Origin of the sequence: Aquimixticola soesokkakensis (genome assembly GCF_900172375.1) — a bacterium.
In the GTDB taxonomy this organism is placed as follows: Bacteria; Pseudomonadota; Alphaproteobacteria; order Rhodobacterales; family Rhodobacteraceae; genus Aquimixticola; species Aquimixticola soesokkakensis.
This window is the reverse complement of the sequence record NZ_FWFS01000012.1, coordinates 1-114,228: the sequence shown is the minus strand read 5'-3', so window position 1 is coordinate 114,228 and position 114,228 is coordinate 1. Positions and strand designations below refer to the sequence as shown.

Annotated in this window: 108 protein-coding genes and 2 tRNA genes (1 of these 110 only partly in view); 58 read left to right on the top strand and 52 right to left on the bottom strand. The window is 62.2% G+C overall.

All coding sequences use genetic code 11. The annotated features are described in order from the left end of the window. Both gap and AQS8620_RS15185 read left to right on the top strand, forming a co-directional pair. Positions 1-36, top strand: the 3' portion of a protein-coding gene (gene gap, locus AQS8620_RS15190; RefSeq protein ID WP_085837860.1) for a type I glyceraldehyde-3-phosphate dehydrogenase. 966 nt of this gene lie to the left of the window's left edge; the window shows 36 of its 1,002 coding nt (coding positions 967-1,002); its start codon lies beyond the left edge, outside the window; it ends in the stop codon at positions 34-36. Between the two features lie 186 nt (positions 37-222). Further along, complete coding sequence (locus AQS8620_RS15185) at positions 223-846, top strand: MarC family protein (RefSeq protein WP_085837859.1); 624 nt, start codon at positions 223-225, stop codon at positions 844-846. On the opposite strand, the gene coaD is transcribed toward AQS8620_RS15185, so the two are convergent. The 3 genes from coaD to AQS8620_RS15170 all read right to left on the bottom strand — a co-directional run bounded on the left by coaD (position 847) and on the right by AQS8620_RS15170 (position 2,907). Beyond that, positions 847-1,344: a pantetheine-phosphate adenylyltransferase gene (gene coaD, locus AQS8620_RS15180; protein WP_085837858.1), complete on the bottom strand. Its 498-nt coding sequence runs from the start codon at positions 1,342-1,344 to the stop codon at positions 847-849. Positions 1,345-1,490: 146 nt separating this feature from the next. Continuing rightward, positions 1,491-1,937, bottom strand: a complete 447-nt coding sequence (locus AQS8620_RS15175) for a CBS domain-containing protein (RefSeq protein WP_085837857.1) — start codon at positions 1,935-1,937, stop codon at positions 1,491-1,493. A 70-nt stretch (positions 1,938-2,007) separates the two neighbouring features. Then, positions 2,008-2,907, bottom strand: a complete 900-nt coding sequence (locus AQS8620_RS15170; RefSeq protein WP_085837899.1) for a LysR family transcriptional regulator — start codon at positions 2,905-2,907, stop codon at positions 2,008-2,010. Between the two features lie 133 nt (positions 2,908-3,040). On the opposite strand from AQS8620_RS15170, the gene AQS8620_RS15165 reads away from it, so the two are divergent. Further along, on the top strand, positions 3,041-4,540 hold the full coding sequence (locus AQS8620_RS15165; RefSeq protein WP_085837856.1) for a CoA-acylating methylmalonate-semialdehyde dehydrogenase: 1,500 nt from the start codon (positions 3,041-3,043) through the stop codon (positions 4,538-4,540). 256 nt (positions 4,541-4,796) lie between these two features. Here AQS8620_RS15165 and grxD read toward each other — a convergent pair whose 3' ends face one another. From grxD to AQS8620_RS15145, 4 genes are all read right to left on the bottom strand, one after another. Continuing rightward, positions 4,797-5,159, bottom strand: coding sequence for a Grx4 family monothiol glutaredoxin (grxD, locus tag AQS8620_RS15160; RefSeq protein ID WP_085837855.1), 363 nt, complete (start codon positions 5,157-5,159; stop codon positions 4,797-4,799). A gap of 55 nt (positions 5,160-5,214) precedes the next feature. Beyond that, on the bottom strand, positions 5,215-5,445 hold the full coding sequence (locus AQS8620_RS15155) for a BolA family protein (protein ID WP_085837854.1): 231 nt from the start codon (positions 5,443-5,445) through the stop codon (positions 5,215-5,217). Between the two features lie 131 nt (positions 5,446-5,576). After that, positions 5,577-7,739, bottom strand: a complete 2,163-nt coding sequence (purL, locus tag AQS8620_RS15150; RefSeq protein WP_085837853.1) for a phosphoribosylformylglycinamidine synthase subunit PurL — start codon at positions 7,737-7,739, stop codon at positions 5,577-5,579. A 370-nt stretch (positions 7,740-8,109) separates the two neighbouring features. Further along, positions 8,110-9,015 (bottom strand): LysR family transcriptional regulator, encoded by a 906-nt coding sequence (locus tag AQS8620_RS15145; protein WP_085837852.1) that lies wholly within the window; start codon positions 9,013-9,015, stop codon positions 8,110-8,112. A 509-nt stretch (positions 9,016-9,524) separates the two neighbouring features. Between AQS8620_RS15145 and AQS8620_RS15140 the strand changes: the two genes are divergently transcribed. The 12 genes from AQS8620_RS15140 to AQS8620_RS15090 all read left to right on the top strand — a co-directional run bounded on the left by AQS8620_RS15140 (position 9,525) and on the right by AQS8620_RS15090 (position 19,361). Continuing rightward, positions 9,525-10,337 carry a glutamate racemase gene (locus AQS8620_RS15140; RefSeq protein WP_085837851.1) on the top strand — a complete coding sequence of 271 codons (813 nt, stop codon included), beginning with the start codon at positions 9,525-9,527 and terminating at the stop codon, positions 10,335-10,337. A 121-nt stretch (positions 10,338-10,458) separates the two neighbouring features. Beyond that, positions 10,459-11,499: an N-acetyl-gamma-glutamyl-phosphate reductase gene (gene argC / locus AQS8620_RS15135; RefSeq protein WP_085837850.1), complete on the top strand. Its 1,041-nt coding sequence runs from the start codon at positions 10,459-10,461 to the stop codon at positions 11,497-11,499. Positions 11,500-11,563: 64 nt separating this feature from the next. Beyond that, positions 11,564-12,034 (top strand): cytochrome c maturation protein CcmE, encoded by a 471-nt coding sequence (gene ccmE / locus AQS8620_RS15130; RefSeq protein WP_085837898.1) that lies wholly within the window; start codon positions 11,564-11,566, stop codon positions 12,032-12,034. 118 nt (positions 12,035-12,152) lie between these two features. Beyond that, the gene (locus AQS8620_RS15125) at positions 12,153-12,764 is read left to right on the top strand and encodes a holin-associated N-acetylmuramidase (protein ID WP_085837849.1); all 612 of its coding nucleotides are present in this window, start codon (positions 12,153-12,155) and stop codon (positions 12,762-12,764) included. Continuing rightward, a complete protein-coding gene (locus AQS8620_RS15120) occupies positions 12,755-13,342 on the top strand; it encodes a holin family protein (RefSeq protein ID WP_085837848.1) in 588 nt (195 codons plus the stop codon). Before AQS8620_RS15125 ends, AQS8620_RS15120 begins: the two co-directional genes overlap by 10 nt. Further along, the gene (locus AQS8620_RS16930; RefSeq protein ID WP_143267551.1) at positions 13,332-13,514 is read left to right on the top strand and encodes a hypothetical protein; all 183 of its coding nucleotides are present in this window, start codon (positions 13,332-13,334) and stop codon (positions 13,512-13,514) included. Before AQS8620_RS15120 ends, AQS8620_RS16930 begins: the two co-directional genes overlap by 11 nt. A gap of 126 nt (positions 13,515-13,640) precedes the next feature. Next, positions 13,641-14,063 (top strand): hypothetical protein, encoded by a 423-nt coding sequence (locus AQS8620_RS15115; RefSeq protein WP_085837847.1) that lies wholly within the window; start codon positions 13,641-13,643, stop codon positions 14,061-14,063. A gap of 181 nt (positions 14,064-14,244) precedes the next feature. Continuing rightward, positions 14,245-16,218, top strand: coding sequence for a heme lyase CcmF/NrfE family subunit (locus tag AQS8620_RS15110; protein ID WP_085837846.1), 1,974 nt, complete (start codon positions 14,245-14,247; stop codon positions 16,216-16,218). Continuing rightward, a complete protein-coding gene (locus AQS8620_RS15105) occupies positions 16,215-16,679 on the top strand; it encodes a cytochrome c-type biogenesis protein (RefSeq protein WP_085837845.1) in 465 nt (154 codons plus the stop codon). Before AQS8620_RS15110 ends, AQS8620_RS15105 begins: the two co-directional genes overlap by 4 nt. 118 nt (positions 16,680-16,797) lie before the next feature. Continuing rightward, positions 16,798-17,574 carry an enoyl-CoA hydratase-related protein gene (locus AQS8620_RS15100; RefSeq protein WP_085837844.1) on the top strand — a complete coding sequence of 259 codons (777 nt, stop codon included), beginning with the start codon at positions 16,798-16,800 and terminating at the stop codon, positions 17,572-17,574. Positions 17,575-17,702: 128 nt separating this feature from the next. Continuing rightward, complete coding sequence (locus tag AQS8620_RS15095) at positions 17,703-18,467, top strand: hypothetical protein (protein WP_085837843.1); 765 nt, start codon at positions 17,703-17,705, stop codon at positions 18,465-18,467. Positions 18,468-18,716: 249 nt separating this feature from the next. After that, on the top strand, positions 18,717-19,361 hold the full coding sequence (locus AQS8620_RS15090; protein WP_143267550.1) for a hypothetical protein: 645 nt from the start codon (positions 18,717-18,719) through the stop codon (positions 19,359-19,361). Positions 19,362-19,499: 138 nt separating this feature from the next. On the opposite strand, the gene gltA is transcribed toward AQS8620_RS15090, so the two are convergent. Then, positions 19,500-20,795, bottom strand: a complete 1,296-nt coding sequence (gene gltA / locus AQS8620_RS15085) for a citrate synthase (protein WP_085837841.1) — start codon at positions 20,793-20,795, stop codon at positions 19,500-19,502. A gap of 438 nt (positions 20,796-21,233) precedes the next feature. Beyond that, positions 21,234-22,670 (bottom strand): glutamate--tRNA ligase, encoded by a 1,437-nt coding sequence (gene gltX / locus AQS8620_RS15080; protein WP_268805555.1) that lies wholly within the window; start codon positions 22,668-22,670, stop codon positions 21,234-21,236. Positions 22,671-22,890: 220 nt separating this feature from the next. Between gltX and AQS8620_RS15075 the strand changes: the two genes are divergently transcribed. After that, entirely contained in the window at positions 22,891-25,155 is a 2,265-nt protein-coding gene (locus AQS8620_RS15075) for a ComEC/Rec2 family competence protein (protein ID WP_234990512.1), read from the top strand. Positions 25,156-25,219: 64 nt separating this feature from the next. On the opposite strand, the gene lexA is transcribed toward AQS8620_RS15075, so the two are convergent. The 6 genes from lexA to AQS8620_RS15045 form a co-directional block, all read right to left on the bottom strand. Beyond that, a complete protein-coding gene (lexA, locus tag AQS8620_RS15070; RefSeq protein ID WP_085837840.1) occupies positions 25,220-25,930 on the bottom strand; it encodes a transcriptional repressor LexA in 711 nt (236 codons plus the stop codon). 350 nt (positions 25,931-26,280) lie between these two features. Then, on the bottom strand, positions 26,281-27,450 hold the full coding sequence (locus AQS8620_RS15065; RefSeq protein ID WP_085837839.1) for a molybdopterin molybdotransferase MoeA: 1,170 nt from the start codon (positions 27,448-27,450) through the stop codon (positions 26,281-26,283). Next, entirely contained in the window at positions 27,447-27,932 is a 486-nt protein-coding gene (moaC, locus tag AQS8620_RS15060; protein WP_085837838.1) for a cyclic pyranopterin monophosphate synthase MoaC, read from the bottom strand. Before moaC ends, AQS8620_RS15065 begins: the two co-directional genes overlap by 4 nt. Beyond that, positions 27,932-28,738: an indole-3-glycerol phosphate synthase TrpC gene (gene trpC, locus AQS8620_RS15055; RefSeq protein ID WP_085837895.1), complete on the bottom strand. Its 807-nt coding sequence runs from the start codon at positions 28,736-28,738 to the stop codon at positions 27,932-27,934. The genes moaC and trpC overlap by 1 nt, the downstream gene beginning before the upstream one ends. A 54-nt stretch (positions 28,739-28,792) precedes the next feature. Next, positions 28,793-29,809: an anthranilate phosphoribosyltransferase gene (gene trpD / locus AQS8620_RS15050; RefSeq protein ID WP_085837837.1), complete on the bottom strand. Its 1,017-nt coding sequence runs from the start codon at positions 29,807-29,809 to the stop codon at positions 28,793-28,795. Then, positions 29,806-30,390 (bottom strand): anthranilate synthase component II, encoded by a 585-nt coding sequence (locus tag AQS8620_RS15045; protein ID WP_085837894.1) that lies wholly within the window; start codon positions 30,388-30,390, stop codon positions 29,806-29,808. Before AQS8620_RS15045 ends, trpD begins: the two co-directional genes overlap by 4 nt. 280 nt (positions 30,391-30,670) lie before the next feature. Here AQS8620_RS15045 and AQS8620_RS15040 point away from each other — a divergent pair, with 280 nt between their 5' ends. Next, complete coding sequence (locus AQS8620_RS15040; protein ID WP_085837836.1) at positions 30,671-32,263, top strand: divergent polysaccharide deacetylase family protein; 1,593 nt, start codon at positions 30,671-30,673, stop codon at positions 32,261-32,263. A gap of 102 nt (positions 32,264-32,365) precedes the next feature. Here the strand turns inward: AQS8620_RS15040 and trpE are convergent, their stop codons facing one another. The 6 genes from trpE to fabI all read right to left on the bottom strand — a co-directional run bounded on the left by trpE (position 32,366) and on the right by fabI (position 39,222). Beyond that, positions 32,366-33,880 (bottom strand): anthranilate synthase component I, encoded by a 1,515-nt coding sequence (gene trpE, locus AQS8620_RS15035; protein WP_085837835.1) that lies wholly within the window; start codon positions 33,878-33,880, stop codon positions 32,366-32,368. 25 nt (positions 33,881-33,905) lie between these two features. Then, positions 33,906-35,759 carry a SurA N-terminal domain-containing protein gene (locus AQS8620_RS15030; RefSeq protein ID WP_159453262.1) on the bottom strand — a complete coding sequence of 618 codons (1,854 nt, stop codon included), beginning with the start codon at positions 35,757-35,759 and terminating at the stop codon, positions 33,906-33,908. An 89-nt stretch (positions 35,760-35,848) separates the two neighbouring features. Continuing rightward, positions 35,849-37,054: an aminotransferase gene (locus AQS8620_RS15025; RefSeq protein WP_370737896.1), complete on the bottom strand. Its 1,206-nt coding sequence runs from the start codon at positions 37,052-37,054 to the stop codon at positions 35,849-35,851. Between the two features lie 214 nt (positions 37,055-37,268). Then, positions 37,269-37,772, bottom strand: coding sequence for a xanthine phosphoribosyltransferase (gene gpt, locus AQS8620_RS15020; RefSeq protein WP_085837832.1), 504 nt, complete (start codon positions 37,770-37,772; stop codon positions 37,269-37,271). 25 nt (positions 37,773-37,797) lie between these two features. Continuing rightward, positions 37,798-38,412, bottom strand: a complete 615-nt coding sequence (locus tag AQS8620_RS15015) for a LysE family translocator (protein ID WP_085837831.1) — start codon at positions 38,410-38,412, stop codon at positions 37,798-37,800. Positions 38,413-38,418: 6 nt separating this feature from the next. Next, on the bottom strand, positions 38,419-39,222 hold the full coding sequence (fabI, locus tag AQS8620_RS15010; RefSeq protein WP_085837893.1) for an enoyl-ACP reductase FabI: 804 nt from the start codon (positions 39,220-39,222) through the stop codon (positions 38,419-38,421). A 300-nt stretch (positions 39,223-39,522) separates the two neighbouring features. On the opposite strand from fabI, the gene pdxH reads away from it, so the two are divergent. The 12 genes from pdxH (at position 39,523) to AQS8620_RS14950 (ending at position 49,743) form a co-directional block, all read left to right on the top strand. Beyond that, positions 39,523-40,128 (top strand): pyridoxamine 5'-phosphate oxidase, encoded by a 606-nt coding sequence (pdxH, locus tag AQS8620_RS15005; protein WP_085837830.1) that lies wholly within the window; start codon positions 39,523-39,525, stop codon positions 40,126-40,128. A 126-nt stretch (positions 40,129-40,254) separates the two neighbouring features. Further along, positions 40,255-40,785 carry a cold-shock protein gene (locus AQS8620_RS15000; protein ID WP_085837829.1) on the top strand — a complete coding sequence of 177 codons (531 nt, stop codon included), beginning with the start codon at positions 40,255-40,257 and terminating at the stop codon, positions 40,783-40,785. A 95-nt stretch (positions 40,786-40,880) separates the two neighbouring features. Next, entirely contained in the window at positions 40,881-41,327 is a 447-nt protein-coding gene (locus tag AQS8620_RS14995) for a DUF192 domain-containing protein (RefSeq protein ID WP_085837828.1), read from the top strand. A 117-nt stretch (positions 41,328-41,444) separates the two neighbouring features. Continuing rightward, positions 41,445-41,521: transfer RNA gene (locus tag AQS8620_RS14990), tRNA-Pro, on the top strand. A gap of 826 nt (positions 41,522-42,347) precedes the next feature. Continuing rightward, a complete protein-coding gene (locus tag AQS8620_RS14985; protein ID WP_085837827.1) occupies positions 42,348-46,016 on the top strand; it encodes a vitamin B12-dependent ribonucleotide reductase in 3,669 nt (1,222 codons plus the stop codon). Positions 46,017-46,030: 14 nt separating this feature from the next. After that, a complete protein-coding gene (locus AQS8620_RS14980; protein ID WP_085837826.1) occupies positions 46,031-46,285 on the top strand; it encodes a hypothetical protein in 255 nt (84 codons plus the stop codon). A 237-nt stretch (positions 46,286-46,522) separates the two neighbouring features. Further along, positions 46,523-46,876, top strand: coding sequence for an Mth938-like domain-containing protein (locus AQS8620_RS14975; protein ID WP_085837825.1), 354 nt, complete (start codon positions 46,523-46,525; stop codon positions 46,874-46,876). A gap of 39 nt (positions 46,877-46,915) precedes the next feature. Further along, positions 46,916-47,569: a heme ABC exporter ATP-binding protein CcmA gene (ccmA, locus tag AQS8620_RS14970; protein ID WP_085837892.1), complete on the top strand. Its 654-nt coding sequence runs from the start codon at positions 46,916-46,918 to the stop codon at positions 47,567-47,569. Continuing rightward, positions 47,566-48,222 carry a heme exporter protein CcmB gene (gene ccmB, locus AQS8620_RS14965; protein WP_085837824.1) on the top strand — a complete coding sequence of 219 codons (657 nt, stop codon included), beginning with the start codon at positions 47,566-47,568 and terminating at the stop codon, positions 48,220-48,222. The genes ccmA and ccmB overlap by 4 nt, the downstream gene beginning before the upstream one ends. An 81-nt stretch (positions 48,223-48,303) precedes the next feature. Beyond that, complete coding sequence (locus AQS8620_RS14960; RefSeq protein WP_085837891.1) at positions 48,304-49,035, top strand: heme ABC transporter permease; 732 nt, start codon at positions 48,304-48,306, stop codon at positions 49,033-49,035. Next, positions 49,035-49,217, top strand: coding sequence for a heme exporter protein CcmD (ccmD, locus tag AQS8620_RS14955; protein ID WP_370737895.1), 183 nt, complete (start codon positions 49,035-49,037; stop codon positions 49,215-49,217). The genes AQS8620_RS14960 and ccmD overlap by 1 nt, the downstream gene beginning before the upstream one ends. A 13-nt stretch (positions 49,218-49,230) precedes the next feature. Further along, entirely contained in the window at positions 49,231-49,743 is a 513-nt protein-coding gene (locus tag AQS8620_RS14950; RefSeq protein ID WP_085837823.1) for a DsbE family thiol:disulfide interchange protein, read from the top strand. A gap of 158 nt (positions 49,744-49,901) precedes the next feature. Here the strand turns inward: AQS8620_RS14950 and AQS8620_RS14945 are convergent, their stop codons facing one another. Continuing rightward, positions 49,902-50,615, bottom strand: coding sequence for a helix-turn-helix transcriptional regulator (locus AQS8620_RS14945; RefSeq protein WP_085837822.1), 714 nt, complete (start codon positions 50,613-50,615; stop codon positions 49,902-49,904). Positions 50,616-50,712: 97 nt separating this feature from the next. Between AQS8620_RS14945 and AQS8620_RS14940 the strand changes: the two genes are divergently transcribed. Continuing rightward, complete coding sequence (locus tag AQS8620_RS14940) at positions 50,713-51,339, top strand: glutathione S-transferase family protein (protein WP_200809641.1); 627 nt, start codon at positions 50,713-50,715, stop codon at positions 51,337-51,339. Between the two features lie 6 nt (positions 51,340-51,345). Here AQS8620_RS14940 and AQS8620_RS14935 read toward each other — a convergent pair whose 3' ends face one another. Continuing rightward, positions 51,346-52,014 (bottom strand): DUF4396 domain-containing protein, encoded by a 669-nt coding sequence (locus AQS8620_RS14935; RefSeq protein WP_085837821.1) that lies wholly within the window; start codon positions 52,012-52,014, stop codon positions 51,346-51,348. A 147-nt stretch (positions 52,015-52,161) separates the two neighbouring features. Continuing rightward, positions 52,162-54,942: an aconitate hydratase AcnA gene (gene acnA / locus AQS8620_RS14930; protein ID WP_085837820.1), complete on the bottom strand. Its 2,781-nt coding sequence runs from the start codon at positions 54,940-54,942 to the stop codon at positions 52,162-52,164. On the opposite strand from acnA, the gene AQS8620_RS14925 reads away from it, so the two are divergent. The 9 genes from AQS8620_RS14925 (at position 54,922) to AQS8620_RS14885 (ending at position 64,453) form a co-directional block, all read left to right on the top strand. Further along, on the top strand, positions 54,922-55,410 hold the full coding sequence (locus tag AQS8620_RS14925) for a hypothetical protein (RefSeq protein ID WP_143267547.1): 489 nt from the start codon (positions 54,922-54,924) through the stop codon (positions 55,408-55,410). The two genes, acnA and AQS8620_RS14925, sit on opposite strands and share 21 nt — an antisense overlap. 142 nt (positions 55,411-55,552) lie before the next feature. After that, positions 55,553-56,509, top strand: coding sequence for a DUF1223 domain-containing protein (locus tag AQS8620_RS14920; protein WP_143267546.1), 957 nt, complete (start codon positions 55,553-55,555; stop codon positions 56,507-56,509). A 114-nt stretch (positions 56,510-56,623) separates the two neighbouring features. After that, positions 56,624-58,342, top strand: a complete 1,719-nt coding sequence (argS, locus tag AQS8620_RS14915) for an arginine--tRNA ligase (protein ID WP_085837818.1) — start codon at positions 56,624-56,626, stop codon at positions 58,340-58,342. Between the two features lie 103 nt (positions 58,343-58,445). Beyond that, positions 58,446-59,801, top strand: coding sequence for an SPOR domain-containing protein (locus tag AQS8620_RS14910; RefSeq protein ID WP_143267545.1), 1,356 nt, complete (start codon positions 58,446-58,448; stop codon positions 59,799-59,801). Positions 59,802-59,804: 3 nt separating this feature from the next. Then, the gene (gene nagZ, locus AQS8620_RS14905) at positions 59,805-60,794 is read left to right on the top strand and encodes a beta-N-acetylhexosaminidase (RefSeq protein ID WP_085837816.1); all 990 of its coding nucleotides are present in this window, start codon (positions 59,805-59,807) and stop codon (positions 60,792-60,794) included. 45 nt (positions 60,795-60,839) lie between these two features. Next, positions 60,840-61,625 carry a segregation and condensation protein A gene (locus AQS8620_RS14900; protein WP_085837815.1) on the top strand — a complete coding sequence of 262 codons (786 nt, stop codon included), beginning with the start codon at positions 60,840-60,842 and terminating at the stop codon, positions 61,623-61,625. Then, complete coding sequence (gene scpB / locus AQS8620_RS14895) at positions 61,626-62,282, top strand: SMC-Scp complex subunit ScpB (protein WP_085837814.1); 657 nt, start codon at positions 61,626-61,628, stop codon at positions 62,280-62,282. A 62-nt stretch (positions 62,283-62,344) separates the two neighbouring features. Then, the gene (locus AQS8620_RS14890; protein ID WP_085837813.1) at positions 62,345-62,605 is read left to right on the top strand and encodes a hypothetical protein; all 261 of its coding nucleotides are present in this window, start codon (positions 62,345-62,347) and stop codon (positions 62,603-62,605) included. 471 nt (positions 62,606-63,076) lie between these two features. Next, positions 63,077-64,453 (top strand): GGDEF domain-containing protein, encoded by a 1,377-nt coding sequence (locus tag AQS8620_RS14885; RefSeq protein WP_159453261.1) that lies wholly within the window; start codon positions 63,077-63,079, stop codon positions 64,451-64,453. Positions 64,454-64,485: 32 nt separating this feature from the next. On the opposite strand, the gene AQS8620_RS14880 is transcribed toward AQS8620_RS14885, so the two are convergent. The 8 genes from AQS8620_RS14880 to AQS8620_RS14840 all read right to left on the bottom strand — a co-directional run bounded on the left by AQS8620_RS14880 (position 64,486) and on the right by AQS8620_RS14840 (position 71,510). Then, positions 64,486-65,595 (bottom strand): 2'-deoxycytidine 5'-triphosphate deaminase, encoded by a 1,110-nt coding sequence (locus tag AQS8620_RS14880; RefSeq protein ID WP_085837888.1) that lies wholly within the window; start codon positions 65,593-65,595, stop codon positions 64,486-64,488. A 118-nt stretch (positions 65,596-65,713) separates the two neighbouring features. Then, a tRNA-Pro gene (locus tag AQS8620_RS14875) sits at positions 65,714-65,790 on the bottom strand. An 80-nt stretch (positions 65,791-65,870) separates the two neighbouring features. Continuing rightward, on the bottom strand, positions 65,871-67,157 hold the full coding sequence (locus AQS8620_RS17245; RefSeq protein ID WP_234990511.1) for a MerR family transcriptional regulator: 1,287 nt from the start codon (positions 67,155-67,157) through the stop codon (positions 65,871-65,873). A 96-nt stretch (positions 67,158-67,253) separates the two neighbouring features. Then, the gene (gene ihfA, locus AQS8620_RS14860; RefSeq protein WP_085837887.1) at positions 67,254-67,556 is read right to left on the bottom strand and encodes an integration host factor subunit alpha; all 303 of its coding nucleotides are present in this window, start codon (positions 67,554-67,556) and stop codon (positions 67,254-67,256) included. Positions 67,557-67,737: 181 nt separating this feature from the next. After that, complete coding sequence (locus AQS8620_RS14855) at positions 67,738-68,712, bottom strand: beta-ketoacyl-ACP synthase III (RefSeq protein WP_085837810.1); 975 nt, start codon at positions 68,710-68,712, stop codon at positions 67,738-67,740. A 44-nt stretch (positions 68,713-68,756) separates the two neighbouring features. Further along, positions 68,757-69,827 (bottom strand): phosphate acyltransferase PlsX, encoded by a 1,071-nt coding sequence (gene plsX / locus AQS8620_RS14850; protein WP_143267544.1) that lies wholly within the window; start codon positions 69,825-69,827, stop codon positions 68,757-68,759. Positions 69,828-70,149: 322 nt separating this feature from the next. After that, positions 70,150-70,359, bottom strand: a complete 210-nt coding sequence (rpmF, locus tag AQS8620_RS14845; RefSeq protein ID WP_085837808.1) for a 50S ribosomal protein L32 — start codon at positions 70,357-70,359, stop codon at positions 70,150-70,152. Positions 70,360-70,856: 497 nt separating this feature from the next. Next, a complete protein-coding gene (locus AQS8620_RS14840) occupies positions 70,857-71,510 on the bottom strand; it encodes a YceD family protein (RefSeq protein ID WP_085837886.1) in 654 nt (217 codons plus the stop codon). Positions 71,511-71,707: 197 nt separating this feature from the next. Here AQS8620_RS14840 and AQS8620_RS14835 point away from each other — a divergent pair, with 197 nt between their 5' ends. Further along, positions 71,708-72,193, top strand: a complete 486-nt coding sequence (locus tag AQS8620_RS14835) for an outer membrane protein assembly factor BamE (RefSeq protein WP_085837807.1) — start codon at positions 71,708-71,710, stop codon at positions 72,191-72,193. 140 nt (positions 72,194-72,333) lie between these two features. Here AQS8620_RS14835 and msrB read toward each other — a convergent pair whose 3' ends face one another. Further along, a complete protein-coding gene (gene msrB, locus AQS8620_RS14830; protein ID WP_085837806.1) occupies positions 72,334-72,759 on the bottom strand; it encodes a peptide-methionine (R)-S-oxide reductase MsrB in 426 nt (141 codons plus the stop codon). Between the two features lie 250 nt (positions 72,760-73,009). On the opposite strand from msrB, the gene AQS8620_RS14825 reads away from it, so the two are divergent. From AQS8620_RS14825 to AQS8620_RS14795, 7 genes are all read left to right on the top strand, one after another. Then, positions 73,010-73,780, top strand: a complete 771-nt coding sequence (locus AQS8620_RS14825; RefSeq protein WP_085837805.1) for a GNAT family N-acetyltransferase — start codon at positions 73,010-73,012, stop codon at positions 73,778-73,780. A 146-nt stretch (positions 73,781-73,926) separates the two neighbouring features. After that, on the top strand, positions 73,927-75,786 hold the full coding sequence (locus tag AQS8620_RS14820) for an ABC-F family ATP-binding cassette domain-containing protein (protein WP_085837804.1): 1,860 nt from the start codon (positions 73,927-73,929) through the stop codon (positions 75,784-75,786). 480 nt (positions 75,787-76,266) lie between these two features. Continuing rightward, positions 76,267-76,875 (top strand): outer membrane protein, encoded by a 609-nt coding sequence (locus AQS8620_RS14815; protein ID WP_085837803.1) that lies wholly within the window; start codon positions 76,267-76,269, stop codon positions 76,873-76,875. 152 nt (positions 76,876-77,027) lie between these two features. Further along, entirely contained in the window at positions 77,028-78,005 is a 978-nt protein-coding gene (gene speB, locus AQS8620_RS14810) for an agmatinase (RefSeq protein WP_085837802.1), read from the top strand. A 32-nt stretch (positions 78,006-78,037) separates the two neighbouring features. Further along, positions 78,038-79,087, top strand: a complete 1,050-nt coding sequence (gene prfA, locus AQS8620_RS14805; protein ID WP_085837801.1) for a peptide chain release factor 1 — start codon at positions 78,038-78,040, stop codon at positions 79,085-79,087. Next, on the top strand, positions 79,087-79,950 hold the full coding sequence (prmC, locus tag AQS8620_RS14800) for a peptide chain release factor N(5)-glutamine methyltransferase (protein ID WP_085837800.1): 864 nt from the start codon (positions 79,087-79,089) through the stop codon (positions 79,948-79,950). The genes prfA and prmC overlap by 1 nt, the downstream gene beginning before the upstream one ends. A 317-nt stretch (positions 79,951-80,267) precedes the next feature. Beyond that, positions 80,268-81,053 (top strand): DUF4167 domain-containing protein, encoded by a 786-nt coding sequence (locus AQS8620_RS14795; protein WP_085837799.1) that lies wholly within the window; start codon positions 80,268-80,270, stop codon positions 81,051-81,053. Positions 81,054-81,145: 92 nt separating this feature from the next. Here the strand turns inward: AQS8620_RS14795 and rsmA are convergent, their stop codons facing one another. The 6 genes from rsmA to lptF all read right to left on the bottom strand — a co-directional run bounded on the left by rsmA (position 81,146) and on the right by lptF (position 88,882). Further along, positions 81,146-81,991 (bottom strand): 16S rRNA (adenine(1518)-N(6)/adenine(1519)-N(6))-dimethyltransferase RsmA, encoded by an 846-nt coding sequence (gene rsmA / locus AQS8620_RS14790; protein ID WP_085837798.1) that lies wholly within the window; start codon positions 81,989-81,991, stop codon positions 81,146-81,148. A gap of 82 nt (positions 81,992-82,073) precedes the next feature. Further along, positions 82,074-83,063, bottom strand: coding sequence for a 4-hydroxythreonine-4-phosphate dehydrogenase PdxA (gene pdxA / locus AQS8620_RS14785; protein ID WP_085837797.1), 990 nt, complete (start codon positions 83,061-83,063; stop codon positions 82,074-82,076). Next, on the bottom strand, positions 83,060-84,358 hold the full coding sequence (locus tag AQS8620_RS14780; RefSeq protein WP_085837796.1) for a peptidylprolyl isomerase: 1,299 nt from the start codon (positions 84,356-84,358) through the stop codon (positions 83,060-83,062). Before AQS8620_RS14780 ends, pdxA begins: the two co-directional genes overlap by 4 nt. 116 nt (positions 84,359-84,474) lie before the next feature. Then, complete coding sequence (locus tag AQS8620_RS14775) at positions 84,475-86,643, bottom strand: LPS-assembly protein LptD (protein ID WP_159453260.1); 2,169 nt, start codon at positions 86,641-86,643, stop codon at positions 84,475-84,477. Then, positions 86,643-87,740 carry an LPS export ABC transporter permease LptG gene (gene lptG / locus AQS8620_RS14770; protein ID WP_085837794.1) on the bottom strand — a complete coding sequence of 366 codons (1,098 nt, stop codon included), beginning with the start codon at positions 87,738-87,740 and terminating at the stop codon, positions 86,643-86,645. Before lptG ends, AQS8620_RS14775 begins: the two co-directional genes overlap by 1 nt. After that, positions 87,737-88,882: an LPS export ABC transporter permease LptF gene (gene lptF, locus AQS8620_RS14765; RefSeq protein ID WP_085837793.1), complete on the bottom strand. Its 1,146-nt coding sequence runs from the start codon at positions 88,880-88,882 to the stop codon at positions 87,737-87,739. The genes lptG and lptF overlap by 4 nt, the downstream gene beginning before the upstream one ends. Before the next feature lie 173 nt (positions 88,883-89,055). Between lptF and AQS8620_RS14760 the strand changes: the two genes are divergently transcribed. From AQS8620_RS14760 to AQS8620_RS14750, 3 genes are all read left to right on the top strand, one after another. Then, the gene (locus tag AQS8620_RS14760) at positions 89,056-90,537 is read left to right on the top strand and encodes a leucyl aminopeptidase (protein ID WP_085837792.1); all 1,482 of its coding nucleotides are present in this window, start codon (positions 89,056-89,058) and stop codon (positions 90,535-90,537) included. A gap of 4 nt (positions 90,538-90,541) precedes the next feature. Next, entirely contained in the window at positions 90,542-90,994 is a 453-nt protein-coding gene (locus AQS8620_RS14755; RefSeq protein ID WP_143267543.1) for a DNA polymerase III subunit chi, read from the top strand. A gap of 186 nt (positions 90,995-91,180) precedes the next feature. Beyond that, on the top strand, positions 91,181-91,768 hold the full coding sequence (locus AQS8620_RS14750; RefSeq protein ID WP_085837790.1) for a hypothetical protein: 588 nt from the start codon (positions 91,181-91,183) through the stop codon (positions 91,766-91,768). Between the two features lie 105 nt (positions 91,769-91,873). Here the strand turns inward: AQS8620_RS14750 and AQS8620_RS14745 are convergent, their stop codons facing one another. The 4 genes from AQS8620_RS14745 to AQS8620_RS14730 form a co-directional block, all read right to left on the bottom strand. Next, positions 91,874-92,362 (bottom strand): hypothetical protein, encoded by a 489-nt coding sequence (locus AQS8620_RS14745; protein WP_085837789.1) that lies wholly within the window; start codon positions 92,360-92,362, stop codon positions 91,874-91,876. A gap of 356 nt (positions 92,363-92,718) precedes the next feature. Further along, positions 92,719-93,294: a retropepsin-like aspartic protease family protein gene (locus AQS8620_RS14740; RefSeq protein ID WP_085837788.1), complete on the bottom strand. Its 576-nt coding sequence runs from the start codon at positions 93,292-93,294 to the stop codon at positions 92,719-92,721. 55 nt (positions 93,295-93,349) lie between these two features. Then, a complete protein-coding gene (locus AQS8620_RS14735) occupies positions 93,350-93,979 on the bottom strand; it encodes a MarC family protein (RefSeq protein WP_085837787.1) in 630 nt (209 codons plus the stop codon). A 1-nt stretch (position 93,980) separates the two neighbouring features. Further along, entirely contained in the window at positions 93,981-95,831 is a 1,851-nt protein-coding gene (locus AQS8620_RS14730) for an ABC-F family ATP-binding cassette domain-containing protein (protein ID WP_085837786.1), read from the bottom strand. A 132-nt stretch (positions 95,832-95,963) separates the two neighbouring features. Here AQS8620_RS14730 and ndk point away from each other — a divergent pair, with 132 nt between their 5' ends. Continuing rightward, positions 95,964-96,386, top strand: a complete 423-nt coding sequence (gene ndk / locus AQS8620_RS14725; RefSeq protein WP_085837885.1) for a nucleoside-diphosphate kinase — start codon at positions 95,964-95,966, stop codon at positions 96,384-96,386. A gap of 159 nt (positions 96,387-96,545) precedes the next feature. Here the strand turns inward: ndk and AQS8620_RS14720 are convergent, their stop codons facing one another. The 9 genes from AQS8620_RS14720 to AQS8620_RS14680 form a co-directional block, all read right to left on the bottom strand. Beyond that, positions 96,546-96,950 carry a DUF8776 family protein gene (locus AQS8620_RS14720; RefSeq protein ID WP_085837785.1) on the bottom strand — a complete coding sequence of 135 codons (405 nt, stop codon included), beginning with the start codon at positions 96,948-96,950 and terminating at the stop codon, positions 96,546-96,548. Then, positions 96,950-97,336 (bottom strand): response regulator, encoded by a 387-nt coding sequence (locus AQS8620_RS14715; RefSeq protein WP_085837784.1) that lies wholly within the window; start codon positions 97,334-97,336, stop codon positions 96,950-96,952. Before AQS8620_RS14715 ends, AQS8620_RS14720 begins: the two co-directional genes overlap by 1 nt. After that, a complete protein-coding gene (locus AQS8620_RS14710) occupies positions 97,326-98,258 on the bottom strand; it encodes a CheR family methyltransferase (RefSeq protein WP_234990510.1) in 933 nt (310 codons plus the stop codon). Before AQS8620_RS14710 ends, AQS8620_RS14715 begins: the two co-directional genes overlap by 11 nt. Next, positions 98,255-98,719, bottom strand: coding sequence for a chemotaxis protein CheW (locus tag AQS8620_RS14705; RefSeq protein WP_085837783.1), 465 nt, complete (start codon positions 98,717-98,719; stop codon positions 98,255-98,257). The genes AQS8620_RS14710 and AQS8620_RS14705 overlap by 4 nt, the downstream gene beginning before the upstream one ends. A 4-nt stretch (positions 98,720-98,723) precedes the next feature. Next, entirely contained in the window at positions 98,724-101,126 is a 2,403-nt protein-coding gene (locus AQS8620_RS14700; protein ID WP_085837782.1) for a chemotaxis protein CheA, read from the bottom strand. Positions 101,127-101,136: 10 nt separating this feature from the next. Beyond that, positions 101,137-101,502 carry a response regulator gene (locus AQS8620_RS14695; protein WP_085837883.1) on the bottom strand — a complete coding sequence of 122 codons (366 nt, stop codon included), beginning with the start codon at positions 101,500-101,502 and terminating at the stop codon, positions 101,137-101,139. After that, entirely contained in the window at positions 101,499-101,819 is a 321-nt protein-coding gene (locus AQS8620_RS14690; protein WP_503089902.1) for an STAS domain-containing protein, read from the bottom strand. Before AQS8620_RS14690 ends, AQS8620_RS14695 begins: the two co-directional genes overlap by 4 nt. A 149-nt stretch (positions 101,820-101,968) precedes the next feature. Then, entirely contained in the window at positions 101,969-102,943 is a 975-nt protein-coding gene (locus AQS8620_RS14685; RefSeq protein WP_085837780.1) for a glucokinase, read from the bottom strand. Positions 102,944-103,075: 132 nt separating this feature from the next. Then, a complete protein-coding gene (locus AQS8620_RS14680) occupies positions 103,076-104,110 on the bottom strand; it encodes a LacI family DNA-binding transcriptional regulator (RefSeq protein ID WP_085837779.1) in 1,035 nt (344 codons plus the stop codon). Between the two features lie 428 nt (positions 104,111-104,538). Here AQS8620_RS14680 and AQS8620_RS14675 point away from each other — a divergent pair, with 428 nt between their 5' ends. The 7 genes from AQS8620_RS14675 (at position 104,539) to AQS8620_RS14645 (ending at position 113,972) form a co-directional block, all read left to right on the top strand. Further along, positions 104,539-105,885: an ABC transporter substrate-binding protein gene (locus tag AQS8620_RS14675; protein WP_085837778.1), complete on the top strand. Its 1,347-nt coding sequence runs from the start codon at positions 104,539-104,541 to the stop codon at positions 105,883-105,885. Positions 105,886-106,136: 251 nt separating this feature from the next. Further along, complete coding sequence (locus tag AQS8620_RS14670; protein WP_085837777.1) at positions 106,137-107,132, top strand: carbohydrate ABC transporter permease; 996 nt, start codon at positions 106,137-106,139, stop codon at positions 107,130-107,132. 1 nt (position 107,133) lies between these two features. Beyond that, complete coding sequence (locus AQS8620_RS14665; RefSeq protein ID WP_085837776.1) at positions 107,134-108,273, top strand: carbohydrate ABC transporter permease; 1,140 nt, start codon at positions 107,134-107,136, stop codon at positions 108,271-108,273. 8 nt (positions 108,274-108,281) lie between these two features. Then, positions 108,282-109,928: an alpha-glucosidase gene (locus AQS8620_RS14660; protein WP_143267542.1), complete on the top strand. Its 1,647-nt coding sequence runs from the start codon at positions 108,282-108,284 to the stop codon at positions 109,926-109,928. Positions 109,929-109,954: 26 nt separating this feature from the next. Next, positions 109,955-111,046 (top strand): ABC transporter ATP-binding protein, encoded by a 1,092-nt coding sequence (locus tag AQS8620_RS14655; protein WP_085837775.1) that lies wholly within the window; start codon positions 109,955-109,957, stop codon positions 111,044-111,046. A 206-nt stretch (positions 111,047-111,252) separates the two neighbouring features. Continuing rightward, positions 111,253-112,626, top strand: coding sequence for an amidohydrolase family protein (locus AQS8620_RS14650; protein WP_085837774.1), 1,374 nt, complete (start codon positions 111,253-111,255; stop codon positions 112,624-112,626). Between the two features lie 56 nt (positions 112,627-112,682). Next, entirely contained in the window at positions 112,683-113,972 is a 1,290-nt protein-coding gene (locus tag AQS8620_RS14645) for a glycerate kinase type-2 family protein (protein WP_085837773.1), read from the top strand. Positions 113,973-114,228: the final 256 nt, after the last annotated feature.

Here is a 114,228-nt window from a genome sequence, read left to right as displayed (position 1 = left end):
GCCGACACGGCTGTTGCGATGGGCAAACTGCTCTAAGCGCCAGATATTTCTGACGATTGAAACACCCCGCTCCTGCGGGGTGTTTTTTTATGCCCGCCTTGTTCTGCTGCCAAAAGCGCTTATGTCGCAATCATCTGCGGTGCGCCGCTGAGTTCCCCGATAGCTCGTCGATTTGCGCCACTTTGGGGCGTTGAAAGACCCCAAACCCTAAACAGGTGCCGCGTGCCGACACTCTCTACGATTTTACAGGAATTCATCACGCTTTGGGTCGTCATCGACCCGATCGGAACGCTGCCCGTGTTTTTGGCGGTGACCGCAGGCATGGGGGGGCTGGCGCGAAAACGGGTCGCGGTGCGCGCAGTCCTGACCGCCTTTGTGGTGCTCATGTTTTTTCTGGTCGCAGGGCAGGTGGTGCTGGAAGCCCTGGGCCTTGGCTTGCCAAGCTTCCAGATCGCGGGGGGCATCGTGCTGTTCCTCTTCGCGCTGACGATGATCTTTGGCGATGGCAAACCAGCGCGCGAGATGGAGGAAGAGGGGGCCATTGGCGCGGCATCGGTCTATCCGCTGGCGATTCCCTCGATTGCCTCACCGGGGGCGATGTTGTCGGTGGTTCTGTTGACCGACAACGACCGCTTTTCAATGGCGCATCAGGCGATGACTTCGGCGGTGATGGCCGTGGTTTTGGGCATCACCTTGGTGATCCTGCTGCTCGCAGGGCCGATCCTGCGGTTGATCGGCGCCTCGGGCGCCGCGATTGTCAGCCGGATCATGGGCATCATCCTTGCGGCCGTGGCGGTGGATGCGGTGCTGCGCGGGCTTGTGGCGTTTTTCACCACGCTGGGATGATCAGCCCGCGGCAAGCTTGGCGTGCAGCCGGCTTTCGACCTCGGGGGTGACGAATTTCGACACATCCCCGTCGAGGCGTGCGATTTCCTTGACCAGTTTCGAGGCGATGGCCTGATGGCGGGCTTCTGCCATGAGGAAAACGGTCTCGACAGTGCTGTCTAGCGCACGGTTCATGCCAACCATTTGATATTCATACTCGAAATCCGCAACGGCGCGCAGCCCGCGAATGATGATCGACGCATTCACATCGCGTGCACAGTGGATCAGAAGATTGTCGAACGGGTGGACGAGGATGTCACAGCCCGTTGCGGCGGAAATATGTTTGGCTTCGGCTTCGAGCATCTGCACGCGCTCGTCGAGTGAAAACAGCGGACCTTTGCCACTGTTGACAGCAACGCCAATCACCAGACGATCCACCAGCGCACAGGCGCGCCGGATGATATCGAGGTGTCCCAAAGTGACGGGGTCGAAAGTCCCCGGATATAGTCCGATCCGCATGTCAGCCTCCCTGCTTGAGGCCACGCAACAATATTGCGCCCGAAGATGCAAGGCAGAACCGGCGTTCTGGGCTGTCATTTGGTCGAAGATCTCTCAGGTCGCTGTATCCTGCGTCCAGGCGCGCACCCGAGAGGTCCCCCGGGGCGTTAATGCCCCATGATCATGCCTTCGAGGGCATCTTTTTCCATCGAAAGCTGGCTCAGGCGCGCTTTGACCACATCGCCGATGGACACGAGGCCAACCATCTCTTCGCCGATCATCACGGGCATGTGGCGAAAGCGGCCTTCGGACATTTTTTCCAGCACATCGAGCGCGCTCATGTCGGGGGTGCAGGATTTGAGCTTGCTGGTCATGAGATCCTTGACCTGACGCGCAAGCACCGTGGCCCCTTCGCGGCCCAGTTCGCGCACGATATCGCGCTCGGACAGGATGCCCAGCGGATGGGTGCCGTCCTCGGAGACGATCACCGCCCCGATGCGGCGCGCCGACAACAGTTCGGCTGCATCTGCGATAGTCATGTCGGGGCGGACGGTAAAGACCGCTTCCGTTTCGGTGCCTTCGGACTTCGCACTCAGAATCTGGCTGACGATCATCGCTTTTCCTCCCGTTAATCGACGATTTACCGATCAAGCGTTGGTCAGAGCCCCCCCTGTTGTCAATAGTTCAATCGTCGGTTGTGGCCGATTCAAGCCGCTGCACTTCCTCGCGCGTATATTCTGTGAGCAACGCTGCAAACCTGTTCAATCGTTCGACTTTCCGGTCATCGGCGTAGCGGATCAGATAGAAGGCGCGCGTGAGGCTGAAGGCATTGGTGAGCACCCGGTTGAGGATCGGTGCCGAGGGCAGGGCAAAGTCATGCACGATCCCGACGCCAGCCCCCGCGCGCAGAAAGTTGAACTGCACCGCCACCGAGTTGGACGCCAGACCGGCGCGCTCGGTGCCGGTTTCAGCCAGATAATCGAGTTCCTTGTCGAAGATCATGTCGGGAATATAGCCCACAACGCGGTGGTTTTTCAGATCGTCTAGACTTTCGAGCGGTCCGGCGCGGCGCAGGTAGCGCCGCGAGGCGGCCAGCGAGAGTTTGTAGTCGGTGATCTTTTGCACCGTCAGGCGACCGGCCACCGGCGCGGAGACCGCAATGGCCAGATCCGCTTCGCGTTTGGACAGGTTGAACACGCGGGGGAGGGCGACGACCTGAATTTCCAGATCGGGATGCTCGAGCGAAATGCGATTGCACACGCCCGGCAAGAGGTAGTTCGCGCAGCCATCCGGCGCGCCAAGGCGGATCACGCCGGAAAGTTGGTCCGAGCGTCCCGCGACATCATCCGCCCCCGCGCGCACAGCGGTTTCAGCCGTTTCGGCATGGGCCAGAAGCCGTTCGCCTTCGGTGGTGAGCGCGTAGCCCTGCGGGGATTTGGTAAACAGCGTCGCGCCGAGGTCCTCTTCCAGTCGCGTGATGCGTCGTCCCACCGTGGCGGGGTCGTTTTTCAAAACCCGTCCCGCGCCAGACAGGCTTTCGGTACGCGCGACGGCCAGAAAGATGCGCAAATCATCCCATTGCATGGTGGGGGTGTTCTCCTGCTCGTGACTGAATTCTTGCAAAACCTTTTTGGAGATTTGATCCTTTTGGCCGCGTTTTTGCAAGGGTAGGATGCGGGCAATCAATTGGTCTTTTGGACAATCAGGGAGAATTTGCATGAAAACCATCGGTCATTACGTCAACGCGCAGAACATCGAGGGCACCTCGGGCAATTTCGCGGATATCTACAACCCCGCCACCGGCGAAGTGCAGGCGCAAGTCGCGCTGGCCAGCGTTGAAGAAGTCGAAGCCGCGATCGAAAAAGCTGCCGCGGCGCAGGTGGCATGGGCGGCGACCAACCCGCAGCGCCGTGCCCGCGTATTCATGAAATTCGGTGCGCTCATCAACGAACATATGGACGAGCTGGCGGAATTGATCAGCCGCGAGCACGGCAAAACCATTCCCGATGCCAAGGGCGACATCCAGCGTGGTCTGGAAGTGGTCGAAGTCTGCATGGGTCTGCCTGCGCAATTGAAAGGCGAGTTTACCGATAGCGCCGGCACCGGTATTGACCTGTATTCGATGCGCCAGCCGCTGGGTGTTGTGGCGGGTATCACGCCCTTCAACTTCCCCGCGATGATCCCGCTGTGGAAAATGGCCCCTGCGATTGCCTGTGGCAATGCGATGATCCTCAAGCCCTCCGAGCGCTGCCCCTCGACGGCCATGCGTCTGGCCGAGCTGTTCACGCAGGCGGGCCTGCCCGAAGGCGTCTTGCAGGTGATCAACGGTGACAAGCTGACGGTGGACACGCTTTTGGACAATGAGACCATCCAGGCGGTCGGTTTTGTCGGATCGACCCCGATTGCGCAATATATCTACGGCCGGGCGGCGACGAATGGCAAACGCGCGCAATGTTTTGGCGGCGCGAAGAACCACATGATCATCATGCCCGACGCCGACCTCGACAAGGCCGCCGATGCGCTGATCGGCGCGGGCTACGGCGCTGCGGGGGAACGCTGCATGGCGATTTCCGTGGCCGTTCCGGTTGGCAAGGACACGGCGGACAAGCTGGTCGAGAAGCTGGTCCCCAAGATCGAAAAGCTGAAAGTGGCCCCCTATACCGCGGGCGACGATGTGGACTACGGTCCGGTCATCACCAAAGCTGCCAAAGACCGGATTCTGGGTCTGATCGACAGTGGCGTGGCGCAGGGCGCGACGCTGGTGACCGATGGGCGCGCATTCAGCCTGCAGGGCTATGAGGACGGTTTCTTTGTCGGGCCGACGCTGTTTGATAACGTCACCCCCGACATGGACATCTACCAGCAGGAGGTCTTTGGCCCCGTGCTGTCGATGGTGCGCGCCCAAGAATACGAGGAAGCGCTGGATCTGGTGATGGACAACGAATACGGCAATGGCACCGCGATTTACACCGCCGACGGCGATGTGGCGCGCGATTTTGCCAGCCGTGTGAATGTGGGCATGGTGGGCATCAACTTCCCGATCCCCGTGCCGCTGTCCTACTATTCCTTTGGTGGTTGGAAAAAATCCGCCTTCGGGGATCTCAACCAATACGGGCCGGACGCGTTCAAGTTCTACACCAAGACCAAAACCGTCACCGCGCGCTGGTTCTCGGGGATCAAGGATGGCGCGGCGCTGAACTTCAAAGCCATCGACTAAGGGGTCTGGGGGCCACAACGGGGCGCCATAAAACCAGACCCAAAAGCGAGGCCCAAAAATGAGGCCCAAAAATGAGGGGCGTGTGGGAGAAACCTGCGCGCCCCTTTGTCGTGGGGTGCCGGTGGCGGCTGCGGGAGCCTCCGGCGGGGATATTTTGCGACAAAAAAGCCCCGATGCGCCGCGCGCAAGGGGGCAGAGTCAACAAAGGGCAGGCGGGATCACCGCGCTGCCCTTTGACGTTTGCGCTCTGTGGCGATCAGGCGTTTGCGGCGCGGATCTGGTCTGCGGCGTCTTTGTTGAAGGTCACGCCGTTTTCTTCGAAGAGCGTGTCGAGTTCGCCCGAGAGCATCATCTCGGTGATGATGTCGCAGCCGCCGACGAATTCGCCTTTGACGTAGAGTTGGGGGATGGTGGGCCAGTCGGAATATTCCTTGATGCCCTGACGGATCGCTTCGTCGGCGAGCACGTTCACATCGGTATACTCAAGGCCCATGAAATTCAGCACGCCGGCAACGCGCGAGGAAAACCCGCACTGCGGCATCATTTTCGTGCCTTTCATGAACAACACGACGTCATTTGTGGTGACGGTTTCTTTGATCTGGTTTTGTGCGTCTGACATGGGGATTAATCCTTTTTTGTCGAAAGCGCCGCACCGCTGATTGCGGGGCGCGGGGTTATTCGGGGGCTTTGGTGGTGAGCGCCAAGGCATGCAGCTTGCCGCTATCGAGTTCGGTTTTCAGTGCGGCGTTGACGGCGCGCTGTTGTTGGACGCGGTTCAGTCCCTTGAAGCTGGGGTCAATGACGCGGGCGGCAAAATGTTGGCCGTCGTCGCCTTGGACCACGATATCGGCGTCGGGGAAAGCGGTGCGGATCAGGGTTTCGATCTCTGCTGCGGTGATGGCCATGGGTGTGTCCGTCATTTGGGGCGTTGTCCCAGATGTAACCCCGCCTCCGGCGCGCTGCAAGGGGAGGGCGCGCGGGCAATGCAAAACGGCCCGCCTTGGGGGCGGGCCGTTGGAAGGGGGCTGGGCGGTGCTCAGGCGTCGAAGGCGGTTTTGAACGTGTTGCGAAACAGATCAGACAGCGCGTCGAGGGGCGCGGATTTGCCGCCGAAATCCACCAGGGTGCCGCCGAATTTTCCGGCGAGTTCTGCAGGAACGCCGGCTTCGTTTGCTGCTTTCAGCAAGCTTTGGGCGTTTTCGGGGGAGGTAGCGATCACGTAGCGCGCCTGATCTTCGCCAAAGAGGAAGGCGGTTTCGTCAGAGGCGATGGTCACGCCGACACCGGCGCTTTCGGCCATTTCGAAGGCGGCGAGTGCGAGGCCGCCATCGGAGAGGTCATTGGCGGCACGCACCAGTTTGCGGTTGGCAAGCAGGAAGTCCCCGTGTTTGCGTTCGGCCTCGAGGTCGACCTTGGGCGCATCGCCCTCGGCGCGACCTTCGAGTTCGGCAAGCAGGGCGGATTGGCCAAGGTGGCCGCGGGTTTCGCCAAGGATCACCAGATGGTCGCCGTCTTGCGCCACGCCCGCGATCAGGTCGTCGGCATGGGCGATGAGGCCGACAGCGCCGATCGTGGGGGTGGGCAGGATGCCTTGACCGTCGGTTTCGTTGTAAAGCGACACGTTGCCCGACACGATGGGCATGTCGAGGGCGATGACCGCCGCGCCGATGCCCTTGATGGCGCCGACGAATTGCCCCATGATTTCAGGCTTTTCGGGGTTGCCGAAGTTCATGTTGTCGGTGGTGGCAAGGCCGCGCGCGCCCACGGCGGTGAGGTTGCGATAGGCTTCGGCCACGGCCTGTTTGCCGCCCTCGACAGGGTTGGCTTTGACATAGCGCGGGGTCACATCCGAGGTAAAGGCGAGCAGTTTGTCGGTGCCATGCACCCGGATCACGCCTGCGCCAAGGCCCGGGGTGCGGACGGTGTCGGCCATCACCTGGGTGTCATATTGTTCATAGACCCAGGCCTTGGAGCAGTGGTTGACCGAGCCGATCAGCGCCTTGAGGCCGTCGATGGGATCGACTTCGGGTGCATTTTTCAGCGGGAAGGCGACAGGGGTTTCGATCCAGGGGCGATCGTATTCGGGAGCGGAAGACGCGAGGTCCGACAGCGGCAGGTCGGCTTTGACCTCCCCGTTGAGCACGATGAGGAAGCGGTCCTCGGCAATGGTTTCTCCGACGATGGCAAAGTCGAGGTCCCATTTGTCAAAGACGGCTTTGGCCACGGCTTCGAGTTCGGGGTTGAGCACCATCAACATGCGCTCCTGGGATTCCGAGAGCATCATTTCATAGGCGGTCATTGCCTGTTCGCGGCAGGGCACCTTTTCCAGATCAAGCCGGATGCCCAGCTTGCCCTTGTCGCCCATTTCCACCGCAGAGCAGGTCAGACCCGCAGCACCCATGTCCTGAATGGACACGACAGCACCGGTTTGCATCAGCTCCATGCAGGCTTCCATCAGGCGCTTTTCGGTGAAGGGGTCACCGACCTGCACCGTGGGGCGCTTTTCCTCGATCGTGTCATCGAATTCCGCCGAGGCCATGGTGGCACCGCCGACACCGTCGCGTCCGGTTTTCGCGCCAAGGTAGACGACGGGAAGGCCGACACCCGAGGCCGCGGAGTAGAAAATCTTATCGGCATCGGCCAGACCGGCGGCAAAGGCATTCACAAGGCAGTTGCCGTTGTAGGCTTTGTCAAAACGGACCTCGCCGCCCACGGTGGGCACGCCAAAACAGTTGCCGTAGCCGCCCACGCCCTCGACGACGCCATGGACAAGCTGGCGGGTCTTGCGGTGGGATTTTTCGCCAAACGACAGCGCGTTCATCGCCGCGATCGGACGGGCGCCCATGGTAAAGACATCGCGCAGGATGCCGCCCACGCCCGTCGCAGCGCCCTGATAGGGTTCGATGTAGGAGGGGTGGTTGTGGCTTTCCATTTTGAAGATCACGGCCTGATTGTCGCCGATATCGACAACACCTGCGTTCTCGCCGGGGCCGCAGATGACTTGCGGGCCCTCCGTGGGCAGGGTGCGCAGCCATTTTTTCGACGACTTATAGGAGCAATGTTCGTTCCACATCGCCGAGAAGATGCCCAGTTCGGTAAAGCTGGGGTCGCGTCCGATGATTTCGAGGATGCGCTGGTATTCATCGGGGCTTAGACCGTGTGCGGCAATCAGCTCGGGGGTGATCTTCGGATCTTCCATGGGGGTCCTCTCGGTCGACAGCAGGGCGCGCGGGAGCGGGCGCGGATAGGGTTGGGGTTCTCATAGTGGATCGGCGCGCGCGGGGGAAGGGGATAGCCTTGTCCGCCTGCGAAAACCGCTGGGGGCGCGGCGCGGCCTTTGGCCAAAAAAAAGGCCGAGCATCAGCTCGGCCAAGTCCAACAGGGAGGTGAAACCGCCAAGACTTGCATCCACATGCGGCTTCACTGCTGCATTTAGGGGCAGTTTATAAACGGATCAAGGGTAAACGGATGGTAAATGCGCAAGGCGGTTATGCGCCCTGCGCATGGCGCGGGTGATCGGGCAGGGTCTGGGGCAGGGGGCGCAGCGCTGGTCTGGGCGGCGGGCGCGTTCAGGTCGCGTCGTCCTCGCGCGCGCGCTTGCGGCTTTCGGCGATTTCGGAGATCACGAAATCGCGGAACACTTCGATGCGTTTGGAGTGGCGCAGTTCTTCGGGGTAGGCAAGAAACACCGGCACTTCGGAGCTGTCGACATCGGGAAGAACACGGGTCAGACGGCTGTCGGTTTCCGACAGGTAGTCGGGCAAAAGGCCGATCCCGAGGTGGTTGAGCACAGCCTGCTGGACGCCAAAGTAGTTGTTTACGAACAGCGTCGAGCGGATCTCGTGTTGCATCAGTTCCTGCACCAGACGCGCACCGGCGCTGACCTGATGCGACGTGGTGTTCTGGCAGATCAGGCGATGCTTGGCGAGGTCGTCCATCGATTGCGGCGTGCCGTGTTCTTCAAGATAGGGCTCGCTGGCGTAGAGGCGCATGCGCACGGTCATCAGGCGTTTGCGGATCAGATCGGCCTGCGACGGTTCTTTCATGCGGATCGCAACATCGGCCTCGCGCATGGGCAGGTCCAGGACGCGTTCCTCAAGCATGAGGTCGATTTTCAGCTCGGGGTATTTGTCGTAGAGTTTGGACAGGCGGGGGGCGAGCCACAGGGTGCCAAAACCGGTTGCCGTCGTGACGCGCAGTTCGCCGTAAACTTCTTCTTCGCTGTCGCGGATGCGCGCGGCCGCGGCGTCCAGCCGTTTGGCCATCGATCGGGTGGCATCGAACAGGAGTTCGCCCTGCTCGGTCAGGATCAGCCCGCGTGCGTGGCGGTGGAACAGGGTGGTGCCGAGGCTTTCCTCAAGGGCGCGGATCTGGCGCGACACGGCAGATTGACTCAGGTGAAGCGTGTCGCCCGCATGGGTCAGAGACCCTGCATCAGCAACAGCGTGGAAAATCCGGAGTTTGTCCCAATCCATGAGCCCAACCAATTCTATTCAAGTGACTTCACCTTAGCGGCGAAGCCGGAAATGTCGAAAGTTAATTCCAGAGCCATTCTTTGGCGTGCCTTTGGGGCATGGGCCAAGAGCATGGGGCGGTATTGCACCGAAAAGTAACTGTTTCATGTGGGAAACAGCCCAGTTGTAACAAATGTTCGGCGCGTACAGAAACCATCGACCTGTGACGTTTATGCCCTGCTTATCTGGCAGGGCGTGCGTCCACGCAAGGCCAAATCCAAGGATTTTGCGGATTTGCGAATCACCGCTCATTGCGTCCGATATGTGATTTTTGTGCATATCTGCCCCCACAGTCTTGCCGTAGCTCGCGCGATTGCGGCGGGGCAGGGCGCGCGCGGGGAGGCGGGTTGAGGGCGCCGCGGGCAGGCTTTGCGTGTCCGACCCTTGCCTTTGACGGGAAACGCGTGTGAATTAGCCCTCAAAGCGAAGGTGCCCCAAGAGGTGCGGGCGCATAAAAGGGCAGAGATCGCATGGCAGTAGGAATTTTTGATAGTGGACTTGGCGGGCTGACTGTTCTGGACGCCGTGACCAAAGCCATGCCCGATTTGCCGGTGGTGTACTTTGGCGACAATGCCCATGCGCCTTATGGGGTGCGCACGGCGGATGATATCTACGACCTCACCACGGCGGCGGTGTCGCGTCTGTGGGACGAGGGCTGCGATCTGGTGATTCTGGCCTGCAATACGGCCTCGGCGGCGGCGCTGCGCCGGATGCAGGAAAGCTGGATTCCGCGCGACAAGCGGGTTCTGGGGGTTTTTGTGCCTCTGATCGAGGCGCTGACCGAACGCGAGTGGGGCGATAATTCGCCGCCGCGTCAGGTTGCGGTCAATTCGGTCGCGCTTTTTGCGACCCCTGCCACGGTGGCCGCGCGCGCGTTCCAGCGTGAACTGGCCTTTCGCGCCATCGGGGTGGATGTCGAGGCACAGGCCTGCGGCGGCTTGGTCGATGCCATCGAGGATGGCGATATGATTCTGGCCGAAGCGCTGGTGCGCAGCCATGTGGATGCGCTCAAACGCAAAATGCCGCGCCCCGATGCGGCGATTCTGGGCTGTACCCATTATCCGATCATGGAAGAGGCCTTCGAGGCGGCTCTTGGGCCGCAGGTCAAAGTGTACAGCCAGGCCAATCTGGTGGCGGCGTCGCTGGAGGATTATCTTGCGCGCCATCCCGATATGATTGGCGCCGGGACGACGAGCAAATTCCTGACCACGGGCAATCCCGAAAAAGTGGCGCGCGGTGCGAGCCTGTTCCTCAAGCATCAGGTCACGTTCCAGTCTGCATAGGGTGCCACAGCTGCGAGCGCAGCCGCGCGCGGTTATGAGCGCAGTCTCGCGCGCGGGCGCAATTGCAGCGCGCGGGCGCATCGCGTATGACGGTCCCAAACAGAGAGCGGGAGCGCAGTCCATGACCCACACCCAGACCCATAAAATCGCCATTCTCGGGGCCTCCGGCTATACGGGCGCAGAGCTTGTGCGTCTGATCGCGACCCACCCCAACATGGAAATCGTCGCCCTGTCGGCGGACCGCAAAGCGGGCATGGCCATGGGCGATGTGTTCCCCCATCTGCGTCACCTCGACCTGCCCAAGCTGGTGACCATCGACGACATCGATTTCTCGCAGGTCGATCTGGCCTTCGCGGCGCTGCCCCACGGATTGTCGCAAGCACTGGTGCGCGATCTGCCCGAGAGCGTGAAGGTCGTGGATCTTGGCGCGGATTTCCGGCTGCGCGATCCGGCTGAATATACCAAATGGTATGGCAACGACCATGTCGCGACCGAGCTGCAAAAGACAGCCGTCTACGGGCTGACAGAGTTCTACCGCGAAGACATCAAGGGCGCGCGTCTGGTGGCGGGGACGGGCTGCAACGCGGCGACCGTGCAATTTGCCCTGCGCCCGTTGATTTCTGCGGGTCTGATTGATCTGGACAACATCATTTGCGACCTGAAAAACGGCGTCTCGGGGGCGGGGCGCTCGCTGAAGGAAAACATGCTCTTTGCCGAACGCTCCACCGATGTGACGGGCTATTCCCAAGGCGGAAAGCACCGCCATCTGGGGGAATTCGATCAGGAATTCAGCCTGCTTGCCGGGCGCAAAGTCGAAATCGTCTTTACGCCGCATCTGGTGCCTGTCAATCGCGGCATCCTTGCGACCTGCTACCTCAAGGGCGACGCACAAGCGGTCCATGCGGAACTGGCGCGCGTGTATGCGAGCGAGCCCTTCGTGGTGGTTCTGCCGTTTGGCCAGATGCCGGGGATGGGCAATGTGACGGGGTCGAATTTCTGCCACATCGGTGTCTGTGCAGATCGCGTGTCGGGGCGGTTGTTGGTTGTCTCGACGCTCGACAACCTGTGCAAAGGTTCCTCGGGACAGGCTTTGCAAAACGCCAACCTGATGCTGGGCGAGGATGAAACCACGGGCCTCATGCTGGCGCCGGTGTTCCCGTAAGCCCTGAGCAATATGTCGCATTGGGCCGTGCGGCGCGATGCGATAAGGATTCCCCATGGCTGGATTGAAGAACCTCAAAAAACAGCGCCGCATTCAAATCGTGGCGATTGCCGCCGTGGCGCTGGTGATTGCCACGGGGCTGATCGGCTATGCGATGCGCGACGGCATCAATTTTTTCCGCGCGCCCTCTCAGGTTGTCAGCGACCCGCCGCGCGCGGGCGAGGTATTTCGCCTTGGCGGGCTGGTCGAGGAGGGCACTCTGGTGCGCGGCGAGGGGACCCATGTGACCTTTGTGGTGACGGACGGGGCCAATACGGTGCCGGTGCGCTACGAGGGCATCCTGCCCGATCTGTTTGGCGAAAACCAAGGGATGATCGGCACGGGATCCTTGTCGGACGGGACGTTTGTGGCGACCGAAATCCTTGCCAAACATGACGAAAGCTACATGCCCAAAGAGCTTACGGATGCGCTGAAAGAGGCGGGTGTCTTTGAAGGCGAGATGCCCGCAGATGCGCCGCAGGGCGAGGGTCTTTAGCCCCGCAACCTCGGCGGCGTTAACCATTGCGCAAGGCGCGGCGCGCGCCCGACTTCGGTCAAATTAACCAATTCGCGTCAGCCTGATCCCCAATCACACACTTGGGGATTTCGGGTTGATGAAAACGGTTGAACAGCTTGCAGATGATATTGTGGCCCGCGAAGGCGGCTATGTGAACGACCCTGCCGATCCGGGCGGGCCGACCAACCACGGGGTGACGCTGGCGACGATGCGCCGCCTTTTGATGGATCTTGACGGCGATGGCGACATCGACGCGCAGGACGTCAAACAGGTGACGCGGCAGCAGGCCCGCGACGTGTTTCTCGAGCATTACTTTGTCCGCCCCCATATCGACCTTCTGCCGCAATCCGTGCAGGCTTCGGTGTTTGACATGTATGTCAATGCGGGTGCGAATGCGGTGGTGATCTTGCAGAGATTGCTGGTCGATATGGGCCAGAGCCTGTCGGTGGACGGCGTGATCGGCGCCCAAACCGCCACCGCCTGCAAGATCGCCATGAGCCTCGCGCCGCATCACTTCGTCGATGCCTACGGGATTGCGCGGCGCAACTACTACTACGCTTTGGCCGATGAACGCCCACAAAGCCGCAAATATGCCCGCACACAGGCCGGCACCAAAGGCGGCTGGATCAAACGGGCGGAAGAATTCATCTCGCCGCGCTACCACCTCACCCCTGCAGAACATGCCGCACGGGTGTCGGCGTGGGGGTAATTGGCACCGTTCTGGGCGGGGTCTTTGGCAATGGTTCCGTGCTTGCGCGCAACGTGGTCAAGGACACCGCCGAAGTGTTCATGGAGAACCGTGAACAGGCGGCGGTGCGCGAAGCGGCGACCCGCGACGCGGCCCTGGCGCAATTCGGTCAGGAATTTGCCGTGGCGCGCATGGGGCGCTTTGATCGTTTTATGGATGGGTTAAATCGCCTGCCGCGCCCGCTTCTGGCCTTCGGGACGCTGGGGTTGTTCGTCAGCGCGATGGTCAATCCGATCTGGTTTGCAAGCCGCATGCAGGGCATCGTCTTGGTGCCCGAACCGATGTGGTGGCTGATGGGAGCCATCGTCAGCTTCTATTTCGGGGCGCGCTATCAGGCGAAAGGGCAGGAATTCCAGCAATCGGTTTCCGCGACCATGGCGCGGGCCGCAACCGTGACCGGAAATATCGCCGCCCTGCGCGCGCTGGATGCCGGGGCAGGGGGCACGCCGGTGGCCTTGCCCGCCCCGCCTGTCGCCCCGACGACGACAAGCGGCGCCAATCGCGCGCTGGAGGAATGGAGGACAACGCGTGTTCCCTGACAGTCTGGTCGGCGCCCTGTCCGAACACGGACCTTGGGTGCTTATGGTCTTTTTCCTGCTCTACCGCGATGTCCAAAAAGATACGGCGACGCGCAAGGTTCTGGATCAAAACACAAAGATCCTCGTGGAACTGACCACGATGATCCGCGAACGCCTTCCGCGGGGGCATTGAGCGGATGGAACAGTTTCTCAAACAGGTCACAGATTATTTGCGCGGCGCGGCGCTCAGGCGCGCCCTTACCCGCAATCGCCAAGCGGCAGATGCGCTCGATGCGGCGGTCAAGGAGATGTTAAAGCAATGAAACACGCAGGAACACTGCTTTTGGCAATGATGGCCCTGATGCAGATCGGCTTTCGCCTATGGGGCTATGATGCCATGTATTTGCTGGGCTACGGGGCCATCAGCCTGATGGCGTTGATGATTTCGGCGACGTTTTTGTGGCTCTGGCATGTGCGTGCAACGCCCCTGGCCCTTGGCATGTCCATGAGCTGGGCAGGGTCCGGGCTGATCATGGGCTGGTGGTGGATGATGAAACTTGCCGGCTATCCGGACTGGGGCGCGCAGGCCGGCGGGCTCTTCGTGATCATGGCGCTCCTGGCAAGCGGTGCGGTATTGCACTTTGCCGTGATCCAATCCTCCTTCGGCTTTCGCGGCGGCAGTTTTTTAGTGCCGGTCAGCACAGCGCTGGGACTCTCACTGCTGGTGCTTTTTTTGCGCTAGCCTTGGTTTCTTTCGGATTTAAATACCCAAGGCGCGCCGATTTGGTCTGGCGCGCCGTTTGGGTATTTGGGTCCGAAAGAAGCAGGCCGCGACGAATGTCCAAGCGCGGCCGCTCGCCGCAGGGCATTGGCGGCGCCCCGCCTCTGGAGTAGGATCGCCCCGAGAGAGAAAAGGGGCAGGCATGCTGGTCGAATTGGGACATTTCGCGCTGATCTTGGCGTTCATCGTGGCTGTGGTGCAGATGATCGTGCCTTTTTGGGGCGCGGCGCGGGCCAATCGGGCATGGATGGCGGTGGGCGAGCCTGCGGCCCTTCTTCAATTGCTTTTGGTGGGCTTTTCCTTTGCGGCGCTGATCTATGCTTTCGTCACGTCGGATTTTTCACTGCGTTTGGTGGTCCTCAATTCGCATACGGCCAAGCCGATGCTCTACAAAGTCGCCGGAGTTTGGGGCAATCACGAGGGCTCCATGTTGCTCTGGGTTCTGATTCTGGCGGTGTTTGGCGGGGCGGCGGCGGTGTTTGGCGGCAATCTGCCGGCGTCGTTGCGCGCGCGGGTGCTGGCTGTGCAGGCTGCGATCGGTGTCGCGTTTTATGCCTTCATCTTGTGGACATCGAACCCGTTTGTGCGGCTTGTCAGCCCGCCCATGAACGGCGAAGACCTGAACCCGCTTCTTCAAGATCCGGGCTTGGCGTTCCACCCGCCGTTTCTCTACCTTGGCTATGTCGGGCTTTCGATGGCCTTTTCTTTTGCGGTTGCCGCTTTGCTGGAGGGGCGCGTCGATGCGGCTTGGGGGCGTTGGGTGCGCCCCTGGACGCTGGCGGCGTGGATTTTCCTGACCATCGGCATCGCTTTGGGCTCGTGGTGGGCCTATTACGAATTGGGTTGGGGCGGCTTTTGGTTCTGGGATCCGGTCGAGAACGCCTCTTTCATGCCCTGGTTGATCGCGGGGGCGCTGTTGCATTCGGCCATTGTGGTCGAAAAGCGCGAGGCGTTGAAAAGCTGGACGATTTTGCTGGCGATTCTGGCCTTCGGGTTTTCGCTGATCGGCACGTTTTTGGTGCGATCGGGCGTCATCACCTCGGTACATGCCTTTGCCAATGATCCCGAACGGGGCGTGTTTATCCTTGTCATTCTGGCGATTTTCATGGGCGGGGCGCTGACGTTGTTTGCCGTGCGCGCCGCCGCGATGGAAGCCAAGGGGGTGTTTTCGCTGGTCAGCCGCGAAAGTGCGTTGGTGGTCAACAATATCCTGCTGGTCGTGGCCTGTCTTGTGGTCTTCATCGGCACGATCTGGCCCTTGGTTGCAGAGGCGTTCTGGGGCCGCAAACTGTCTGTCGGGGCGCCGTTTTTCAACGCCGCCTTTACGCCGTTTTTCATCCTGATTGCTGTGGTGCTGCCCATAGGGACACTGATGGCGTGGAAGCGGGCGCGCCTGAAGCCTGTGCTCAAGCGCCTGCGCCCGGCCCTGCTTTTGGCTTTTGCGGTCGCGGCATTGGCCTTTGCGCTGCAAACGGGCCGCTCGGCGCTTGCGCCGGTGGGGCTGGCCCTGGCGGTGTGGCTGGTGTGCGGATCGCTGGCCGATCTGGGGAGTAAACTTGGTCAGAATCGTGATTTCAAACGGGTGTTGCGCCTGCCGCGCGCCGATTGGGGCCGCGCTGTGTCGCATGGCGGGCTGGGGGTGACCATCGCCGGAATCGCGGGCATGATGGCGTGGCAAACCGAAGACATCCGCGTGGCCCAAATCGGCGAAAGGTTTGATGTTGCGGGATATTCCGTCACCTTGGCGCGCGTGGAGCGTGTCGAGGGGCCCAACTATCTTTCGACCATGGCGACGATGGAGGTGACGCGCAACGGGCGCGCTGTGGCCACGTTGTACCCTGAAAAGCGCAGCTATCCGGTGGCGCAGATGCCCACCACCGAAGCCGCGATCGACAACGGGTTCTGGCGCGACCTGTATCTGGTGATCGGCGATGCCCAAGCGGGAGGCGGGTTTGCAGTGCGTACCTATGTCAAACCGCTCGCCAATTGGATCTGGCTGGGGTGTTTGATCATGGCGTTGGGCGGGGGTTTGTCGCTGTCGGATCGCCGGTATCGTGTTGCCGCGGGCCAGCGGCGCGCCGCCGCGCCCGGCCCCAAGGGAGTGCCGGCACAATGACCCGTTTGTTGGTAATTTTGGCGCTGTGTCTCTTGCCTGTGATCACACCGCTTGCGGCGGTTGCGGTGCAACCGGACGAAGTCCTCAGCGATCCGGTGATGGAGCGGCGCGCGCGCGATATTTCAACCGGTCTGCGCTGTCTGGTGTGCCGCAATGAAAATATCGACGAAAGCAACGCAGACCTTGCGCGCGACCTGCGCTTGTTGGTGCGCGAACGGTTGCAAGCGGGCGACAGTGACACGCAGGTGGTTGATTTCATCGTCGCGCGCTACGGGGAGTATGTTTTGTTGACCCCCACGATGGCGGGGGCAAACAAGATCTTGTGGATCGCGGGGCCGCTGATGTTGATTGCAGGGCTTGCGATCGCCGTGGGCTATTTGCGCAAACGCGAACGTGCCGAGGTCGAGAGCGAGTTGAGCGCGGCAGAGAAGGCCGAGGTTGACGCGTTGCTGCGCGAATAGGGCGCAAGCCCCCACGCAGGGTCGAGGGGGCGTGTTACGGGGCGTTTCCCTTTTCCAAAGCGCGCCAAAGGCCTATCTTGGGGCGACAGGCGCGCGGCGCCGTTCGAGGGAGAGAACCATGGATTACCAGACCATCCGCGTCGATATTGCAGACAATGTCGCGATCATCGCGCTGGACCGGCCACAAAGCCGCAACGCGCTGAACGCGCAGATGCGGGCGGAATTGCTTTTCGCGCTCAAGGATGTGCAGGACAAGGCACGGGTGTTGGTCGTGACCGGCACGGGCGAGGCCTTTTGTTCGGGGCAGGATCTGGGCGATAGCGGCAGCGCCGCCAATCTGGATATCGAGCGCACGTTGCGCGATGAATACGAACCGATGCTGCGCGCCATTGCCGACAGCCGCATTCCCACCATCGCTGCCGTGAATGGCGCAGCGGCCGGGGCGGGGGCCAACCTTGCGCTGGCGTTTGACGTGGTGATCGCAAGTGAACAGGCGGTGTTTTTGCAGGCTTTCACGCGCATCGGTTTGATGCCGGATGCCGGTGGCACCTATTGGCTGCCACGCCAGATCGGTCAGGCGCGGGCAATGGGGGCGATGTTGTTTGCGGATACGATTTCCGCCCGTGAGGCCGCGCAGTGGGGCATGATTTACGAGGCGGTGGAAGCGGACGCCTTTGAGGCCCGCTGGCGCGCGCGCGCGGCGCAACTGGCCGCGGGGCCCACGGTTGCCTACCAGCACATCCGGGAAGCTCTGCGTGCCTCGCCCGAAAACAGCCTGCACGCCCAACTGGCGCTGGAAGCACGTCTGCAAGGGCGCTGCGGTCAGACCCGTGATTTTCGCGAGGGGGTTTTGTCCTTTCTTGAAAAACGCCCCCCCCGTTTCGAAGGTCGCTGACGCGAGCCAAAGCGGCGTTTTGCGCCCTTGAGGGGCAGAAAACGGGGGAATGCCTGACTTGTCAGACCCGCTGCCACGCATAGCCTCAAGCCTGTGGTTTATACGCGGGCTCTGGGGAGGCTTTGGGGATGCGACACGGCGATGCAATCGGGGGGGCGGCGCAAGACGAGGCAGGTGATCTGCGCGCGCAGATGGTCCTGTCCTATTATCGCCTGCGTCAATTGCTGGGTCTCATGGGATTTTTGCTGCCCTTCGCGCTGATTGCGGGCAGTATTCTGGACCAGCACGGCATCGCCCCGTCGATTTCGGACTATTATCACCGGCTTGAGCGCGACGTGTTTGTCGGCTGCCTGTGCGCGATTTCGATGTTTTTGATCGCCTACCCGGGGCATGCCAAAGGGCGGGGCGAACGCTTTGGCGATGATCTGGTGACAAGCTTGGCCGGATTTGCCGGCTTGGGAGTGGCCTTTTTTCCAAACGGCGGGGCGGGACCGGACGCACCGCTCGCGGCGCTGAGCCAGCTTTTGTTTGGCACCGCGCGGGTCGCCTTGGCGCATTACGCCTGCGCGGTCGTCTTTCTCACCTGTCTTGGCTACATGTCCTTCGTCAAGTTCGCGCGCACCGCAGACATGCGGCGGCGCAGGATCTATCGCCTTGCCGGGCTTGGGGTGTGGTTTTTTACCGTCGCGACTGTCGGGTTTTCGCTGGTGAAAATCTCTGGAACCTCGGCGTCTTATGACGTGGTGGTTTCGGCGCGATTGGTGTTTTGGTCCGAAACCTTCGGCCTGTGGTGTTTCGCGCTTGCGTGGTTGCTCAAAGGCCATGCCGACAAGCGCAAAGTGATCCCGCCGCAGCGCCGGATTCTTGGCGCAAGGCCGCTGGGGCGGCTATGAGCGCGCGCGCCGGGGCCGCGTTGGCATCGCCTGCGCGCGATCTTGAGGCCCTCTTTTGACACCCTTCTTGCGCCAAACGCCAAGGCTTTTGCGAAAGCCGCAACGCAAAAAGCTGCGTTGCGGGGTTGCGTCGATCATTTTCGCAACTACAACGGTGCGATAAGCGATGTGCCGTTGCACAGCAAAATATCTGTCGCCTGGCGCCTCATGAGCGGGGCAACACAGACCCAAAGACCGGGAAAGGGTGCTATGGACCGTTATCTACAAGATCTCGCACGTCTGCGCCGAACCACCGCATTTGCGCGTTTTCTACTGGCGGGGGCCTGCGCCTATAGCCTGCTTGCGCTGATCTTTGGCTGGGCCGTCGGGGTCGAGGCACTGGTGCGCGGCCCGCTGCCGCACCACGCCATGGTCCCCTCAACCGCGCTGTGTTTTGCGATTTTGTGCTTTAGCGGCCTGGTGTCGGCGCGCGGGCGCAGCCGCCTGCCGGTCGATCTGTCGATCATGGTCATCCTGCTGGTGATGGTGAACGCATGGCTGCGCTCGGTCATGCAAAATGACAGCATCGACACGGTGTTCGGTCTGTTTGAAACCGGCAACGACCGCATGGCATGGGGCACGATCCTCGGGATGCTTCTGGCGGCGGTCTCCAACCTGCTGACGGCGCGCGGCTTCTCCGCTTTGAGCACTCCTTTTGCACTGTTGGGGCTGGCGACGTTTTTCGCGCTCTTCGTGTACCACTCCTTTGACCCCGACTCCCCCTATTCCCTGCCGCTGTTCACCGAGACCTCGGTCGTCACCTCGGCGCTGTTTGTGATCGTTTTCCTGGCACAGCTGTTGCGTCAGGATGACGAATTGCGTGCTTGCGAAAACCGCGGCGGTTTGTCCGCCTGAACGGGGTCGATCCCGCACTGGCCAGATCCCGCACTGGCCAGATCCCCCACTGGCCAACAGCCCTCAAAACCCACCGCATGAAAAAGCCGCCCCGAGGGGCGGCTTTAGGCATGTCAAACCGATGGGGCGTGGGCGCAATTAGCGCTTTTCCACATCCACATAGTCGCGCTCGGTGGCACCGGTGTAGAGCTGGCGCGGACGACCGATTTTCATCGAGGGGTCCTCGATCATCTCTTTCCACTGCGAAATCCAGCCGACGGTGCGCGACAGCGCAAAGATCGGTGTGAACATCGACGTGGGGAAGCCCATGGCCTCCAGAATGATGCCCGAGTAGAAATCGACGTTCGGGAACAGCTTTTTCTCGGAGAAATACGGATCGGCCAGCGCTTGTTTCTCAAGCTCTTTCGCCACCTGAAGGACGGGGTTGTCCTCGACGCCAAGCAGGTCGAGCACCTCGTCGGCGGATTCCTTCATCACCGTCGCGCGCGGGTCGAAGTTCTTGTAGACGCGGTGACCAAAGCCCATGAGGCGGAAGGGGTCGTTTTTGTCCTTGGCCTTGGCGATATATTCGGGGATGCGATCCACCGTTCCGATTTCGCGCAGCATTTCAAGGCAGGCCTGGTTGGCGCCGCCATGTGCCGGACCCCACAGGCAGGCGATGCCAGCGGCGATCGACGCAAAGGGGTTGGCCCCCGAGGACGAGGCCAGACGCACCGTCGAGGTCGAGGCGTTTTGCTCGTGATCGGCGTGCAGGGTGAAAATACGGTCCATGGCGCGCGCCAGAATCGGGTTCACTTCGTATTCTTCGGCGGGCACGGCAAAGCACATGCGCAGGAAGTTCGAGGCATAGTCCAGATCGTTGCGCGGATACACGAACGGCTGGCCGATGGTGTATTTGAACGCCATCGCGGCAATGGTCGGCATTTTGGCGATCAGGCGGATCGAAGCGACTTCGCGCTGCCAGGGATCGGAAATATCGGTGGAATCGTGGTAGAAGGCGGACATGGCGCCGACGACACCAACCATGATGGCCATCGGGTGCGCATCGCGGCGGAACCCCGAGTAGAACTTGTGCATCTGCTCGTGCACCATCGTGTGCATGGTCACGCGCTTTTCGAAATCTTCCAGCTCGGTCGCGGTCGGCAGGGCGCCGTAAAGCAACAGGTAGCAGACTTCGAGATAGTGGGATTTACCGGCAAGCTGCCCGATAGGGTAGCCACGGTGCAGCAACACGCCCGCATCGCCGTCGATATAGGTGATAGCGCTTTCGCAAGAGGCGGTGGAGGTAAAGCCGGGGTCATAGGTGAACACATCGGCCTGTGCGTAGAGCTTGCGGATGTCGATGACGTCGGGGCCGGCAGTCGGCGAATACATTGGCAGCTCGAATGATTTGTCATCAAAGCTCAGGGTCGCTGTTTTGGTGCTATCTGCCATGATCGTTCCTTTATTAGGCGGCTGGCGCGCAAAGCGCCGGTCGGTGGCGGTGTAGGCCCGCCAAGGAAGCTGGCCTACGCAATGTCGCTCGCGGTGCGCCAGAACCGGCATCTCGCAAGCAGGCCCGCGTGGTGATGCGGGCCGGATGTGTCGGGCGGGACGTCGTTGTCCCGCGTGGACCTGCAGCACGCAGCTGCATCCACGGGTCGCGCCCAATTGCGCGTCTGTGTCCCGTCGCGCCACGCTCGGGCGCGCGCGGATCTTTCGTCGCTACCTGTGCGGTGCACAGGCCGCCCCTGGCAGTCCCATGCCGCCCCTGGCGGGGCGAGACGGGGCCGAAACGGGGCCGTCGGACGTTGCGCCGATCACGGGGCCGCGCAGGGGCCGGATCGGGCGGTCAAACTTGCCTATGCCGCGTTGCGGCGCAAATGCTCTAATCTATTCCTGTGCCGCCTCGGCGATCCGCGCAAGGGATTCTTCGCGGCCAAGCACAAGCATGATGTCAAATACACTCGGGGTCGCGGTCCGGCCTGCAAAAGCGGCACGTAACGGTCCGGCCAGCTTGCCAAATCCGATGTCATGCGCTTGAGCGACACGCGCCAATGTCTCCTCCAGTACCTCGCGCTCCCAGCTAACACTTTGCAGCTGCGGCGTCAATTCTTGCAGTATACCACGGGATACCGGATCAAGCGCCTTTGCGGCTTTCTCATCCGGAACCACCGGTCTTGAATTTAGTGCAAACTCCGCCTTTTCAAGCAGTTGCGGATAGGTTTTTGCCGAAGACTTCAGGCAATACATCGCCTGTTCCAGCCGCTCTTTTTGCGCCGCAGTCAGGGCGGGAAGTGCAGCCGCAGCAAGATACCCGTCAATTTCGCTCAAGATTTGAGCATCTTCCATGATCGCCAAATGCTGTCCGCACAGGTTGGTCAGCTTTTTGGTGTCAAAGCGGGCAGGGGCTTTGTTGATTCCGTCCAGATCAAACCACGACATCGCCTGTGCATCGGTGAAAAATTCGTCATCCCCGTGGCTCCAGCCAAGACGCGCGAGATAATTGCGCATCCCCGCCGCCGGATAGCCCATCGCCTGATACTCGGCAACGCCGGTGGCCCCGTGGCGTTTGGACAGTTTCTTGCCGTCCGGACCGAAGATCAGCGGGATATGGGCATAGACCGGCAAGGGCCAGCCCATCGCCGCATAGACCAACATCTGGCGCGCGGCATTGTTGAGGTGGTCATCGCCGCGGATCACATGGGTCACGCCCATATCGTGGTCATCAACGACCACGGCCAGCATATAGGTCGGTGTTCCATCCGAGCGCAGCACGATCATATCATCAAGCTGGTCGTTGCGAATCGTAACATCGCCCTGCACGCGGTCTGCGATCACCGTCACCCCGTCGCGCGGCGCTTTGACACGAATGACAAAGGGCGCATCGGGATGGGACGCCGGGTCTGCATCGCGCCAGGGGCTTTGAAAAAGAGTGCTTTTTTTCTGGGCATGGGCCGCTTCGCGGAAGGCTTCGATCTCCTCTTGCGTGGAAAAGCATTTATAGGCGTGACCGCTGGCGAGCATCTCATGGGCGACCTCGGCGTGACGCGTGGCGCGCTCGAATTGCGACACGGGCGCGCCGTCGTAGTCAAGGCCAAGCCAGGCCATGCCTTTCAGGATGCCCTCAGTGGCCTCTGGCGTCGAGCGCGCCCGGTCCGTGTCCTCGACCCGCAGCAAGAACTTGCCGCCGCGCCCGCGTGCATAGAGCCAGCTAAACAAGGCCGTGCGTGCCGTGCCGATGTGCATTTCACCGGTGGGCGAGGGGGCGATGCGGGTCACAACCTGCGCGGTTTCGTCGGAATGTTTAGGGGTTTGATGATCGCTCACGGTCAGGTTTGCCTTGCGTTAAAGTCCTGCGGTTCCGCTCGGATCAGCTCTGTCTCGCACAGATCTGATCCGCAGGTTGCGCTGGCCGCCCGGCTGTTAAAGCCGCGTTAACCATATCGAAACCACTTCGGAACTAGCCTTAGGCAAGGGTCTAAGCGATGGCCCCGCACGACACAAGAGAGGCCAACCGTTTGACGGTGCGGCGTGACGGTGCGGCGCGATGAAATTGGGGGAGCATCCTGTGTGGCGCTGTGCGCATCTGACGGGGCAGGCGATGCTCGACGGGATCGAGCGGCAACGCGGGCAGCTGTTTTTATGGCTGCCAGTGTTCTTTGCGCTTGGCATTGGCGCGTGGTTCCAATTGGGCGGCGAGCCCGGGTGGGGCAGCTACCTTTGGGTCACGCTTGTGGCGCTGGGGGCTGTGTGGCGGCTGCGGGGCTGTTTGCGGGCGGGCGATAGCCGTCAGTCGCCGGTCTGGATCGCGCTGCTCTGTGTGACATGTGCCTTTCTCAATACCGGCCTGCGTGCCCATCTGGTCGCCGAGCCGGTGCTGGGCTTTCGCTACTACGGCGCCGTCGAGGGGCGCATTGTGGGCATCGACCGCTCGGCCTCCGATGTGCCACGGCTGACGCTCGATCAGGTCGTGCTCGAGAATGTGTCGCCCGCACGAACCCCGACGCGCGTGCGGGTGTCGCTGCATGGCGATCAGCACTGGATGACCCCCGAACCGGGCTTGCGGGTCACTTTGACCGCCAATATCGCGCCACCCGAAGGCCCGATTGAACCGGGTGGCTTTGATTTCCAGCGTATGGCGTGGTTCGACGGTCTGGGCGCGGTCGGCTATACCCGCACGCCCGTGCTGCGCGCGCAAAGCCAAATCGACCCAAGCCCGACCCTCTGGCTGCACCGCGCGCGCATCGCCCTGTCGCGCTACATCCGGGCTCAGATCGATGGTCAGGCAGGAGCCTTTGCCGCCGCGATCCTGTCGGGAGACCGCTCGGGCATTCTCGAACCCACGGAGGTTGCGCTGCGCGGTGCGAATCTGTCGCATTTATTGGCCATTTCGGGATTGCACATGGGGTTGCTGACGGGGGCGGTTTTTACAAGCCTGCGGCTGTTGTTGAACCTGATCCCGCCTCTGGCCTTGCGCATCAACACGAAGAAAACCGCAGCAGCGGGCGCGCTGGGGGTCGGGTTTTTCTATCTTGCCTTGTCGGGCTGGAATGTCGCAACAGAGCGGGCGTTCGTGATGGTCGCCGTGATGTTTTGCGCCATCCTGCTGGACCGGCGGGCAATATCCCTGCGCGCTGTGGCCATCGCGGCCTTGATCATCCTGATCTGGCGCCCCGAAGTTCTGGGCGAACCGGGGTTTCAGATGTCCTTTGCCGCGACCACGGCCCTGGTGTTCATTTTTGCGCAGCTGCGCGACTTTGGCGTGATGCGGCACCTGCCACGGCTGCTCGCCGTGCCGCTGACAGTGATCCTGTCCTCCGCCATCGCCGGTCTCGCGACGGCCCCCGTGGCGGCGGCGCATTTCAACCGCATCGCGGACTTCGGTCTGCTTGCCAATATCGTGGCCGTGCCGGTGATGGGAACGGTGATCATGCCCTGCGCGGTACTTGCGGCGCTGCTTGCCCCGCTCGGCCTGTCGTGGATTGCCTTTGGGATCATGACGCCGGCACTGAGCTGGATTTTGGCCGTTGCGGGGTTTGTGTCGGGCATCGACGGGGCTGTCACCCATGTCGCCCAGCCGCCTGCGCAGGTCTTGCCGCTGATCGCCCTGGGCGCGATTTTCACGGTGTTGTGGGTCGGGCGTGCCAGGCAGCTCGGCGTGATTGTCATGATGGCGGGCTTTGTGCTTTGGGCAAGAGCCGAGCGGCCCGATGTGCTGATTTCGCCCGATGGGCGGTTGGTCGGGGTTCTCGGCACAAAGGGGCGGGCGCTGTCCAAACCAACAGGTCAGGGATTTGCCGCGCAAAACTGGCTTGAAAACGACGGGGATGGCGCCCCCCAAACCGCGGCGAACGCCCGCCCGGCATTGGTGCACAAGACAGGGGAGGTCCGCTTTGCGCTGAACGGTATCCGTTTCGCGCAGGTCAGTGGTCGCAACGCACAGCAACGCGCCGCAGCCCTCTGCGCGCAGGTCGATGTCGTCATTCTGGCCCTCGAAGCGGCGGCACCGGGGCCGTGTTTGTGGCTGGATTCGGACGCGTTGAGCCGACTTGGTGCGCTCTCGGTGTCGCAGGACGGCAGCGGGGTCCGCATCATTACCGCGCGCGAATGGAGTGGTGCGCGAATGTGGAACACCGCCTCGTGGCAGCCCTGGCGCGCGATTGCGACCATCCATAAACCCACTGCACCGCAAGACGGTCTATTGTCTGGCCTTTTGGGCGGTGTGGCTCACGCGCAGGAAGGTCGTGTGCCGCAGATTTTGCAAGATCGCCCCATTCGCATGGATCTGGCGTATCTCTTGTCCCAGCCCTGAGGGCACACCCCCAAAGCACAGCGGCTTTGGCGTTGTGATGCTGGGGCGTTGTGATGCTGTCGGATCAGTAGCTGCGGATCAGGCCGACAAGGCGCCCCTGGATCTCGACCTGATCCTCGCGAAACACGCGGGTCTCAAAGGCAGGGTTTGCGGCCTCAAGCGCGATCATATCGCCATTGCGGCGAAACCGCTTTAGCGTTGTTTCATAGCCCTCGACCATCGCCACGATGATTTCGCCATTATTGGCCTGAGAGGTCTCGCGGATCACGACGATATCGCCATCGTTGATGCCCGCTTCGATCATCGACTCGCCTTTGACTTCAAGGGCGTAGTGGTTACCGCGCCCCGATAGCATCGAGCCGGGAACCGCGACGTTAAGCGCGCCATCCGAAATGGCTTCGATCGGAACACCGGCGGCAATCTTGCCCATGATCGGCAGGGACACAGCCTCGATCACCACAGGTTTGGCAGCGGCAGGCGCAGGGGTATCCGGGCGGTCGCCATCGATCACCGTGGGCTGGAACCCGCCCATGCTGGCGGCCGCGGGCACGCCCCCAAGGCTTTCGGGCAATTTCAGAATTTCGAGAGCGCGGGCCCGGTGGGGCAGACGACGGATAAATCCGCGTTCTTCCAGCGCAGTGATCAGGCGGTGAATTCCGGATTTGGAGCGCAGGTCCAATTCATCCTTCATTTCGTCAAAAGAGGGCGGAATACCATCGCGTTGCACGCGTTTGTTGATGAAATCCAGCAATTCGAGCTGCTTACGCGTCAACATTCAGTCAATCCTCTCTCAGCGGCACTCTGTCATAGGGATTTGCCGCGCATCGCGCCCCGTATCATGGCCGGTGTGCGTGATCCGCGACGATGGGCGGTCACACAGGCTTGGCCACTTGGCGGGGCTTTGCGGGGCAAAGCAAATCGAGCCTTGTTTTTTAAACGCCATGTTTTGCACGCGACCTTCGCCGCACCGACAAAGCGTTCCATCATTGTTCTTCCCCTGTTCTGCCCATGTTCCCCTAATGTGTCAAGGGGCTTTGGCGCAAAACGATGGCGCAGTCGCGGGCAGTGTGGCGGTCAGGAGATGAATGAAAGGTTAATTATTTGAGTTTGCGGCGTGTTCGCGCATTACAGCGGCAGAAAAGCGACACTGTCGCCGGCCCGTTTGGCGGGGTCATCCGCTGGGCGGATCAAAAGCGCGTTTGCTTCGCTCAGGATGCTCAACAGCGCGCTGTCCTGGCGCGCAAAGGGCGTGATCCTGTCGCCCTTGAGGCGGGCACGCATGTAATGGGCGCGCGGGCCGTTCGCGGGAAGGTCTTCGCCGAGAATGGCGCTCTGTTGGGGCGCAAGTGCCTCTAAACCCTGCATTTTGCGCAATGCCGGGGCCAGAAATATGAGGCCGCAGACCAGGGCTGACACCGGATTTCCGGGCAGGCCGATGAGGGGCGTTTCACCGATTTTTCCCGCCATCAGCGGCTTGCCCGGACGCATCGCGACTTTCCAGAAGGCGCGCTCGAGGCCGCGCGCGCTGGCCACGCGCCCGACGATATCATGGTCGCCAACGGAGGCTCCGCCAATCGTAACGATCACATCCGCACCCTGCGCGAGATCAAGCGCGGTGTTGAGCGAGGCCGGTGTGTCGCGCGCGATGGGCAGAAGCTGGGCGATGCCCCCGACTGCCTCGATTTGCGCCGCAAGGCCAAAGGCGTTGGAGGCGATGATTTGCGCAGGGTTCGGCACCTCGCCGGGCATGACCAATTCGTCGCCCGTTGCGATCAGCGCGACGCGCGGGCGGCGGTACACCGTGACCTGCGCGACATTCATCGCGGCCAGAAGCGCCAGCAGGGCAGGGGTGAGCAGACGCGGCGCTGCAAGGGGATCACCGGCTTTGAAATCAGCGCCTAGCGCGCGGACATAGGGTTGGGTGTCGTGGTCCGCCAGAAGTGTGATCGCATCGCCGTCGCGGGCTACATCTTCCTGTATGATCACGTGATCGGCACCGCGCGGCAAGGGCGCGCCGGTGAAAATGCGCACGGCTTGCCCCTCTGCAAGCGCGCCATCAAAGCCATGGCCCGCGGCGGCTTCGCCGATGACCTCAAAGCGCGCGCCTGCCGCTACCTCGCAGCCTCGCACCGCATAGCCATCCATCATCGCCGCGGCAAAGGGCGGCTGGTCGCGCGTTGCACTGGCGGTTTGTGCCAGAACGCGGCCATGCGCGGCCCGAAGCCCAACGGTTTCACAGGGCATCCGCGCCACAAGATCGAGGATACGGGCGCGGGCCTCCTCGACCGCGATCACGCGCGCGTCTCGCCACGATAGGGGCCGGATTTGCCGCCGTCTTTGCGCAACAGCCGCAGACCGGTGATTTCCATGCCCTTTTCCGCCGCCTTGAGCATGTCATAAACCGTGAGCGCCGCAACGGAGGCGGCTGTCAGGGCTTCCATTTCGACGCCGGTGCGGCCTGTGGTTTTCACTGTGGCGGTGATGCGCAGGCCCGGAAGACTGTCATCGGGGACCAGATCCAGCGTCACTTTGGAGATCGGCAGCGGGTGGCACAGGGGGATCAGATCGGCCGTGCGCTTGGCGCCCATAATGCCCGCCAGTCGCGCGACGCCGCAGACATCGCCTTTTTTTGCCGTTCCTTGGGTGATCAGCGCCAGCGTGTCGGCGCGCATCACCACGCAGGCTTCGGCAACGGCAAGCCGGTCGCTCACGTCCTTGTCGGACACATCGACCATATGCGCGTGGCCCTGCGCGTCGAAATGGGTCAGCTCAGCCATCAAAGCGATCCGGTGACAGGGTCTTTGAGCAAGATGCGGGTGGCGGTTTCCACATCGTCCTGACGCATCAGGCTTTCGCCGATCAGGAAACAGCGCGCGCCGTATTGCGCCATATCCGCGAGGTCTTGCGAGCTGCTCAGCCCGCTTTCGCAGACCAATGTCCGGTCGGCAGGCGCAAGCCGCGACAGGGTGCGGGTGGTGTCGAGCGAGGTCTCGAAGGTTTTGAGGTTGCGGTTGTTCACGCCCAGCAGCGGCGATTTCAACAGGGTCGCCCGTTCGAGTTCTTGCGCATCGTGGACCTCGATCAGCACATCCATGCCCCAGCCCAATGCCGCCTCTTCCAGTTCGAGGGCTTGGGAATCCTCGACAGAGGCCATGATGATGAGGATCGCATCGGCCCCCCAGGCACGCGCCTGCGCGACCTGATAGGGGTCGTACATGAAATCCTTGCGCAGGGCGGGCAGGGTGGTGGCGCTGCGCGCGGCGCTCAAAAATTCCGGCGCGCCCTGAAACGACGGCGTGTCGGTCAGCACGGACAAACAGGTCGCCCCCCCCGCCTCATAGGCTTTTGCAAGGGCGGCCGGGTCAAAGTCGGCGCGGATCAACCCTTTGGACGGAGACGCTTTTTTGACTTCGGCGATCAAACCGTACCCGCTGCGCGATGCGGTTTGGAGCGCTTGGGCAAAGCCGCGTGGTGCAGAGGCGTCGCGCGCTGCGGCCTCGACCTCGGCAAGGGGGATTTGCGCTTTTTGCGCCGCGACTTCGTCCAGCTTGTATGCTTTGATCTTGTCGAGAAAGGTGGTCATGGGCAGGCCTTGCGCAGTTGGGCCGCAAGCGGCCATCAGGAAGAATGAAAGAAGCTAGTGTCGGGCGGTGAGTTCGGCAAGCGCGGTCAGTTTGCCAAGGGCCGCGCCACTGTCGATGCTGTCTTTGGCCATGGCAACGCCTTCCTTGAGGTCGCTTGTCTTGTCGGCCACGATCAGCGCCGCTGCCGCATTCAACAAAACCGCATCGCGGTAGGCACCGGTCTGGCCCTCGAACAACGCGCGCATCGCGGCGGCGTTTTCGGCAGGGCTGCCGCCCAGAATGTCGCGCAAGCGGTGCACCGGCAGGCCGGCATCCTCGGGGTGAACGGTTTTCGAGGTGATCGTGCCGTTCTCAAGCGCGGCCACGGCGGTTTCGCCGGTGATGGTGATCTCGTCCGAGCCGTCCGAGCCGTGCACCAGCCAGGCCTTTTGCGAGCCAAGCTGTTGCAAGACCTCGGCCATCGGGAAAATCAGATCGATCGCAAAGGCACCGGTCAGCTGGCGCGTCACGCCGGCGGGGTTGGTGAGCGGGCCAAGGATGTTGAAAATCGTTTTGCAGCCCAATTCGGCACGCACGGGGCCGACATGTTTCATCGCCGGATGGTGCATGGGCGCCATCATAAAGCCGATGCCGATCTCGCGGATGGCCTCTTCGACCACATCCGTGCCCAACATCACATCGACCCCGAGCTGGCCAAGCGCATCGGCGGACCCCGATTTCGACGACAGGTTGCGGTTGCCGTGTTTGGCAATGGGCACGCCGGCACCGGCGACCACAAAGGCCGTTGCGGTGGAAATATTCAATGTTCCAAGCCCGTCACCGCCGGTGCCCACGATGTCCATCGCCCCCTCCGGCGCATGGACCGGCAGGCATTTGGCACGCATCACCTGCGTCGCGGCGGTATATTCGGACACGCTTTCGCCGCGCGCGCGCATCGCCATCAAGAAGCCGCCGATCTGGGCTTGGGTCGCGGCCCCTTCAAACAACAGGTCAAAGGCCTCGACGGCCTGCGCGCTGCTCAGCGGGCCTTCGGATGCGGCGAAAATCAGCGGTTTCATTTTGTCACTCATGCCGCTGTCTCCTTGGCGAGGGTCAGAAAGTTTTGCAGCATCGCATGACCGTGCTGCGAGCGAATGCTCTCGGGGTGGAATTGTACACCGTGGATCGGCAAGCTGCGGTGTTGCAGCCCCATGATCGTGCCATCTTCCAGCCATGCGGTGGGTTCGAGGCAGTCGGGCAGGCTCTCGCGCTCGACGATCAGCGAATGATAGCGCGTCGCATCAAAGGGCGAGGGCAGCCCGTGGAACAGGCCTTTGTTGGCGTGATGCATCGCGCCCATCTTGCCGTGCACAATTTCTTTGCAACGCGCAACGGTGCCGCCAAAGGCCTGACCGATGGACTGATGCCCCAGACAGACGCCCATCAAGGGGGTGCGCGTTTCAGCCGCCGCCAGGATCAGCGGCAGGCAGATGCCCGCGCTATCGGGGGTTCCAGGACCGGGGGACAATAAAATCATGTCCGGTTTCAAGGCCATAGCCGCCTGCACATCCAGCGCATCGTTGCGTTCGACCCGCACATCCGCGCCCAACTCGCCCAGATAATGCACGAGGTTATAGGTAAAGCTGTCGTAGTTATCGATGAGCAGGAGCATCGCGATCCCTTTCTCGCGCCCCCGTGACCAAGCGGTCGCGGGCCTGCGCTTTGTCCATGCCGTGTCCATGTCACGAAAGGGGATGAACCCGCTTCGCTGTCGGGCTATACATGTCCACGAGCAGAGCGTGAGGGTCAAGGGCACCCCTCGGATTTCACGCGGAATTTGCGCATCACAGGCAGGGCAGCGCAGGCGCGGGCCCCTGTCGGTGGCGGGCAGCGAGACAGTGGCGCAAATCAGGCCGTAACATAACGGTCCAAGCGCAAGCCGGAGGACGGATATGGCGAGCGGGATGATCTCAGGCCTTGTGTGGGGCGCAGTGGTGGGCGTGGTCGTCGGTGCGGTGGCCGATCAGGCGCTGCCGATCGTTCAGGTGACGCCCGCAGGGGCTCAGCGCGACGCGCAGCGCGCCCCCGATGCGACCGCGCAGACCGACACAGGTGCGCAAGAGCAAAGCCCGCAGGCGCCGGAGGCCCCCGAATCACCGCCCCTGTCGCTGGCGAACGACGCCGCGCAGGATCAAGCCGGCGACGCGGCGGGCGACGCGGCGAACAACAACGGGCCGGAGAACGCGCCGGAGAACGCGCCGGAGGATGCCCTCACAGCCCGCGATGTGGCCGCAGAGCCGTCGCGCTCGGCGGCGATGGAAACGGTCGACACCCCCGAACCACGCGATAGCGACATGCCCGAGATGCCGCAGGCCCCCGAGGCCGCGCCCGAGGTCGGTGCCGCCCCTGCGGACCCTGTCGCGCCCGTGCCCGACGCGGAGCCTGCGACCGGCGAACCGCTGGAACCGGTCCTTGCGACCCCGCAAGCCAGCGAACCTCCCCCCCCGGGCCTCGATACCGCGCCGCTGGTCGCAAGCGATGCGCCGCGCGCCCCCCAAGAGCCGCAACTCGCCCCTGAGGCGCAACCGCTCCCCGCGCAGACGCTCAGCGCAGGGGAGGGCGAAACGGCGCTCGACGCCAATGTTGCGGGCGACGCAGACCTGATGGAGACCCCCGCGCCGGCCGAGGCCGCTACCGCGCAGGACCAGCCCGCGCCACTCGAGCTTGCAGCCAAGCCCACGCTCGACCTGCAAGGCGACAGCCGTTTGGGCACGCAAGCATCCAGCGGTTTTGGCAATCTGGCCAGCAATGTGGTGACAGACCGCCTGCCTACTGTGTCGGCCCCGACAGAGACAGGGGCCGTTGACGGCGCAATCGGCGCTTTCGAGATGTTCCGCTCGGAGTGGCGCAATGTGTCGGGGCAACCGGATATGGCGGTGGTGTTGCTGGATACGGGCGACATGACCCTCACCTCCAGCCAACTGGCGGATCTGCCGTTTCCGGTGACCATGGCGGTCGACATCGCCGATCCGGACGCGCAAGCCCGCATGGCCGACTACCGCAACGCCGGTCTCGAAGTGCTGGCGCGCGTGGATATGCCCGATGGGGCATCGGCACAGGACGCAGCGATGGTGCTGGAACGCGCGCAGACCCTCGTGCCCGAGTCCTTGGGCTTTCTCGATGCGCCCTCGGGCAGCTATCAGGCCAACCGCCTCCTTGCCGAACAGATCGCCGCCACAGCCAAGCAATCGGGCCGCGCGCTTGTCACCTATGCGCGCGGGTTGAATGCGGTCATTCAGGAAGCGCAGCGCGCCGGTGTTCCCGCGGAAATCGTGTTTCGCGACTTTGACGGGGCCGGGCAGAATGTCGCCGCAATGAAACGCTTTCTGGATCAGGCGGCGTTTCGCGCGGGCACAGGCGAGCGGGTGATCATGATCGGTCGCCTCAAACCCGACACGCTCACCGCCTTGACCGAATGGGCCTTGGGCAACCGCGCCTCCACCGTGGCGATGGCACCGGTTTCCGCCGTCCTGAGCGACGACTGACCCCTGCGCGCCCGACAGGCGCCCCCTCTTGCGCGCGCCCGACAGGCGCGACAAAACGGGCGTGCAGATCACTCTGACACGCCCGTTTTGTCGCGACCTGACTTAGCGGTTGCCGTGGCGGGCAAATAGCCCGGCATCCTCGGCCGCCTTGCGGATCGCTTTGGATTTGTTGACGGTTTCCATGTACTCGGCTTCGGGGTCGCTGTCGTAGACCACACCGCCGCCCGCCTGAATGTAGAGCTTTTCGTCCTGCACGACCGCCGTGCGCAGCGCGATGCACATATCCATGTCGCCACCGGCGGAAAAATATCCCACACCGCCGCCGTAGACGCCGCGCTTTTCGGGTTCCAATTCGTCGATGATTTCCATCGCCCGCACTTTGGGCGCGCCCGATACGGTGCCTGCGGGCAGGCCCGACAACAGCGCCGACAGCGCGTCCTGATCCTCGGCCAGCTCGCCCACCACGTTGGACACGATGTGCATGACGTGACTGTAGCGCTCGATGATGAATTCTTCGGTCGGGCGCACGGTGCCGATTTTGGACACTTTGCCCGTATCGTTGCGCCCCAGATCCAGCAGCATCAAATGCTCGGCCAGTTCCTTTTTGTCCGACAAAAGATCCGCTTCCAGGGCGCGGTCCTCTTCGGGCGTGGCGCCGCGCGGACGGGTACCGGCGATGGGGCGAATGGTGACTTCGCCGTCAAAGACGCGCACCAGAATTTCGGGGCTGGCGCCGATCACCTGAAAGCCGCCGAAATTGAAAAAGAACATAAACGGCGAGGGGTTGGTGCGGCGCAACGAACGATAGAGCGCAAAGGGGGGCAGGCGGAATTCCTGACACCACCGCTGCGACGGCACCACCTGGAAAATATCCCCTGCGCGAATGTATTCTTTCGCCTTTTCAACGGCTTCTAGATAGGCGTCATGGGTGAAATTCGATGTCGGTTCGGCGGGCACATAGGCGTCGCCCAGATCATGGGAGGCATCGGCAGGCGCGCTGTCGAGGTCACGCAAAGCATCCATCACCCGCTCGGCGGCTTGGGCATAGGCCGCGCGCGCCGACAGGTTTGAGTCCACCCAAGCGGGGGAAACCACGCTCACCTCGCCTTTGACCCCGTCCAGAACCGCGACCACCGTCGGGCGGATCAGCATCGCATCGGGCAGGCCCAGCGGATCGGGATTCACGTTGGGCAGATGTTCGACCAAGCGGATCATGTCATAGCCCAGATAGCCAAACAGTCCCGCGCTGGCCGCAGGAAGATCGTCGGGCAGGGCGATGCGGCTTTGCGCAATCAGCGCGCGCAGCGAGGTCAGCGGATCGGCGTCACAGGCGACAAACCCGTCCTCGTCAAAGCGTGCCTGACGGTTGAGTTCGGCATGGGTGCCACGACAGCGCCAGATCAGATCGGGTTTGAGCCCGATGATCGAATAGCGCCCGCGCACCTCGCCGCCTGTCACCGATTCCAGCATGAAACTGTCTTTGCGCGCCGAAGCGAGCTTGAGCATGATGGAGACCGGCGTGTCGAGGTCGGCGGCAAGGCGGGTGTAAACCACCTGATTTTCGCCGCGCTCATATCCGGCGGCGAAAGTGTCGAAATCGGGGATGATCTGTGCCATTCGGGCGTCTTTCAGATAGGCCGCGTCAAAGCGCGTTGTGAACGGCGTTCACCGCCGCTTGGTTGATTTTGACGCCATATTGGTCGCGCAGATCGGTGGTGAATGCGTCCAGCAAGTCCTGTCCGAGGCTCTGGCTCAGGGTGTCGGACAAGGTGTCGCTCAAGGTCTGTGTCTCGGGCGTGTCCTCGGGCGCCCTCACCTGCGTCAGGGCGATCACGGCAACCGTTTCCTCCCCCGCCACGGTGGTGGCGGTGCCGACGGCAAGGGCCGGATCAAACAGCGCGTCAACCACACCTTCGGGGGCGGCATCGACAAAGCCCTGACGCCCGAGTGCCTCGAGCGGGCGCAGCGTCAGACTGGCGGTTTCGGCCAGGCTGGCAAGATCGGTGGTCTCGCTGACCTGATCCGCCAAAGCTTTTGCCTGCGCGCTCAGGGCGTTAAGGGTTTCGCGGGTTTCCCACGCGCTTTCGACCTGCGCGCGCACATCATCGAGCGGTTGCAATGCGGGCGGGGTGATTTCATCGAGGCGCAGGGCAAACATGCCCCCGTCGCTCAGCTGGATGACTTCGGGAAAGTCGCCCACCTGCGCGCTGCGCGCAGCCGATTGGAAATCGGCATAGCTGGCAATGCCCGTGTCCGACGCAGGCGTCCAGTCGATCTGGCCCAGTTCCATATCCGTGTCGTCGGCCAGTTCTTCCAACGTGGCCCCTGCGGCCAGTTCGTCGTTCACCCTGTCCATATCGCCCAGAATCTGGCGGCGGGCGGTATCGAGGGCAATATCGGCGGCGATTTCAGGGCGCGCCTCGTCGAAACTGGTGGTGGTGGCGGCCAGAATGCCGTTCACCCGGAACAGGGCAGGGCCAAGGTTGCTGTCGATGGGGCCCAGGGTGTCGCCGTTGGCGGCGGCAAAAACGCTGTCGCCCGCCGCGCCCAGATCGCTTTGCGCGACATCGCCAAGATCGGTGTCGGACAGTGCCAGACCGCGCTCGCTCACGACCTCTTCAAAGGTGACCTCGCCGCTGGCAATGCGATCCGCTGCGGCCTGCGCCTCATCGCCCGAGCCAAAGACCAGACGTTCGATCAACCGGCGTTCAGGTTGATTGTATTGGGAAATATTGTCGTCATAGACTTTGCGCAGCGCGTCCTCATTCAGGTCAACGCTGTCAACCAACATGTCCGGTGTCAGCCACGCATAGGTGATTTTGCGGGTCTCGGGCAGGGTGTAGGCGGCGGGATCTGCCTCATAGACGGCTTGCAGGGCGTCCGCGTCGGGGCTGCCGATCGGGGCGCTTAAATCGGCGGCGCTCAGCACCACCATCTCACCGGTGCGCGTTTCCGACAGCCAGTCGATCACGGTTGTCGTAAAGACCTGCGGCATGATCACACCGCTGGTTACGGCCCCTTGAATCAGGTTCGCGGCGATGCCTTCGCGCACCTCGTCTTCATAGGCGGAGGTCTTGATGCCCGCGCGCGACAGGGCGGCGCGGTAGCCTTCGGGATCGAAGGTGCCGTCAAGCCCCTGAAAGGCGGCGGTATTGACCACGTCCTGACGCACCTGTTCATCGCCTGCCGACAGGCCCAGACGTCGCGCGGCTTCCCGCACTGCCGCCGCGTCGATCAAGCGGTCAAGGACCGCGCCGGTCACGCCGAATTGTTCGGCCTGGGCGATGGTGAACTCTTGGCCGGTCTGCGCCTGCAAGGCTTGCAATTCCTGCTGCAGGGCATTGCCGTATTGGGTGGTGTCGATGTCGGTGTCCCCGACGCTGGCCACATTGCCGACATTTGCGCCGAAATTGGTTGCGCCAAAGCCGCCAAGCCCTACGACCAGAAGGACCATCAGCCCCCCATAGACGATTTTCGATCCAACTTTTGCGGCCATCATGCCCTCCCGACGTCCATCACGAACCCTGTCTCAAGTCCGGCAATGTCTATGCGGTCGGGGCGCTTGGGACAAGGTGAAAGCGCCCGCTACACCGAGAGAGCCGCGAGCCGCGCGAACAGCGTTGCGATCCCCGCAACATCGAGATTGGCAAAGGCCAGCCGCAGCTCCTGCGCCCCGTGCTTGTCACCCTTGGGGCGAAACATCGTGCCGGGCAGGCACAACACACCCGCGTCGCGCACCAGTTGCGGGGCCAATTGGTCGGCGGGGATGTCAAAGGGGTGGCGCAGATAGGCAAAATAGGCGCCACAGCCCAAAAGCGCCCAGCCTTTTGCCGCCAGATCCGCGAAGCCCGCTTCAATCGCGGCGCGGCGTTTCAGGATTTCATCCCGCTCGCCCGCAACCCAATCGCCCATATGCTGCATCCCGTAGAGCGCGCCATATTGCGCGATCTGGTTGGGGCAGATCGTCACCGTGTCGAGGTATTTTTCCACCTGCGCAAGCCGCTGGTCGCTGGCCACAATCGCGCCGACCCGATGGCCGGTCAATCTGTAGGCTTTTGAAAAGGAATAGAGCTGAATCAGCGTCTCGCCCCAGTCCTTTTGTTGGAAAACTGCATGCGGCGCTTCGTCGCGACTGTCGAAATCGCGGTAGGTTTCATCCACGACAAGCGCCAGATCGCGCTCCTTGGCGAGGGCATAGAACATGTCCACCAGCTTGGGCGGATATTCCACCCCTGCAGGGTTATTGGGCGTTACCAGCACAATCGCGCGGGTGCGCGGCGTGATGTGGCGCGCGCAGCCTTCGATGGTGGGGAGCATGTCGTCGCCTGTTGCAATCGGCACCGCTTTGACGCCGTTCATGTCACACCACATTTTGTGGTTGAAATACCAAGGCACAGGCATCAGCACCTCGTCGCCGTGCCCCGCAATCGTCGCCATCACCGCGGCAAAGGCCTCGTTGCAGCCGGAGGTGATCGCGACCTCCTCGGGGCGCACCGGCCCGCGATAGGCCACGGACCACTGGCGGGCCACTTCGGCCCGCAAGGCAGGCAAACCCAGCACCGGCCCGTAAAGATGCGCCTCATCGACCTCAAGGGCCACCCGCGCCATTTCCGCGCGCAAGGCATGGGGGGGCGGCGCGACGGGGGCCGCTTGGCTGACGTTGATCAGCGGGCGTTCCGGCGTAAAGGTGACCCCCTCCAGCCAGCGCCGCGCCTCCATGACGGGCGGTGCGGCGGTCTGCGCCATTGCAGGGTTCAACGGGTCAAGCGGCTCTTGTGCAAACAGGCTCACGCGGGTCGTCCTTTCGGCTGGGTCTTTGGGTAAACCTAGGCCCGCAGGCAGCCCGCTTCAATCGCCTCGCGGGCAGGAAAGCCAAAAGCCGCGCAGTCCCCCGCGCGGCTTTTCGTCTTATGTGTCTGCCGTTGTCTTCGGCGCTGTGCCTGGCGTTGTGTCTGGCGTTGTGTCGGGCGTTGTGTCTGGCGGGCCGCTTTGCGCTGTCGCAGGCTCAATCCTTGCCGCGATAGGGCTGCACGTATTGCAAAGCCATATCCCAGGGGAAGAAAATCCACGTATCTTGCGACACTTCGGTGATGAAGGTGTCCACCTGCGGGCGGCCCTTGGGTTTGGCGTAAACGGTGGCAAAATGCGCTTTGGGATACATGTCGCGCACCAGTTCCAGCGTTTTTCCGCTGTCCACGAGGTCGTCGATTACCAGAATGCCGGTGCCATCGCCCATCATCTGCGCATCGGGCGATTTCAATACCTTGGCTTCGGATTGATCCTGATGGTCATAGCTTTTCACCGAGATCGTATCGACAGTGCGCACGTCCAGTTCGCGGGCGATGATCATCGCGGGGGCCATGCCGCCGCGCGTGATCGCCACAATCGCGCGCCATGCGCCGTCATCGGGGCCGCGCCCGTCAAGCCGCCACGCCAGCGCGCGGCTGTCACGGTGGATTTGATCCCAGCTGATGTGAAAGCCTTTTTCATGCGGCAGGCGGTCGGTCATGGCAGTCTCCAGTGAGCAGGCGAATTTAAGTGAGGGCGATCTTGAGGCCGAACAGCCCGATAAGTCCACCCAAAGTGCGGTCGACCCAGCGCTTCATGCGGGCATAGCCCGCGCGCGCCGGAGCAAAGGAAAAGACACGGGCAACGAAAACATACCACAGCGTCTCGTTGAGGGTAATAACGGCCAGAAGGGCCGCAAGCACCGGCACAGGCGTGTCGGCGGGCACAAGCCCCGCAAAGACCGCGCCGAAAAACACCGCCGGTTTGGGATTGGCAAGCTGCGTCACCAACCCCAGCCGCAGCGCGGAGATCAGGGAACGCGGCGCGGCGAGGGCGCTGACGGGGGGCAGGGCGTCGCTGGCGTGGCGGATGGTTTTATAGGCAACCACGATCAGAAACACGCCGCCCGCGATTTTGAAGGCGCTAAAGGTCGCGGGCAGTACGTTGAACAGCAAGGCAAGGCCGAACAATGCGGCCAGGGCCCAGATCAACGCGCCCAGACCATAGGCCACCGCAAGGCCAAGCGCAGGGCGAAACCCCTCCGCCGCGGCGGTGCGCACCGAGACGACGAAAGACGGCCCCGGTGACATCGCGGCGACGAAATGCAGCGCAACAATCGACAAAAAGACGCCGAGCGACATGCGCGCTTAGTCTTTGGTGATATCGGGCGCGTCGACGGCTTTCATGCCGACAACGTGGTAGCCTGCATCGACGTGGTGGGTTTCGCCCGTCACGCCCGCGCTCAGATCCGACAGAAGATACAGGGCCGAGCCGCCGACATCGTCGATGGTCACATTGCGGCGCAGCGGCGAGTTATACTCGTTCCATTTCATGATGTAGCGGAAATCACCGATGCCCGAGGCCGCGAGGGTTTTGATCGGACCGGCGGAAATCGAGTTCACGCGGATGCGGTCTTTGCCCAGATCCTCGGCGAGGTAGCGCACAGAGGCCTCAAGCGCCGCCTTGGCCACGCCCATGACGTTGTAATGGGGCATGATGCGTTCGGCGCCGTAGTAGGTCATGGTCAGCATCGAGCCGCCATCGCTCATCAGAGCTGCGGCGCGTTTGGCCACGGCGGTGAAGGAATAGACCGAAATGTCCATCGTGAGGTTGAAGTTGGCGCGCGAGGTATCGACATAGCGCCCGCGCAACTCGTTCTTGTCCGAAAAGCCGATGGCGTGGACGATAAAGTCGATTTTGCCCCATTTCGCCTCGATGTCACCAAAGAGCGCGTCGATGGAGGCTTCATCCGACACATCGCATTCGATCAGAAAGTCGGACCCGAGTTTTTCCGCCAGCGGAAAGACGCGCTTTTTCAGCTGTTCGCCCTGATAGGAAAAGGCGAGTTCCGCGCCGTGTTCGGCCAAGGCCTTGGCAATGCCCCATGCGATTGATTTGTCATTGGCAAGGCCCATGATAAGGCCACGTTTGCCGTCCATCAGTTTTGTCATTGAATGTCCCTCGACCACGCTTTTCGTCACGTCCGCTGTGCGCCGTGCCATCTTGGACCGATGCTTTAGGGGGTTTGGCGTGGCGCATCAAGTCTTGCCGAGGGGGGCAGGGCGGTCGCGGGTGCTGTCGTAACTTGTGGTTGACGTTAGGGTAGGTTTGTGGCGGGTACTGTGGCAAGTCCGCCGGTCCGGTTGCGCGGCGGGGTGTTCACGAAATCGTGGGCTTGGCCATCCCTCACGTCAGGCTTGAAGTAGCGCACCGGTGCCTGTAGCGCCGACAACTTGATCTAGGAGACGCCAATGGGCATGGGAAAAGGCATATTTGCAGGGGAAGACCCCTTTGTGATCGCCCGGCGCTGGCTGGACGAGGCGCGCGAGACCGAGCCGTCCGACCCGGACGCCGCCGCCCTTGCCACGGTCGATGACAGCGGCCTGCCGAATGTGCGCATCGTGTTGATGCGCGCCATCACCGATGAGAGCTTTGGCTTTTTCACCAATTATAACAGTGCCAAAGGTCAGGAGCTGGACAGCGCGGGCAAAGCGGCGCTTGTGTTCCACTGGAAAACGCTGCAACGCCAGATCCGTGTGCGCGGGGTGGTAACGCGCGCCACGGCGCAGGCCTCGGATGACTATTACCAGTCGCGCGCTTTGGGCAGCCGCATCGGGGCCTGGGCCTCCGAGCAGTCCCAACCGCTCCACAGTCGCGCCACATTGATGGAGAAAGTTGCAAAGGCGGGCGTGCATCACGGATTGTCCCCCAAGCGACCGCCTTTCTGGGGCGGCTATGTGATCCGCCCGCACGAGATCGAATTTTGGGCTGCGGGCGAGTTCAGGTTGCACGATCGCTTCCGTTGGCGGCGTGAAACCGAGGCCGCGACATGGCAAATCGAGCGGCTAAATCCATGACATTCGCGCTTCGTGAATGGCAACATGTTGAAAAAGATAGGTTCAGGCGGCTTGCATGTCCCGTCGAGGTGTCTCACTTTCGCGCACAGGAAAGAGCGCAAGCTACAAGCGCCGGCAAGGAATAACATGGAAGACGAAGTACCCTCCAAGACCATCAGTGGTCATGTTAAGTGGTTTGATCCTGCCCGTGGTTTTGGGTTCGTGGTTGCTGACAGTGGCGGCCCCGATATTTTGCTGCACGCGAATGTGCTTCGTAATTTTGGCCAGAGTTCTGTGGCTGATTCCGCCGGTATCGATCTGGCGGTTCAAGAGACCACGCGCGGGATTCAAGCCATCGAGGTGCTGGCCATCCGCCCGCCCGAGAACGTCGAGGGTCCTGCTCTCGAAGATTTGGCCCCCCTCGAGGACAGCGGTCTTGATGCACCGCTCGAACCGGCGCGGGTCAAATGGTTCGACAAGGGCAAGGGCTTCGGCTTTGCCAATGTCTTCGGGCGCCCCGAAGATGTGTTTGTGCATATCGAAGTGCTGCGCCGCTCGGGACTTGCGGATTTGTTGCCCGGTGAGGCGATCGGTCTGCGGGTGATTGACGGCAAACGCGGTCGCATGGCGGCGCAGGTCCTGTCATGGGATACGGCGCTGCGCGACGACGAACTGTGAGCATAGGCGGGCAGGGATCACGCGCTGCGCGCCGCTCTGCCCGCGCTGCGCTTATGGGGAACGCCCCCCGGCGGGCTGCGCTGTGGTGCGGCTTTATGTGTGTCGCGCTTTTTGCGGCACGTCCCGCCTTTGCGCTCGACTGCGCCCTGGACCGCGTGGAGCTGCGCGGCGATTTCGGGGCGCTATCGTTCCAGATCGAGATCGCCGATGACGCAAGCGAGCGCGCACAGGGCCTGATGAACCGCGACAGTCTGGCGCGCGGGGCGGGCATGCTGTTTCTTTACCAAACGCCGCAGCGCGTGGCGTTCTGGATGGAAAATACCCTGATTCCGCTCGACATGATTTTTGTCGATGCAGCGGGGGTGATCACCCGCATCCATGAAAATGCCGTGCCGCTGGATCGCACCCCGATTGCGGGCGGCGACAGCGTGCGGGCGGTGTTGGAAATCAACGCAGGCTTGTCGCAGCGCTACGGGTTTGCGGTGGGGGACGAGCTTCATCATCCGGCCTTTGGTCCCACTGCGGCGTGGCCCTGTACCTAAGCCCCAAAAGCCGCAAGCCTGCGTCTCTGGGGCGGGTGGCAGAAAACCGCAGCCGTGCCAGAAACAACCCGCAATACCCCTTTCCATGCCGCGCGTTTCCCGTTAGGACAGCCTCGTCGGGGCGTAGCGCAGTCTGGTAGCGCATCTGGTTTGGGACCAGAGGGTCGTAGGTTCGAATCCTATCGCCCCGACCATTTCACCAACCTGTTCACCAAAATTTTGACGCGCTGCACTGTGCCCTGCTGCATCGGTGCACCTGCGCCTTGAGCACGGGGAAAGACGGCCTCTCTTGGCGCTGATCCCCGATGGCGGTCCCATATATCGACAGAAGAGCCGCGCTGACCCGCTATATCTGGCGGCGTCTCGTCTCTGAGGGCCAAAAAACGAATCGCGCTCTGGTTGCGCTGTTGCAGATTTGTTGTGGCCGGCCAAAGTCCCTTTTTTCTCTCATATGACGCTTTTGTGGCGGTCCGGCATGTCGTGAGACGGTCTTGTGAATTGTTTTTACGGGGTTTTCTGCGGGCGGTGGCGGCGCTGGCGCAAAACTGGACACTACATATAGAGGGTGGTCGAAAATCGGGCACAGCTGAACTTGCGTGCCAGAACCATACATTTTTATACACCCAAGTTGTCCACAACTGTTGATAAGTCGGATGCGCAACGCGGTGGAATACCTTTGAAACAAAGGAGTTTCTTTCCTGCGTTAACCTTCTCGAATCGAGGGGCTCTGTGGGTCAAATCGGTCAACCTGAAAAAGCTTTCCAAACCCCTAATTTCGGCGTTGACCTGCGGTGGTCTCACGCTGCACATTGTGGGAGGCAAGCAGAATGCTACTACATGTTGTTGTTCCTGCCGGAAAGCGAACTAGACCCATCTCCAAGTGAGTCGCCACAGACCCTGTGGTGCGCGCTTTGCCATTCGGCAAAGCGGTAAGGGGCTGCGCCGTTCTGGCCGGGATCCAAAAGAGTCACCAGTGCATTGCGGTGCGCGGATTGAACAGAAAACCAGAGGCGACGTCGGATGAAGATCGAACGCAAATTTACCACGGCAGGGCAGGACGCTTACGCCGAGATCGAGTTTACAACCACGTCCTCGGAGATCCGCAATCCTGATGGCACGATCGTGTTCAAACTCGACGATTGCGAGATTCCGCGCGACTGGAGCCAAGTGGCCTCTGACGTGATCGCCCAGAAATATTTTCGCAAGGCGGGCGTGCCGGCCGCGTTGAAAAAGGTCCGTGAAAAGGGCGTGCCCGCGTTCTTGTGGCGCTCGGTTGCCGATGAGGATGTGTTGGCAAAACTCCCCCAAGCCGACCGCTTTGGCGGCGAAAGCTCGGCCAAGCAGGTCTTTGACCGTTTGGCCGGCGCCTGGTGCTATTGGGGCTGGAAGGGCGGCTATTTCACCACCGAAGCCGACGCAAAGGCCTATTACGACGAAATGCGCTTTATGCTGGCGCGCCAGATGGCCGCGCCCAATTCGCCGCAATGGTTCAACACCGGCCTGCACTGGGCCTATGGCATCGACGGCCCCGGCCAGGGTCACTACTATGTCGATTTCAAATCGGGTGAGTTGACGCGCTCCGCTTCGGCCTATGAGCATCCCCAGCCCCATGCCTGTTTCATCCAATCCGTTGCCGACGATCTGGTGGGTGATGGCGGCATCATGGACCTTTGGGTGCGTGAGGCGCGTCTGTTCAAATACGGCTCGGGCACGGGCACCAACTTTTCCAGCCTGCGGGGCGCGAATGAGGCGCTGTCGGGGGGCGGTAAATCCTCGGGCCTCATGGGCTTTTTGAAAATCGGTGACCGTGCGGCGGGCGCGATCAAGTCGGGCGGCACCACGCGGCGCGCCGCCAAGATGGTGATCTGCGACATGGATCACCCCGATATCGAGGAATTCGTGAACTGGAAGGTGATCGAAGAGCAAAAAGTGGCGTCCATCGTCGCGGGCTCCAAGATGCACGAACGCCAGCTTAACGAGATTTTCGATGCCATCGGCACATGGGACGGCAAAGAGGTCGATGCTTTCGATCCGTCGAAAAACGCAGCGCTGAAAGCGGCGATCAAATCCGCAAAACAGGTCTGCATCCCCGAAACCTACGTCAAGCGCGTGCTGGATTACGCCAAGCAGGGCTACGCCAAGATCGAATTCCCCACCTATGATACCGATTGGGATAGCGAAGCCTATGCCTCCGTGTCGGGCCAGAATTCGAACAACTCGGTGCGCGTCACCGATGCGTTTCTCAAGGCCGTCAAAGACGACAGCGAATGGGAGTTGATCAAACGCACCGACGGCACCGTGGCCAAGACCGTCAAGGCGCGCGATCTGTGGGAACAGGTCGGGCATGCTGCCTGGGCCTGCGCCGATCCGGGCATCCAGTTCCACGATACGGTCAATGCCTGGCATACCTGCCCCGAAGACGGTCAGATCCGCGGCTCGAACCCCTGTTCGGAATATATGTTCCTCGACGATACGGCCTGTAACCTGGCGTCGATGAACCTGCTGACCTTCCTGAGCGACGGCAAATTCCTGTCCGAACACTACATGCATGCGACACGCCTCTGGACGCTGACCCTGGAAATTTCGGTCACCATGGCGCAGTTCCCCTCCAGGGAAATCGCGCAGCGCTCCTATGATTTCCGCACGCTGGGTCTGGGCTATGCCAACATCGGCGGCTTGCTGATGAACCTCGGGTTCAGCTACGACAGCCGCGAGGGCCGCGCCCTGACCGGTGCGCTGACCGCCATCATGACCGGTGTTTCCTATGCGACCTCGGCTGAAATTGCCGGCGAACTGGGCGCTTTCGTCAAATTCGACAAGAACCGCGACCACATGCTGCGCGTCATTCGCAACCACCGCACTGCCGCCTATGGCAAGGCGACCGGCTATGAGGGGCTGGATGTCAAACCCGTGCCGCTCGATCACGCCGGTTGCCCCGACATCGAACTGGTAGAGCTGGCGAAATCTGCCTGGGACGAAGCGCTGACCCTTGGCGAGACCCACGGGTTTCGCAACGCGCAAGTGTCGGTGATCGCCCCCACGGGCACCATCGGTCTGGTGATGGATTGCGACACCACGGGCATCGAGCCGGATTTTGCACTGGTGAAATTCAAGAAGCTCGCAGGCGGTGGCTATTTCAAGATCATCAACCGCTCCGTACCCGCCGCTCTGGAAAAACTGGGCTATGCGTCGAACGAGATCGAGGAGATCGTGGCCTATGCGGTGGGTCACGGCACGCTCGGGAATGCGCCCGGAATCACCCATGCCTCGCTGATCGGCCATGGTTTTGGTCAGGCCCAGATCGACAAGATCGAAGCGGCGCTGCCCTCGGCTTTCGATATCCGCTTTGTGTTCAACCAATGGACGCTGGGGGCGGAATTTTGCACCGGCACGCTGGGCATCCCGGCCGCCAAGCTGAACGATCCGGCCTTTGACCTGCTGCGTCACCTCGGTTTTAGCAACAAGGACATCGCGGCCGCCAACGACCACGTTTGCGGCACCATGACCCTCGAAGGCGCGCCCTTTTTGAAAACCGAACATTACGCGGTCTTTGACTGTGCCAATGCCTGCGGGAAAAAAGGCAAGCGGTATCTGTCGGTTGAAAGCCACATTACCATGATGGCGGCCGCGCAGTCGTTCATCTCGGGGGCGATTTCCAAGACGATCAACATGCCCAACGACGCGACCGTCGAGGACTGTAAGGCCGCCTATGAACTAAGCTGGTCGCTCGGGATCAAAGCCAACGCGCTCTATCGCGACGGCTCCAAACTCAGCCAGCCGCTGGCGTCGGCCCTGATCGAGGACGACGAAGAGGCCGAGCAAATCCTTGCCACGGGGTCGGCGCAGGAAAAAGCCGCTGTGATCGCCGAGAAGATCATCGAGAAAGTGATCATCAAGGAAGTGGCGCGGGGCCGTGAAAAGCTGCCCGAGCGGCGCAAGGGCTACACGCAAAAGGCCATTGTGGGCGGTCACAAGGTCTATCTGCGCACGGGCGAATACCAGGACGGTAACCTTGGCGAGATTTTCATCGACATGCACAAGGAAGGCGCGGGCTTTCGGGCGATGATGAACAACTTCGCCATCGCGGTGTCGGTCGGTCTTCAATACGGTGTGCCGCTCGAAGAGTTCGTCGATGCCTTTACCTTCACCAAATTCGAACCCGCCGGGATGGTGCAGGGCAACGACAGCATCAAGAATGCGACCTCGATCCTGGACTACATCTTCCGCGAACTGGCCGTGTCCTATCTGGACCGCACCGATCTGGCGCATGTCAAACCAACGGGCGCTGCCTTTGACGATCTGGGGCGTGGCGAGGAAGAAGGGCTGTCCAACGTCAAAACGCCCTCCGAGGCGGCCAGCGTGAAGTCGATCGAAGTCCTCAAACAGATTTCCTCCACGGGCTACCTGCGCAAGCGGATGCCGCAGGAACTGGTGTTGCTGCAAGGGGGCGCAACGGTTGCTCTGAAGGACGTTGACGCCGCGACCGCCCTGCAAACGCTCGTCCCGCAGGCCAAGGCCAAACCGGCCACCTCATCGGCGGCTGTGACCACCGGTCTTGACGCGCGGGTGAAGGCAAAAATGCAGGGCTATGAAGGCGATCCCTGCGGGGAATGCGGCAACTACACGCTGGTGCGCAACGGCACCTGCATGAAGTGCAACACCTGCGGCGGCACCTCGGGCTGCTCGTAAAGAAAGAAGACGACATGCAATTTCTTGTGGGCGAAAGCCTGACCACCACGGAAGACTACAAGCTGCTCACCGGCGGAATTTGTGAAATCACCTTTCCCGCAGGCATGAATCAGGCCGTGGTGCGCGCATTGGTCGAAGATCAGTCGATCTATGCCTTCGAGGGCCAGGCGCGGCGCGGCGAGTTGAAAGTCGTCGAGGTGAACGAGACCATTTTTGCGCCCATGACCGCCACGTGCCGGTTTGTGAGCGAAGGCGTAAAGCTGCATTAGGCGGCAACGCATACCAAGTTTCCGGGGCGGATGCGTTCGCCCCTGACGTAGATCGGGCCGCAGGCATAAAATCGCGAGCAGCACCAATTAAGAGCCCGATAGACGAACCTCAGGCCTCCCTTCGGGGGGGCCTTTTTTTATGGGCGCGCGCGGCGCTTTTGGACTCGTGTTTGGACATTGGCGGCGGTTTATGAGTATCTGGAGCCAAAGACAGATCACAGCGCAAGGGGCCTTTCGATGCAGTTCAATGAGATGACGTTTGACAGCGCACAGCCGGTGGATGGCTATGGCGCGGGATTTTTTCGCATCGCGGGGCAGGTGGTTGAGGGGCCGGTGATCGTGACCGCTTCGGGGGTGACATCCTGGGGCGGGCTGAATGATGCGCAGGCTTTGGTTTCGCTGGCGGGGGAGATTGACGTGCTGTTTATCGGCACCGGTCAAAGCATCGCACCGCTGCCACGCGCCTTGCGCGCTGCGCTGGAGGCGGCGGGCATTGGCGTGGATATGATGGCCTCGCCCACGGCCTGCCGGACCTATAATGTGCTCGCCTCCGAAGGACGGCGCGTGGCTGCGGCACTTTTGCCAGTGTGATCTGGCGGGCAGGCGGGCTAAGGCAAAGCGATGAATGAGATGTCTTTTCTTTTGCAGGTCCGCGATCTTGCGGTGGCGCGCGGCGGTTTCCCCGTGCTTTCAGGCTTGAGTTTCGCGGTCGCGCCCGGGCAGGCTTTGGTGCTGCGCGGGCCCAACGGCTCGGGCAAAACCACCGTGCTGCGCTGTCTGGCGGGGTTGCAAGCGCCACTGGCGGGGGAGGTGCTATGCGCACCCGATGCCGTGGCCTATGCGGCCCATGCCGACGGGTTGAAAGCCACATTGACGGCGCTGGAAAACCTGCGGTTCTGGGCGGGAATCTACGGCATCGACGATGGCGAGGCTGCCGTGGCGCGCGCCCTTGGTGCCTTCGAGCTGGACGGGTTGCAAAGCCGCCTGGCGGGCAACCTGTCTGCTGGCCAGAAGCGGCGTCTGGGCTTGGCGCGGTTGCTGGTGACGGGGCGCCCGCTTTGGGTTCTCGACGAGCCGACGGTGTCCCTTGATGCTGCATCGGTTGCCCTGTTTGCCACGGCTGTGCGCGCGCATTTGGCGAGGGGCGGTGCGGCTGTCATGGCCACGCATATTGATCTGGGGCTGGACGCAGAGGTGCTTGATGTCAGCGATCTGCGCGCCACGGCAGCGGGCCTGACCCTTGGAAGCGGCTTTGACGGCGGCTTTGATGAGGCCTTTTTGTGATCCGCCTGTTGATCCGCGATCTGCGGCTTGCGCTGCGCTCAGGTGGGGGCTTTGGCCTTGGGCTGGCGTTTTTCCTGATCGTCGTGGTGCTGGTGCCCTTCGGGGTCGGGCCCGAAACGGGCCGGTTGCAGGCCATCGCGCCGGGGGTCCTTTGGGTCGCGGCCTTGCTGGCCTGCCTGTTGTCGCTCGACCGGATTTTCGCGTTGGATTTCGAGGATGGCTCGCTCGATTTGCTGGCGACCGCCCCGATGCCGATGGAGGCCGTCGTGGCGGTCAAAGCCTTGGCGCATTGGCTGACAACGGGGCTGCCACTGACAGTGGCCGCGCCGGTTCTGGGGGTCTTGTTGCATCTGGACGCTGCTGCAACCCCTTGGGTTCTCATCACTTTAGCGATTGGCACGCCGGCACTCTCGGTGATGGGCACCTTTGGCGCGGCACTCACGGTCGGGCTGAAACGGGGGGGGCTGCTTTTGTCGCTCTTGGTGCTGCCGCTCTACATCCCTACGCTGATTTTCGGGGCCGAAGTGGTGCGGCGCGGTGCGCAGGGCCTCGAGGTGGCCACGCCGCTTTTGATGCTGGGGGCCGTCAGCGCCGGTGCCATCGCTTTGGTGCCGTTTGCAAGCGCGGCCGCGATCCGCATTGCGTTGAAATAAGGGGCAATTCTCGCGATCAGGTGAGTTGAGCCAAGCAGGCGACCCCGCTAGGGTAGCCGCGAAATTGAGGAGAGGTCGATGGTGTCAATCTGGGGGTGGGCGAACCCGCGCAAGTTCATGGGCTGGACCGACACGGCCCTGCCGGTGATTGCCGTGCTGGCTGCGGGCATGTTGGCCTTGGGCCTCGTGTGGGGCTTTTTCTTTACGCCCGACGACTACCGCCAGGGTGCGACCGTCAAGATTTTCTACATTCACGTGCCCGCCGCGATGATCGCCATCAACGCCTGGGGCATGATGCTGGTTGCCTCGCTGGTCTGGATCATCCGCCGCCATCACGTGTCCGCTTTGGCCGCCAAAGCCGCCGCGCCCGTAGGCATGGTGATGACGCTGGTGGCGCTTGCGACAGGTGCAATCTGGGGCCAGCCCATGTGGGGCACCTATTGGGAATGGGACCCGCGCCTGACCTCGTTCCTGATCCTGTTTTTGTTCTACCTTGGCTATATCGCGCTTTGGGAAGCCATCGAAGACCCCGACACGGCCGCGGATCTGACCTCCGTTTTATGCCTCGTGGGATCGGTCTTTGCGATCCTCAGCCGCTATGCGGTGTTGTTCTGGAACCAGGGGCTGCATCAGGGCGCGTCCCTGTCGATGGACGCCGAAGAAAACGTGGCCGATGTGTTTTGGTATCCGGCTTTGGTTGCCACGGCTGGCTTTGCACTTTTGTTTGTGGCGCTCGTGCTTTTGCGCACGCGCACCGAAATTCGCGCAAGACGACTGCATGCGCTGGAAACGCGCGAAAGGATGGTCTCATGATGAGTATTCTGCCTGACCTTGGCAAATATGCCGGTGCGGTTCTGATGGCCTACGGGGTCAGCTTTGCCCTTTTGGCGCTGCTTGTGGCCCAATCCGTGATCCGCGCCGCGCGGATGAAAACCCGCCTGCGCGCGGCTGAAGCCCGCCGCAGCGCCGTGACCGAAAGCTTGCCAGATGCCTAGGATATCCCCCCTGATGCTCGCGCCGCCGCTGTTGTTTGCGGCTTTGGCTGCCCTGTTTCTCTTTGGAATGAACCGCAGCGATCCCGACCAATTGCCGTCGGCCGTGGCGGGAAATACCGCGCCACCGGTGGGCTTGGCCCCCTTGGGCGACATGGCGACCTTTGATGATGCAAGCCTGCGCGCGGGCGGTGTGACGCTGGTGAACTACTGGGCCTCGTGGTGCGCGCCCTGTCGCGCCGAACATCCCCAGCTCGAAGCGATGGCGGCAGAAGGGGTGACGATCTACGGCATAAACTACAAGGACCGCGATGCGGATGCGCAGGGCTTTCTGGCCGAATTGGGCAACCCCTACGCGGCCATCGGCACCGATTCGACGGGGCGCACGGCGCTGGATTGGGGGCTTTACGGCGTGCCGGAAACCTATGTGATTGATGGGACGGGCAAAGTGACCTTCCGCTTTGCCGGACCGATTACCGTCGAGGTGATGAACGCGCAAATCCTGCCCGCCATCGCTGCGGCGCAATAGGCCTCACGCGCAGAGCAACAGGACAAGCAGGGGAATCGCGATCAGCCATTCCCGCGTTGGCAGGGCGGTGACGGGGCAATGTTGCGTCAAAATCCGCAGGGCCTGAAGGATCGGATGTCTCATGGCCGTGAGCCTACACAGCGGCGGTTAACATTGCCTTAGGGCGGGGCGGGCACCCCGCCTCCTCCCGCGCGGGCGCGCATCTGCGCCATGAACCTGCGCAGCAAGATCACGCGGCGGGGACGAAAGCTTTCCTCACTCAAGCGATGGGCGCGAATGCTTGCCACCAGAAAATGGCGAAAATCGTCGCGCAGGCAACACCACGCCAGCACCATCACGCGCTCTTGGAGATACACCACCGCCAGCGGGTAGATGCGGCGTGCGCTGTCACGGCCCGACCGGTCGGTGTAGCAAATATCAAGAGCGCACTCGTCCCAGCACGCCTGACGGATGATCGCCAGATCGATCGCGCTGTCAGGGTTGCGATCCCAGCGCCGCACCAGCCCGGCGGCGTGGGTAACCTGACGCTGCTGGCGATCGGGCAGGGTGGCGGTGATCTTGGTCAAGGCGTCGCGCGCCGCCTCGGCCAGCGCGGTGTCGCCGCGAAACTGCACCTCCCCAAGGCCAAGGACCAGCGCCTCGATTTCCAACTGGGTAAAGGTCTGCGGCGGAAGGGCAATGTCCTCGATCATCGTGTAGCCCAGGCCCGCCGCCCCCTCGATACGCGCGCCCGCAAGGCGCAGCGCGTCGATGTCGCGATACAGCGTGCGCTCGGACACCTCCAGTGCCGCGGCCAGCCGTGCGGCCGTGACGGGCTGGGGCAGGCTGCGGATGCAGTGCAGCAGACGAAACAGACGATCCGAGCGCGCCATCTTGCGCAACCTCCTGACAGAAATTGACAGGAGCACCGTGCCAAAACAGGGCATCGGCGGTCAAGCCCGACCGCCCCCTTCCCAAAGGAGATACCCGATGATCACATTCTACCACGCCCCCTATAGCCGCTCGACCAACGTCCTTGCGCTTTTGCTGGCGATGGAAAAACTGGAGGCGGTCGATCTGCGCCTTGTCGATGTGTGCCGTCAGGATGGCACGGGGCAGCGCGATCCCGCCAACCCCCATCCCGAGGCAAAAGTGCCCTATCTGGTCGTCGATGGCCTCGGGATGCGCGAGCGCACGGCGATGTTCCACTTTCTGCCCGAGGTCTTTGACAGCCCTCTGGGGCGCAGATTGGGCGATCCCGACTACCCCGCCTATCTGAGCTGGCTGGCCTATTACGGCAATGTGGTCGAGCCGGTGTTGGTCGGCCAGTTCGGCGGTTTCGCGCAAAACCCGGCGCTCCTTTCTGCCTTTCGCGGCGCGCCCGAGATTGCGCAAAACCTGCGCAGCGCTTTGGCGCAGGGCCCCTTTCTGCTGGGCGATGAGTACTGCGCTGCCGATCTTCTGCTGTCCTCGCCCTTTCTCTTCTTTCCCGATTTCACACCCGACGACGATCTGATCCGTGCTTGGGTGGCGCGCTGCGGGGCCATGCCTTGGGTGGCCGAAGCGGCGGCGCATGATGAGGCGGCTCTGGCCGCCCGCGCGCAACTCCCCGCCTGATGCGCCTCAGGAGGCAGGATGGTGATGCGTCATGCGCGGATCCATCATGCCTTCCTTGATCCCGTGGGTGATAAGCCAGTAGTTCACCGGATAGGCCGCAAACAGCCCCAGGGTCAGCGACACCACAAGCGACGCCCAAAAGATCGGCTCGCCCATATGGGCCTTGCCCGCAAGGGTGAGGTCCACGGCAATGGCGACGACTTCCATGGTCAAAATCGACGGGGTCTCTGCCACAAAGGTGTCCTTCAGCGCCTTGCGCAGCGCGACCCCCTCCTGCACCAAGGGGCCCAGCGAAAGCGCAAAGCCGATGGCATAGGCAAGGCCAAAAGTCACCCCCGCGGTGACGTAGTTATTTGCCGCAAACAGCCATGTCACCAGGACCACACCAATGATTTCGCCCAGGCCACAACCAGAATAGCAATGGGCGACCGAGCGAAAGGCACGCCGCCAATCCGCATCATCGGGGATCTCCTTGCGTCCCGTGCGCCAATAAATCAGCAGGCCAACCGGACCGGAATAGGCAACCGCCAAGGTCCAGACCACTTTCATCAAGGACATCAGATGGCTGTTGTTCACGACCAGATCGCGGATGACCAAAACCACACAAATCACAGCCAGAACCAGCCAAGTCCCGATGAACCAAGGGGAATTGAAAAAACTTTGTACAACGCTCATGGGGGGCATCCTTGTCAGCAGAGGACATAGGGATAACGGGTTTGCGCGCTTTGGGTTCCTGTACCGATACGGCTTCTTTCGGACCCAAATACCCAAAAAGCCCCGCAGAAGCGGGGCTTTTCAATTTTTGACAATCGATGAGGCGCGTTAGGCCGATTTGGCGAGGTTGCGCAGCACGTAGTGCAACACGCCGCCGTTTTCGACATATTCGATCTCGGGCGCGGTATCGATGCGGCACTTGAGGTCGATGACCTTGGTGGTGCCATCGGCAAAGGTGATCGTGCAGGGCACGGTCGATTGCGGTTTCAAATCGCCCGCGAGTTCGGCAATGGACACCGTTTCATCGCCCGTCAGGCCAAGCGACTTGCGGCTGTCGCCATTGGTGAACTCGAAGGGAATGACGCCCATGCCCACGAGGTTCGAGCGGTGAATACGCTCAAAGCTTTCCGCGATCACGGCCTTGACGCCGAGCAGGGCGGTGCCTTTGGCAGCCCAGTCGCGCGACGACCCCGCACCGTATTGCTCACCGGCAAAAATCACCAGCGGAGTGCCGGCCTCTTGGTAGGCCATCGAAGCGTCGTAGATCGAGGTCTGCGCGCCATCGGGGCCTTTGGTGTAGCCGCCTTCGACATTGTCGAGCATCTCGTTCTTGATGCGGATGTTGGCAAAGGTGCCGCGCATCATGACTTCGTGGTTGCCGCGACGCGACCCGTAGGAGTTGAACTCGCGCGGGGCGACCTGACGCTCGGTCAGATATTTACCGGCGGGGGTCGATTCCTTGAACGAACCGGCAGGGGAAATGTGGTCGGTGGTGACCATATCGCCCAAAATCGCCAGCACTTTCGCCCCTTCAATGTCCGAGATCACGCCTTTTTCCGCAGCCATGCCTTGGAAATAGGGCGGGTTCTGGATGTAGGTCGATTGCGCGGGCCATGCGTAGGTTTCGCCACCGTTCACTTCGACCGCCTGCCATTTCTCGTCGCCTTTGAACACATCGGCATATTTCGACATGAAGGCTTCGCGGGTCACGCATTTTTCCACCAGCTCGGCAACTTCGGCATCGGTGGGCCAAATGTCCTTGAGGTAGACGTCCTGACCGTCTTTGCCTTTGCCCAGCGACTCTTTGGTGATGTCGACGTTCATGTCACCCACCAGCGAATAGGCCACCACGAGGGGCGGGGAGGCAAGGTAGTTGGCGCGCACATCGGGGCTGATACGGCCCTCGAAGTTGCGGTTGCCCGACAGCACCGAGGTCGCGATCAGGTCGTAGTCGTTGATCGCTTTGGAAATCGGGGCTTCCAGCGGGCCGGAGTTGCCGATGCAGGTGGTGCAGCCGTAGCCGACAAGGTTGAAACCCACAGCATCGAGATCTTTGGTCAGATCAGCGGCGTTGAGGTATTCGGTCACCACTTGCGACCCGGGCGCAAGGGAGGTTTTCACCCAGGGCTTGCGGTTGAGACCCAGCGCATGCGCTTTGCGTGCCACAAGGCCGGCCGCGATCAGCACATAGGGGTTGGAGGTGTTGGTGCAGGAGGTGATCGAGGCGATCACAATGGAACCATCATGAAGCTGGTAAGCGCCATCGTCGGTTTTGTACCAGCCTTTGTTGTGATGGCCGATATCGCCGGGCACATCGGCGGGCACGGGGGCGCCCCCTTCGGCTTCCCAGGTGACTTTGGCCTTTTCGGACACGTCTTTGCCCGAGCGCTGACCTTCGACGAATTTCGCAAAGGCGGGCGCTGCGATGTCAAGCGCAAGGTAGTCTTGCGGACGTTTGGGGCCGGAGATGGCGGGCACGATGGTGTCCATGTCCAGTTCCAGCGTCGAGGAATAGACGGGTGCGTAATCGGCACCGCGCCAGAACCCGTTTTCCTTGGCATAGGCTTCGACCAGCGCAATGCGGTCGGCGTCGCGGCCGGTCTGGTGCAGGTAGCGCAGGGTTTCATCGTCGATCGGGAAGAACCCACAGGTCGCGCCATATTCGGGCGCCATGTTGGCGATGGTCGCGCGCTGCGCCAGCGGCAGGTTGTCGAGGCCTTCGCCGTAGAATTCGACGAATTTGCCCACAACGCCGTGCTCGCGCAGCATTTCAACGACTTTAAGCACAAGGTCGGTGCCGGTGGTGCCCTCAAGCATCTTGCCGGTCAGTTTGAACCCCACAACTTCGGGGATCAGCATGGAAATCGGCTGGCCAAGCATTGCCGCTTCGGCTTCGATGCCGCCCACGCCCCAGCCCAGAACGGCCATGCCGTTGACCATGGTGGTGTGGCTGTCGGTGCCGACAAGTGTATCGGGGTAGGCAACTTCGACGCCGTCCTGATCCTTGTCGGTCCAGACGGTCTGCGCGAGGTACTCAAGGTTCACCTGGTGGCAGATCCCTGTGCCCGGCGGCACAACGCGGAAGTTCTGGAAGGCCGACTGGCCCCATTTGAGGAATTCGTAGCGCTCCATGTTGCGCTCGTATTCGCGGTCGACGTTCATCTGGAACGCGCGCGGGTTGCCGAACTCGTCGATCATCACCGAGTGGTCGATGACCAGATCAACGGGGTTGAGCGGGTTGATTTTCTGTGCGTCGCCGCCCAGGGCCTTGATGCCGTCGCGCATGGCGGCAAGGTCAACCACGGCCGGAACGCCGGTGAAATCCTGCATCAGCACGCGGGCAGGGCGATAGGCGATTTCGCGGGGGTTCTTGCCGCCCAGCGTCGCCCATTCGGCGAATGCCTTGATATCGTCGGTGGAAACGGAAAAGCCGCCGTCTTCAAAGCGCAAAAGGTTCTCAAGAACCACTTTCAGCGAGGCGGGGAGTTTCGAGAAATCGCCCAGACCTGCGGCGGAAGCGGCAGGGATCGAATAATAGGCAATGGAGGAGCCGCCGACTTTGAGGGTCTTGCGGGTCTTGTTGGTGTCTTGGCCGACGATAACGGTCATGGAGTTGGCCTCCCTTTCGAGGAACAGGGTTACGCTGCATCGCTTTTCACCCGAATGCCGCCCGCGTTCAAGGGGGGCTGGGTGTTTTTTTGTATGCGATGGTACACAAGTGAGTGCCGCATTGCAGAAAAGACGCATTTTATTCAGAAAATCCGCACGGGCGGGTGCGGTCAATCTGCGGCGGTGCAGGGCGCGCGCTGCGGGGGGCTGGCACGCGCTTGTGCTGAAAATAGCGGCAGTTGCGGCGTCTGGCAGGGAAATGGCGGTCGTTTTGAGCGGTTTGCGAAAGCGCGGCGGGGTGTTTTCAAGCCCGAAACCAACCGCCCGTGGGCCAAGAAGCAGCGCAAAGCGCGCAGGCTTTGGCCGTGCGATTTTGCAAAACGGCGGGTTTATACCTCAAAAGCAGTAGAATTTATCCGCGTCTTTGTGGAGTTTCGGGAACACTTTGCACAGGAACCGCGCCGCTAACGCCGATCTCGCAAAACCTTGATTGGCGCAGCCCTGCAGGGAGGCTTAAGACTGGCGCTCAAGAAATCGGCGCTCAAGAAAACGGCGCCTTCGCAGAGGGCCCCTTGGGGCACTTCTTTCAGACGTTTTAAAAGGGCAGTTCATGGCTGATCGCCGCGCAGGGCTTCATTCGACCGGTTTCGCGAGCGCCACGCGCGGCGCGCGGGCTGTGGCGGCGCTGTCGCTCTGGGCCGCTTGCGCCGCTGTCTCAAGCGCAAGCGCCGGGTTTGCCGAAAACGCGCGCACGCAGGTTGTGACGGCTCAAAACGGCCAAGTTCAAAACGGCCAAGCTCAAATCGGGCAGGGGCAAGCCCTCAAGCGTCCCAAGTTACCCGCACCCGGACAGGACGCCATTCCGGGGTGGGGCAAATCGCGCCCCGCGCCGATGCCCTTTGTCGAACGCGCCCTGCGGGTGGATCACGATTTCCCCGTGGTTGTCGAACTTTACACCTCTCAGGGCTGCTCCAGTTGCCCGCCTGCCGATGCGATGCTGACCGATCTGGCGGGGCGCTCGGATATTCTGGCCCTCGCGCTTCACGTCGACTACTGGGATTACATCGGCTGGAAAGATGCCTTTGGCGATGCGGCCTTTACCGACCGTCAGCGCGCCTATGCGCAGGCCGCCGGAACGCGCGCGCTCTACACCCCGCAGTTTATCGTGCAGGGGCTGGACCGTGTGACGGGGGCCAAGCCGATGAAGCTGGCCGAATCCATCGCCATGCTGCGCCGTAAACTGGCCGGTGTGCCGGTTGATCTTCTGGCAGTGCGCGAGGGCAACAGCCTGCATGTGTCCTTGATCCCCGAGGGCGACTTGCCCGAGGATATGTTGATCCAGCTTGTGCGGTATCTGCCACGCGCGCAGGTCGCGATCCGGTCCGGCGAAAATGCGGGCCGCACGATCGACTACACCAATGTTGTCACAAGCTGGCAGGTCCTGGGGGAATGGGACGGCGCGCGGCCGCTTGATGTCGCGGTGGAAGTCGCCGGAGACGAACCCGCCGCGATCTTGCTTCAGGCTGAGGACATGGGGCCCATTCTGGCGGCCCGCGTCGTCAAATAGGCGCAAAACGGCGGGCGGTGCGTTCAAGGCGTCCGTCGCGCAGCGCCCAATCGCATTGACCTGAGCGCAGCGGATGCTAAACCCGCAAACGATCCCTTTTTCGTGAGACGCCAGATGAACCTGTTTGCCGATATTCGTTCCCTTGTCCTGACTTCGCTTGAGGCGATGGTTGCCGAGGGGCTGCTGCCCGCCGGTCTGGAAACCGCCAACGTCGCGGTCGAGCCGCCGCGCGATGCGCTGCACGGGGACATGGCGACAAATGCGGCCATGGTTCTGGCCAAGCCCGCCGGTAAAAAGCCGCGCGATATTGCCGACGCCCTTGTGGTCAAACTGGCGGCGGATCCGCGCGTCGCTGTGGCCGAGGTCGCAGGGCCGGGCTTCATCAACATGCGTCTTGAGGGCGACGTCTGGGGCGCGCTTGTGCAGGCCGTATTGAAGGCCGACAGCTTTGGCACCTCGACGATGGGTGGGGGCAAAAAGGTCAACGTCGAATATGTGTCTGCCAACCCCACCGGCCCGATGCATGTCGGTCACACGCGCGGGGCTGTGTTTGGCGATGCGCTGGCCAGCCTGCTCGATTTCGCCGGATACGACGTGACGCGCGAATATTACATCAACGATGGCGGCGCGCAGGTCGATGTGCTGGCGCGTTCGGCCTTTGAACGCTACCGCGAGGCCAATGGCTTGTCGCCCGAACTGGCCGAAGGGCTGTACCCCGGCGACTATCTGGTCCCCGTGGGCGAGGCGTTGAAAGAAAAATACGGCGACAGCCTGCTTGACCAGCCCGAAGAGGTCTGGCTGCAGGATGTACGCCTTTTTGCGACCGAAGCGATGATGGACATGATCCGCGCCGATCTCAAATCGCTGGGCGTCGAAATGGACAGCTTCTTTTCGGAAAAGTCGCTTTATGACACAGGGCTGATTGAAGCGGCCATCGGCGAGTTGAAGGACAAGGGGCTGATTTATCGCGGCACGCTGGAACCGCCCAAAGGCAAGCTGCCCGAAGATTGGGAGCCGCGCGAACAAACCCTGTTCCGCTCGACGGCGCATGGGGATGACGTGGACCGCCCGATCCAGAAATCCGATGGCGCCTGGACCTATTTCGCCCCCGATATTGCCTATCACTACAACAAGGTAAAGCGCGGCTTTGACGAGATTATCGACATTTTCGGCGCCGATCACGGTGGCTATGTCAAGCGGATGAAGGCGGCTGTTTCGGCCCTGTCCGATGGGAAAGTTGCCTGCGATATCAAGCTGATCCAGCTGGTCAAACTGATCAAGGACGGTCAGGAGATGAAGATGTCCAAACGCGCGGGCACATTCGTGACCCTGCGCGATGTGGTCGAGGAAGTGGGCGCGGATGTGACCCGCTTCGTCATGCTCACCCGCAAGAACGACGCGCCGCTGGATTTCGATTTCGACAAGGTGATGGAGCAATCCAAAGACAACCCCGTGTTCTACGTGCAATACGCCCATGCCCGCGTGCAATCGGTGCTGCGCAAGGCGCATGATGCCGGCGTGACGCTGACGGATGTTGCGAACCTGACGGATGATGCGGAGATCACGCTGGCGCGCAAGCTGGCCGATTGGCCGCGTCAGGTGGAAATTGCCGCCAAGGGTCACGAGCCGCACCGCATCGCCTTTTACCTCTACGAGCTGGCCTCGGATTTCCACGCCCTCTGGAACAAGGGCAATGACAAGCCGCAGTTGCGCTTCTTGCAGGACGATCTGGCAGCTTCTTCGGCGAAAATCGCCCTGCCGCGCGCCGTGGCCGTTGTTATTTCTGCAGGTCTTGGTATTCTCGGGGTAACGCCTGCCAACGAGATGCGCTGAAAATACGGTGCCCGTCGGACAGGTTTGAGGGTGGGGCGTGGTGCGTCCCTCCCGCGAGCAGGCAGCAACCCGTATCCAAAAGCGGGGCAAAGACGAGGCAACAATGGCAGACTTCCCGATTGGGCAAGGCGGTTTCAGGGGGCATTCTGCGCCCCAAAAGCCGCGTGCGCGCACAAGCGAGCGGTATGAAGACTGGCAAGCGGCCCATCGGCCCGCGGCGTCAACCACCTCTGACCAGCCCAGCCAGCAGACCAATCCGCAGTGGCAGGACAATATCGCCGCGCAGAGCGCGCGCGGATCGGCTTTTTCCCAGGAAGGGCAGGGCTATCGCTATGTGCAAACCCGCGCCGGGCAGGGGGGCAGTGACCCCTATGGGGACGCCGGTTTTGCGCAGGACGACGACACGCCACCGCCCGTGCGCCTTGGCCTGCCGCAATTCGCCGCCGCCGCGATTTCCATCGCGCTCTTGGGGGGCTTTGCGGTTTGGGGCTATAAATTGATGGTGCGCGATATCAGCGGCATTCCCGTTGTCAGCGCGCTGGAGGGGGACATGCGGGTTGCCCCCAAGGACCCGGGTGGCGAGGTGGTCGACCATCAGGGCCTGAGTGTGAACAACGTCGCAGCCGAGGGCGAGGCCGCGCCGCCCCCCGACCGCTTGGTGCTGGCGCCGCGCACGGTGGGCTTGTCGGACGAAGATGTTGCGCAGGCGGATTTGCCTGCGCTGCCCGCGCCGCAACAGGCCGGCACGACCGAGAGCGCCCTTGCTGCTGACAGCCTTGCCGCTGGCAGCCTTGGCACTGACAGCCGGGCGCCGATGGGAGCGCAAAGCGACGCGCTGGGCGAGGATACCACGCTTTTGGGCGCGCTTGAGGCCGATCCGGTGGATGGCGCTGCACTGCCCCTCGCACCGCCTCCTGCACCGGGATCTGCCGAAGCAATCGCTGCGGTGACGGGCCAGCAGCCGGGCGCACAAACCGACCTCGAGGCCGATGGCGCGCTGTCGCTGTCCAGCGCTGAGCCGGGCTATGTGGCGCGGGGCGTCACCGCTTCGCCTGTGCCGCGCGCGCGCCCTGAAAACCGCGTGATCGACGTGGCAACGGCCCAGGCCAACAGCCCTGCGGTGCTATCGGCGGACCCCTCGTCCGTGGCGGCTGACATCTTTGCGGCGCTGGGCGGTGTGGAGGAGGTCGCGGTGGCCGATGTGCCCGCCGGAACCCGCATGGTGCAACTGGGCGCTTATGACTCGGAGGCAACTGCGCGCGCCGAATGGGACCGCATCGCGACGCGGTTCTCCGATGTGATGGCAGGCAAGGACCGGGTGATCGAACAGGCCTCCTCCGGGGGCTCGACCTTCTACCGCCTGCGCGCCATGGGCTTTGCAGACCTGTCGGAGAGCCGCCATTTCTGCGCCTCTCTCGTGGCGGAAAACGCGGCCTGCGTGCCGGTCGCGCAGCGTTAAGCCATGTCTCAGGGTGCCTTTATCCTCGGGCTGGAGGGCCCTGTTTTGTCCCGCGATGAAGCGGCGTTCTTTCGTGCCGCCAATCCTTGGGGCTTTATCCTCTTTGCGCGCAATGTCGTGGACCGCGCCCAGCTGTCACGCTTGACGGCGGATTTGCGCGCGAGCGTAGGGCGCGATGCCCCGATCCTGATCGATCAGGAGGGCGGGCGGGTGCAGCGGATGCGCGCGCCAATCTGGCGCGACTACCTGCCGCCGCTCGATCAATCTGCCCAGGCGCGCGACCCGATCCGCGCGATGTATCTGCGCTCGGTCCTGCTTGCGCATGAGTTGGCCGAGGTCGGCATCGACGTGAACTGCGCGCCGACCCTCGATGTCGCACGCGCGCAGACCCACCCGTTTTTGCGCAACCGCACCCTGTCCAGCGATCCGCTTGAAATTGTGGATCTCGCGCGCGCCTGTCTGGAGGGGATGGCGGTGCGCGGCGTGGCGGGTGTCATCAAACATATGCCCGGCCACGGCTTGGCACAGGCGGACAGCCACCACGATCTTCCCGTGGTCACCGCGGATCGCGCCGTGTTGGAAGCCGTTGATTTCGCACCATTTCGCGCCCTCAAGGACAGCCCGATGGCGATGAGCGCGCATCTGGTCTACACGGCGCTCGACCCCGAACGCCCCGCCACGCAAAGCCCTGTGATGATCGACCTGATCCGACGCGAGATCGGCTTTGGGGGTTTGTTGATGACGGATGACATTTCGATGAATGCGCTTGCGGGCGATGTTTCGACACGCAGCCACGCCGCGCTTCGTGCGGGCTGTGACGTGATCCTGCATTGCAACGGCAAAATGGACGAAATGGAAGCGGTTGCGGGGCTTGGTGCGATGTCTGCGCCCGCTCAGACGCGCGCGGATGCGGCGGCGCGTGCGCGCCCCACGGCCCGGCCCGTTGACATTGCGGCGCTCGAGCGGGACTTTCAGGACCAGTTTCGTGGCTGAGCCACGGCAGGAACGCAACCCGACATCAGGATGCCGGACATCAGGATGAGTGACGACCAGTTTGATTTCAGCGAAAGCCTGAGCGTTCAGGAACGGCTCAAGGCGGAGGCGCTGATTGTCGATGTCGAGGGCTTCGAGGGGCCGCTCGACCTGTTGTTGAACCTGTCGCGCACCCAGAAAGTGGACCTGCGAACCATTTCGGTGCTGCATCTGGCGCAACAATATCTGGCCTTCGTACAGCGCGCCAAAGCGCTGCGCATCGAACTTGCGGCGGATTATCTGGTGATGGCGGCATGGCTTGCGTTCTTGAAATCGCGCCTGCTGTTGCCGCCCGATCCAACCGACGAGGGCCCGTCGGGCGAGGAACTCGCGGCCCATCTGGCCTTTCAGTTGGAACGGCTGGCGGCGATGCGCGATGTGGCGGCGCGCTTGATGGCGCGTGACCAGCTTGGGCGGGATTTCTTTGCCCGTGGCGCGCCCGAGGACGTCGCGCGCGTGCGCAGGGTGACCTATTCGGCGACGCTGTTGGACCTGATGCAGGGCTATGCGCGCGTCCGCACCAAGGATGAATTTCGCCCCTTCGTCTTGGACCGCGAAGCTATTTTGAGCATGGAGCAGGCGCTGGAACGGATGCGCGGCTTGATCGGCTATGCAGGCGATTGGACCGATATTCAAAGCTATCTGCCCGAAGGCTGGGAACTGGACCCCAAACGCCGCCGCTCGGCGACCGCGGCGACCTTTGCGGCCTCGCTGGAACTGGTAAAAGCGGGCAAAATCGAAATCCGCCAGGGCGACACATTCGCGCCCATCCAGATCAGAAGGAAGCCGTAAGTGGCTGAATCATACGACGATAAAGAACAAAGCCTGTTCGATGCCCCGCCCTTTGCCGAGCAGGAGCGCATGGTGGAGGCGGTGCTGTTTGCCGCCACCGAACCTGTCTCTGTCGCGGGGCTGAACGCCCGTATGCCCCACGGCTGCAACGCCAAGACGGCGCTGGAAATGCTGGTCAAGCGCTACGAGGGGCGCGGCGTGCGGGTGGTGCGTGTCGGGGATGGCTATGCCATGCGCACGGCCCCTGATCTGGGCCATTTGATGCAGCGCGAAACCACCGAGATGCGCAAACTCAGCCGCGCGGCGATCGAAACGCTGGCGATCATCGCCTATCACCAGCCCACAACCCGCGCCGAGATCGAGGAAATTCGCGGCGTCTCGGTCAGTCGCGGCACCATCGACCAGTTGCTGGAAATGGAATGGATCCGCTTTGGGCGTCGCCGTATGACGCCGGGGCGGCCCGTGACCTATGTGGTGACGCCACAGTTTCTGGATCATTTCGGTCTGGAAAGCGCGCGCGATCTTCCGGGGTTGCGCGAACTGCGCGCAGCGGGTCTGTTGGACGCGCGCCCCTTGCCCGGTCTGGAGGGAAGTTCGGACGGCGCAGAGGTTGAAAATGACGCCGAGCAAGACGACCTGTTTGAGGATGACGCATAGGCTGCGCGGCGTGCGCGCAGGGCTGTGACCAAAGCGCACAGCGCAGCGAAAGGAGAGCTTTGATGCAAGCCGACCAGATTATCCGCATGATTTTGCGTATGTTTATGCGCAAGGGCATCAACAAAGGCATGAACTACGGGATCAAGAAAGGCGCGGATTTATATGCGCGCCGTGGCGAGGAGCGCGGCGACGTCGCCCCCGCAAGCGCAGAGCCCGAGCGTCCGCTGACCAAAGCAGAACGCCTGCAAAAGCGCCAAGCGCGCGAATCTGCGAAAAAGGCCCGCCAAGCGGCGCGGATGGCCAAACGCATGGGGCGGATGTAGCGCAGTCATCTCGGTTTTCGGGCAATGCGCGCGCGCGGCTGCGCGAAATTTAGAGCCAAAGCGCTTTGATGCCCGATGACCGGTAAATAAATGCCTACTTCGGTCGGATTTTAAAATTTTGGTAACGCAAATCCCGCAACACTGGCCTTAGAAAAGACCAATTCGGGGTGTCGCGCGTTTCGCGGGGCGCGCCACAGAGCGGAGAATGCGGACGAAGCGGCGTGGATCGCATCCACAACGCAGGGAGGGTGAGCGGCGCACGGCGCGGCGCTTGCAAAAACCGGCGCAATCATCTGCGCAGTGTATGTTTGGCTGACATCGACGAGGGTTGAGACCGTCGCCCGTGTCAGGGTGGTATGAGAGATGGCAATGAGCGAAGATGTCGAACTGGTAAAGCGGATTTCCCGTTTGGGATCAGTTTCTTACCGCCCGCTTCTATCTTTTATTCGTTTGCGGATGTTCTTTTCGCGCATGGCTGTGATCATTTCGGTGTGTTTGCTGGTCGCGACCCCGCTTGATCTGTTGGCCCCGATGCGCAGCTATTTCGGGGTCGCCACCCTCAGCCCGCTGACTTTGCTTGCGGTGCTCAGCCAGGCTCTTGGCATCGTGCTGGCCCCGCGATTCGGGCGCAAGCATGACCATAGCTGGCTTTTGGGAAGCTCCGTGGCCGCCGCGATTGCCTTGGCGCGGCTGGCGGAAATTTATGTCGTCCCTGTCGAATTTATCTCCGCCCCGCTGAATATGCTCCTGCATGAAGAGATCCGCGGCGTGTCGGCGATGGGGTCCAATACCGCCGTTTCCGTCTTGTTGATTGCCCTGTCCGTCCTCTTGCGCCGCCGCGCGCCCTATCTGGCGCTTTGGTCGGTCATCATCGGTATTTCGCAGCCTGTGATCGGGCTTGTGGGCTATAGCTACGGGTTTGCGCCGCTGTTCGGACAAATGTCGATCCCGAGCATCGGACTTTTGCTGCTCAACGGCTTGGCGGCCTTGACGCTGTTCCCGCGGACTGCGCTGCTACGGTCGATTTTCAACTCCGCAGCCCACGGCAGGTTCGCGCGCAACCAGTTGCTTCTCAGCTTTGTTGTGTTGTGGATTCTGGGATTTGCCCTGCGCCATGCGCCTGTATACATCAGCGCACAACATGCGATGGCGGTGATGGTTTCGGGCATGTTGCTTTTGCTGTTCTTTCTGATTTCGGTGTCTGCCCAAATGACGGAGCGTGCCGAATGCACACGGCGCAAGCTGGAGCGGGAATTGTCGCAGATGTTGATGCGCGATCCCCTGACCGGCGCTGCCAACCGGCGCGCTGTCGATGTGTTTGTCCAAAATGCGCTGCGCCGCAGCCGGTCGGGCAAGCGCGGCCTTGGCAATCGCCCGCGCGGCGCATTGGGCGTGATGTTGATCGACCTCGATCATTTCAAGGAGGTGAACGACCGGTTCGGCCACCGCACGGGCGACGATGTCCTGAGCGGTGTGGCATCTGTTTTGCGCGCGCGGATCAAGCGCAGCGATTTGCTGGCGCGCTGGGGCGGTGAAGAATTTCTGGTCCTAATGCCCGATGTCACGGGCGTCGACGAGGTGCGTGACCTTGCGCAGACCCTGCGCGAAAGCGTCGCGGCGCATGTGCGTATTTCCCGGACAGGGGCGGGCGGCGTTGCACAAAGCATACAAGTGACCGCCTCTTTTGGATGCGCCATCGTCGGGCGCGAGGAACAGGACCATGCCGCGGCCGTGCGCCGCGCGGATGAGGCCCTATATGCGGCCAAATTTCGCGGTCGCAATTGCGTTGTGGTCGAGGAGTCGGTTGACGCGCCGCAGCTTGCCACAGTCACCGTACAGGTGGGCTGAGCGGATTTGCGCCGCGCGCTTTTGACGAAACGTCAGCCGCGAAAATGTTTGGACAGCTTGAGGCCCTGACCCTGATAGTTGGACTTCAACCCTGCGCCATAGACCCGCTCTGGCGCGCTTGCCATGCGTTCGTAGACCAGGCGGCCGACGACCTGCCCGTGTTCCAGCACAAAGGGCGCTTCGTGGCAGCGCACTTCCAGCACGCCGCGCGATCCTGCGCCGCCCGCATCTGTCGTCCCGAAGCCCGGATCAAAGAACCCTGCGTAATGGACACGAAATTCGCCCACCATCGCCAGATAGGGGGCCATTTCGGCGGCATAATCGGCGGGGATATGCACCGCTTCGCGCGACACGAGGATGTAGAATGCCCCGGGGTCGAGAATGATCTGACCCTTGCTCGAATGGATCGGTTCCCAATAGTCGGCGGGGTCGTATTCCCCGATGCGATCGAGGTCGATGACGCCCGTGTGCGGCTTGGCGCGGTAGCCGACCAGATCGCCCTCGGCAGGTTTGAGATCGACCGAAAAGGCGAGGCCTTGGTCGATGATCGCAGGCCCGTCCACCAAGGGGGTTTGATCGTGGAGCGCTTGCAGGTCCAGATCGCTCAATTGCGCCGAGCCGCTGCGAAAGCGGATCTGGTTCAGCCGCATGCCGGGACGCACCAGCACCGAAAAGGAGCGCGGGCAGATTTCGGCGTAAAGCGGGCCGCTGTAACCGCTTGAGATGCGGTCGAATTCCGTGCCGCCATCGGTGATCAGACGCGTCAGCAGGTCCAGCCGGCCGGTCGAGCTTTTGGCATTGGCGACGGCTTGCACGCTGTCAGGCAGGTCAAGGCCCTCCATCAGCGGCACAACGTAGACGCAGCCTTTTTCAAGCACCGCGCCGTCGCGCAGATCAATCTGGTGCATTTCAAATTCGGACAGGCGGTGCGACACGCTTTGTCCTTCGCCCGCGAGAAAAGAGGCGCGCACACGCCACGCACGCGTGCCCAGCCGCAGGTCAAGCGAGGCCGGTTGGATCTGGCCGTCGATGATGTCGGGCGCGCTGGAAGAGGTGGTGATCGCGCCGCTGGCAATCATGTCGCGCAGCGCCGTGTCCGCCAGAACACCCGAACCCGCCTTGGCAGCCGTCTCAACACCCATGCCGCATTCCCCTTTGGCTTTAACGTCGTGGCGTCGCAATATCAGCCCAAGCGCTTTTGACATAGCCCAAAAACGCAAAAACGCCCGCACCGGAAAACCGGATGCGGGCGTTGTTTGTTGGTCGGGCTAGCAGGACTCGAACCTGCGACCTTCCGTCCCCCAGACGGACGCGCTACCAGGCTGCGCTATAGCCCGACGTGTGGGCTTTAATAGTGATATTCAGGGGGGGCGCAAGCGTGAAATTCACGCCAGGCACACCTTTTTTCGCGTGCGCTTTACAAACGCCCGTCAGAGGCGAGGCGCTCATGGAGGGCCTGCAACCGCACGTAGAGGCTTGAGAGCGCCACAGGGTCGGCTGCGCGCAGTTTGCGCGCGTCCAGCCCGCCGACAAGGCCCGCGCCGGGGCGAATGTGCCCGTCATCATCGGCGGGATCTGCTGGAACATCGCGCGCGCGATCGAGGGGGGCCAGGGTAGGCGCGACGGGGGCAGGCGCAACGGGGGCAGGCGGGATGGGGGCTGAGGGCGCGCCCTTTGGCTCTGTGCCTTGCGGGTCAGTCATCTGCGCCGGGGAGTCGGCGGGGCGGGCAAAATCCTCGTCGAAAGGCGCATCGGAGAAGGAGTCGTCAAAGCTCTCGTTGAAACTTTCGTCAACACCCTCCGCGTGCGGCCTCTGGTCTGCCGCCAGCGGTGCGGAGTCCTCCTCCGCCGTTTCCTGCAGCTGCGCGTCTTCATCGGCATCGACGGGCTGCTCTGACGGCGCCCAAGCATCCGGGTGGTCGGGCGCGCTCTGCGCGGCGTCGGTTGGGGCGGGGGGCGATGGGTCGGCCTCGCCCTGAACGGCCTGCGGCGAATCATGCCGGGGGGTCACATCCTGCGGTGACTCATCCTGCGGCGACTCATCCTGCGACATGGGGGGCGTTGGCGCGTCCGCAGCGGGGGAAGGGGCGAAAATATTGTCCTGCGCGTCGGTTTCGCTGTCCTGCGGTTGGCCGGTGTCAGCCGCGTCCTCGCTCAGAGGCTCCTCGTCGATCAGGGGCATATCCGGTTCTGACGGGCCAAACTCCGCCCCGAAATCAAACATCGGCGCGAGGTCGTCGGGGGCTTCGGGGGCAGGCTGAAGCGGTTGCGTTTCGGGCACAGAAGCACTTGCGCGCGGCGCAAGGGGGACGACATTCGTCGCGCCACCCGTGTCCTTGCCCTCGCTGTCGGGGGCGTCCTCAAGGGGCACGTCCACCGCCATCGGGGCCTCGGGAATCGCATCCGCATCAAGGTCGAAACTCTGCCCGTCAATTGCAGGCGACAGGGCGGACACGTGACGCACCCCCTCTTCGCGCAGCAGCTTTTGCACGCCGCGAATGGTCAAACCATCCTCATGCAACAGTTTTTTGATCCCGCCGAGCAGCGCCATATCGGCGGGGCGGTAATAGCGTCGCCCGCCTGCGCGTTTGACAGGTTTGATCTGCGTGAACCGGCTTTCCCAAAAGCGCAGCACATGGGCGGGCGTTTGCAGCCAATCGGCAACTTCGCTGATCGTGCGAAAAGCGTCCGGAGATTTCCCCATATTGTCAGTGCCTTAGTGCAGGTGGCTGCCGCAATCTGGCGCAAGGGCCAAGCCGCATATCATGCGCAGATGCGCCATCAGGATCGGATGTGCGGTTTAGGCTTTGTTGCCTGCGGCCACGCGATCTTTCATCAGATGCGACGGGCGGAAGGTCAAAACGCGTCGCGCGGGAATCGGGGCCTCATCGCCGGTCTTGGGGTTGCGCCCCACACGGGCGGCCTTGTCGCGCACCGAAAAGGTCCCGAAAGAGGAAATCTTGACGGTTTCGCCCGCGACGAGCGCGTCAGACATATATTGCAGCACGGTTTCAACCAGCTGCGCGGATTCGTTCCGGCTGAGACCCACTTCGCTGAAGACAGCTTCGCTGAGGTCCATACGTGTCAAAGTTTTCTCGCTCATCATTCCCCCCGAGGATTTTCGATGATTTGCCGCAATTGTTCGCTGCTATTTTCTTGAGCCAAGAATGTCCCCTTGCAAATCGCAAGTCAATATCAATGACTTGAGTTGGACAATTGAGGCGCTTTCCCGACAGTGTAATCACGGCGCTGCATAAAACATCAGCCCGGCCGCGCCGCTTTGCCTACCAGCGCAGGACCACCGCGCCCCAGGCCAGACCGCCGCCAATCGCCTCTGCGACCAGCAGATCGCCGTCTTTGATCTGCCCGCGCGCGCGTCCCACCGACATGGCCAGAGGGATGGAGGCGGCGGAGGTGTTGCCGTGGTCCTGAACGGTGACCACGACGTTGTCCATCGACAGGCTCAGCTTTTTCGCCGTGCCTTCGATGATCCGGATATTGGCCTGATGGGGCACAACCCAATCGATGTCGGCTGCGGTAATGCCTGCCTTTTCCAAAGCCGTTTCAGCGGTTTGCGCGAGTTTCGAAACGGCCTGGCGAAACAGCGCATTGCCCTGCATCCGCAGCTTGCCTGCCGTGCCTGTGGTGGACACCCCCCCGTCGACATAGAGCATGTCGCGGTAGCTGCCGTCCGAATTCAGATCGGTGGACAGGATGCCGCGATCGGCAGAGGTGCCCGTGCCCGCAACGCCTTCAAGGACCAGCGCGCCCGCGCCGTCGCCAAACAGCACGCAGGTGGCACGGTCGCTCCAGTCCATGATGCGCGAAAAGGTTTCCGCACCGATCACGATCACGCGCTTGGCCTGCCCCGAGACAATCAGCGCATTGGCATTGGCGAGCGCAAAAATGAAGCCAGCGCAGACGGCTTGGACATCAAAGGCAAATCCCGATGCCATTCCGAGTTCCTGCTGGATCATCGTACCAACGGAGGGAAAGGTCAGATCGGGGGTCGAGGTGGCGACAACGATGGCGTCGATATCGCCGATCTGCAGGCCCGCGTTTTCAAGCGCTGCGCGCGCGGCCTGTGCGCCCATCTGGCTGGTTGTTTCGCCCTCGGCGGCGAAATGGCGCCGCTCGATCCCCGAGCGGGTGCGAATCCATTCGTCGGAGGTGTCGAGGCTGCTCTCGAACTCGGCGTTTTCGACGACGCGCGCGGGCAGATAATGTCCGACGCCTGCGATTGCTGCCCGAAGGGTCATATCAAAGCCTGTCTTTTCTGTGCGTTGCCGAAAGAAACGGCAGTTTATTGTGCCGCATCTTCGGTCGCGGGGGCAATAGATGCAACCCGTGCGGCCAGCCGATCGGCAAAGTTTGACGCGGCCAGCTCATAGGCCAGTTTGATTGCCGCCGATACGCCGGTTGCATCGGCAGAGCCGTGGGATTTGACGACCGTGCCCCGCAGCCCCAAAAACACGCCGCCATTCACGCGGCGCGGATCAATGCGTTTTTGCAAGCGCTTGAGCGAGGTGAGCGCCAGCAGCGCGGCGATTTTCGACAGCGGCGTGGCCTGAAAGGCCTCCTTGAGGAAATCCCCCACCAGCTTGGCCGTGCCTTCGCCGGTTTTGAGCGCGATGTTGCCGGTAAAGCCATCGGTGACGATCACGTCGCAGCGATCCCCCGGAATGTCGCCGCCTTCAACGAATCCGACGAATTTGAATCCGCCGCCCTCGGCATTGTCGGAAATCAGCGTATGGGCGCTGTGCAGTTCGGAGCGGCCTTTGTGTTCTTCGGTGCCGACATTCAGCAGGCCAACCCGCGGCGCTTCAAGGCCCAGACCGTTGCGCGCATAGGAGGAGCCCATCATCGCATATTGCAACAGGTCGCGTTCATCGGCGCGGATATCGGCCCCGACATCGAGCATGACATTGAAACCGCCGCGATTGCGCGAGGGCCACAGGCAGGCAATGGCGGGGCGGTTGATCCCTTCGAGTTTGCGCAGGCGGACCATGGAAACGGCCATCAACGCGCCGGTATTGCCACAGCTCACGATGGCTTGGGCCTCGCCCGCGCCGACGGCGTCGATAGCCGAGCGCATGGAGGTATCCTTGCGGCGCATCGCTTGCGAGGGTTTTTCATGCATCTCGACAACGCCAAGCGCGTGGCGGATCGTGACACGATCCTTTAGGTTGCGCCGCCGCTCGACGAGGGGGGTCAGAACGGCTTCGTCGCCATGGACGATAAAGTCGATGCGGGGATTTTTACCTGCAGAGCGTGCCATGCCCGCGACCACAACGGCGGGACCGCGGTCTGATCCCATCGCGTCGATGGAAAGGGTGATACGTCCGGTGGGGGAAGGCGCTTCGATACGGCTCATCGTCTTGCTTTGCACGAAAGGGCGCGAAGTCTGCGCCGGTGTCCTGAACCCGATCCGCGCGCGGTCGAGCTTTTGCGCCGATCATGCCCAAAGGGCCGGATGGGGACAACAGCCGAAATGCCAAAAGCAGAAGGCGAACGCGCTTAAAGGGCGAAAAAACAAACAGAAACGGGGCCGAAATCCGTTTTCACGGACGCGGCCCCGATGTCTGCGAGACGGGGTGGCACATGCAGCCTCACGCGCAAGCGAGGCGACATCCGATCCGCACGGCGCGACAGTTTCCTGTCAAAACCGCGCGCAGGATGCCTGCACAGCCAGCCGCTTATGCGGCGTCTTCGTCGTCGAGATCGACGTCGTTTGCCTGTGCAACGACTTCACGGTCAGCATAGTGACCGCAAGCGCCGCACACGTGGTGGGGACGCTTGAGTTCGCCGCAGGACGGGCACTCGGAGGGGTTGCCGGCGACCAGAGCATCGTGGGCGCGGCGCATGTTCCGCTTGGAGCGGGTAACTCGGTTCTGAGGGACAGCCATGTCACAACCTCAATGTTCGGGGGGCCGATTTGCAGATGCCCCGGTGTGGTGGACCAAAGGGTCCGGAAATTCTGAACGCAAGCGTCCGGTGTGGTGGACGACTTCGTCCGCGTATCGGACGCGCGCGCCCGGTGTGTTTGGACGAGACCGTCCGGTTGATGCGGCCGCCCCGAGGGGGTTTGACATCGACGCAGGTTTTGCACCCACAACCCTTGCACCGAAGCGGTGCGCGGGGTGGGCAGCCCTGCGTGTGACGGACGTGTCCGTGTCTACAGAGGGTCAACCCGTTGTTTCCGCTAAGGTTCTGCCCCTCGCGCAAGTCGCGCAACGCACAGAATCCAACGTGGAAGTGAGGCCGGGAACATACTCGGAATCGCACAATCTGCAACCCCTTTGTTAAGTCCCTTGTTTTTAAGGCCCCGCAGCGTTGATTGGACGCGGATTTTCCGGCGCAACCGGACCCGTTTTGCGGGCCTTTCGCGCGGATTGGCTGCCGTCTACTCTTTATCGGCGAGTTTGTCACGCAGCGATGCGAGACCGGCGAAGGGTTTTGTGGCCTCATCGGTCATCGCGTCCTTGCCCGGCTCGGTGAACACGGCTTCGCCAAGGTCGGCATCGGGTGCGCGCGGGAAGGGCGGCAGGGCGAGGGCGAGGGCTTCGATGGCGACAGCCGCCAGATCGAGCGTGGCAGGAAGCGCCTCGGCGGTGTCATCCTCGGGGATTTCGATTTCCTCGGGGGTGTCGGCCTCGGGGTCTTCGCGCAGCTCAGCCAGATAGTTGCGCTCGAGGCTTTCGTCGATGCGGGTGGTCACCGGTGCCAGCGTGACGCCGCAGGGCTGGGTCACCGTGGCCCCGATGGTGCCCAGGAGCCGCCAATCCGAACGCCCCACGGGGCTGAGCGTGCCGGCAAAGCGGATTTTGCGCGCGCCCAGAATGTCGAGCTCTCGGGCGATTTGTGCGCTTTGGGCGGCATCGGGCGTGATCTCGAAGCTGTGATCACGATTTTTGGGCAGGGCGCGCAACGTTACCACATGGGTCCAGTTTTGCGCGTCTGCGCTGGTGGCGGCGGTGTTGGACGCCGCTTTGGAAGAGGGCGCGTCCTTGGCGCGCGCAGCGGTGTCGGGGGTCTGCGGGGGTGTCTTTTGCGACATAAGCGGCTCCTTGGGGTGCCCTGTCACTGCGCGCGGCTTGAACAGGAGGAAAACAATCTGTAATCGGGATACGAGGCAAGGCGCTGCAAGGCAAGGGGACCCCGTGACGGGGTCCGGAAGGCAAGGGGCCCGTCACGGGGTCTGGATGTGCTGCGCGCCAATCGAAGCGCCAATCGAAAAAGGGGACCCGTTCCAGCATGGGCCAAAATGAATCCGCCACAGGGATCCGCCGCGCGGCTGCGCGACTGAGCCAACTCGTTCTGGGCGCTGTCGTGTGCGTCGCTCTGGTGGCCTGCACCCCGATCGTCAAACGCCACGGCTATATTCCCCCCGAGGAAGACCTTGCGCAGATTTCGGTCGGCGTCGACAGCCAGCAAAGCGTTGCCGACAAAGTCGGACGCCCCGCAGCGATGGGGCTGATCGAAGGCGCGGGCTGGTATTACGTCGGCTCCACCTTTCAAAGCATCGGCCCCTTTGCGCCGCGCGAAACCCGCCGCGAAGTTCTGGCCATCAGTTTCGATGCCGCCGGGCTGGTGTCCAATGTCGAGCGCTTCGGCCTCGAGGATGGCAATGTCATCGTGCTGTCGCGCCGCGTGACCGACCCCAATGTCGGGGGCACCACCTTTGTGCGCCAGCTTCTGGGCAATCTGGGCCGGATCTCGGCGGATCAATTCATCCAGTAGAAACCGCCATCCCGGCGACATCTCACCCAGCGACCTCTCACTGTCAGTCCCGGTTTTGAAAAAGGGCGCCCCGTCGGAGCGCCCTTCTTGATGTCTGCGCGAGGGGGGGAAGAACGCCGCCTCAGGCGATGTCGGGCCGTTCAGGCCGGCTCGAACCGCAGCGACACGCCGTTGATGCAATAGCGAATGCCCGTGGGCTTGGGGCCGTCGGGAAACAGATGGCCCAGATGCGCGCCGCAATCGTCGCAATGGACTTCGGTGCGCACCATCCCGTGGCTTTCATCGCGGCTTTCTGCCACGGGCGCATCGTCCTTGGTCGCGTAAAACGAAGGCCAACCGCAGTGGCTTTCGTATTTCGTGTCCTTGGTGAACAGTTCCGCGCCGCAACAGGCGCAGCGAAAGATCCCGTCGCCCTCGGGAAAGCCCGGATGGGAAAAGGCGCGCTCGGTCCCGTGTTGGCGGGTGACGCGGAAGGTTTCGGGATCGAGCGCCTCGCGCCAGTCCGCCTCGCTCATGTCTGCGGGAGATTTGAAGTTGCCTTGCGGGGTGTCGGGAGAATCGGCCATGAAATGTCCTCTTTTGTGTTGTCCTTAAGGTAGGCATGCGCGCGCGCGGTTCAATATGCGCCGTCATTGGGGCGGGCGCGCTGCGCGGATTTCGCCGCGCGTTTTGGCATCAAAACGGGCGTTCATCGTCACCAAGCTGTCAATTGGTGGTTAAGCGGTTGTCACATCTTGTGTGATACGCTGGTGAGGCACATATTTTATCAGGCCTGCCGCTGCATGGCGCGCGGGATGGTTTTGGGGAAGGGTTCACATGATTGCGCTGCGCAAGCCCCGTTACATCGCCCGTTTTGCCGCAAGCGACAGCGATGTCGCCGCCGCCCAAGCGCTGCGCTATCTGGCGTTCGTTGCAAACGAGCCCCCTGGCGCCGCCCCGCAGCAGGGGTTTGACGCCGACCCGTTCGATGCGATTTGCCGTCATGTGCTGATCGAGGACACCCGCGATGCCGAAGCCACGCCGCACCGCCTTGTCGCCTGTTTTCGCATTTTGCCGCTGGGCGGCGGCTCCGACATCGCCCGCAGCTATTCGGCGCAATATTACGATCTGGACGCGCTGGAGCAATTCGAGGGCAAGATGGTGGAAATGGGCCGCTTTTGCCTGCATCCCCAAGTGCATGACCCCGATATCTTGCGCATTGCCTGGGGGGCGATGACGCGGTTTGTCGATGAAGAAGGGGTGGAGATGCTCTTTGGCTGCTCCTCCTTTCATGGCACGGATACGGCAGAGTATCTTGATGCTTTTGCGATGCTCAAACACCGCCATCTTGCGCCGGCGCGCTGGAAGCCACGGGTCAAAGCGCCCAATGTGTTCAAATTCGCCGCGCGCCTGCGCCGCAAACCCGATGCGCGCCGCGCCGCTTTGAAAATGCCGCCGCTGCTGAAAACCTACCTCCTGATGGGGGGCTGGGTGTCGGATCACGCGGTGGTGGACCGTGACCTGAACACCTTGCATGTGTTCACCGGCCTGGAAATCAAAGCCATCCCCCCCGCGCGCGCACGGCTGTTGCGCGCTTTGCCCGTTTGAGGCGCGTTTGTGACCTGTGAAAGGCCCATAAAAGCCCCCGTAAAAGCCCCCGTAAAAGCCGGGCGAAAGGCCCTTGTGTCGGGTCAGGACGCGGCGAGATGCGCGGCAGGCGTTGACCTTTTGTCCGTCTCGCAGTAGCGAGCGGCATGGCACGCGCACCCCTTCTCCAGCTTTCTGGCATCTCGCTCACCTTTGGTGGTGATCCCGTTTTCAATGACCTCGATCTGGTGGTCCAGCAAGGCGACCGTGTCGCTTTGGTGGGGCGCAACGGCTCGGGCAAGTCCACCCTGATGAAGGTGATGGCCGGATTGGTCGAGGCCGATCAGGGATCGGTCGTCATTCCGCCCGGAACGGCTGTGGGCTATATGGAGCAGGATCCCGATCTGTCGGGTTTTGCCACTTTGGGCGACTTTGCCGCCTCCAACCTGCCCGAGGGCGAGGAATACCGTGTCGCGATGGTGGCCGACGGGTTGAAATTCGACCCCGAACGCCCCGTCGAAACCGCATCGGGCGGGGAACGCCGCCGCGCGGCACTGGCGAAATTGCTGGCCGAAGCACCGGAACTCATGCTGCTCGACGAGCCGACCAACCACCTCGATATCGAGGCCATCGGCTGGCTTGAGGAAGAGTTGAAATCCACCCGCGCGGGCTTTGTGCTGATTTCGCACGACCGTGCATTCCTTGAGGCCACCACCCGCGCGACGCTCTGGATCGACCGCGGGCAGGTCAAGCGCAACGAAACCGGCTTTGCCGCTTTCGAGGAATGGCGTGACAAGCTTTGGGAAGAAGAGGACGACCAACGCCACAAGCTGGATCGCAAGATCAAGGCCGAGGCGCGCTGGGCGGTGGAAGGCATTTCGGCGCGGCGCAAACGCAATCAGGGCCGTGTGCGGGCGCTGGGCGACCTGCGCGCCGAGCGGGCCAATATGATCCGCCGTCAGGGCACGGCCGCGATGGCGCTGGAAGCCTCCGAGACATCGGGCAAACGTGTGGTCGAGGCGATTGGCGTGTCCAAACGCTTTGGCGACAAGCTGATCCTGTCGGACTTCAACATCAAAATCGGGCGCGGCGACCGCATTGCCTTTGTCGGCCCCAACGGTGTGGGCAAAACGACCCTGCTCAAGATGCTCACCGGCGAAATTCCCGCCGATAGCGGCGAGATCAAGCTTGGCACCAAGCTGGACATGGCGGTTTTCGACCAGAACCGCGAGGCGCTGAACCCCGAGCATACGCTGTGGGATGCGCTGACCACCGACAAGGATATGGGGGTTTCGGGGCGCGCCGATCAGGTGATGGTGCGCGGTGTGCCCAAACATGTCGTCGGCTACCTCAAGGAATTCCTCTTTACCGATGCGCAGGCGCGCGCGCCCGTGCGCTCCCTGTCGGGGGGCGAAAAAGCGCGCCTTCTGCTGGCCAAAATCATGGCGCATCCCTCGAATCTTCTGGTGCTGGACGAACCGACCAACGATCTGGACATCGAAACGCTGGACCTGTTGCAGGAATTGCTCACTGATTTTGACGGCACCGTGCTGCTGGTCAGCCACGATCGTGACTTTATCGACCGTGTGGCCACGCAAACGGTCGCGATGGAAGGTGACGGGCGTGCCACGGTCTATCCCGGCGGCTGGTCGGATTATCGCGAACAGCGCAAAGCAACCGCGAGCGGCAAATCGGCAGATAGCTGGGAAGCCAAGGCGGACGGCAAAGCGGTGACCAAAGCCGACCTGAAGGCCGAGCAAAAGGCCACAAAAGTCACACAAGGCGCGCCCGCGGCCAAAGCCAAACTCAGCTTTACCGAGAAGCACCGTCTGGATACGCTGCCCGCTGAAATCGCCAGGATCGAAGCGGAAATCGCCAAATTGGCCGAGCTGTTGTCAGACGCCGAGCTGTTCACCCGCGAGCCGGCGAAATTCCAGAAAGCGACCGAGATGATCGGCCAGCGACAGGACGCGCTGGATGCTGCGGAAATGGAATGGCTGGCGCTTGAGGAAAAGGCGGGCGGCTAACCGCGCGGTCCCTCTTCGCCCCAAAACGACGCAACAGCGGCTTTCGGCACACCGAGGGCCGCTGTTGTCTTTTGGGCCTGCGCGGGGCGTTTGGGACGCGCGGGGCAGGGCAGATCTGCGGTCAGACTGGCGGTTCCCATGAGTCGTGCGAACGTGAGCAGGGGTGAGGGGGCGGTTTGGTTTCACGAGGCTGTGATCACAAGCGATGTGTTTTGACATTCTTGTGATCACGTGTGGCGTTTTTGCGACATTGAACCGAGATTGAAAAAACCATGGAACCAGCATGAAATGGCCGATTACTTTTTGAAAACTGTTCAAAAACATGGAGTTACCGTTTTGGTTCCCTGTAACATTTCGCCGTCACGGTGCCGTGATCACGACCCCTCTTTTCTTTGGAACTTTCCAATGTCACTAGCGGTTCTGTCGTCACAATAGACAGCCCCGGAACAACCCGTGGGACAGAATTAGGAGACCTAAGAAATGAAATTCGCAACTCTCGCAGCAGCTTTCGCCGCAACCACCGCAGCAGCAGGTTCCGCAATCGCCGGCGGCTATGTCGCCCCCGTTGCTGAGCCCGTCGTCGTCGCTCCCGCACCCGTCATGATGCCCTCCATGGATTGGTCCGGCGCCTACGCTGGTGTGACCCTTGGTTACGACGATGCAGACTACGACAACGACGCAGGCGACGTGCACATCAGCGACGAAGCCGCCAACTACGGCGCATTCGCCGGTTACAACTACGACTTCGGCAAATGGGTCGTCGGTGGTGAACTCGAAGGCATCGGTTCGGACCTCGAGCTGAACGGCGCAGAAGCTGACTACATCGCACGTGCAAAAGCAAAAGTCGGTTACGACGCTGGCAAATTCCTCATCTACGGTACCGCTGGTGGTGCATACGCCCAGCTCGACCGCGCTGGCGACAAGCTGATCGACACCGGTTACCTCTACGGTGTGGGCCTTGACTACGCAGTGACCGACAAAGTCATCGTGGGCGCAGAAGTTCTGCAAACCGAATTCGACGATTTCGACGGCACCGGCACCGACATCTCGTCCACTTCGGTTGGCGCACGCGTTTCCATGAAGTTCTAATCGAACCTCAGGTTTGATTTACGAGTATCGGGCGTCCCTATCGGGGCGCCCTTTTTCGTCGCGGATGCTTGCGCGGCTCTTCGTGGCTCTGGGCCTTGCACGGACTCGGGCGGCATGGCTATCTGACGCAAAGCCGCCAAGGAGCACGGATCATGGCACTGGAAGATGCAAAAACCCAAGTCGATCTGGCCTTTACCACGACGCCCGATCAGCGCCGCGGTCTGGCGTTTGAAAATGCGTTCGGCGGAGCGCTGTCGTTCTTGCGCCGCCGCTACACCAAGGACCTGTCGGGCGTCGATCTGGCGGTCACTGGTGTGCCCTTTGATCAGGCGGTCACCAACCGCCCCGGAACCCGCCTTGGCCCGCGCGCGATCCGCGAAGCCTCGACCCTGCAGGCCTTTGATGCGCCCTATGGCTGGGGCTATTCGCCGCTCGAGGAATTTGACGTGATCGACTACGGCGATCTGGCGTTTGACTACGCCAAAGTCGCCGACTTCCCCCAAGCGCTTACCGATCACATCGCCCCCATTCTTGCCGCCGGAGCCGGGACGCTGGTTTTGGGGGGCGATCACTTTATTTCCTTTCCCGTCCTGCGCGCCCATGCCGCCAAATTCGGCCCGCTGTCGCTGATCCATTTCGATGCCCATTCAGACACATGGGCCGATGACGACATGACGCGGATCGACCACGGCACCATGTTTTACAAGGCGGTAAAGCTGGGGCTGATCGATCCGGCGCGCTCGGTCCAGATCGGCATCCGCACGGACAACCCCGACACGCTGGGCGTCAACATTATCGATGCGCGCGCTGTGCATGAACGCGGCGCAAGCTGGGTGGCGAGCCGTGTGAAAAATATCGTCGGCAATCATCCCGCCTATCTGACCTTTGATATCGACTGCCTCGATCCTGCCTTTGCGCCGGGGACGGGCACACCGGTCTGGGGAGGCTTGGCCAGTTGGCAGGCCGCCGCGATCCTGCGCGAACTCGCGGGGGTGCATCTGACGGGGGGCGATGTGGTCGAAGTCTCGCCGCCCTATGATGTGGGCAATGCCACGGCGGTGGCAGGGGCGCATGTGGCCATGGAAATCCTTGCGCTCTATTGCTGGACACGGCGCAATCAGAGGTCTTGACCACGCGGTCGCCGTTGTCCATTGAACAGCCTATGATCCCATCAGACAAACTTGCCCAGATTTCCGAACGGTTCGAATTCCTCGAGGCCAAGATGGCCACGGGGGGCGGTGATATTGCCGCTTTGGGCCGAGAATACGCCGAATTGCGCCCCGTCGTGGACCAGATCCGCGCCTATCGCCAGCTTCAGGCCGATCTGGCCGAGGCCGAAGCGATGCTGGCCGATCCAGAAATGCGCGAATTGGCCGAAGCGGAATTGCCCGCGTTGAAAGCACGCATTCCGGGCTTGGAAAAGGCGCTGCAAATCGCGCTTTTGCCCAAAGATGCCGCCGACGCGCGCCCGGCGATCATTGAAATCCGCCCCGGAACGGGCGGCGATGAGGCGGCGCTGTTTGCGGGGGATCTCTTGCGGATGTACCAGCGCTATGCGGAAACGCAGGGCTGGCAGTTCGACATCATCGATCTGGCCGAAACCGAATTGGGCGGGATCAAGGAAGTGACCGCCAACGTGCGCGGCGAGGGCGTGTTTGCCCAGCTCAAATACGAAAGCGGCGTACACCGTGTGCAGCGCGTGCCTTCGACAGAATCGGGGGGGCGCATTCACACCTCTGCCGCCACTGTCGCCGTTCTGCCCGAGGCGCAGGCCGTGGACATCGACATCAACCCCAATGACATCCGCATCGACACGATGCGCGCCAGCGGCGCAGGCGGGCAGCACGTCAACACCACCGATTCCGCGGTGCGCATCACCCATTTGCCCACGGGCATGATCGTCACCAGCGCCGAAAAATCCCAGCACAGGAACCGCGAAATCGCGATGAACGTGCTGCGCGCGCGGCTCTATGATCTGGAACGCCAGAAGGTGGATGATGCGCGCTCGGCGGATCGTAAAAGCCAGGTCGGCTCCGGGGATCGTTCGGAACGCATCCGGACCTATAATTTTCCGCAAGGGCGCATGACCGATCACCGTATCAACCTGACGCTCTACAAACTTGACGCGATTCTCGCAGGCGATCTGCGCGAAATCATCGACGCGCTGGTGGCCGAACACCAAGCCGCGCTGCTGGCCGAAATGGGCGCGTAATGAGCGCAGCTGTGACGGTCCAACAGGCCCTGATCGCCGGGAAATCCCGCCTTGACGCGGCGGGCCTTGCGGGCGCGATGGGGGATGCGCGCCGCTTGATGGCCTTTGCCCTGAAGATCGACGCGAGCCGCCTGACCCTGGTTGCGCCGGACCTGTTGCCCCCCGAGGCCCAAATCCGTTTCGAGGCGGCGATTGCCGCGCGGCTGACGCGCCAGCCCGTCAGCCAGATCATCGGCAAGCGCGCCTTTTACGGGCGTGAATTTCGCGTCACCCCTGACACGCTTGATCCGCGCCCCGACACCGAAGCCCTGATCAGCGCCGCCCTGCGTGCCCCCGCCACCCGGCTGCTCGATCTTGGCACTGGAACGGGGTGTATCTTGCTGACCTTGCTTGCAGAATTGCCGCAAGCGAGCGGGGTGGGCGCGGATGTCTCTGCGGCGGCTTTGACAGTCGCCCAGAGCAACGCGCAGGCATTGGGGCTGGGCGCGCGCGCGGCCTTTCTGTGGTCCGACTGGTTTAGCCAGATCGCGGGAAGATTCGATCTGATCACCGCGAACCCGCCCTATATTGCGCTATGTGAAATGGCCGGTCTCGCCCCCGAACTTGCGCATGAGCCGCGCATGGCGCTAACCGATGAAAGCGACGGGCTGACCGCCTATCGCGCGATTTGCGCAAGGGTGCGCGACTACCTTGCGCCAGAGGGGCGGCTTTTGGTGGAAATCGGCCCCACACAGGGCACGGCCGTGTCGCAATTGATGCGCGATGCGGGCCTCGTGGCGGTAGAAATCCTGCCCGATCTTGACGGGCGTGACCGTGTTGTCGCCGCCCATGCCCCCAAAACTGCCTCCCAAACGGCCCCCTAGAACACCCGCAGCGCGCAAGAAACTGCCCATGCGCGGTCGGAATTTATAAAAATATCACAGATTCAGGTGAAACTCGTCTTATTCGCTCTGAATCACCCTTGTCACAGCCCCTGTAAGTTGTTTACTCAGAGGCACGCGGGCGGCGGGACCAGTTTGGTCCCCCTCGCCGAATATCCAAATCAGTGCCGACCTTTATCGTGCTGCCCTGAACGACATGCCCTGCAAGGGGTGCCGTTTGAACAGGGCGAGACACCGGAAACCAAAACCGGAAACACAGGGTCGCACGAGAGCCAAACCAAGGCTGGACTGTAACCAATATGAGATCTTCGAAATCCCGTTCGCGGTCGAAATCGAACCGCACCCGTTCCGTAGGCAACGTCGTCAACCGTGTGTTTGATAGCTCGGGCCCCGAAGGAAAGGTGCGCGGCACGCCGCAACAGATCATCGAGAAATACAATCAACTGGCGCGCGACGCCCAGCTGAGCAACGACCGCGTGGCGGCCGAAAACTTCCAGCAGCACGCAGAGCATTATCTGCGGATGCTGGGCGAGGCGCAAAAGGAACTCGACCAGCAGCGCGAGCAGCAAGAACGCGAAGCGGCCGCGCGCCGCGAGCAATCCGAGCGCGACCAGCAACAGCGCGAGGCGCAACGCGAACAGGCGCGCCGCGAGCAATCCGAACGCGACCGTGCCGCCGCCCAGGCGCGCGCCGAAGTCCGCGAAACCATGCGCGAGCGCGATGACACCAGCGTCGCGCACAGCGAATCTGCGCGCGACGACCAGACCCGCGATGACCAGATTCCGGCGGCGCAAAAGCGTGAGGACAGCTTCGAGGGCGATAGCGTTCCGGCCTTCTTGAATACGCCCGCCCAGGACAGCGATAGCGGTTTGGTCGAGACGCCGGAAATGAACGCGACTTCGAACACGCCATCACCGGAAGCGGCGCAAAAGCCTGCCGAAAAGCCCAAAGTGACGCGGGCGCGCAAGCCCAAGGCAGAGACATCGACCGAGGCGCCGAAAAAACCGCGCGCGCCGCGCAAACCGCGTGCCCCCAAGCCCAAATCCGATACCGGCCCGGGCGACACGCCCAAAGCGGCGGAATAAGCCCGGCATGATGCCATGAAAAAGCCCCGCGTGGATCGCTCCGCGCGGGGCTTTTGCTCTCAACCAGAGCGCGCGTCCTGGCTAGGCGGTGGCTAGGCGGTGGCTTTGATCGCCCGCGCCAATGCACACCAGCTCTCAAGCCCGACTTCTTCGGCGCGCTGGGTGGGCTTGATGCCCGCGGCAATCAACTTGTCCTCAAGGTCAAGCGTTGCACCCTTGAGCGAGGCGCGCAGCATCTTGCGGCGCTGGTTGAACCCCTGCGCAACGATCCGCTCCAGCGTTTTGGCGTCGGCCTCGAACCGCGGCGCGGGCAGGGCGGTGAAATGCACCACGGCAGAATGGATTTTGGGCGGCGGCGAAAAGGCTTCGGGCGGCAATTCCATCACAATGCGCGCATCGGTGCGCCACTGGCTGAGAATCGCGAGCCGCCCATAGGTCTTGGACCCCGGCTGCGCGACGATCCGCTGCGCCACCTCACGCTGGAACATCAGCGTAAGCGACGCCCAATAGGGCGGCCATTGCGCCGGCGTAAGCCAGCGCACCAACAGTTCCGTGCCGATATTATACGGCAGGTTGGCGACGATGCGCACCGGCGCGGTGAGGCGTTCGAGCGGGTCGATCGCCAGCGCATCGGCGTTCACCACCTCAAGCCGGTCGGGATAGGCGGCCGCGATTTCGGCCAAAGGGGCCATGGCGCGGCTGTCTTTTTCCACCGCCAGCACCCGCCGCGCGCCCTCGGCCAACAGCCCGCGCGTGAGCCCCCCCGGACCGGGCCCGACTTCCAGCACATCGCATTGGGTCAGATCCCCCGCCTGGCGGGCAATTTTCGACGTGAGATTCAGGTCGAGCAAAAAGTTCTGGCCAAGCGATTTCTTGGCAACAAGACCATGGGTCTCGATCACCTCGCGCAGGGGCGGAAGCCCGTCGATCAATGCCATCTCATTCTCTTTCTGTCACAAGCCGCAGCGCAATCGCCTCCGGCTTCTTTCGGACTTAAATACCCAAATGGCGCGCAGCGCCTCAGGACTGGGCGGCGCGGGCCATCCGCGCGGCCATGTTCAGCGCCGCAATCACACTGTCCGGGCGCGCGATCCCCTTGCCCGCAATATCAAAGGCCGTGCCATGATCGGGGGAGGTGCGAATAAAGGGCAGACCCAGGGTGACATTCACGCCGCGATCGAAATCAAGGGTCTTGATCGGGATCAGCGCTTGGTCGTGATAGGCGCAGACCGCCACGTCATAGGCCGCGCGCGCGCGGGAATGGAACATCGTGTCAGGCGGCAAAGGATCAGTGACTTCAATGCCTTCCGCGCGCAACTTCGCGCAGGACGCGAACATCCAGTCCTGTTCCTGCGTGCCCATCGCCCCGCCTTCGCCGGCGTGGGGGTTGAGGCCGGCAATCGCGATGCGCGGATGCGCCAGCCCCCACTGTGTGCGCAGCGCGCTCTGGGTGATGCGCACGGTCTCTTCGAGCACGGCAGGGGTAAAGGCGGCGGGCACAGCACTCAGGGGGATGTGGATAGTGGCAGGCACGACCCGCAACGCGTCGCAGGCAAGCATCATCACCACGCGCGACACACCCGCAAGCGCCGCAAGATATTCCGTGTGACCGGGATAGGCGAAATCCGCCCCGTCCTTGAGCGCCTTTTTATGGATCGGCAGGGTGCACAGCGCGCTGGCCGCGCCGCGCTGCACGAGGTCCACAGCGCAGGCAATAGCGTCGATCACCCCGGCTGCATTGGCAGGGTCTGCAACCCCGCGCGCGGCGCTTCCCTCAAAGGCGAGGGGCAGGACCGGCAGCGCCTTGGGGCAGATATCGAGCGCCTCCTGCGGGTCGGCAACGATGCGGTGGGGCAGGGTCGCGGGCAGGTGGCGCGGATCGCCCACCCACAAAAGCGGCAATTGCGCGCGGGTGGCCTGCCACGCCGCTTCCATCAGTTCCGGCCCCACGCCTGCGGGCTCGCCGCAGCTGATCGCGATGGGTCGGGCCAGATCGTAGGGCGCGCTCATTTGTAGGTGATGGCGGCGTCAGCCTTGAGCTGGGCCAGATAGCTGTCGGCCAGATTGGCCAGCTTTTGGTTTTGCAATTGCGCGCGGATATCGTCGCGCGACACGGCGCTCTGCGTGGCAAAACTGCGCCCGCACAGCATCAGGAACACGCGGGTTTGCCCGTCGGCGCGGGTGAGTGCGCTGGAGGCCTCGCCCGGATCAAGCTGCGCCAGTTGCAGCTTTACATCGTCGGGAATATCGCCAAACGGCAGGCTGTCGATTTGCAGCACCTGCGCGGGTTCGCCCTTTGCGATGCCGTATAGATCATCGCAGCTGTCGGCTTGGGCGGTGACTTGCGCAATCCGTTTTTGCGCGCGCGCGGGATCGCTGTTGTCGATGTAATAGGCGGCATATTCGATTTCGCTGGGGGCCTGCGGCGCGCCGTTGATTTCGGTCAGCGCGCGCAACTGGAAGATGCCCAGGGCGTTGGGCGTCGCCAGAACCGATGTCACCTCTCCGGGGGCGAGGCCGGCAATCTGGCCCGCCAGCGCGGGGGGCAACTGGTTCAGGGCAACGCTGTCCATGCGACCGCTGCGCTCGCGCGAGGGCGCGACGGAATATTCGCGCGCCGCAGCCGCAAAGGAGGCAATCGTGGCGTTTGCCGCGATGCGCGCGGCGAGTGCTTCGGATTGAGCGCGCTCGGCATCATCGCGCGCGGGGAGGAAAATCTCGCTCAGGGAGGCCTGCAAGCTGGTGTTTACCGCGCTTTGTCCCAGGGCGCGGTCGATTTCGGTCTCGCTGACCTGCGCTTGCGAAATAAACCGCGCGCGCGACAGGTTGCGCCATGCGACACCTGCCGAAATAAAGTCGCGAAAGGTCTCTGCGGCGACACCACGGCTGGCAAGCAGGCGCAAGAAACCCTCTGTATCCAGAGACCCGCGGGCGGCAAATTCCGCCATTCCCGTCTGCACCTCGTCAGGGCCAAGCGTGATGCCCGCCCGGAGTGCCGCTTGGGTGCGCAGGCGGTCGTCGATCAACTGGTCAAGCGCAACCTTGCCGACATCCGCACCGCCTGCGCCCAAAACCGACATCAAAGCGATGCGTTGGTTCAGCTCGTAAGAGGTGATCACGGCGTCATTCACGGTCGCAATCGGCGCGAACATGTTCTGGGCAACGGCGGCTTTTGGTGCCAATCCGCTAAAGCTCGCCAAGCTGGCGCCAAGGAGGCTGCTGCCCAAAAGAACGGCGCGCAAAACCCTGCCTGCGCTGCCGGTGCCTGCGGTCTGTGTCGTTTTGCCTGTGCGGTGCAAAGCCATGCCCGTTCCTCGCGTTTTTTGTCTTGTCTCTTCTTAGGCCGTTTTAGAGGCTGGGGAAAGCGACAAGCGCGCGGCCGGGAGGGGCGCGCAGTCCGACACAGGGGCGCTGGCGGCAATCAGCGCAGGCACTGGCTGCGCGCGGCGCTGGCTTGCGTGCCGCCAAACCCTGCGAGGGCCACGGAAAACGACATGCCCGTGGAGGCCTCAAGCGTGTCGGCATTGGTAAAGCGGCGCGTCACGCCGAGGGCCACGGCGACACATTCGTTGCGATAGCCAAGCTCGACCCCCAGTTTGCTGGCCTGACCGCCGTCAAGATCGTAGCGCACGGCAAGCCCGCTCGACCAGCGGCTCGACCATTGATAATCGGTGGCAAAGGTCAATTCGTTGAGGCTTTTGTCGCGGTTTTCGTCGGGATCGGCGCGCACATAGGCATGGACGATATCCGCCTCGAACTGCGGCCCCGCATAGGTCAGGCGCGTTTCGAGTTTTGCGGGTTCCAGCGCCCCGTCAAGCTGGGCGCGGGTGGACATATGCGTCTTGGCCCCGAGGCTGGCCTGAAGCGCAATCACCCAGTTGCTGCGATCACCCGTGGCAAGGGTGTCCCCCGTATCAAGGGTGAAAATCCGCCCCAGTTTCAACGAGTAATCGGGGATTTTTCCCGTGCCCGCATGGGCATAGCTAAACCCGAGCGCGGCGCGCGGGCCGGTTTCGCTTGCGTCATGACCCGGGTAGCGCGACAGGGCCATGAGATTGGCCTCGTCCAGTTCCACAAGGGTGCTGTCCTCTTGTGGGACGCGATCGCCCCGAAAGCCGCTCCAGCCCAATTGGGCGATGGGGGTGATCACATCGGTGCCGCGCGAGGTGGCGCGCAGCATCGGATAGGTCAGGGTGAGGCTGCTTGCGCCGCTCAGGCGGATGGCGGGGCTGGTTTGGGTGCTGTCGTCATGGGTCCAGTACTGATCCAGCGCCGCCGTGCTGTCAAAGCCGAGCAACAGCCCGCTGGGCATCAGCCAATCGCGCGACCAGCCGCCCTTGGCGCCAAGGCGCAACACATCGCGCCCGCTTTCATCCAGCGTGCTTTCGCGCAGCACCTGTCCCCCCGAGACCTGCCAATAGCCCTGACCGCCAAGGCCGGGCGCGCTAAAGCGGCGTTCGTAAAGTGCGGTGGCGTAATAGGCGGGCAGCGTGTCGGCGATATCGATATCGCTCTCGCGCAGGGTCTGGAAATGATACAGCCGTGCCAGCGCCCGTCCCTGCGTGTCGAATTTTTCCGCAAAGATCGCGCTTTCGAGGCGGTCAGCCGAGGAAATGTCATAGTCCAGCAGATAGGCGATGTCGGAGGTGGTTTTCAGATCAAAGCCATAGGTCAGCCCGCCCGCAGTTTGCCATGTGCCGCTCGCAAAGAGATAGCCGCGCGTCCTGTCGTCGGTCAGATCGTCAAAGGTGCCCGCGCCCGCAATCTCCAGATCACCGCGCGCAAAGGCTTGGCGGTACTGGACCCCCAGACTGCGTGCATTGGGCGAGACAAAGGGTGAAACCGTCACATCGGCGCTGTCACCGAGGGTGATGAAATACGGCACTTCGATGCCGACGCCAAGCTGGGTGGAGGTGCGGATATTGGGCACCAGAAAACCGGTGGCGCGCGACAGTTCGGGGTCGGGAAAGCGCATCCGCGGCAGGTAGAGCACCGGCACCCCCGCGATTTCAAAGGTGGCCTTGGTGAAATAGAGCTGCTGCTCGACCGAGTCATGCACCACTTCCTTGGCGCGGATCTGCCAGAGCGGCACGGGGCGCGCGGCGCAGACTTCGCAGGCCGAGGCGACGGTTTTATACAGTTGGGTGTAGCGCCCGTCGACGCGGTTGATTTCGGCGGCGGCAAGTTGCAGCTGGCGATCCAGCACAAGGCGGGCCGAGGTTAAAATCCCGTTGCGCAGATCGTCGCTGAGCTGTGCCGAGGAGGCAAGGATCACGACCCGTTCTCCCTGTTCGAGCCGGATCGGGCCGTCAATGGCAAGGCTGCCGGCGGTGCTGTCATAGGTGACGCGGCTGGCGGTCAGCCGGGCGCCGTCATACAGCACCTCGACGTTGCCCGCCGCCACAAGCACATTGCCCGCACCCAGCACAAGGCTGTCTGCCAGCAACACAGCGGGTGCGCCGGAGGCTTGCGTTTGCGCCCGCTCCTGTGCAGGGGCGCTTTGCGCGACACTGGCCAGCGCAAGGCAAGCGGTCGTCGTGAGCGCGCGCAACAGGCTGCGGCAGGGGCGGGAGAAGGGGCGCTGGATCATCATCCGTCCTCAAAATGCAAAAGCAGCGACAAGGTCAAGAGGATCACGGCGAGAGGGGGCACCCAAGCGGCGGCAATCACTGGCAACTGGCCGTTTTCCCCCAGAACCGTTGCGAAATTTCGCAGGAAATAGAACCCGAATGCCAGCATCAGCGCCGAGAGGACCGCAGGGCCGGTGCGCCCGAGCCGCGTGTGCCGCATGGTGAACCCCGCGCCGATCATGAGCATTGCAACAAAGGCAAAGGGCAGCGCCAGTTCCGACTGATACCACATCCGATAGGCGCGCGCCGAAAACCCCGCCGCTTCCAGCCGCGCGATAAACTGGGGCAGATCCCAGAACGGAATCGCGGAGGGCGTGCCGAAGCTGTCGCGGATTTCGTCAAGCGTAAGGGTGGTGTCGATGGTCATTTGCGCGGCGGTCGTGGCGTCGCGTTCGGGGTTGTCGCTGGCGCGCAGCGGCCAGACTTTGGCCTGCGTGAGCACCCAGGCGCCCGTGGTCAGCCGCGCGCTTGTGGCTTCGATACGCTCGGTGGGGGCATTGTCGGGACCAAACCCCATAAAAGTGACGCCAAACAATTCGGTCGCATCCAGATTGGAGCGGCTGGCACGGATCACGAAATGGCCCGCATCGCTGCCCTGACGCAGCCACAGCCCCTCGTCGGACACGGAAAACACCTGTTGCTCGCCCTTGAGCAATTCGGTGCGTTTGAGATCGTATTGGCGCGAGGTGGCCGAGACCATCGGGTTGAAAACGGTCACGCAGAGCACGCCGATGATGAAAATCACCGAAATCGGGGCCAGAAGCGCGCGCATGGCCGAGCGCCCCGCCGCGCGCGTGACCACCAGTTCCGACGATCGCGCCAGCCCCAGAAACATCACCAGAGTGGCGATCAGCACGATGATGGGTAGCAGTTGATACAGCCCCTGGGGCACATTGAGCAGCGTCATGCCCAGCGTTGGCAAAAACCCCAGATCGACTTTGGAAAAATCCTGCAATTCCTCGACCAGATCGACCATGACGAACAGCCCGAACAGCAGGGCAAACACCATCGCAAAGGTCAGCGCAAAGCGGCGGGCGAAATAGAAATGCAGCTTCATGCCTGTGCTCCGCGGCTGGGTTTGTGGCGCCGTGTAAACAGGGCCGGATGTGCTGCGATCCACAGCAACACAAAGGCCAAAGCCCCCCCCGCCAGCGTGGTCAGATAGAGCACGGGCCAGAGGGCATTGTCGCTGCGCGCGGTGGAAATGACGGCGTTGTCGAGCGCTTTGAGAACCGCAAGTGCGGCGATGGCCCCCAGAATCTGACGCCACAGCCCAAAGCGGGAAAACCCGCCCACCATCAGCGCGGCAAAGCCCACAACGGCGGTGATAAAGGCCAGCAACGCTTGGGAAATCCGCTCATGCGCCAGTTCGCTCATCCGGGCGCGTGTAGCACCGGTTTCTTCCAGAATAGCCTGACTGGGCGCGAGCAGATCGAAGGTGGTGATGGCGTTTACCCCGCGCGTGGGCGGGCCGGACGCGGGAATGAGCGTGCCCGCATCAATGGCAAAATCTTCGAAGGTGGTGACCGAGAGGCTACGGGTGTCGAGCGTCAATTGCTGCGCCATCCCGTCAAACATCAAAAAGGTCGGCGCGGCGTTTTCGCCATCGCCCTGCACGATCAGGGCGCGCGCCGCCAGATAGGTGGTGCGCTCGGTCAGGGAACGGCTGTCAGACAGGTAGATGTCGCGCAATTCACCGTTTGGCGTAATTTCGCGCACATAAAAGGTGATCCCGTCGGCGGGGTGTTCGAAACTGCCTTCGGTGAGAAGTTGCGCGGCGATATCATTGGCAATCTGGGCCGTGCGCAGATTGAGTTGATGCAGCGCGGTGGGCACCAGAATATGGGTCAGCACCGAAATCATCAGCGTTGCAATCAGCCCGAAGGCAAGCACCGGACGCGCAAGGCGGTAGGGCGAATAGCCCGTGGCCTGCACGACGACCAACTCGCTTTCGCCCGCAAGACGGTTCGTCGCGTAAACCGTTGCCACAAAAGCGGAAATTGGCAAAACGATACGCATCACCGACGGAATGGTCAGCAGGGTGATTTCGATGAATGTGCCCGCCGATTGCCCGTCCGCGATCAGCCGGTCAAACAGGACCACCGCGCGGTTGACCCAGAACACCAGCACCAGAAGCAGCGAGAAAAAGCCGAAATAGATGAGCAGCTGCGACAGCAGATACCGGTCGAATTTGGCCACAGCGGCTCTCCGTCACAACGTTGCGCGCGCGGGGCACGCGCGGACTGGCGTTCATCCTAGCAGGGCGCAGGCGCGTCGAAAACCGATAACGCGCACACAGATATGGCATGTGAACTGGCAAAGCCCGCACGGCGCGGCTAGGTATGGGTCAAACACGCATTTAGGAGAAGTCCATGACCCGTCCCGCAAGCCTGTCCGTTATCGTTCCCGATCTTGACGCCATCGCCACCTTTGTGGGCCGCGTCGCGGTGATCGTGCCCGAAGACGGCACGCTCGATCCTGCCGGTCGCCGCGTGAACAAGCTGACCAAAGGCGCGCTCAAGCGCTTCGTCGAAAGCGAGGCCTTCACCAAGCTCGCCTTTGGCGAGGCGCGCGATCTGCTCTGTCCGGTGGGGATGGAGGCGCAAGCGCTGCAAATCGTCAAGCTGGACCGACGCGGCGGCGACGAACATGTGGCGCGCAAGGCGGGCGCCTCGATCGGCAAGGGGATGTCGGGCACGGATGTGCTGGTTCTGGCGGGCACGGTGAAATACGGCGCCGATCTGGCGCTGGGCGCGCTGTTGCGGGCCTATGCTTTTACCGATCACAAGTCCGAGGGCGCGAAAACCGAGGTGCCGACGGTGACTTTGGCGCTGACCAAACCCGAAGAAGTGTCCGTTGATCAGGTCACCGCTTTGGCGGAAGGTGTGTTTTTCACCCGCGATCTGGTGTCCGAGCCTGCGAACATCCTGACCACCACCGAATTTGGCAACCGTCTTGAGGCGCTGCGCGGCATCGGCCTTGAGGTTGAGGTGCTCGAAGAGGACAAGTTGGAAGCGTTGGGAATGCGCACGCTGCTGAGCGTCGGCTTTGGCTCTGCCTCGCCCTCGAAAGTCGTCGTGATGCAGTGGAAGGGCGGCGATGACGAGGCCCCGCTGGCGCTGGTGGGCAAGGGGGTGGTCTTTGATACCGGCGGGATTTCCTTGAAACCCGCTGGGGGCATGGAAGACATGACCATGGATATGGGCGGCGCGGGCGTTGTGGCGGGCGTTATGAAATCGCTGGCCCTGCGCAAAGCCAAGGCCAATGTTGTCGGCCTTGTCGGGATCGTGGAAAACATGCCCTCGGATCGTGCCACCCGTCCGGGGGATGTGGTGAAATCCATGAAGGGCGATACCGTCGAGATCATCAATACCGATGCCGAAGGCCGCCTCGTGCTATGTGACGTGATGTGGTACGCACAGGAGCGCTTCAACCCGCGCGCCATGATCGACCTTGCGACCCTGACGGGCGCGATTATCGTGGGGCTGGGCCATGAGAATGCGGGCGTCTTTTCCAACGACGACCCCTTCTGCCGTGCCTTCCTGAAAGCCGCCGAGGACGAGGGCGAGGGCGCGTGGCGTTTGCCAATGGGCCAAGCCTACGATGACCAACTCAAATCCGCGATTGCCGATATGAAAAACGTCGGCACACGGGCCGGCGGGTCGATTACCGCCGCGCAATTCCTCAAACGCTTCGTCAAGGAAGGCCAGCCGTGGATTCACCTCGACATCGCGGGCGTGGCAAGCGTCAAAGCCGATACAACGCTGGCCCCCAAAGGCGCGACCGGCTGGGGCGTTCTGGCGTTGAACCGTCTGGTGGATGATCTGGACGCGACCCCGACGCCCAAGGTCTGACAGCGTGTCGGAGGTCTATTTCTACCACCTCACGCGCGCCACGCTTGACGAATTGGTGCCGGTCCTGCTCGAGCGTTCGCTCGCGGCAGGCTGGCGCGTCGGCCTGCGCGCGCCACAGCTGCCGCTGCTCGACAGCCTCGACCGCCTGCTCTGGCACGGCGCGGGGTTTTTGCCGCATGGGATGATCGGCGGTGCGCATGACGCGGACCAGCCGGTGCTGTTGACGACGGGGCCTGTGACCAATGGCGCGCAGGCGCTGATTTCGGTGGGGGGCGCGCCGGTGAGCGCCGAGGAGGTCGCCCAGTTCACCCGCGCGTCCATCGTGTTTGACGGTATGGACGGGGCGGCCGTGACGCAGGCCCGCAGCCAGTGGAAAGCGCTGACGGGCGCGGGCGTGAAGGCCAAATACTGGTCCCAAGAATCAGGGCGCTGGGAAATGAAGGCCCAAAGCCAGTAGTCCCCTGCGTAGCTGCCTCTTTTTAGTGCGTAATTTGACATGCAATCGCGGCGCAAGCCGGAACATTTTTCTCAAATTGCCCGCAATCGCGCGCGGGTGCAAAATCGGGATTGCGTAACGTCAAAGAACAGCGGAACGCTACCTTGCTCGCGGCCTGTTGGGCGAGTTTTTTTAGGAGTGTGACGAATGTCGCTTCTTTTTTCCCTCAAAACGACCCGAATTTTGAAAGGCTTTTGTTTCGCTGTTCCCTTCATGGTGGCGCTGACACCCGTCCAGCCAGGCTTTGCGGCGACCCCCGCACAGATCGAACAGTTGAAAAATGAAATTACGCCCTCGGTGATGAACAGTCTCGCGGGCTCGCCCGACACGTTGAACGCCACATTGGCGGCCGTGGTGGGACGCGCGCGTGGCCAAGGCTTTACCTCGGATGAGATCGACACGGGCATCGGCGAGGCCGCCGGTCTTTTGGTGGACGCTGCCAAGTTGTTCGACGCCCAAGGGGCTGGCGGCCTGCTGGCGGTCTACCCGCAATTGTCGGGCCCGCTGAACCAGATGAGCGGCGGCAATCCGGCCTCTCTTACGGCGGCCACATTTGATGCGCAAATCAGCGGGATGCTTACGGCCATGGCCGCGAATATGACCAATCCGACCGCAGCCGCCGCGTTGCTGGCTGTTGCGAATCTGGTGGCAAGCGGGCAGGCGGCGTCGATTTCGGGCGCAGCCTTTGGTGCGGTGCCGGCCGCGCTCGTGCAAAACCCCGCAAGCAACAGCTAAGCCCCGCGCAAATGGCCACAAGAACATGGCCACAAAACAAATCGCCACAAAACAAATGGCTGTCACAGGCCCGGCGGGTCTCTCGCCGGGCCTCATTCTATCCCGTTAATGCGGGCTTGAGTCATGGGGGCGGCCGGGTTTTGGCTTGTTTGCGCCCTTGCCTTTGCCATTATTCCATCCGTTGCGCTTGTCCGACCCATTTTTGCCGTTGCTCGAGGATTTATGCGATGCGGCGGTGAGTAGGCCGAGGTCCTCGGGCGTCTCGCTGGCCAGGATCAGGCTGCTCGTATCGGACAGGTCGCGCCCGTCGTCGTCGCTGAAACTGTCGCTCGTGCGCAGCGGGCCAAACGGCAGAAAGGTCGCAACCTCGGCGACCATCTGTGCCACGGCGGCATCATGGTCGGCCGGACTCAAGCCCGCGGACGCAAGATGTGTCAAAGCCTGCGCAAGCGCTTCGCTGCATTGGGCGGGCAACGCCGCGCAGGTGCTGGCCAGATATTGCCTTTGTATGACCTGTGCGTCGGTCGCGGTTGCCGAGGTCGCCCCCAGCGCGAGGATGGCCGTAAGGCCAAGCGTCGAAAATAATGTCTTCATCCTGTTCCCCTCGTTCTTCAAACTTGCGATCCGTGTTGCGCGTGCTGAGTGGCCCGCAAGGCGTCGCACGGGCCGCCTGTCATGAAGTGTCCCACAGAGCGGCGCGCAGCAGCTGCGCTTTCTCCAACGCGCCGATATGCAACAATCAGGGGTTGTTTGATTCGGTATCTTTGATACCTTGAGGGTGTTTGGTGTGCAGTTTTTGCTTGCGATGTAAAACAGGCGCAGAAATTGGAGTCCTGCATTGCTGCGCGGTCAAATCCACACACTCACGCCAGAATGGTGACGTTTTAGGGATATAAATCAACCGCTTGGTGATTCGCCTTTAGGGGGCATGGATTGCAGCCCAGCAGGGCTTAGCGCGTGAGCCGCAGCACGCCATCGCTGATTTCGATTTTCGAGTAGCGATTGAGGTAGTCCATACCCATCAGGGATCCGGGCATCTCGCCATTGGTAACATAGGCGCGAAAGCGGTCGTCGATCACACCTTCCAGCGCCAGATCAATATGCACGGGAGCGGTCTGCACGCGCCCGTTCGCGGTTGACGCCACGCCGGTAAAGGCAAGCTGGTCAAGGTCGATGCCCGCGCGCTGGGCATCTTCGCGGGCAAGGACGACCGTAGTCGCGCCCGTGTCGATCATGAAATTGATCGGGGTGCCGTTCACATCTGCGACCAGCCCGTAATGCCCGTCCGCGCCGCGCGGAATGTCGATCACCCCGGCGCTGACCACGGATTGACGTGGCACCAGGGTCGAGGAAACATCATTCCACATGCCATAGGCGGCAAGAAGCCCGATAAACAGCAGGCACCACATCACGCCATGGCGCGCCAGTCGCCCCAGTTCGCGGCGGTTGGCGACGATGACATAGGTCACGAGCGCCCCCAGAAGAAGGGCAAAATAGAGGAGTTGTGCGCTGTCAAACTGGTCCATGCCGCAAGATATGGGGTGTTCGCAGTTCAGTTCCAAGAGGTTTCGCGCGCGCGGGTCAGCTTGCGAGCGTGCCGACCTCGCGCAGACCGTCGATGACGAATTGCACCGACAAAGCCGCAAGCAACATGCCCAGCAGGCGGGTCACCACATTGGTTCCCGTCACGCCCAGCAGGCGTTCCAGAAGGCCCGCGCTCAGGAAAAACACCAGAACCATCGCAAGGACCAGCGCGAGCACACCGATCACCGCGACATCCAGAAGCAGGGTATCGGCGCGGTCCATCAGCAGGATCATCGACGCGATCGCGCCGGGACCTGCGATCAGCGGCGTGGCCAGCGGAAAGACCGACGGGTCGTCGGAGGCGTCATCGTCATGGGTGGCGGCCTGTTCGCCGCGCCGTTTGGTGCGCCGTTCAAACAACATGTCGAGCGCGGTGAGGAACAGCAAAATGCCCCCCGCGATGCGAAAGGCCCCCATGGAAATGCCCGCAAAGCCCAAAACCGCTTCACCGAAAATCCCGAATAAAACCAGGACGAAAGCGGCGATGGCGACAGCACGCACGGCGATGACGCGCCGTTTATGCGTGCTTTCGCCTTGGGTCAGCGCAACAAAGAGCGGGGCCAACCCGATCGGGTCAATCACCACGAACAAGGTGAAAAATGCTGCGATCAGGCCGGCCATATCCATGTTATTTCTCCGCTTTTTCCAGCTTTTCGAGGGCGGCCACCCAGAGGGTTTCCGCGCGGGTGATGGCTTCCATCACCTCGGCATATTTCTTTTGCCAAACGGCGGCCTCATCCACACGATCCTCGTCATAAAGTTTGGGATCGGACAGTTTCTTGGCCAGTTTCTGGCTCATGTCCTGCAGCTTGGTGACACGTTCCTCGGATTTGCGCACCTCGGCCTTGAGGGCCAGAATCTGGTCGCGCGAGGGTTTGGGTTTGGCGGCGGCCTTTTCCTTGTCGCGTGAGGATTTCGCCGGTGCATCCGGCGTGATCAGCATTTTGCGATAGGTTTCAAGGTCGTCCTCATAGGGCGCCACCGTGCCGTCCTTGACCAGCCACAGACGGTCCGCGACCATCGACAGGAGGTGCATGTCGTGGCTGACAAGGATCACCGCGCCCGTGTAGGCGGTCAGCGCCTCGACCAGCGCTTCGCGGCTTTCGATATCAAGGTGGTTGGTCGGCTCATCGAGAATCAGAAGATGCGGTGCGGGCAGGGTGGCCAGCAACAGCGACAGTCGCGCCTTCTGGCCCCCTGATAGGCGACCCACCTCGGTTTCCGCCTGATCGGCACCCAGGCCGAAACCAGCCAGACGGGCACGCAGTTTGGATTGCATCTCGCCCGGGCGCTCGCGCTGAAGGTGCTGAAGCGGCGTTTCGTCGATGAACAGCTCGTCCACCTGATGCTGGGCAAAAAAGCCGATGCGCAGCTTGTTGGAGCGGGTGATTTTGCCCCCCATCGCGGGCAGGCGGTCCGACAACAGCTTGGATAGCGTCGATTTGCCCTCGCCGTTGCGCCCCAAAAGCGCGATGCGGTCATCCTGGTCGATGCGCAGGTTCAGGTTTTTCAGGATCACCGTGTCGTCATAGCCCGTCGAGCCGCCCTCGATATGGATGATCGGCGGCGACAGTTCTTCGGGTTCGGGGAAGGTAAAGCGCGTGCGTGCCTCGTCCTCGGGGGCGGTGATCTTGACCATTTTGTCGAGCATCTTAACGCGCGACTGGGCTTGTTTCGCCTTGGAGGCCTTGGCCTTGAAGCGATCCACAAAGCTTTGCAGGTGGGCGCGGGCGGCGTCCTGTTTCTTGGCCGCAGCCGCTTGAATGGCACGTTGTGCCGCGCGGGCCTTGGCAAAGGCGTCGTAATTGCCGGTCCAGAGCGTCAGCTGTTTTTTATCGAGGTGCAGGATCGCCCCGACCGCGCGGTTCAACAATTCGCGGTCGTGGGAAATGATCAGCACCGTGTGGGGATATTTCGCCAGATAGGATTCAAGCCAGAGCGCGCCCTCGAGGTCGAGGTAGTTGGTCGGCTCGTCGAGCAGCAGGTAGTCGGGTTCGGAAAACAGCACCGCCGCCAGCGCCACGCGCATCCGCCAGCCGCCCGAAAAAGCCGAGCAGGGCATAAGTTGTTCTTCGGCCGTGAAACCCAACCCCTTGAGAATCGAGGAGGCGCGCCCCTCGGCAGACCAGGCGTCAATATCGGCAAGCCGTGTCTGGATATCGGCGATACGATTGGGATCGTCGGTCTTTTCTGCCAAAAGGGCCGCGCGTTCAACATCGGCGGCCAGCACCGTGTCGAGCAGGGAAACCTCATTGCCGGGGACCTCTTGGGCCACGCCGCCGATGCGCGCGCGTTGGGGGATATCGATCGTCCCGCCTTCAAGCTGCAATTCGCCGCGAATAAGTTTGAACAGCGTCGTTTTGCCCGCGCCATTGCGCCCGACAAGCCCGACTTTATGTCCGGTGGGAATCGTGGCGGAGGCCCCTTCAAACAGGGGGCGGCCTTCCACGGAATAGGTGATATCTGAGATCCTGAGCATGATCCGTCACCTGACCTATCCCAAACGCCAAGTCAATCGCGGCTTTCCATCACGCATGTCGCGTGATAAGTCGCGGGCCATAATCAAGGCGAGGGCGTAGGGCTCGCGCCGCTGTAGAGACGAGACATGAAAATGGCTATCGAACGTACCCTGTCGATCATCAAACCCGACGCAACCCGCCGCAACCTGACGGGCAAAATCAACGCCAAGTTTGAAGAAGCCGGCCTGCGCATCGTTGCGCAAAAACGCATCCAACTGACCCCGGCGCAGGCTGGCACCTTCTACGAAGTCCACAAAGAGCGTCCCTTCTACGGCGAACTCTGCGACTTCATGGCGTCCGAGCCGGTTGTTGTGCAAGTCCTTGAAGGCGAAGGCGCAATCGCGAAAAACCGCGAAGTCATGGGCGCAACCAACCCCGCGGACGCGGCGGCCGGCACCATCCGCGCAGAATTCGCAGAATCGGTTGGCGAGAACTCTGTACACGGGTCCGATGCTCCGGAAACTGCTGCGCAAGAAATCGCGTATTTCTTCTCCGGTCTCGAACTGGTTGGCTAAGATCAAGGTTGCGCAAGCAATTTTGATCCCGGTCAGAGCGCGCATTCACCTGCGCAAAGCCTGAAAAATTCGCCTGTTCGGTTCGCGCCGTGCAGGCTTTTTTATGCGCGGATGTTTTATGCGCGGATGTGGGGCTTGGGACGACGCGTAAAACCGGGCTTAGAACCAGGCGATGTCGCCGGAGTCATCCTCTGCCAGCGCAAAGGGCGTATCGACATCGTCAAACAATTTGTGGGCGAGGTGGCGCAGTTTGATGACATGGCTGAGGGGTTCGATCTTGATCCCCGCATGGGGCGATTGCGCCGCCATGAACCCCATCACCCGTTGCAGATCGTCGAGCGTCTGTTGCAAGCGGTCGATCGCTTGCAAGCTGCGCTGGACGGCGGGGGACAGGGAGCGCGCTTCGGCCAGAGTGGGGCCAAGTGCGATCTGCACTTCGGCCGCGAGGATCACCAAGGCCATGATTTCATCCTGGATACGCCGGTTGAGCAGCGGGTAATCGATCGTCTGCTCCTCAAAGGACGTCCCACCGGTCGTCCCGCGAAACGGGGAGGGAATGGTCATTACAGCCGCCCCACGATGGCTTCGATTGCGGCGCGCAACCCAGCGGGTTCAAACGGTTTTTTGAGAAAGTTGTTCATGCCGAGCTGTTTCCCTTTTTCAATGATCTCGCGATCTGCGCGCCCGGTGATCAGCAAAAATCCGACGCCGCGCGTGGCCGGCGCGCTGCGCAACGCGTGCAACAAATGCAAGCCGTCCATGCCGGGCATGTTGTAGTCGCTGATTACCAGATGGACGGGCGATGCGGCGATTTTTTGCAGGGCACTCGGCCCGTCGGATGCGCTGGCCACGGTGCGAATGCCAAAGGAGTCCAGCGCATTGGTGATCAGGCCGCGGCTGGTGGACATGTCGTCCACGACGAGAATACGAAGTTGATCTCTAAGCGCCATGTTGCTGCCCTTTCGCGACCGCGCCTGCGGTCGGTTTTGCTGAGGATGAAGGTGTCGCCCCCGTCGGGCGATAGGTCGTGACGCCGCAACTGGCGAACAATTGCGCCGAAGAATCATTGATCCGCTCGGAATGTCCCAAGAACAGCCACCCCTCACGGCCCAGCCGTTCTGCGTAGCGGCGGTACAGTTTTTCCTGCGTCGGCTCGTCGAAATAAATGACGACATTGCGACAGAAGATCGCGTCGAACTGGCCCTGCATCGGCCAGGTGGCATGCAGGTTCAATTCGCGAAAGGCCACCAAGGCGGCCACATTGGGTTTGACCGTCAGCTTCTCGTCCTCGGCGGTCCCGCTGCGGTCGAAATAGCTGCGCTTTGTGTCCTCATCGAGGCCCGTGGTCAAAGAGCCGGAATACACGCCCGCCCGCGCCGTTGCCAAAACTTCGGGGTCGATGTCGGTCGCAAGAATCTTGATGTCGAAGTCGCCGGCCTGAGGGAACACCTCCAGAATGCTCATCGCAATCGAGTAGGGTTCCTGCCCGTTGCTGCATCCCGCGGACCAGATGCGGATTTTCCCACCGGATTTGGCGCGCTCGATCAGCTTGGGCAGGGCTTGTTCCTTGAGCGTGTTGAAGTGGTGCATTTCCCGAAAGAAATGCGACACATTTGTGGTCAGCGCCGAGATGAAATGGCGCATTTCGGTGCGACCATCGGCTTCCCCCTCCAGAAAATCGAGGTAGCTGTCAAAGTCCGGCAGCTGCAAGGCACGTAGGCGCCGCGAGAGACGGGATTGGACCATCGACAGTTTGGCATGGGCCAGAACCAGCCCCGCTTCGCGTTGCGCAATTTTTGCGACGCGCGAAAACGTGGCGTCGGACATGGTCGCGCCGAATTTTGCGCGCTCCTCTGGGGCATGGTAGGTCAAGCGGCTTCCTCGCCTTGCGGCGGCATCACCGCGTTCAAATCAAGCACGCGGATCATCCGCCCGTCGACGATGGTCAGTGCGCTGACAAAGGTGCGGGCGTCGTCAGCCGCAAGGTCGGGCGGAGGCTGCATTTCATCGGTCGGAATCGCGAGGATGTCCGACACGGCGTCAACCATCAGCCCCGCGGTGCGCCCGCCAAGATCAACGACGATAATCACGTTGCGTTCGGTGTCTTGGCCGGTTTCAAGCCCAAGCCGTGCGGCAAGATCAATGATTGGCAGCACGGTGCCGCGCAGGTTGATCACCCCGCGCACAAAGGCAGGCGCATGGGGCAGGGAGGTCGCCTTGGCGGAGCCTCTGATCTCGCGCACGGACATGATATCGACCGAGTAATCCTGACCGCCGACGCGAAAGGACAGGAGTTCAATGGCAGAGTCGGGTTGTTTGGTGATGTCATTCATTGCGTTATCCTGCGTGCGAAAGGGACAGGCTGCGGTCTTTGGTGCGACCGCTGGCTTGGCTGATAAGATCCATCGGATCGAGGATGAGCGCGATTTGCCCATCGCCCAAAATCGTGGCGGCGGCGATGCCCGGAACGCGTCCGTAGCTGCCCTCGAGACCCTTGATCACGACTTGTCGCTGATCCTCGATCGCATCCACGACGAGGGCGGCGCGATGCCCGTCCTCCTGGCCGATCAAAAGGACGATGCCACCGACGTAGCTTTGTTCGGGCGTGCGATAGCCCAGTTCGGCACCCAGATCGAGCAACGGAACAAATCCGCCCCGCAGTTGCACCACATGGGTTTCAGGTCCGAGTTGTTTGATGTCGTCGTCTGTGAGGGTCAGCGTTTCGAGAATGGCGTTGAGCGGGACGACCAGGGTTTCGCCGGCCACCCGCACGACCATCCCGTCGAGCACGGCAAGCGTGAGCGGCAGAGAGATCGAAAAGGTCGTGCCTTTGCCTTCGACGGAGGTGATGGCGATCCGCCCGCCGAGCGACTGGATCGAGCTTTTCACCACATCCATGCCAACCCCGCGCCCCGACAGAGCCGAGACCTCTGCGGCGGTGGAAAAGCCGGGCAGGAACAAAAGGTTGTCGATCTCGCCATCGCTCAGTTGTGCCTCTGGCGAGACCAGACCCTTTTCGATGGCTTTTTCCAGAACGCGGGGGCGGTTGATGCCGCCGCCATCATCCGAGACATCGATGACGATCCGTCCGGAGCGGTGCTGTGCGGTGAGGGTCACATGCCCGTTGCGCGGCTTGCCGCTTGCGACCCGTTTTTCCGTGGTTTCCAACCCGTGATCCACCGCATTGCGGATCATATGGGTCAGCGGATCGGCGAGCCGTTCGATCACGGTCTTGTCGACTTCGGTATTTTCGCCGTCTGTGTGCAGGCGGACGTCCTTGTTCACGGCCGCCGAGGCTTCGCGCACGATCCGCCCCATGCGCTGGAACAGCGATTTGATCGGCTGGGCGCGGATCATCATCACGCTTTCCTGGATGTCGCGCGTGAGCTGCAAAAATTCTTCCAACCCGGTCGAGACCGCCGAATTGGCCGGCAGGCCGGCTTCGGTGACGGATTGGCTGAGCATGGCTTGGTTGATCACCAATTCCCCGACTAGGTTGACCAGACGGTCCACGCGCTCCAGGTCGACGCGCACGGTTGCGCGCGGTTGGGTCGGGGCGTTTTTCGCTTCGCGCGAAGGTGCATCGCTTGGCTCTGTACTTTCCGCGGCGCTTTCGATCGGTGCGGGCGGCGCGACTGGCGCAGCGGCTGGCGCAGGGATTGGCGCAGGGATTGGCGCAGCTGCAGCGCCGGGCGCAAGCCGGTCGGGCAGGGCGGCAGGCGCCGCTTGCGCGGGGCTGCTGGGCGGGGCCTCGGCGGCGATTGTTTCGACAGGCGCGGTCTCGGCCGAGTCGCCGGGCGCAAGCGGGATCTGCGCTGACGGGACATCGAGATCGGGCAGAGCCATGCTACCGTCCAAGGCTGCGTTCGTGATCGGTTCGATGGTGAGGACGCAGAGACCGTCAACGAATTCAAAGACATCGCGCACGGCGGTTTCGGGTTCCTCGGTCAGGAGCACCAAGGACCAGGACAGGTAACCGGTTTCGGCCGCAAGCGCCTCTGCCGCGGGCAGGCGGGAGGTGTCGCAGCGAACCGTTAAGTCGCCCAGATCGCGCAGGGCCCGAAAGAGGTAAAGCGGCTCGTTGCCGGAAATGAACAGGGCAGGTTCCGGCAGGAAGTGGATTTTAAAGCCTTTGCCAAGAGCAGCTTGTGCGTCATTGTCGCCCGCGACGTCAGGCGTTTCACTGCCCTCAGGCAGGCCGTCTGCCGACAAGAGGTCAGGCGATGGCATGTCGAGTGCTGGTAAATCCAGCGGGGGCAGGTCGCCCATCCCGCCGCCAAGATCCCCAAGTCCGCCGAGGTCGAGCGCGATGCCCGCAGGCACGAATTCCACCTCCTCCTCGACTTCCTCTTCCATGCCGACCAGACGTTCGAGCGAATCGAGCACCGGTGCGGTCATTTCGTCGAGAATCGGGGTTTCGTCGCGCGAGGCACGGACAAGGTCGCCCAACACATCCGCGCAGGCGAAGAATATTTTGATCGCTTCGCCATCGGGCACAAACCGGCCCGTGCGCACTTCGTCCATGGCGGTTTCGAACCGATGCGCGAAATGGACCAGATCGTTCAACCCAAAGGCTCCTGCGCCGCCTTTGATCGAATGGACCGCGCGAAAGACGATGTTGATGGTTTCACTATCGCTTTCGCCGTCATCCATCATCTGGAGGCCATCTTGCAGGCTTTCCAGGAGTTCCTCGCATTCGATAAAGAAGGAGGCGCGGATTTCTGCCATCGGGTCAGACATGTTCTACCTTTCAGCCAGCAACCATTTGCAGCGCTTTGACCAGTTTTGCCGGATCAAAGGGTTTGACGATCCAGCCGGTCGCCCCTGCCGCGCGGGCTTTGGCTTTCAACTCGTCGGCGCTTTCGGTGGTGAGGACCAGAATGGGAATGCGTGCCCATTTTTCCTCACGACGCACGGCGTCAATGAACCCAAAGCCATCAAGGCGTGGCATGTTGATATCGGTGATGATGACGTCCGGCTCGATATCTTCGAGCACTTCAAGGCCGTGCAGGCCATCGTCGGCAAGGTGGGCGGTAAAACCCGCCGAGGAAAGCGCGAGGTTCAACATGTCGCGCATGGTTCGGCTGTCATCGACAGCGAGGACTTCGAGGCTCATGCCCATTCCTCCGGTTGTGTAAGCGTTTCAGGGGTAAAGCCGAAGAGGCCCAGTTGATCGACGCAGGCGTCCGAGGCTTCCCTCACGCGGGTGGCCTGGTTGTTGGTGGCGCGGGTTTTGACCACGGCAAGAATCGTTTGCAGGGCCAGCGTGCCGATGTGGCGCACATGGGCGGCGTCGATCACAAGCTCAGCGGGGCCCGCCGCCAGCAAGGTATCGCGCAATGGCTCTACAGATTGGTAGTCGAGACGCGCGTCGAGTGTCACTGTCGTGCTCATGCCCGTCTCCGCAAGTCTGGTGTCAGAAGTTGCATCTATGTGTCCCTTGTCGTCCCGTCTGCGTCCTATGTCATAGCGGGCAGACCGTTAATTCGACGTTACGCAGGAAAGATTTTCGACATCACAAACGCAAAACGCGCGCCACTCAGGGCGCGCGCTGGATTGGACTTGGGGGCTGTCGGAGCGATTTATCCGTGTGTTTTATGGGCGATATGGCTGGCGCAGCCCACGAGAGCGGCGAAATCATCCTCGACAATTTTTACGCCAAAATCGCGCATGAAGGTCGAAAACCGGCCTTTGTCCTGAAAGGGTTTGGCGAAATTATCGCCTTGCAGCCACGGTGTGATCGCGCGCGCGACTCCCCCGATGAGATAAACGCCGCCGTAGGGCAGCTGTGTCAGCGCAAGGTCGCCCGCGACGGCCCCCAGCACTTGCGCGAAGGTTTCCAGCGTTATGACCGCCAGCGGATCGCCGGATTTCGCAGCCGCCCCGATGTCGGCGGCAGCCAGTTTGGCGGGCGTCCCGGCTTCGGTGCTGACCCAGCGGTAGATGTTTTCCATCCCGCGCCCCGACAGCACTTCCTCGACCGAGGCAAACCCGTGCTCAGCGGCGATAAAGGCGGCAAGGCGGTTGAGGCGCTCGCTGCCCACCGGCAAGGCGGTATGACCACATTCGGACGGGGCAACGAAACGCCCCGCTTCGGTGTCGAAAACGGGAGCCGCGTTAAAGCCGGTGCCGACGCCGATCACCAGTTTGGCGGCGTGTTCCTTGCCGCTCGGGCCGTCGATGATCACCCGCAACTTATCCTCTGACAGATAGCCGATCGCGTGACCCTGTGCCTGCAAGTCATTGAGAATGGACACATGTTCCGCACCCGTCGCCGCGCGCAGGCTGTCCCGGTCAAAGGTCCAGTCGAGGTTGGTCATCTTGCCCACACCGTCCATCACCGGACCCGCGATTGCCACACATGCGCCCAGACAATCAACGCCGCCCTCATCCGCGATATAGGCACGGATCACCGACTGCAGATCGCTGTGGTCGGCATTGGCATATTTGCGGACGCTTTGCGCCAGAACACGGGTGCCATCGGCCAGCGCCACACGGGTGTTGGTGCCGCCGACATCAGCGACGAGCGTGAGGGTATTGGCGGGATGGCTGGGCATGGCGTGGTCCTTTGTGGCGGCAACGGGGCGATCTGTGATAGCGCTAACGGGCTGTTTGGGCCTTGGTAGCAGGCCAAAGCGCGCGCGCAAAGGGGGAATGACCCGGTTGCGGCGTGCGGGCGTTGCGCAATGTTACACGGGGCAGGGGCCGGTGGAACTGCCCATCACCAGTTTGGCCTCAAGCTCGGTCTGAAAGCGGGCGGCCGTGTCAGGGGCAGCGATGATATCGAGCAGATTCTGCGCGCACATCCGCCCGGCATCGCGCACGGAGGACTGGGTGGCGGTAAAGACCGGCGCGCCGGTTTCCGAGCCGTTGCGCAAATAACTGAGGTCGTCGTCATGCACGATCAGCGACAGCTCGCGGCCCAGCTTCAGCCCGCGTTCCTCGGCGGCGCGCCGCACCCCGATGCCGATAATCAGCGAGGACACGATCAGCGCGGTGGGCGGCTCATCCAGGTCGAGCAGGGCGCAGGTGGCGCGGTAGCCAAAGCCCTCGGTCATCTCGTCGGAGAGGAAATAGCGCGCCTGCGCCTCGATCCCCGCCGCCGCCAGCGCGCGCTGCACGCCCTCGCGCCGCCGCAGGGCAAAGTCGAGCGTTTCCAACCCGTTCAGCAGGCCGATGCGGCGATGGCCAAGGTCGATCAGACAGTCAGCGGCGCACGAAAACGCGGTGACATTGTTCATATCCACCCAGGCATAGCCGGTGTCATCCGCGCTCATCCGCCCGTGAACCACAAAGGGCATGCCGATTTCGCGCAGCAAGGCGATGCGCCCGTCCTGTGCTTTGGGGCCATGCACGATCACGCCGTCCACGGTCTGGCGGGCAGTGATCTTGCGATAGGCTTCGGCCTCGCCCTGATCGGGCACGACCGTGAGCAACATGTCGTACCCATTGGCGGAATAGATTTCCGAGGCACCGGCCACAAAGTCGGAAAACACCGGATTGACGATTTCATGGCGGGTGGACAGCGGGATGACATGGCCGATGGACATGGTGCGCCCCGTGGCCAGACCGCGCGCGCGTGCATTGGGCGCATAGCCGTGGGCGCGCGCCATCGCGGTGACTTTCTTGCGCGTGGCTTCGGACACTTCGGGGTAGCCGTTCAGCGCGCGGCTGACGGTTGTCTGCGACAACCCCAAGAGGCTGGAAAGTTCCTTGAGGTTCATAGTCTGTCTGCGCCGCTCCCCGCCACCGGTCCCCAAAGGACCGCACCCCGCATTGATCTTGATCGCTTAAAGAATAAGCGGTTGCGTGCTGGAGGTCAAAACCTGAATGGCGCCCTGAACAGAGGGCGGGGCAGGCGTGCAAGTCTGGGCTTTCAGGGGGCGCAACCCAAGAGGGAATTGACCTCTGGACCAATCGCGTAAACTGTAGGGGCAGAACGGTTTTCGAACGCGCAGCTTTCATGGGGTGCGCGTGGCAGGGCCGTTGACACACGACGGGATAAGACCGTTGACACATAGTCATCTAAACGACACTCTGAGCGCACCCAAAGCGCTTTGGCTTTCCTGATTCACCCTGCACTCCCCGCGAGGAGGGGCTTTGCACGGGCAGGCGGCCGCGACACTTCGGAACCATACTGGGAGGTAATGGAATGAAATCTACACTATTCGCCAGCGCAGCCGCGCTTGCCCTCGTGTCCTCTGCCCATGCGCAGGACCTGAAATATCCCGTGGGCGAAGGCGACTTTACGTGGTCGGCCTATGAGGAGCTGTCCAAGCTGGACCTCTCGGGCGAAGTGATCACCGTTTTCGGAAGCTGGCTGGGCGCCGAGGCGGACAGCTTTAACGCTGCTGCGGCCTATTTCGAAGCCGCAACCGGCGCGGATGTCCAATATTCCGGCTCCGACAGCTTCGAACAGCAGATCGTCATCGACGCCGAAGCGGGCTCTGCGCCCAATGTCGCGATTTTCCCGCAGCCCGGGCTGGTCAAAGACATGGCCTCGCGCGGATTGCTTGCACCGCTCACCGATGAGGACGAGGCCTGGGTGCAAGAGAACTACGCCGCTGGCCAGTCCTGGGTGGATCTGGCAACCTTTCCCGATGAAAACGGTGAAGATCACCTGTTCGGCCTGTTCTACCGCGCCGATCTGAAGTCGCTGGTCTGGTATGTGCCCGACAACTTCGACGATGCGGGCTATGAAATCCCCGAAACGCTGGAAGATCTCAAGGCGTTGACCCAGCAGATCGCCGAAGATGGCGGCACCCCGTGGTGTATCGGTCTGGGGTCGGGGGCTGCGACCGGCTGGCCTGCGACCGACTGGGTCGAGGACATGATGCTGCGCACACAGCCACCCGAAGTCTACGACGCTTGGGTGTCCAACGAACTGCCGTTCAATTCCCCCGAGGTGGTTGGCGCAATTGAAGAATTCGGTTTCTTTGCGCGCGACGATGCCTTTGTGCAGGGCGGCGCCGGTTCCGTTGCAACGACCGATTTCCGCGACAGCCCTGCGGGTCTGTTTGCCTCGCCTCCGGGGTGCTACATGCATCACCAGGCATCGTTCATTCCCGCCTTCTTCCCCGAGGGCACGGAACTCGGCATCGACGCGGATTTCTTCTACTTCCCGGCCTATGCTGAAAAAGAATTGGGCAATCCGGTTCTGGGAGCAGGCACGGTGGCGGCAATCACCAATGACTCCGAGGGCGCGCGGGCGTTCGTGGACTACCTCAAGAACCCCATCGCCCATGAAATCTGGATGGCGGATGGCGCGTTCCTGACCGCCCATACCGGCGCGAACACCGCGACCTACGCCACCGATACGGCGCGCGGCATGGGGGAAATCCTGCTCAACGCGGATGTGTTCCGCTTTGACGCCTCCGATCTGATGCCCGGCGCGATCGGCGCAGGCGCATTTTGGACCGGCATGGTCGATTACGCCTCCGGCGAGGATGCGCAATCCGTGGCGGACGAGATCCAGTCCACCTGGGACAGCCTCAAGTAGGCCCGTTTGGCGCGGGCCGCATGTGCCCGCGCCACTTCGTCTTTGACAGGCTGTGCAACGCCCGCTCTTGGCAGCGACGCGCTTTGCGCTACCTGTAAAAGATGTGACGTATTTCTTTGTCTTTGCTGGCAAAAGTCGTGATCGGCTTTGGGGCACCGTCATCGACGGGGCCTGTACGGCGCACCCTTGAAAGGCTGCGCAACCCGGTTTGCGATGGCGCGTTGTGACAATTCGGGGAGGGGGAGAACCAGATGCTCGAGCAGATTACATTCGCACTTGGCACGATGATTGCAGGCGTGTTTGGCTGCGTGTTGTACTTTTTCATGTCCAATAAACTGCTGGATGCGGCGCTTCCGGCCAAGGGCGTGAACGCGGGGCGCAATATCAATCGCGCGAATCGCATCCGCCCGTGGCTGTTCATGTTTCCTGCCCTCTTTATCTTGGGGCTGTATCTTGTTTATCCGGTGTTCAACTCGATCTGGTTGTCCTTGCACAACCGCTCCGGTCGCACCTGGGTGGGGCTGGATAACTGGGTCTGGCTGGTCAAGGACGGCAAGTTTCGCGAGTCCCTCTTCAACAACATTCTCTGGCTGATCACCGTGCCCGCTCTGGCCACGTTTTTCGGCCTGATCGCAGCGGCGCTGACGGATCGCATCCGCTGGGGAAATTTCGCCAAATCGCTGATTTTCATGCCCATGGCGATTTCCTTTGTCGGGGCCTCGGTCATCTGGAAATTCGTCTATGACTACCGCGCGGCAGGTCAGGAACAGATCGGCCTGCTCAATGCCATCGTCTACGGGTTTGGGGGCGACCCCGCGGCATGGATTACCCTGCCGTTCTGGAACAACTTTTTCCTGATGGCGATTTTGGTGTGGATTCAGACGGGCTTTGCCATGGTGATCCTGTCGGCGGCGCTGCGCGGTATTTCCGAAGAAACCATCGAGGCGGCGATTCTGGACGGGGCGAACCCCTGGCAGGTGTTCTGGAAGATCAAAGTGCCCCAGATCTGGGGCACGGTCGCGGTGGTCTGGACGACCATCACCGTCACCGTATTGAAGATTTTCGACATCGTGCTGGCCATGACCAACGGCCAGTGGGGCACTCAGGTGCTTGCCAACTACATGTTTGACTGGATGTTTCGCGGCAACGACTACGGGCGCGCCTCGGCGATTGCGCTTGTCATCATGCTGATGGTGACGCCGATCATGGTCTGGAACATTCGCAACGCCCGCAAGGAGGATATCTGAGATGGACAATATCGCAGGGACAAAGTCCTCGCTGACCTGGGCGGTCAACATCGCGGTGGGCCTTTTGGTGCTGCTCTGGGTGGTGCCGACCTTTGGTTTGCTGATCTCCTCCTTTCGCGACCGCGACGCGATCACGACCTCGGGCTGGTGGACCGCGCTTTCGGCCTCGGAACAAAACATCGTCGCGCGCGCCAGCGCGCCGGATACCGCGAGGCAGGTGGACGGGGTCTGGGTGATCGAAGGCAACGTCTTTGAGGATGAGGGCGGTGCGGGCACGGTGTCGGATTTCGGCATTTCCATCCGCGAACCGGCGGCCTTCAAAGCAGGGGAGGTGGCGCAGGATGACGGCCACACCCTGAGCGTTGCCGAGAATGGCGACTATGTGTTCACCTATGCCGAGCAGCCCAGCGGCAAGCGCGGCGAGCGGGTCTTTACCACCGTCAAAACCCCGCCCAGCTTTACCACCGCCAACTACACCCGCGTGTTGTTTTCCGAAGGCATCGGGCGCTCCTTCGTAAACACGTTTACCGTGACTATTCCGGCGACCATCATCCCGATCCTCGTGGCGGCCTTTTGCGCCTACGCCTTGGCGTGGATGGATTTTCCCGGACGTGCGATCCTGATCGCGCTGATCGTGGGGCTGTTGGTGGTGCCGCTGCAAATGTCGCTGATCCCGCTGTTGCGCCTGCACAATTCGATTGGTCTGGGCAAGGGCTACCTCGGGATATGGCTGGCGCATACGGGGTTTGGCCTGCCGCTGGCGGTGTATCTGCTGCGCAACTACATCGCCGGTCTGCCCAAGGAGATCATCGAAAGCGCCAAAGTGGACGGGGCGACGGATTTTGAAATCTTCCGGCGCATCGTTTTGCCGCTCAGCTTTCCGGCGCTGGCCTCTTTTGCGATTTTTCAATTCCTCTGGGTGTGGAACGATCTGCTGGTGGCGACCGTTTTCTTGGGCAACACCGAGAGCCAACTCGTGATGACGGGGCGGTTGCGTGAACTTTTGGGTTCGCGCGGGGGTGATTGGGACATTCTGGCGGCCTCCGCCTTTGTATCCATCGCCGTGCCGCTCGTCGTGTTCTTTGCAATGCAGAAATTCCTGGTGCGCGGCCTGCTGGCCGGCTCCGTCAAAGGTGGATAAGACTGACTATGACCTCCCAAATTTCCAAAACCCATATCGCCAAAGACCCTGACTGGTGGCGCGGTGCCGTGATCTACCAGATCTACCCGCGCAGCTATCAAGACAGTAATGGCGATGGCATCGGCGACCTTCTGGGCATCGTGCGCCGCATTCCCCATGTTGCCTCGCTTGGGGTCGATGCGATCTGGATTTCGCCGTTCTTTACCTCGCCGATGCGCGATTTCGGCTATGATGTGTCCGATTATTGCGATGTGGACCCGATGTTCGGCTCGCTGGCCGATTTCGACGCGGTGATCGAGACGGCCCATAGTTTCGGCATCAAGGTGCTGATCGATCTCGTGCTCTCGCATACCTCCGACCAGCACCCGTGGTTCAAGGAAAGCCGCGCCTCCAAGGACAACGACAAGGCCAACTGGTATGTCTGGGCCGATGCCAAACCCGATGGCACGCCGCCCAACAACTGGCTGTCGATCTTTGGCGGCTCGTCGTGGCAATGGGACACCACACGGTGCCAGTATTACCTGCACAATTTCCTCACCGAACAACCCGACCTGAACTTTCACGAACCGCAGGTCCAGCAGGCCCTGCTGGATGTGTCGCAATTCTGGCTGGATCGCGGGGTGGATGGCTTCCGTCTGGATACGATCAACTTCTACACCCATGACGCCGAGCTGCGCGACAACCCCGCGCTGGCCGAGGAAGACCGCAATCCGATCACGGCCCCTGCGGTGAACCCCTACACCTGGCAGGATCACCTTTATGACAAGACCCGCCCCGAGAACCTGATCTTTCTGGCCAAGCTGCGCAGCCTGATGAACGGCTATAATGCGGCGGCCGTCGGCGAGATCGGGGATGATCAGCGCGGGCTGGAAATTCTGGGCGAATACACGCGCGGCGATGAACACATCCACATGAGCTACGCCTTTGAGTTGCTGTCGGGCAAAATGCCGACGGCGGCCTATGTCGAAGAGGTGATGAACAAAGTCGATGAGGTTGCGGGCGACGGCTGGGCCTGTTGGGCCTTTTCCAACCACGATGTGCCGCGCCATATTTCGCGCTGGAATCTGGGCGACAGTGCGGCGCGGTGTTTCACCACGCTGATGATGTGCCTGCGCGGCTCGGTTTGCCTTTATCAGGGCGAGGAACTGGGGCTGCCCGAAGCGGATCTGCGCTTTGAGGATCTGCAAGATCCCTATGGCATCCGCTTCTGGCCAGCCTTCAAGGGGCGTGATGGCTGTCGCACGCCCATGGTCTGGGATGAAGCCAACCACCACGCGGGCTTTTCGGATGCTTTCACCACGTGGTTGCCGGTCTCGGGCGAGCACCTGAAGCTGTCGGTCGCCAGCTCCGAAGCCAATCCCGGGTCGTTGTTGCACCATTATCGCAAGGCCATTGCGTTTCGGCACGCCCATTCGTCGCTGAGAACCGGCGCGATGGACCGTGTGACGGTGATCGGCAACACCATCGCCTTTACCCGCAAAAGCGGCGACGAAACGGTGTTTTGCGCCTTCAACCTTAGCGACGACCCCTGCGCCATCGATCCGCCTGCGGGCAAATGGCATGCGGTGGGCGGCGAATTGAACTCGGCCCATGCGGGGCCGGACGGCAAGGTGCATCTGGGCCCGTGGCAGCCCTGCATCCTGCTGAAACAATAAACCACAAGAAGGGGAGGGGAGAGACCATGGCGGAACTCAAGCTCACGGATGTTGCGAAATCTTACGGTGGCAAGGTCGAGGTGCTGCGCGACATCAATCTCGACATCAAGACCGGCGAACTGGTGGTTTTTGTCGGGCCGTCGGGCTGCGGCAAGTCCACCTTGTTGCGCATGATCGCGGGCTTGGAAAAAATCACCGGCGGCACCTTCGAAATCGACGGTGTGCCGATGAATGACGTGCCGCCTGCGCAGCGTGGCATCGCCATGGTCTTTCAATCCTACGCGCTCTATCCGCATATGACGGTGCGCGACAACATGGCCTTCGCGCTCAAGATCGCCAAGAAATCCACCGACGAGATCACCGCCGCCGTCGAGAATGCCGCGCGCATCCTGCAATTGACCGACTACCTCGACCGCTTGCCCAAGGCGCTCTCGGGCGGGCAACGCCAACGCGTGGCGATCGGGCGTGCGATTGTGCGCGATCCCAAGGTCTATCTGTTTGACGAGCCGCTGTCGAACCTCGATGCGGCTTTGCGGGTCGCCACGCGGATCGAAATCGCCCAGCTCAAGGAATCCATGCCTGACAGCACGATGATCTACGTCACCCACGATCAGGTCGAGGCGATGACTCTGGCCGATCGCATCGTTGTGCTGGCCAATAAGGGCATCGCGCAGGTCGGCAGCCCGCTGGATCTGTACGAACGCCCCGACAATGAATTCGTCGCGCAGTTCATCGGCTCACCCGCGATGAACCTGCTGGCGGGCAAAATCAGCGCAACGGGCGCGCAGACCACCGTGACGCTGGAGTCCGGTGGCACAGCGACCGTGGCGATCCCCACAGAGGCAGATCAGCTCGGGCGCGCCGTCAACGTCGGGGTGCGTCCCGAGGATCTGGTGCTGGCCGAGGGCACGCCGCTCATCGGGGGCACGGTGGATTTCATCGAGGCGCTGGGCGAGGTGACTTTGCTCTATTTCAGCGCCGAGGGCGGGCGCGATCCGTTGATCGCCAAATTACCCGGCATCCACGCGGGGCTTCGGGGCAAGCGGGTGGACCTGAGCGCCGCTTCGGACAAGCTGCACCTCTTTGCCGACGGGCTGTCCCTGCGGCCCAAAGGCTGAGACCGGATTTGCGCAGCCAGGAGGCAGAGGGGCGACCCTTTGCCTGTTTTCTGTGCAAACCGTTTGCCCAGGCAGCGCGGCTGTGGCCATCGCTGTCGTGGTGCAGGTGACAGGCGCGCGCCAGCAGGCCAGAACAGGCAGGGAGTAGAAGCGGTGGGGCTGCGGCCCCGACATTGCTCGTCGCAACGACTTGGCGGGAGCAAAACATGAGCGACTTTCTGATTACCAATATCGCGCAGGGGCTGACCGGCGATCGCGCGGGCACACGGTTTGCGGGTGCGTTGCGGGTGCGCGGCGGCAGGATCGCGGCCCTTGGCGCGCTATCCCCCGAGCAGGGCGAGCAGGTCGTCGATGCGCGCGGCTGCGTTGTCACCCCCGGTTTGGTAAACACTCACCACCACCTGTTTCAATCCATCCTCAAGGGCGTGCCCGAGGGAGTGAACGAGGCGCTCGACATCTGGCTGGCCGAGGTGCCCTATCGCTACTGGCCGCTGATCACCCGCGAGATCTTGCAAACCTCCGCGCGTATCGGCATGGCCGAGCTGGCGCTGACCGGCTGCACAACTGTCAGCGACCACCACTATATTTTCTCCGAACGCTACGACTACGACCCTGCCGAAGTGCTGTTTGGGGTCGCGGCCGAATTTGGCATGCGCTTCGTTCTTGCGCGCGGGGGGATGACCAAGGGGCGGGCCTTTGCCGACGCCACCATGCCGCCGTCGCCCAACGAGCCGCTCGCGCAGATGCTGGAGCGGATCGCGGCGACGGCGGCGCGGTTTCACGATCGCGCGCCCGATGCGATGACGCGGGTGGCGGTGGCCCCGACCACGCCCACCTTTAACCTCTTTGAACCCGACCTGCGCGAGATTGCCGGTTTCGCCCGCAACCTGGGCCTGCGCCTGCATGCGCATCTGAATGAAAACACCGCCTACGCCGCTTTTACGCAAAAGATGTACGGTCAGCGTCCGCTCGAATGGCTGGCCCGACACGACTGGCTCGGAGACGACGTGTGGTTTGCCCATCTGGTTGATCTCTCCGAGCGCGAACTGGACCTCCTGGCCGAGACCAACACCGGCATGGCCCATTGTCCGCAGGCCAACGCGCGGCTCGGCTCGGGCGTGGCGCCGGCGGACCGCCTGCATGCGCTGGGGGGCAGGGTGTCATTGGCCGTTGATGGCGCAGGGGCCAATGAGGCGGCCGACATGGGCGCGGCCCTTTACAGCGCCTTCACCCTGCACCGCGCCACCAAGGGCGTGGGGGCAATGCGGCCCGAAACCATCCTGCACTGGGCGACCATGGGGGGCGCGCAGGCGCTGGATCTTCCCGCGATCGGGGAAATCGCCGTGGGCAAAGCGGCGGATCTGGCGCTGTTCGACCTGTCGGCCCCGCGCTTCATGGGGCTGCACGATCTTGCGCTTGGCCCGATCATCTGCGCCGGCGCGCCGGTCAAACACAGCTTCGTGGCGGGCCGGCCGGTGGTGGTGAACGGGGCGCTGCCACAGCTCGATCTGGCGACTTTGGCCGCACAATCGCGCGAAGCGGTTGCCGATTTGCGCCAAGCCCTGCGCGCGGCCCAATAAACCCTTTGCGCCGGCAAGCGTGGGGCCCATGATCGTAACAACCGACAGGAGACCCCATGCCCGACACTTCGCAGCCCGACACCCGCCCGCCCGCTGTCCTTTCGCCCGAGCCGCTGCTGCGGTCCCTGTTCGACCGCGCGGTCGAAGTGGCCGACCCGATGCGCTCCCTTGCGCAGGCCCTGCCGCCCAAACCGCAGGGCCGGGTGGTGGTGGTCGGCGCAGGCAAGGCCTCCGCGCGTATGGCCGAGGCGGTGGAGGCGCAATGGGGCCCCTGCGAGGGGCTGGTGATCACCCGCTACGGCTATGCGCGCAGCTGTCAGGGGATCGAGATCGTCGAAGCGGCCCACCCCGTGCCCGATGCGGCGGGGGAGGCCGTCACCGGGCGCATGCTCGCGCTGTTGGCGGGGCTGGGCGAAGAGGATTTTGTGCTCGCGCTGATATCGGGGGGGGCCTCGGCGCTGCTGTGCGCGCCCTGCGAGGGGGTGAGCCTTGCGCAAAAACAACAGGTCAACGCCGCCCTGCTGGCAAGCGGCGCCCCCATCGACAAGATGAACACCCTGCGCAAACATCTCTCGCGGGTCAAGGGCGGGCAACTGGCCGCCGCCGCCTATCCCGCACGGATGCTGACCCTGATGATTTCCGATGTGCCGGGGGATGATCCCGCCTTCATCGGCTCCGGCCCCACCGTGGGCGATGCCAGCCGCGCGCGGGATGCACGCGCGGTGCTGGCGGATTGGAACGTCGCGGTGCCCGAGGCCGTCACCCAAGCGCTGTCGCGCCCCACAGGGGTCGTTGCGCCCAACGATCCGCGCCTGTCAAAAGTGGAAAACGTGATCTACGCCGCGCCTGCGCAATCGCTCGCAGCCGCGGCGCGATTGGCGCGCGCGCAAGGGATCGAGGTCCGCCTGCTCGGTGACGCTGTGCAGGGCGAAGCGCGCGACGTGGCGCGCGCGCAGGCCGGACTGGCCCAAGCCGTGCGCCGCGAAGCCCTGTCCCATCCGGTGTTGCTGCTGTCGGGCGGCGAGTTGACCGTGACACGGCGCGGCGCAGGGATCGGCGGCCCCAATGCCGAATTCTGCCTCGCACTGGCCCTGGCCCTGGAGGGGGCCGCAGGCATCCATGCGCTGGCCTGTGATACCGATGGGGTCGATGGAGCCGCCGAAGTGGCGGGCGCGGTGATCGGCCCCGACACGCTGGCAAAGGCCGCGCAGGCGGGTTTCGACCCTGCAAACGCCCTCGCGGCCAACAATGCCCACGCCTTTTTCGCGGCCATCGGCGATCAGGTGATCACCGGCCCGACCCTGACCAATGTGAATGACTTTCGCGCCATCCTCATTCTGCCGTGACAGGGCAGGGCACGCCGGTGGTCTTCTTTCGGATATAAATACCCAAAAAGGGCAGGGCGCGCGCATCGGCACGCCACCTGCGCGCCGACTCGGCGCCACTTTTGGGTGTTTGAGGCGAGTCGGTTGTGGGTTGTTTTGGATTTATTTGGTGATTTTTGTTTTGGTGACTCGGGGGTGATTTGGTGTGTTTGGTTTTGATTTTTCGAAAGTTGCGCTTTGGGGTGTGGGTAAGTGGTTTTTGTTATCGTTTGGGGTG

Coding starts and splice junctions, on each gene's coding strand:
- coaD (WP_085837858.1), bottom strand. CDS start 1,344: ATGCGGATCGGACTATATCCGGGGACTTTCGACCCCGTCACTTTGGGA.
- AQS8620_RS15175 (WP_085837857.1), bottom strand. CDS start 1,937: ATGATCGTCAGCCAGATTCTGAGTGCGAAGTCCGAAGGCACCGAAACG.
- AQS8620_RS15170 (WP_085837899.1), bottom strand. CDS start 2,907: ATGCAATGGGATGATTTGCGCATCTTTCTGGCCGTCGCGCGTACCGAA.
- AQS8620_RS15165 (WP_085837856.1), top strand. CDS start 3,041: ATGAAAACCATCGGTCATTACGTCAACGCGCAGAACATCGAGGGCACC.
- grxD (WP_085837855.1), bottom strand. CDS start 5,159: ATGTCAGACGCACAAAACCAGATCAAAGAAACCGTCACCACAAATGAC.
- AQS8620_RS15155 (WP_085837854.1), bottom strand. CDS start 5,445: ATGGCCATCACCGCAGCAGAGATCGAAACCCTGATCCGCACCGCTTTC.
- purL (WP_085837853.1), bottom strand. CDS start 7,739: ATGGAAGATCCGAAGATCACCCCCGAGCTGATTGCCGCACACGGTCTA.
- AQS8620_RS15145 (WP_085837852.1), bottom strand. CDS start 9,015: ATGGATTGGGACAAACTCCGGATTTTCCACGCTGTTGCTGATGCAGGG.
- AQS8620_RS15140 (WP_085837851.1), top strand. CDS start 9,525: ATGGCAGTAGGAATTTTTGATAGTGGACTTGGCGGGCTGACTGTTCTG.
- argC (WP_085837850.1), top strand. CDS start 10,459: ATGACCCACACCCAGACCCATAAAATCGCCATTCTCGGGGCCTCCGGC.
- AQS8620_RS15125 (WP_085837849.1), top strand. CDS start 12,153: ATGAAAACGGTTGAACAGCTTGCAGATGATATTGTGGCCCGCGAAGGC.
- AQS8620_RS15115 (WP_085837847.1), top strand. CDS start 13,641: ATGAAACACGCAGGAACACTGCTTTTGGCAATGATGGCCCTGATGCAG.
- AQS8620_RS15110 (WP_085837846.1), top strand. CDS start 14,245: ATGCTGGTCGAATTGGGACATTTCGCGCTGATCTTGGCGTTCATCGTG.
- AQS8620_RS15105 (WP_085837845.1), top strand. CDS start 16,215: ATGACCCGTTTGTTGGTAATTTTGGCGCTGTGTCTCTTGCCTGTGATC.
- AQS8620_RS15100 (WP_085837844.1), top strand. CDS start 16,798: ATGGATTACCAGACCATCCGCGTCGATATTGCAGACAATGTCGCGATC.
- AQS8620_RS15095 (WP_085837843.1), top strand. CDS start 17,703: ATGCGACACGGCGATGCAATCGGGGGGGCGGCGCAAGACGAGGCAGGT.
- AQS8620_RS15090 (WP_143267550.1), top strand. CDS start 18,717: ATGGACCGTTATCTACAAGATCTCGCACGTCTGCGCCGAACCACCGCA.
- gltA (WP_085837841.1), bottom strand. CDS start 20,795: ATGGCAGATAGCACCAAAACAGCGACCCTGAGCTTTGATGACAAATCA.
- AQS8620_RS15075 (WP_234990512.1), top strand. CDS start 22,891: ATGAAATTGGGGGAGCATCCTGTGTGGCGCTGTGCGCATCTGACGGGG.
- lexA (WP_085837840.1), bottom strand. CDS start 25,930: ATGTTGACGCGTAAGCAGCTCGAATTGCTGGATTTCATCAACAAACGC.
- moaC (WP_085837838.1), bottom strand. CDS start 27,932: ATGGCTGAGCTGACCCATTTCGACGCGCAGGGCCACGCGCATATGGTC.
- trpC (WP_085837895.1), bottom strand. CDS start 28,738: ATGACCACCTTTCTCGACAAGATCAAAGCATACAAGCTGGACGAAGTC.
- trpD (WP_085837837.1), bottom strand. CDS start 29,809: ATGAGTGACAAAATGAAACCGCTGATTTTCGCCGCATCCGAAGGCCCG.
- AQS8620_RS15045 (WP_085837894.1), bottom strand. CDS start 30,390: ATGCTCCTGCTCATCGATAACTACGACAGCTTTACCTATAACCTCGTG.
- AQS8620_RS15040 (WP_085837836.1), top strand. CDS start 30,671: ATGGCGAGCGGGATGATCTCAGGCCTTGTGTGGGGCGCAGTGGTGGGC.
- trpE (WP_085837835.1), bottom strand. CDS start 33,880: ATGGCACAGATCATCCCCGATTTCGACACTTTCGCCGCCGGATATGAG.
- AQS8620_RS15030 (WP_159453262.1), bottom strand. CDS start 35,759: ATGGCCGCAAAAGTTGGATCGAAAATCGTCTATGGGGGGCTGATGGTC.
- gpt (WP_085837832.1), bottom strand. CDS start 37,772: ATGACCGACCGCCTGCCGCATGAAAAAGGCTTTCACATCAGCTGGGAT.
- AQS8620_RS15015 (WP_085837831.1), bottom strand. CDS start 38,412: ATGTCGCTCGGCGTCTTTTTGTCGATTGTTGCGCTGCATTTCGTCGCC.
- fabI (WP_085837893.1), bottom strand. CDS start 39,222: ATGACAAAACTGATGGACGGCAAACGTGGCCTTATCATGGGCCTTGCC.
- pdxH (WP_085837830.1), top strand. CDS start 39,523: ATGGGCATGGGAAAAGGCATATTTGCAGGGGAAGACCCCTTTGTGATC.
- AQS8620_RS15000 (WP_085837829.1), top strand. CDS start 40,255: ATGGAAGACGAAGTACCCTCCAAGACCATCAGTGGTCATGTTAAGTGG.
- AQS8620_RS14995 (WP_085837828.1), top strand. CDS start 40,881: ATGTGTGTCGCGCTTTTTGCGGCACGTCCCGCCTTTGCGCTCGACTGC.
- AQS8620_RS14985 (WP_085837827.1), top strand. CDS start 42,348: ATGAAGATCGAACGCAAATTTACCACGGCAGGGCAGGACGCTTACGCC.
- AQS8620_RS14980 (WP_085837826.1), top strand. CDS start 46,031: ATGCAATTTCTTGTGGGCGAAAGCCTGACCACCACGGAAGACTACAAG.
- AQS8620_RS14975 (WP_085837825.1), top strand. CDS start 46,523: ATGCAGTTCAATGAGATGACGTTTGACAGCGCACAGCCGGTGGATGGC.
- ccmA (WP_085837892.1), top strand. CDS start 46,916: ATGTCTTTTCTTTTGCAGGTCCGCGATCTTGCGGTGGCGCGCGGCGGT.
- ccmD (WP_370737895.1), top strand. CDS start 49,035: ATGAGTATTCTGCCTGACCTTGGCAAATATGCCGGTGCGGTTCTGATG.
- AQS8620_RS14950 (WP_085837823.1), top strand. CDS start 49,231: ATGCTCGCGCCGCCGCTGTTGTTTGCGGCTTTGGCTGCCCTGTTTCTC.
- AQS8620_RS14945 (WP_085837822.1), bottom strand. CDS start 50,615: ATGGCGCGCTCGGATCGTCTGTTTCGTCTGCTGCACTGCATCCGCAGC.
- AQS8620_RS14940 (WP_200809641.1), top strand. CDS start 50,713: ATGATCACATTCTACCACGCCCCCTATAGCCGCTCGACCAACGTCCTT.
- AQS8620_RS14935 (WP_085837821.1), bottom strand. CDS start 52,014: ATGAGCGTTGTACAAAGTTTTTTCAATTCCCCTTGGTTCATCGGGACT.
- acnA (WP_085837820.1), bottom strand. CDS start 54,942: ATGACCGTTATCGTCGGCCAAGACACCAACAAGACCCGCAAGACCCTC.
- AQS8620_RS14920 (WP_143267546.1), top strand. CDS start 55,553: ATGGCTGATCGCCGCGCAGGGCTTCATTCGACCGGTTTCGCGAGCGCC.
- argS (WP_085837818.1), top strand. CDS start 56,624: ATGAACCTGTTTGCCGATATTCGTTCCCTTGTCCTGACTTCGCTTGAG.
- AQS8620_RS14910 (WP_143267545.1), top strand. CDS start 58,446: ATGGCAGACTTCCCGATTGGGCAAGGCGGTTTCAGGGGGCATTCTGCG.
- nagZ (WP_085837816.1), top strand. CDS start 59,805: ATGTCTCAGGGTGCCTTTATCCTCGGGCTGGAGGGCCCTGTTTTGTCC.
- AQS8620_RS14900 (WP_085837815.1), top strand. CDS start 60,840: ATGAGTGACGACCAGTTTGATTTCAGCGAAAGCCTGAGCGTTCAGGAA.
- AQS8620_RS14890 (WP_085837813.1), top strand. CDS start 62,345: ATGCAAGCCGACCAGATTATCCGCATGATTTTGCGTATGTTTATGCGC.
- AQS8620_RS14885 (WP_159453261.1), top strand. CDS start 63,077: ATGGCTGTGATCATTTCGGTGTGTTTGCTGGTCGCGACCCCGCTTGAT.
- AQS8620_RS14880 (WP_085837888.1), bottom strand. CDS start 65,595: ATGGGTGTTGAGACGGCTGCCAAGGCGGGTTCGGGTGTTCTGGCGGAC.
- AQS8620_RS17245 (WP_234990511.1), bottom strand. CDS start 67,157: ATGGGGAAATCTCCGGACGCTTTTCGCACGATCAGCGAAGTTGCCGAT.
- ihfA (WP_085837887.1), bottom strand. CDS start 67,556: ATGAGCGAGAAAACTTTGACACGTATGGACCTCAGCGAAGCTGTCTTC.
- AQS8620_RS14855 (WP_085837810.1), bottom strand. CDS start 68,712: ATGACCCTTCGGGCAGCAATCGCAGGCGTCGGACATTATCTGCCCGCG.
- plsX (WP_143267544.1), bottom strand. CDS start 69,827: ATGAGCCGTATCGAAGCGCCTTCCCCCACCGGACGTATCACCCTTTCC.
- rpmF (WP_085837808.1), bottom strand. CDS start 70,359: ATGGCTGTCCCTCAGAACCGAGTTACCCGCTCCAAGCGGAACATGCGC.
- AQS8620_RS14840 (WP_085837886.1), bottom strand. CDS start 71,510: ATGTCGCAAAAGACACCCCCGCAGACCCCCGACACCGCTGCGCGCGCC.
- AQS8620_RS14835 (WP_085837807.1), top strand. CDS start 71,708: ATGGGCCAAAATGAATCCGCCACAGGGATCCGCCGCGCGGCTGCGCGA.
- msrB (WP_085837806.1), bottom strand. CDS start 72,759: ATGGCCGATTCTCCCGACACCCCGCAAGGCAACTTCAAATCTCCCGCA.
- AQS8620_RS14825 (WP_085837805.1), top strand. CDS start 73,010: ATGATTGCGCTGCGCAAGCCCCGTTACATCGCCCGTTTTGCCGCAAGC.
- AQS8620_RS14820 (WP_085837804.1), top strand. CDS start 73,927: ATGGCACGCGCACCCCTTCTCCAGCTTTCTGGCATCTCGCTCACCTTT.
- AQS8620_RS14815 (WP_085837803.1), top strand. CDS start 76,267: ATGAAATTCGCAACTCTCGCAGCAGCTTTCGCCGCAACCACCGCAGCA.
- speB (WP_085837802.1), top strand. CDS start 77,028: ATGGCACTGGAAGATGCAAAAACCCAAGTCGATCTGGCCTTTACCACG.
- prfA (WP_085837801.1), top strand. CDS start 78,038: ATGATCCCATCAGACAAACTTGCCCAGATTTCCGAACGGTTCGAATTC.
- prmC (WP_085837800.1), top strand. CDS start 79,087: ATGAGCGCAGCTGTGACGGTCCAACAGGCCCTGATCGCCGGGAAATCC.
- AQS8620_RS14795 (WP_085837799.1), top strand. CDS start 80,268: ATGAGATCTTCGAAATCCCGTTCGCGGTCGAAATCGAACCGCACCCGT.
- rsmA (WP_085837798.1), bottom strand. CDS start 81,991: ATGGCATTGATCGACGGGCTTCCGCCCCTGCGCGAGGTGATCGAGACC.
- pdxA (WP_085837797.1), bottom strand. CDS start 83,063: ATGAGCGCGCCCTACGATCTGGCCCGACCCATCGCGATCAGCTGCGGC.
- AQS8620_RS14780 (WP_085837796.1), bottom strand. CDS start 84,358: ATGGCTTTGCACCGCACAGGCAAAACGACACAGACCGCAGGCACCGGC.
- AQS8620_RS14775 (WP_159453260.1), bottom strand. CDS start 86,643: ATGATCCAGCGCCCCTTCTCCCGCCCCTGCCGCAGCCTGTTGCGCGCG.
- lptG (WP_085837794.1), bottom strand. CDS start 87,740: ATGAAGCTGCATTTCTATTTCGCCCGCCGCTTTGCGCTGACCTTTGCG.
- AQS8620_RS14760 (WP_085837792.1), top strand. CDS start 89,056: ATGACCCGTCCCGCAAGCCTGTCCGTTATCGTTCCCGATCTTGACGCC.
- AQS8620_RS14750 (WP_085837790.1), top strand. CDS start 91,181: ATGTCGCTTCTTTTTTCCCTCAAAACGACCCGAATTTTGAAAGGCTTT.
- AQS8620_RS14745 (WP_085837789.1), bottom strand. CDS start 92,362: ATGAAGACATTATTTTCGACGCTTGGCCTTACGGCCATCCTCGCGCTG.
- AQS8620_RS14740 (WP_085837788.1), bottom strand. CDS start 93,294: ATGGACCAGTTTGACAGCGCACAACTCCTCTATTTTGCCCTTCTTCTG.
- AQS8620_RS14735 (WP_085837787.1), bottom strand. CDS start 93,979: ATGGATATGGCCGGCCTGATCGCAGCATTTTTCACCTTGTTCGTGGTG.
- AQS8620_RS14730 (WP_085837786.1), bottom strand. CDS start 95,831: ATGCTCAGGATCTCAGATATCACCTATTCCGTGGAAGGCCGCCCCCTG.
- ndk (WP_085837885.1), top strand. CDS start 95,964: ATGGCTATCGAACGTACCCTGTCGATCATCAAACCCGACGCAACCCGC.
- AQS8620_RS14720 (WP_085837785.1), bottom strand. CDS start 96,950: ATGACCATTCCCTCCCCGTTTCGCGGGACGACCGGTGGGACGTCCTTT.
- AQS8620_RS14715 (WP_085837784.1), bottom strand. CDS start 97,336: ATGGCGCTTAGAGATCAACTTCGTATTCTCGTCGTGGACGACATGTCC.
- AQS8620_RS14705 (WP_085837783.1), bottom strand. CDS start 98,719: ATGAATGACATCACCAAACAACCCGACTCTGCCATTGAACTCCTGTCC.
- AQS8620_RS14700 (WP_085837782.1), bottom strand. CDS start 101,126: ATGTCTGACCCGATGGCAGAAATCCGCGCCTCCTTCTTTATCGAATGC.
- AQS8620_RS14695 (WP_085837883.1), bottom strand. CDS start 101,502: ATGAGCCTCGAAGTCCTCGCTGTCGATGACAGCCGAACCATGCGCGAC.
- AQS8620_RS14685 (WP_085837780.1), bottom strand. CDS start 102,943: ATGCCCAGCCATCCCGCCAATACCCTCACGCTCGTCGCTGATGTCGGC.
- AQS8620_RS14680 (WP_085837779.1), bottom strand. CDS start 104,110: ATGAACCTCAAGGAACTTTCCAGCCTCTTGGGGTTGTCGCAGACAACC.
- AQS8620_RS14675 (WP_085837778.1), top strand. CDS start 104,539: ATGAAATCTACACTATTCGCCAGCGCAGCCGCGCTTGCCCTCGTGTCC.
- AQS8620_RS14670 (WP_085837777.1), top strand. CDS start 106,137: ATGCTCGAGCAGATTACATTCGCACTTGGCACGATGATTGCAGGCGTG.
- AQS8620_RS14665 (WP_085837776.1), top strand. CDS start 107,134: ATGGACAATATCGCAGGGACAAAGTCCTCGCTGACCTGGGCGGTCAAC.
- AQS8620_RS14660 (WP_143267542.1), top strand. CDS start 108,282: ATGACCTCCCAAATTTCCAAAACCCATATCGCCAAAGACCCTGACTGG.
- AQS8620_RS14655 (WP_085837775.1), top strand. CDS start 109,955: ATGGCGGAACTCAAGCTCACGGATGTTGCGAAATCTTACGGTGGCAAG.
- AQS8620_RS14650 (WP_085837774.1), top strand. CDS start 111,253: ATGAGCGACTTTCTGATTACCAATATCGCGCAGGGGCTGACCGGCGAT.
- AQS8620_RS14645 (WP_085837773.1), top strand. CDS start 112,683: ATGCCCGACACTTCGCAGCCCGACACCCGCCCGCCCGCTGTCCTTTCG.